This is a genomic window from Streptomyces sp. NWU339 (assembly GCF_003143855.1).
In the GTDB taxonomy this organism is placed as follows: Bacteria; Actinomycetota; Actinomycetes; order Streptomycetales; family Streptomycetaceae; genus Streptomyces.
The window spans coordinates 1-115,343 of the sequence record NZ_QFRK01000018.1 but is presented as its reverse complement, the minus strand read 5'-3'; the positions used below and the strand labels follow the sequence as shown (position 1 = coordinate 115,343).

Here is a 115,343-nt window from a genome sequence, read left to right as displayed (position 1 = left end):
GCCGCACCGCCACGGTCGCCGACCCGGAGGGCGCCCGCTTCGCGCTCTTGCAGAGCCCTCTCTGACGGGCAGGCTTCGCGGTCGGCGACCACCGCGAACGCAGGACTTCCTCCGGCAGGAAGCGGACGCGGGTTCGGTCCGGGCGCTGCGGGACTACTCCACGGCCCGGCCGGGGTGCTCCGCTGAGCTCGGTATCCAGGGTCCTGCCCGTCTGTTCGAGCCGACGGCCGCCGCTGCTGTGACGCAGGTGGCGGATGGTGTCCCACCGGGTGGTGCAGGGGATCTTCACGGTCCCGGCACTGCGGAGCCGGAGACGGGTGCTCTGCCGAAAACCGTGAGCAGTCGGCGGGCATGTGTCACGTAAGCGCTCAAACGAGCGGCATCAGGACAGCGGTGGCCAAAGTGCTCACGACTTCAGGACGGTGTGTCCTTCCCAGGGCCTGGGCGGGTGTCCCGGCATCGCCCACGTCGAGGCCGCCGTCCCACCGGGCAGTCGCGGAAAACGCCAGCACGAGCAGCCGACCGCCCCCGGCAAGGTCCGACACACCGTCACTCGATCCCCCTCCCGCCGAACAGCGCGACCGGCTCGACCCACAACACCACCTTCAGATCCCTTGCACCACCCGAAGGGACACCATCGGGTCCTCGCCGTCTGGCCCTGGACCTGGTCGGGGTCAGTCGTCGGTGATGGGGAACATGTCGGCGTAGGGGTCTGGTTCGCCGGTGAGCGGGTCCAGGCCGGCCACGAGTCGTCGTTCTTGCTCCCGCCAACTGACGAAGACATCCGTCCGTTTCCAGAGCGATGCGTCGCCGAGTGGGCAGGCGTCGAACTGGCCCAGCATCATCCGGGTGATGAACTGGACCATGCCGCAGTCGAACAAAGCCCAGCTCGACTCGTTCCACGAGTGCTGCCGACGCCAGGCCACGACAGGCCACTTGTCCGGATCGGGGTCGTTCATGAGCCAGGCCATCTCGTTGGCGTTCATTCCGGAGCCCCAGGGCAGGACGGCGTCGGCACCGAGCGCCACGCCCGGAACGCCTTTGTCCATGTCCCAGAGCTCGCGCAGGCCGACCGCGTGGCCTCCGATATGGCACTTTTCCCATCCGCGCACGTCACTGGGGAGTGGTGGCAGGATGACGAGATCTCCGATATCGCCCACTCCGTATGTGTCCAGCAGAGCCTTGTAGTCGCTCGGAAGGCCGGTGCCCAGCTCGGTTTCGGCCGCGTCCCAGTCGATCCGCTCTCCGCCCGCGAAGTCCGCCGGTACAAGATCGAGCAATGCGGCCACGTCGGAATGAAGGCCCATGGTGACATCCCCTTGAGATCAGTGGTCGGCCACCTTAGTCGTGTGGGCTGACATCGTTGCTCCGGGGAGCCGGGTCGACACATTCCCTCTCCCGTGAGTGATCAGTCACCGTGCCGTCGCCGCATCTACCCGTAGGTCCAACTCGATTGCCAGAGCAGCATGTTCATTCACACTCGGGTCGTAACCGTTCCCTTCCCGCAGGGCGACGCACGCCTGCTCGGCGCGAGCCATGCGCTCCTCGGGCGTCAGCAGGGCCTCGGCGAGGTGAGACAGGCGACCCTGTAGGGACATGCCTTCGGAAGAGGCTTTTCGAATGAGCCGGTCGCGGGCTTCGGCGGGGGCGCGGGCCTCCTCATTCGACTCGAAGGTGGGTCCGGTGACGGGGCCGCCTTCAAGGGGACGCAGGAGGTGGCGAATTGGGTGATGCCGGTGGGGTTGACGGGTTTCATCGTCATGCCCACACAGTCCCGACGTTCACTTAGCGTGGCCAGCGGTAACGCAGCGACAGGGGGCGGCTGTACGCGTGCTCTCCGCAGGAGTACGAGCCGCGTGCCGTGACGGCGTCCCTCGCGGGGCGTTGAGCAGAACAGGCGGTGGTGAACATGGCGGAGCGCAAGGGCGCGGTGGCGGGGGCCGAGGCGGTTCCCGGGGAGCGTGGGCACGGCGGCGCGGGAGCGGCCGTGAGTCTCGGGGACGGCTGGGACAACGACGACGGAGCCGGGCGGCGACCGGAGGACGAGGCGGGGCGAGGGGTCGTCGTCGCGTTCGGGCAGACCATGAAGACGCTGCGGGTGCGGGAGGGCCTGGAACGCGAGGAGTTCGGGAGGCGGCTCGGGTACTCGGCGTCCACGATCGCCTCGTTCGAGCAGGGGCGGAGGATTCCGTCCCCCAGGACGATCGAACGGGCCGATGAGGTGTTGGGGGCGGGCGGGTTGCTGTGCCTGTGGAAGGAGCAGGTGGAGCGGGCGCAGTATCCGGTGTTCTTTCAGGGGATGGCGGTGCTGGAGAAGGAGGCCACTGAGCTGGTCTCCTACAGCATGCCTGTGCTCAACGGCCTGCTTCAGACCGAGGAGTACATGAGGGCGCTGCTTGCCATGAGGCGCCCCCCTCTGGACGAGGAGACCATTGAACAGCGTGTGGCAGCACGATTGGTCCGGCAGGACATTTTTGATCGTCGGCCTGCTCCGTTTCTGAGCTTCGTGCTCGACGAGTCGCTCTTGGGACGTCCGTACGGGGGCAAGGCGGTACTGCGCGGGCAGTTGGAGCATCTGCTGTTGGTCGGCCAGAAGCGCAACGTCGAGATCCAGGTCATGCCGCTCGACCGTGAGGACAACGCCGGCGTGAACGGACCGTTCACCGTCGTCACGCGCAAGGACGGCAAGAAGTTCGTGTACGCCGAGGCACGGGGAATCGGCTCTCTGCAGACCGACCCGGAGCAAGGGGTTCTGGCGGCCGCCCTTTATGGGATTATCCGATCACAGGCTCTCAGTCCGCGAGAGTCAACGGAGTTCATCGAAAGGTTGCTGGGATCGCCATGAACAACGCTGAGTCCTCGACCGTCACCTCCGGCCTCGCCTGGTTCAAGAGCAGCCACAGTGGAACCGAGGGCGGCGAATGCGTAGAGGTCGCGACCGGTACGGCAGTGGTGCACGTCCGGGACTCCAAGGCCGCTGCCGGGCCCATCGTCACGGTCTCGCGTGACGCGTGGGCAGGATTCGTCGGACTGGCCTCGTCGGAGCGGCGCGTCTGACGCTCGTACGGTCGTGAGAGCCCTGCTGCTTCCTGCCGGACGGCAGGGCTCTCACGTAGGCGCAGGTGTCCGTTCCGTCCTCCGGAACCCCGTTCACGAACGACTCGTTGGCGAAGCGGCGGATGAACTGCGCGTAAGCGGATTCGCGTTCACTTTCGGCGACTGAACCGGGGCACCCGGCCCGAGGTGCCCGTTCCGTCAGGCGGGTACGGGCTGCTGGTCGGTGTCCTCGAAGGGCGGATAGGTCCGGCTGCCCATGCGCTCGGCCGCGTCGATGTAGTCGGCCAGGGCGTCGCGGGATCGGGCGAGCCTGTCCAGCTGGTCGTCCAACCGCTGGAGCCGTGCCCGCATCGCGGCCAGTAACTCGGGACACCCGATCAGCTCCGGAGCCTCTCCCGCCGCACAGGGCAGCAGGTACGCGATGTCCTCGGAGGACAGACCGGCGCCGAGCAGGTGGCGGATCTGTTTCACCCGAAGTACGGCGCTCTCCCCGTACTTCCGGTAGCCGTTCGCGCCGCGTTCTGCCTCCAGCAGGCCCTGGGCCTCGTAGTAGCGCAGTTGATGGGCGTTGACGCCCGTCCTGCTGCTCAGTTCTCCGATACGCATCGCAACCTCGCTTGACCTTCACACCGGTATCAACGTCGAGGATGCTGCCATGAACGCAACCGACACATCCGTGACAGTCATCGGGCTCGGGCTGATGGGTCAGGCCCTCGCCCGCGTTTTCCTGGAAGCCGGACATCCCACAACCGTATGGAACCGTACGGCCGCCAAGGCCGACCAACTGGTGGCCGACGGTGCACGGTCGGCGCCGACGGTCGGCGACGCGCTCAAGGCCAGTTCCCTGACGGTCGTCTGCGTCACCGACTACCGGGCCGTGCACGAGTTGCTCGGCGCGAGCGACGTCGAGCTCGACGGGACGACGCTGGTCAACCTGACCTCGGGCAGTTCGGCGCAGGCCCGGGAAACCGCCCGGTGGGCCGAGTCGCACGGCGCCCGTTATCTGGACGGCGCCATCATGGCCGTTCCTCCGACGGTCGGCACCGCCGAGGCGGTGATGCTGTACAGCGGGCCGCAGGCTCACCTTGATGCGCACAAGTCGGCACTCGACGCGCTCGGCACCGTCACTTACCTGGGCGCGGACCACGGCCTGGCGTCCCTGTACGACGTGGCCGGCCTGGCCATGATGTGGAGTGTCCTCAACGCCTGGCTGCAGGGCACCGCTCTGCTCATGGCGGCCGGTGTCGACGCCGCGACATACGCGTCGTTCGCGCGGCAGATCGCGGTGGGGGTGGCCGGGTGGCTTCCCGGGTATGCCCAGCAGGTCGACAGCGGTTCCTTCCCGGCGGAGGTGTCGGCCCTGGAGACCGACGCACGGGCCATGGCACACCTGATCGAGGAGAGCGAGGCGATGGGTGTCAACGCCGAACTGCCGCGGCTGATCAAGGCGTTGGCCGACCGTTCGATCGCCGCCGGACACGGCGGGGAGCAGTATCCGGTGCTGATCGAGGAGTTCGGCAAACCCCGTACCGGCTGACCGGTCCGGTCAGGCCTGAGTGATGGGCAGCACGTCCGGCGACAGTGCCGCCGCGCGGGCCGTGGCGGCCGTCGTGCGGCGGCGGTGGTGGCGGCGGCACAGGACCTCGTAGCCGACCTCGTCCGCGGAGTCGGTGACGTCGCCGACCACCACCTGGGCGCCCTCCACGACCATGACTCCGCCGACGGTGCGGGCGTTGTGGGTGGCGCGGGCGCCGCACCAGCACAGGGCCTCGACCTGAAGTACCTCGACCCGGTCGGCCAGTTCGACCAGGCGCTGGGAGCCCGGGAACAGCTTGGAGCGGAAGTCGGTCGTGATGCCGAAGGCGTAGACGTCGATCTCCAGGTCGTCCACCACACGTGCGAGCTGGTCTATCTGCTCCGGTGCCAGGAACTGTGCCTCGTCCGCGATCACGTAGTCCGCGCGCCTGCCCTGCGTGAGGTGGTCGACGAGGTGCGTGTACAGGTCCGCGCGGTCCCCGACCTCCACCGCGTCGGTGACCAGGCCGAGGCGGGAGGACAGCTTGCCCTCCCCGGCACGGTCGTTACGGGTGAAGATCATGCCCACCAGGCCGCGCGCCGAGCGGTTGTGCTCGATCTGGAGAGCCAGCGTCGACTTCCCGCAGTCCATCGTTCCGGAGAAGAACACGAGCTCGGGCATGGGAGGTTGGGCACCTTTCGGTGGGGGCGGGCTGGGTCGGGACGACGGCCGGGAGTCGGCGGCCGGGAGCCTCAGGAGCGTACTTCGAGCAGCGGGACCAGCTGCTCGGCAGGGGTCAGCGAACCGTGGTTGCCGACCATCGCCGACTCCTTCGGCTCCCGCTCCGAGGCGACGATCAGCACGTCGTCCCGCGCGGCGGCGACCACATCGCCGATGCGGTGGTACACGCGGTCGTCGACGCGGGGGCCGAACCAGCCCGCCGCGATCGCCTCGTCCCGCGAGGCCACCCAGAACTGCTCGCCGAGCACCTCGCGCCAGCAGGTCAGTACGTCGTTCTCAGCACCGGGGACGGCGTAGACGTGGCGGGCTCGGCCCTCGCCGCCGAGCAGGGCGACCCCGGCACTCAGCTCCCAGTCGTGGTCGAAGTCGATGCGGTGCTCCTCGTCGAAGGGCACGTCGACCATCCCGTGGTCGGCGGTGACGTAGAGCGCGCTGCGCGGTGGGAGCTGTTCGGCCAGTCGCTGGACCAGGCGGTCCACGTACATGAGCTGGCCGCGCCAGGTGTCGGAGTCGACGCCGTAGCGGTGTCCGGCGCCGTCGACCTCGGCGTAGTACGTGTAGACCAGGGAGCGGTCGGCGGCGGCCAGTTGTTCGGCCGCGAGGTCCATGCGCTCCTCGCCGGACAGCCGCCCGTGGAAGGTGCCACCGCTCAACGCGACCTTCGTCAGCGGCGTGTGGGCGAAGGTGGGCGAGGACACCTGGGCGGCGTGCACCCCGGCGCGGTGGGCCAGCTCGAAGACGGTGGGGTGCGGCTGCCAGGTGTCGGGCTGCGTCCAGGGCTGCCAGCGCAGCTGGTTCATCAGTTCGCCGGTGTCCGGGTTGCGCACGGTGTACCCGGGCAGGCCGTGTGCTCCGGGCGGCAGACCGGTGCCGACGGAGGCGAGGGAGGTGGCGGTGGTGGCCGGGTAGCCCGTGGTGATCGGCCGTCCGGTGCCGCCGCGCGAGCCGGGCAGCAGGGACGCCATGAACGGGGCTTCCTCGGGGTGCGCCTTCAGCTGCTCCCAGCCGAGGCCGTCGATCAGGAACACGCAGTTCCGGTCGGCGGGGGGCAGTTCCGGGATCGCGGCGGTGAGGCCGGGGACGCCCATGCCCGCGGCGAGCGTGGGCAGCAGGTCGGCCAGTGAGCCGGTGCCGTATTCGGGCCGGGGCGCGGAGGCCGGGGCGAGGGGCTCGGGGTAGGCCCCGGGTGTGAGGGGCCAGGCGGTGGTGGGGACGGCCTGCGCGGGGTTCGGGGTGTGCGGGGTGTCGGAGGTGTGTGTCATCAGTTCGTGGGGTCCGCGGTCGCCTCGGAGAGGGCCTGCGCGAAGGCGAGCGCCTGGCGCACCGTCTCCGGGCCGTCCCCGGCCTCGCTGACCCGCAGGCTCAGGTCGTCGGCGGTCGAGCTGCCGGTGTAGCCGTGGTCGGCCTCGCAGTTGGGGTCGCCGCAGGCGGCCGGCTCCAGGTCGAGGCGGGAGACCGCGCCCCAGCCGATGGTGAGCACGATCTCACGGGGCAGGGTGCCCGGCTTGTACGACTCGGGGTTGGCGACCACGCGGCTGACCACGATCGACGAGATCCGGCCGAGCTTCACGGACTCCGTGGACGTGGTGGCGTAGGGCGTCGGGGAGGTGGTGTCGGCGGCCTGCTCGTCGGTGTGGCTGACGATGAAGCGGTTGCCGGTGAGGACGAGCACGGTCACATGGCGCCGCACCTCGTTCTGGTCGAACGTCGTCTCCTGGTGGACCAGGTACGACCGAACGGGCTCGCCGCCCACGGCGGCCTCCACCGCCTCGGCCACGAGGGCCGGGTAGTAGCCGCTGCGCTCGATCGCCGCCCGCAGCCCCTGGGTCGTCGTACTGGTCTTGGCCATGGCGCCCATCCTACGGGGGACCGCTGACTGCGAAGCACCGGTCGCGGCACTCCCGCTCGCGCCGGTCCGGGTCCGCCGGGAGTTGCCCGGTCGAGCCGCCCGGGCGTTCGAGCGGCGGGGTGTCAACGGTCCGCGTCCTCGCCCGACGGCTGCTCGTCCACCGGGGTGCCGTCCCGCGCGAGGCGGTCGGCGAGTTCGTCCCGGAACAGCCTGCTGCGGTCGAGGGCTTGGACCCGGTAGGCGGTACGGCCGACGATCTGGCTGGTGATCGGCGCGGTGAGCAGCTGGAACAGGATGACGAGCAGGAGCACCGGCGCGTAGCGCAGGGGCATCTGCACGGCGGTTCCCGCCAGGATGAGCAGCAGGCCGAGCGTCTGGGCCTTGGCGGCCGCGTGCAGGCGGCTGCCGATGTCCGGGAAGCGGAGCAGTCCCACGGAGCCGAGCAGGCAGAAGACCGCACCGGCCGGGAGCAGGATGGCGGTGATCACGTCGGACACGGCGGTCATCGCAGGCCCGCCCGCTTCTCGATCAGGTGGGCGGCCGTCACCGATCCGGTGAAGGCGAGCAGGGCGAGGACGACGAGCACGGGCAGAGGCGTGGTGTCCTCGCGCACGGCCATGCCCACGGCGGTCCCGGCGATGATCATCGTCAGCAGGACGTCCAGCGCCACGATGCGGTTGAGCGCGTCCGGACCGCGCACGAGGCGCAGCAGGGTGAGCAGTCCGGCCACCGAGAGCACGGCCAGGGTGGCGGTGTACATGACGGTCATGGTGTTCTGCCTCCTCGATCGGGGTCGGAGGAAGGCCCGGAGCCGTCGTCTCCGGGCGGTCCGGTGCGGCGGCGGGTGGTGCCGACGGCCCGCGCGACCCTGCGCTCCACGGACTGCACCGCCTTTCTGCGGCGGGCGATGTCGGCTTCGCCGTGGACCGGGATCGTGTGGACGTACAGCCGTTGCCGGCGCCGGTCGATCTCCACCACCAGCGTGCCGGGCGCGATGGTGGTGAACTCGGCCACGGCGGTGATCAGCAGGTCGCTGTCGACGCGCAGCGGGACCTCGACGATCGCGGCGGACGTCCTTCCCCCGTATCTCAGGACCTGCCAGGCGACGGTGGTCCCGGACCCGACGAGATCGGTCAGCAGGGCGATCAGCAGGCGCCCGATCGCCAGTGGCCGGGGCACCGCCCCCGGCAGGACCGGCGGCAGGGAGAAGGTCCCGACGACGGCCGTGGCGACGAGCAGGCCTCCGACGAGGACCACCGGGCTCACGGACCCCCACAGCAGGATCCACAGCAGCCACAGCCAGCCGATCATGGGCAGGTGGTGTCGGACTCGGCGGGCGTTCTCCCGGCGGGTCAACGGTCCTCCCCGGTCATGACGGCGGAGCGGTAGGCCCGCGGGTCGAGCAGTTCGTGTGCGGCCTGTTCGCCGACGTGGGCGAGCGGGCCCGCCCAGACGGCCACCGCGACGCTGGTCACCACCATGACGGCGGTGGCGGCGGTCATCAGCCCGGCCCCGTACCGGCCGGCGCGGGGCTCCGGGCTGCGGACGGTGTCGGAGGCCGTGGGCTCGTCCCGCGGTGCCGGGGTCCGGCGGTCGCCTTCGCGGCGGTGCGGGTCCGGACGGTCCGCGCCGTGGTGGTCCGGATACGGCTTCTGCCGCATGAAGGCCCTGGTCCACACCCGGGTCATGGCGTAGATCGTCAGCAGGCTGGTGAGCAGGGCGGCCGCGGCGAGGGCGTACGCCGCGGTGCCGCCCTGCCCCACGCCGGCCCGCAGCAGGGTCAGTTTGGCCACGAACCCGGAGAACGGCGGGATCCCGGCCAGGCTCAGGGCGGGGAGGGCGAACAGCACGGCGACCACCGGCGTCGGGGGCGGCCGCTGTGCCATGCGTTCCAGGCCCGTCGTCTCCGTGTGGCGTACGACGAGGGCGGCAGCCAGGAAGAGCGCGGCCTGGACGACGATGTGGTGGACCATGTAGAGGACCGTGCCGGTGAGCCCGAGGGTGTCGAACAGCGCGAGCCCGAACAGCATGAAGCCGATGTGGCCGACGAGGGCGAAGGACAGCAGCCGGTTGACGTCGTCCTGCGCGAGGGCGCCGAGGATGCCCACGATCATGGTGGCGATCGCCACGCAGGCCAGCAGGATCCACACGCTGGAGCGCGGGAAGAGCAGCGTCTGGGTGCGCAGCAGGGCGTAGACGGCGACCTTGGTCAGCAGTGCGGCGAACACGGCGGTGATCGGCGCCGGCGCGGTGGGATAGCTGTCGGGCAGCCAGAAGTGCAGGGGGACGAGCGCCGCCTTGATGCCCAGGACGGCCAGGAGCAGCAGGGCGAGCGCGCCGCGCAGGCCGTCGGGGAGTTCGGCGAGCCGCGGCCCGAGCTGGGCCAGGGTGACCGTGCCGGCGGCCGCGTACACCAGGCCGACGAGCGTGAGGAACAGCAGGGAGGACGTCAGGCTGATGATCGTGTACGTCATGCCCGCCCGGGTGCGGTTCCCGTCGGCGTCCAGGGTGATCAGGACGTAGGAGGCGGCGAGCAGCACTTCGAAGGCCACGAAGAGGTTGAACAGGTCGCCGGTGAGGAAGGCCAGGCTCACCCCGGTGACGAGCAGCAGATAGGCGGGGTGGAAGACCTCCGCCGTGCTGCGGCGGTCCTCGGCGGTGCCCTGGCCGATGGCGAAGAGCAGCACGGCCAGGGTCACCAGGAGGGACACCATGAGCAGGAGCGCCGACAGCCGGTCGGCGACGAGCGTGATGCCCAGCGGGGCCGGCCAGCCGCCGACGTGCACGGCCTGCGGACCGCGGGTTCCGGCGAGGGCCAGCAGAGCCGCCGCGTCCGCCAGGACACCCGCCAGTACGAGCGTGCTCATCGCGCGGACCACCCGGCCGGGCAGGCCGAGCAGGGTCACACCGGCGGCCAGGACCGGCAGCACGACGGGCAGGACGAGCAGCAGTGCGGTCATCGGTGGTCCCCCGGGGTGGTGCCGTGGTCGCGGTGGTCCGGCTCGTTGTCGTCGGATTCGTCGTCGTCGGGTTCGTCGCCGTCGCCGTCGTCGAGGTCGGTTTCCTCGTGGGTGCCGCTCACTTCGTCGGATCCGGCGCGCTGCAGGGCGATGTCGATGCGCCGGTCCTCCACGTCGTCGCGTACCTCGTCGCTGCCGGACAACCGCCAGGAACGGTAGGCGAGGGCCATCAGGAACGCCGTGAGACCGAACGTGATCACGATCGACGTCAGTGCCATGGCCTGGGGCAGCGGGTCGGCGGGCTCCGCCGGGTTCACCGGCTTCCCGTCCAGTACCGGGGGCCGGCCGGGGGTGCCGCCGGCGACCAGGAGCAGCAGGTTGGTGCCGTGGCCCAGGAGGATGAAGCCGAGGACGATCCGCATCAGGGACCGTTGCAGCATGAGGTGGAAGCCGATCGTGAACAGGCCGCCCACCACGACGGCCATCGTCACGTCGAGGGTGTTCACCGTGTTGTCCACCGCGCCGGTCACCGGACGGATCCCTCCTCTTCCCGGGCCGCCGCCGCACCGGCCTCTCCGAGCGAGACGCCCACCGCCGACAGGAGCTTGAGGACGACACCGACCACGAGCAGGTAGACACCGACGTCGAGGAACAGGCTGGTCGCCCACTTCACCTCGCCCAGCAGCGGCAGGTGCCAGGTCACCAGGCGGCTGTCCAGCGGCGCACCGCCGACGGTCAGCGGCGCCAGGGCGGTGACCGCCGCGATCACCAGGCCCGTGCCCGCGACCGCGACCGGGCGCAGGCGTACGGCGGCGCCGAGGTCGGCCTGGCCGCCGACGAGGTACCGCAGGACGAACGCCAGCCCCGCGACCAGTCCGCCGGAGAACCCTCCGCCGGGGCGGTAGTGCCCGGAGAACAGCAGGAACACCGAGAGCACCAGGATCGAGGGGAAGAGCAGCCGGATGGCCACTTCCAGCAGGACCGAGCGCTCGCCGCCGGGCCGTTCACCGGCTCCCGGCAGCCAGGTCTGCCGGGGCTCGTCCCAGTGCGTCGTGGGGAAGCGGGTCGGCGGCTCCTCGTCGGTGCCCCGCACCGCGTCGCGGTCGCGGAACCGGATCAGGCTGCCCACTCCGACCGCCGACACCAGCACGACCGAGATCTCACCCAGCGTGTCCAGGGCCCGGAAGTCGACGATGATCGCGTCGACGACGTTGAGGGCGCCCGTCTCCGCCGCCCGACGCAGGTATCCGGGCGAGATCACCGGGGCCGTGCGCGCGGAGGCCGCCGCCAGCGCGAAGCAGGTGACGACGGCGCCGACCCCGACGGCCACCGCGCCCCGCAGTGCCCGCCCCGGCACCGACCTCCGGCCGGGATCGAACCGGGCCGGCATCCGGCGCAGCACCAGCACCACGACGACCAGCGTCGTCGTCTCGACCAGGAACTGGGTGAGCGCCAGGTCCGGGGCTCCGCGTACCAGGAACAGGCCCGCCGCGCCGTACCCGACGGCCCCGGTCAGCAGGATGGCGGTGAGCCGGTGCCGGGCGGCCACCACCGCCGCGGCGGCCGCCAGCATGACCACGGCCAGCACCGGTTCGAGCGAATACCGCCACAGGGGCGGTGCCCCCAGCGACGGTGCCGCCGCTATGAGTGCCGCGCCGGGCACCGCGACGACCGTCGTGAGCAGCACGGTCAGATAGACGGGCAGCGAGCCGACCTGGGTGTGCCGGGTCAGTGTCACGGCCAGCCGGTCCACGCCCTCGACCGCGCGGTCGTACGCGTGCTGCACGTCGATCAGGCGCGGCAGGCGGTTCACCGCGGCGGCGCGGTGGCGGAGCGCGTGGATCAGGGCACCGGCGACGAGGGACAGCACGGACAGCCCGAGTACCGGGGTGAAGCCGTGCCACAGGGACAGTTCGTACGGTCCGCCGGCTCCCGGCGGGTAGGCGTCGGCGTAGGCGGTGGTCAGGGCCGCCGTGGCGGGGTACGCCACGCCCAGCACCAGGCCCGCCACGGACAGTACGACCACCGGTGCGACGAATCCCGCCTCCGGGCTCCGCGCGGACCGCGTCGCCCTCCCCTTCGGCGGCCCGCCGAAGGCGCCGTGCAGGAACCGTGCCGCGAACGCCACGGTCAGCGTGGAGCCGCACACCAGCACCACCGTCAGCTGCTGGTGGCCGGTGAGCTCGGTGCCGTGCAGGAACGCGTCCAGGGTGGCTTCCTTGCCCAGGAAGCCGACGAGGGGCGGCAGACCGGCCATCGACGCGGTGGCGAGTGCCGTGACGCCGAAGAGCACGGGCAGCCGGCGGCCCAGTCCCGACAGCTCCCGGATGTCGCGGGTACCGGTGTGGTGGTCCACGATCCCGACGGACAGGAACAGCGCCGACTTGAACGCCGCGTGCGCCAGCAGCATCACCACGCCGGCCAGCGCCGCCGTCCGGGTTCCGGCGCCCAGCAGGGCGGTCAGCAGACCGAGTTCGCTGACGGTCCCATAGGCGAGGAGCAGCTTCAGGTCGGTCTCGCGCAGTGCCCGCCACGCGGCCACCACCATCGTGGCGAGCCCCACGCCGAGCACCATCGGCCGCCACGGCGTCACGTCGGCCAGGGCGGGCGCCAGGCGGGCGATCAGGTAGACCCCGGCCTTGACCATCGCCGCCGCGTGCAGGAAGGCGCTGACCGGTGTGGGGGCCACCATCGCCGCGGGCAGCCAGCCGTGCAGCGGCATCTGCGCGGACTTGGTGAACGCACCGGCCAGGACCAGCACCACGGCGGCGGAGACCGCGCCGCCCCGTGGGGGGTCCGCGAGGATCGCCGAGACGCGGTAGGTGCCGGCCGCCTGGCCCAACATGATGAAGCCGAGCAGCATCGCCAGGCCGCCGGCCGCCGTCACCAGCAGGGCCTGACGGGCGGCCCGGCGCTGCTCGGCCCGCTTTCCGGGCCCTGCGATCAGCAGGAAGGAGGCGACCGTGGTCAGCTCCCAGAAGACGTACAGGATGAAGAGGTTGTCCGCCAGGACCAGTCCGATCATCGCCCCGGCGAAGGCCAGCAGCAGAGCGGCCAGCGGGCCGGCGTCATGTTCGACGTAGTACCGGCAGTACAGCAGCACCAGTGCCCCGACACCGGCCACCACCCACAGCATCAGCAGCGACAGGGCGTCCAGACGCAGATCGATCGTCAGACCGAGCGACGGAGCCCACCGCAGGGATTCCTGGTACGCGCCGCCGTCCAGAACGCCCGCCGCCCGCGTGCCCGCCCAGACCACCGTCGCCAACGGCACCAGGGCCGCCACGGCCCACACCGCACGACCGAGCCGACGTTCCCACCAGGGGATCGACGCTGCGACCGTCGCGTAGGCGGCCAGCAGGATCAGCACGTCGGCACCTACTCCTTCACGGTGGCCCGACCGCTGACGCGCGAGCGGCCTCCGCTCGAGCCTTGGGAGGTTATGTCTGATTCGCCGGCATTCAGTGCTCTGTGTAGCAGGGAGAGCCGTCCGGAGGGGCGCCGCCGCGCCACACGGAGCCGGGCGTGCGGCTCGGCGGAGCCGCACGGCATCCCGTTCAGGGTCGGCACACGGTGCGCGTACGGGGTCGGTGATCCGCGTCAGGCTGCGGCAGACGCGCGTGCGGACGATCGGTGGATCGTCCGGGAGCACGCCGGGGGACGGCGGAAAGCGCGACGGGGGACGGTGGCGGGTTCGGCGGAGAGTCCGGCGCTCCTCCCCCGGGCGGGTGGTGTGCCGGGCGAGGGGGATCCGGTCCTGTCGGCGTCGATGCCCCCGAGGCGCATGCCGTTCTCTCCGTTCGTCGGGCGGCGGAACGGGGCACAGGTGCCCGCCCGACGCGCCGCCAAACACCCGGTGGCCTGTCGAGTCGGACCCTCGAGGGCTTGCGCTCCTCAGTACGCCGGGAGCGTCCGGGGGCCGAGGTCGTCGCGGGCGGGCGGCGGGGCCAGGCGTACGGAGGCGCTGAGGACGCTCACACCGTGGGTGGCGACGACCACCGGCTCCAGGCTGACGGCGACGACCTCGGGGTGGTCGTCGACCAGCCGCGACACCCGCAGCAGCAGTTCCTCCAGCGCGGGGGTGTCGACCGGGGTCGAGCCGCGCCAGCCGAACAGCAGGGGCGCGGTGCGGATCGACCTCACCAGGGAGGTCGCCTCCCGGTCGGTGACCGGGATCAGCCGGTGCGCCATGTCGCCCAGCAGCTGCGAAGGCGGTCCGGCGAGCCCGAAGGACAGTACGGCACCGGCCGCGGAATCGATCACCGCGCGGACGATGGTGTCGACACCGCGCGGCGCCATCCGCTGCACGACGGGGCGCAGCTCCTCGGGCGTGCCGAGCTGCTGGGTCAGTTCGGCGTACGCCCGGCGCAGTTGTTCCTCGTTCGCCAGGTCCAGCCGTACGCCGCCCAGGTCGGCGCGGTGCCTGAGGTGCGGGGCGGTCACCTTGAGGGCGACGGGGTGGCCCAGGGTGCGGGCGGCCCCGACGGCGGCGTCGGGCGTGGGAGCCGGGAGGGCACGGTGGACGTGGATGCCGTAGGCGCCGAGCAGTTCGCAGGTCTCCTCGGCGCCGAGGGTCAGGCCCTGCCCGCGGGTCAGCTGAGCGTGGATGAGTCCGGCGGCGCCCTTCTCGTCGATGTCCTCGTACTCGGGCACCCTGCCGGGGTCGGCGGCGTCCCGCCGCCACTGGGCGTAGGTGACGGAGTGGGCGAGGGCGCGGACGGCACGTTCGGCGGCGGGGTAGGCGGGGATGAGGTGGGCGTCCTCGGGGAGGAGCACGGGCGCCGGCAAAGGGCTGTCGGCGGGTGCGCGCTCCCCGGCCGGCGGCGCGGGGCGGGGCCGGGCGGACGGCTCCGTCTGCGGGGCCGTGCTCGCCGCCGCCGACAGGGCCTCCGCCAGGCCGCCGAGTTCCACGTGGACCACCAGGACCGGCTTGGACGGGGTCGCGGCGGCGGCCGAGCGCAGCGCCTCGGCGAGCGCCGCATCGCCGACGGAACCGGCCGCCCTTCCCCCCAGCGCCGGGATCGCGGTCACGACCACCGCGTCGCAGGTGTCGTCGGCCAGCGCCCGGGACAGGGCCGCGTGGAAGTCCGCCGCCGACGCCGCGGTGGTGAGGTCCAGCGGGTGGTGCGGGCGCAGTCCTTCGGCGAGGCACGCCTCGTAGGTGAGCAGCCCCAGGGACTCGGAGTTGCCCAGGATCGCCACCCGGGGCCCGGCCGGCAGCGGCTGGCGGGCGAGCAGCAGTCCCGCGTCGACCAGTTCCGTGATGGTGTCCACCCGGGTCACCCCGGCCTGTCGCAGCAGCGCGGAGACGGTCTCGTGCGGCAGTCGCGTCGCGCGCACGGCGTGCCCGCGGGGCCCTGCGCCGTGGCGGGCGCCCTGGACCACGACGAGTGGCTTCACCGCCGCGGTCCGGCGGGCGAGGCGGGTGAACTTGCGGGGGTTGCCGATGGACTCCAGGTACATCAGGGCGACATCGGTGTCCGGGTCGTCGTACCAGTACTGCATGACGTCGTTGCCCGAGACGTCGGCGCGGTTGCCGGACGAGACGAAGGTGGACACGCCCGTGACGCCGGTGACGCCTCCGCCGCGCCGGTGCAGCCGCGACAGCAGGGCGATGCCGATGGCTCCGGACTGGGCGAACAGGCCGATGCGGCCGGGGCGCGGCATCTCGGGCGCGAGCGAGGCGTTCAGCCGCACGTCCGGGGAGGTGTTGATGACGCCGAACGCGTTCGGCCCGATGATCCGCATGCCGTACGTACGCGCCTGCCGGACGAGGGCGCGCTGGCGCTCACGGCCCTCGGGGCCCGCTTCGGCGTATCCGGCGGACGTCACGACGAGCCCCCGCACCCCGTGTTCGCCGCACTCGGCGACGACCTCGGGGACCTGCTCGGCGGGTACCGCGACGACGGCGAGGTCGACCTGCCCGTCGATGCCGCGCACCGAACGGTGAGCGGGCACCCCCTCGCTCCCGTCGATGCCGTCGAGTTCCTTCTGTTCCGGCGGGAAGGCCTTGTTCACGGCGTACAGGCGGCCGGTGAACCCGCCGTCCCGGATGTTGTCGAGGAGGCTGCGGCCCACGCCGCCGGGCCTGCGGCCGACGCCTATGACGGCGACCGAGCCGGGGGTGAGCAGGCGCCGCACGGAACGGGCCTCGGCGCGCTGTTCGCGCGCCTGCTGCACGGCCAGCGAACGGTCGGTGGGTTCGAGGTCGAGCTCCAGGCGGACCACACCGTCCTCGAAGCTGCGCTTCTGGGTGTACCCGGCGTCCGTGAACACCTTGATCATCTTGCTGTTGGCCGGCAGCACCTCGGCGGCGAACCGGCGGATGCCGCGCTCGCGCGCGACGGCGGCGATGTGTTCGAGGAGGGCGGAGGCGATGCCCCGGCCCTGGTGGGCGTCCTGCACCAGGAAGGCGACCTCGGCCTCGTCGGAGACCGCAGGGGCGGGCGCTCCGGCGGGCGACGGGTGGGAGGGGGCGGGTGTTCCGTCGGGGCCGATCCGGTCATAGCGTACGGTGGCGATGAACTCGCCGCCCACGGTGGCCGCGAGTCCCACCCGGTCCACGAAGTCGTGGTGTGTGAACCGGTGTACGTCCTTGGCGGACAGGCGAGGGTAGGGCGCGAAGAAGCGGTAGTACTTCGACTCGTCCGACACCTGCTCGTAGAAGCTGACCAGGCGCTCGGCGTCATCAACGGTGATGGGCCGCACGCGCGCGGTGCCGCCGTCGCGCAGCACCACGTCGGCCTCCCAGTGGGCGGGATACTCATGCCGGTCCGACGAGGTCTGCATGGGCCCCAGAGTACGGCTCGCGTACGGCGACGGCGCGAGGCAGTCTGTGGGTGCACGAGCCGGACCGAGGCCGCGGTCCGGTGTCGCCGGGAGCGGGGACGAGCTCCGCTCCCGGCGTGGTTCCCGATATGGGAAACTGGTCTAGACAACCTGAACACCGAAGGGCAGCAACACATGGCTGAGCGCCGCGTCAACGTCGGCTGGGCCGAGGGCCTCCACGCCCGTCCCGCCTCCATCTTCGTCCGAGCCGCCACGGCCGCAGGCGTCCCGGTGACGATCGCCAAGGCTGACGGCAACCCCGTCAACGCGGCCTCCATGCTGGCCGTCCTGGGCCTGGGCGCCCAGGGCGGCGAGGAGATCGTCCTCGCTTCCGACGCCGAGGGCGCCGACGCCGCCCTGGACCGTCTGGCGAAGCTGGTCTCCGAGGGTCTCGAGGAGCTCCCCGAGACCGTCTGACGAGTTCTCCGGTTTCTCCGGCAGCGAGTGGAGCCGCGTCGCCCTTTCCGGGCGGCGCGGCTCCGTCCTTTCGGGAAGGACACCGCGCCCGTGGACATCCGGCCGCTCGGCACGCGGAGAGCCCCGGCTCGGGAGCCGAGCCGGGGCGTCGGGGTTCGCGCCTCGGGCCAGGAGCGCCTCGGGTCAGAGGTTCACGCCGTGCGCGCGGAGGTAGGCGACCGGGTCGATGTCGGAGCCGTACTCGGCGGTCGTACGGGCCTCGAAGTGCAGATGCGCGCCGGTGACGTTGCCGGTGGCACCGGAGACGCCGATCCGCTGTCCCGGGGTGACCTGCTGTCCCACCGAGACGGCGACGGACGACAGGTGGCCGTACTGGGTGTAGGTGCCGTCGTGCATCTTGATGACGACCTGGTTGCCGTAGGCGCCGCCCCAGCCGGCCTCCACGACGGTGCCCGTGCCGACCGAGAGCACGGGGGTGCCGCTCGCGGCGTGGAAGTCGACACCGGTGTGGCTGCCGGAGGACCAGACGGCGCCGCCGGACAGGTAACCGGTCGAGACGTAGGAACCCGCGATCGGCGACACGAAGGTGTTGAGGCGCTTGCGCTCGGCCTCCCGCGCGGCACGCTCCTCGGCCTCGCGGGCCCTCTCGGCCTCCTCTGCCGCCCTCTCCCGCGCGGCCTCCTCCGCGGCCTCGCGCGCGGCGGCCCGGGCCGCTTCCCGCGCGGCCTCGTGCTGGGCGGCCGCCTGGGCGTCGACCCGTGCGGCGACTTCCTCACCCATGGCGATGACGGGGGTCAGGCCGGTCTGCTGCGCGGCGGGACCGGCGGCGGACGCCGGGGTCGCGAGGGAGCCGACCACGCCGGTGGTGGTGAGGGCCGCGACGCCCGCCGCCCTGGCGGTGCCGCGGTGCATGCGGCCGGGACGACGGTGCTTCCCGGAGGCGCGTGTGAACGCCATGGAGTGGGTGGTCCTTTCCTTCCCTCTCGCCTACCGGGTAGCTGAAGGGTTCGGAGCAGGAAGGTCTCCTACGGGCCCCTCGCGCCAGGCGCGGGCGTCCGATTCACCCCAGGGACTGCACGACTGGGTCCCCGGCTCCCCTGGCTCGCGCCGTGCGGGGACTCGGCGATGGCTGTCCGGTGCCGCGGGTGCGGCGCACTGCCCGACGAACAGCCCGGATGACGCTAAGCGGGGCGTCTTCCGATCCTCAAACGGATCCCGTCCTCTGTAGCGCATCCCACAGGGCAGACAGGACCTCTCCGCCCCAATCCGGGCACAGGCGGGCCCTGGTGACTTTCGTGCCACCAGGGCCCGCACGCGCGTGCGCTCCGCTTGCGCGCGCCGGCTACTCGGCGGGCACGACCGTGACCTCGCCGATGCCGAGCGCCTCGACGGGCGCCTTGATCTGCGCCGCGTCGCCGACCAGGACGGTCACGAGGCGGTCCACCGGGAAGGCGTTCACCACGGCCGCGGTGGCCTCCACGGTGCCGGTGGTGGCGAGCCGGCGGTACAGCTCGGCCTGGTAGTCGTCGGCCAGGTGCTGCTCCACCTGGTCGGCCAGGGTGCCGGCGACGGCCGAGGCGGTCTCGTACTTGAGCGGCGCGACCCCCACCAGGTTCTGCACGGCGACGTCACGCTCGGCGTCCGTGAGGCCCTCCGCGGCGAGCGTGCGCAGCACCGTCCACAGGTCCTCGAGCGCGGGCCCGGTGTTCGGGGTGTCGACGGAGCCGCTGATGGCGAGCATGGCCGCGCCCGTGGCCCCTCCGGAGGAGGAAGGCGGCGCGGACCTCAGGACCTGGCCGAACGACCGTACGCCGTAGGTGTAGCCCTTCTCCTCGCGCAGGACGCGGTCCAGGCGGGAGGTGAGGGTGCCGCCGAGGCAGTAGGTGCCGAGCACCTGCGCGGGCCACACGCGGTCGTGCCGGTCCGCTCCGACCCGGCCGATCAGCAGCTGCGTCTGCACGGCGCCGGGGCGGTCCACGATCACGACCCGGCCGGTGTCGTCGGCGACGATCGGCGGAACGGGCCGCGGCTCGGCGGCCGATCCGGTCCAGGAGCCGAGGGTGTCACCGAGCAGCTCGTCCAGGTCGATGCCGGTGAGGTCACCGACGACCACCGCGGTGGCGGTCGCGGGACGGACATGCTTCTCGTGGAAGGCGCGTACGGCCGACGAGTCGATGCCGACCACCGTCTCCTCGGTGCCCTGCCGCGGGCGGGACATCCGCGAAGTCGCCGGGAACAGCTCCTTGGAGAGTTCCTTGGCGGCACGACGGGAGGGGTTGGCCAGCTCGTGCGGGATCTCGTCGAGACGGTTGCGGACGAGGCGTTCGACCTCGCTGTCGGCGAACGCGGGCGCCCTGAGGGCGTCGGCGAGCAGCCCGAGCCCCTTGGCGAGCCGTGAGGCCGGCACCTCGAGGCTCAGGCGCACGCCGGGGTGGTCGGCGTAGGCGTCCAGGGTGGCGCCGCAGCGCTCCAGTTCGGCGGCGAACTCCTCGGCGGAGTGCTTGTCGGTGCCCTCGGAGAACGCCCTCGCCATGATCGTGGCGACCCCGTCGAGACCGTCGGGCTCGGCCTCCAGGGGCGCGTCGAGCAGCACCTCGACCGCGACGATCTGCTGGCCGGGACGGTGGCAGCGCAGGACGGTCAGACCGTTGCCGAGCGTGGTGCGCTCGGGGGCCGGGAAGGCCCAGGGCTTGGCCTCGCCCGCCTGCGGCTGGGGGTGGAAGTCCATCGTGGCAAGCTCGGTCACTTCGCCGTCTCCTCGTTCTCGTCGGTGCCGGCGGCCGCGGCTTCTTCGGTTCCGGAGGCCGCTGCTTCTTCGGACTCCCCTGCCTCGGGGGCGACGGGCTCGTAGACGAGCACCGCGCGGTTGTCCGGGCGCAGGCGGGCCTCGGCGACCTCCCGGACGTCCTCGGCGGTCACGTCGAGGATGCGCCCGACGGCGGTGAGGGCGAGCTGCGGGTCGCCGAACAGGACGGCGTACCGGCACAGTTCGTCGGCCCGGCCGGCGACGGTGCTGAGCCGGTCCAGCCACTCGCGCTCCAACTGGGCCTGGGCGCGCTCCATCTCCTCGGCCGTGGGGCCCTCCTCGGCGAACCGGGTGAGCTCCTCGTCGATCGCCGCCTCGATGACCGGCACCTCCACGTCGCCGGACGCCTTCACGTCCAGCCAGCCCAGGGAGGGCGCCCCGGCCAGCCGGAGCAGGCCGAATCCGGCCGCCACGGCCGTACGGTCCCGGCGCACCAGCCGGTTGTAGAGCCGGGAGGACTCGCCGCCGCCGAGGACGGTGAGCGCCAGGTCCGCGGCGTCGCTCGCGCGCGTGCCGTCCTCGGGCAGCCGGTAGGCGGCCATCAGCGCACGCGCGGGAACCTCCTCCTCGACGAGCTCACGCAGCTCCTCGCCGATGACCTCGGGCAGCGAGCCGTCGCGGGGCTCGGGCTTGCCGTCGTGGGAGGGGATGGAACCGAAGTACTTCTCGATCCAGGCGAGCGTCTGCTCCGGGTCGATGTCACCGACGACGGAGAGCACGGCGTTGTTCGGCGCGTAGTACGTGCGGAAGAAGGCGCGGGCGTCCTCCAGGGTGGCCGCGTCCAGGTCCGCCATCGAGCCGATGGGCGTGTGGTGGTACGGGTGGCCGTCCGGGAAGGCGAGGGCGGTCAGCTTCTCGAAGGCCGTGCCGTAGGGGACGTTGTCGTAGCGCTGGCGGCGCTCGTTCTTGACGACGTCCCGCTGGTTCTCCATGGACTCCTCGTCCAGGGCGGCCAGCAGGGAGCCCATGCGGTCGGCCTCGAGCCAGAGGGCGAGCTCCAACTGGTGAGCGGGCATGGTCTCGAAGTAGTTGGTCCGCTCGAAGCTGGTGGTGCCGTTGAGCGAGCCTCCGGCGCCCTGGACCAGCTCGAAGTGACCGTTGCCCTTCACCTGCCCGGACCCCTGGAACATCAGGTGCTCGAAAAGGTGAGCCAGGCCGGTGCGTCCCTTGACTTCGTGGCGCGAGCCGACGTCGTACCAGAGGCACACCGCCGCGACGGGGGTCAGGTGGTCCTCGGAGAGCACCACGCGCAGGCCGTTGGCCAAACGGTGCTCGGTCGCTGTCAGGCCGCCGGAGCCTGCCTGGGCTGTGGCCGTGTGACCCATGGGCATGTACGTCCCTTCGATCGCGGAGGCGGTCGTCGCATCCGCCGTTTGTGCCGGTCCTGCCACTGTATGCAAGCGTCCGGGGCACCGAGGAGTTCCCGGACGGGGACCGGGTTCGCCCAGAGCGAGAACCGCGGGTTCCGGGTGGGGCGGAAGGGTGCGGACGTGGTCCGTGCGACGTGTGGGGTCTCTCCCGGCGCTGCGCCCCTCCGCCGGCCGAGGTCCCGGCCCGCCCGCGGCGCCGACGGCACGTGCGCGTACTCTGCTCGCGCCACCGGCCCCGGCCCCCGACGGAGGGCCGCGGCGGGGTCCTGGTCCCGGTTGTCGGTGCGGCGGTCCACAATGGTCCGCGTCAGATACCGTCCCACGCTTCAGCAAGGAGCCGGCAGCGATGGCCCGCCGCAGCACGAAGACCCCGCCGCCCGACGACTCGTACGAGGAGCGGATCCTCGACATCGACGTCGTCGACGAGATGCAGGGCTCCTTCCTCGAGTACGCGTACTCGGTCATCTACTCCCGCGCCCTGCCGGACGCGCGCGACGGCATGAAGCCGGTGCACCGCCGCATCGTCTACCAGATGAACGAGATGGGCCTGCGCCCCGACCGCGGCTATGTGAAGTGCGCGCGCGTGGTCGGCGAGGTCATGGGCAAGCTGCACCCCCATGGCGACGCGTCGATCTACGACGCCCTGGTGCGCATGGCGCAGCCCTTCTCGATGCGGGTCCCGCTGGTCGACGGCCACGGCAACTTCGGCTCCCTGGGCAACGACGACCCGCCGGCCGCCATGCGGTACACCGAGAGCCGGATGACCGAGGCCACGAGCCTGATGACCGAGTCCATCGACGAGGACACGGTCGACTTCGCGCCCAACTACGACGGCCAGGAGCGGGAGCCGGTGACCCTGCCCGCCGCGTTCCCGAACCTCCTGGTGAACGGGGCGTCGGGCATCGCGGTCGGCATGGCCACCAACATGCCGCCGCACAACCTCCGCGAGGTGATCGCGGCCGCCCGGCACCTGATCCGGTATCCGAACGCCGATCTCGACGCCCTGATGCGCCATGTGCCGGGCCCCGACCTGCCGACGGGGGGCAGGATCGTCGGCCTCCCGGGCATCCGGGACGCGTACGAGAAGGGCCGCGGCTCCTTCAAGATCCGTGCGACGGTCACCGTGGAGGACGTGACGGCCCGCAGGAAGGGCCTGGTCATCACCGAGCTGCCGTTCACGGTCGGCCCGGAGAAGGTGATCTCCAAGATCAAGGACCTGGTCGGCTCGAAGAAGCTCCTGGGCATCGCCGACGTCAAGGACCTCACCGACCGCGCGCACGGTCTGCGCCTGGTCGTCGAGATCAAGAACGGCTTCGTGCCGGAGGCGGTCCTGGAGCAGCTCTACAAGCTGACGCCCATGGAGGAGTCCTTCGGCATCAACAACGTGGCCCTGGTGGACGGCCAGCCGCTCACCCTGGGCCTCAAGGAACTGCTCGAGGTCTATCTCGACCACCGCTTCGAGGTCGTACGCCGCCGCTCGGAGTTCCGCCGCGGCAAGCGGCGCGACCGTCTGCACCTGGTCGAGGGCCTGCTCACCGCCCTGGTGGACATCGACGAGGTCATCCGCCTCATCCGCTCCAGCGAGAACTCCGCGCAGGCGAAGCAGCGTCTGATGGAGCGCTTCTCCCTGAGCGACATCCAGACGCAGTACATCCTGGACACCCCCCTGCGCCGCCTCACCAAGTTCGACCGCATCGAACTGGAGGCGGAGCAGGAGCGGTTGAACAAGGAGATCGAGGAGCTGACCCGCATCCTGGAGTCGGACGCGGAGCTGCGCAAGCTGGTCTCGGCCGAACTGGCCGCGGTGGCCAAGAAGTTCGGCAACGACCGCCGTACGGTCCTGCAGGATTCGGCCGCCGTCCCGGCCGCCGCCGTACCGCTTCAGGTGGCGGACGCTCCGTGCCGGGTGCTGCTGTCCGCCACGGGCCTGCTCGCCCGTACGGCGAACGCGGAGCCGTTCCCCGTGGACGCGGGCGCCAAGCGCGTCAAGCACGACTTGATCGTCTCGGCGGTACCGGCCACGGCCCGCGGCGAGGTGGGGGTGGTCACCTCGGCGGGGCGCCTGCTGCGGGTGAACGTCATCGACCTGCCCCAGCTTCCGGAGACCATGCCGACCCCGAACCTCTCGGGCGGGGCGCCGACGGCCGAGTTCGTCTCCCTCGCGGAGGACGAGCAGGTGGTCTGCCTGACGACGCTCGACGAGTCGTCGCCGGGCCTGGCGCTCGGCACACAGCAGGGTGTCGTCAAGCGCGTCGTGCCCGACTACCCCTCCAACAAGGAGGAGTTGGAGGTCATCACGCTCAAGGAGGGCGACCGGATCGTCGGCGCCGTCGAACTGCGCACGGGCGAGGAGGACCTGGTCTTCATCACGGACGACGCGCAGCTGCTGCGTTATCAGGCCGCACAGGTCCGTCCGCAGGGCCGTCCCGCCGGCGGTGTGGCGGGCATCAAGCTCGCGGAGGACGCGAAGGTCATCGTCTTCACGGCGGTCGATCCGGCGGTGGACGCAGTGGTGTTCACGGTCGCGGGCTCACGCGGCACACTGGACGACTCCGTCCAGACGACGGCCAAGCTGACCCCGCTCGACCAGTACCCGCGCAAGGGCCGGGCCACCGGCGGGGTGCGCTGCCAGCGGTTCCTCAAGGGCGAGGACTGCCTGTCCCTGGCCTGGGCCGGTCCCGCTCCGGCCCGCGCTTCACAGAAGAACGGCGCTCCGGTCGACCTGCCGGAACCCGACCCGCGCCGCGACGGCTCGGGAGTGCCCATGCCGAAGACGGTGGCGGTGGTGGCGGGCCCGTCCTGACCCCGCCGACCGGCACCGGCGGGGTGCCCTAACCCCGCTGGTCTTCGGGCTCCCGTACGTAGCGCAGAACGCCCCACATGCCCTGCTCGTCGGTGTGCGGGGCGTCGGCGACGCAGGCCTCCAGCTCCTTGCGGAGCGTGGCTGCGTCGATGCCGGTGCCGATGAGCACCAGCTGCGTCAGCCGCTCCGCGCCGGCCGGCCAGGCTTCCGGGTAGAACCGCAGGAACCGGCCGACGGCGTGCACGGCGTACCGGTTCCCGGTGTCGTACGGCCCGAAGTCGATGTACCCCTTGATCCGGTAGAGCCCTTCCGGCCGGCTGTCGAGGAACCGGATCAGCCGCCGGGGGTCGAGGGGCGCGGCGGAGGCCAAGGACAGGCTGTCGTACGCGGCGTGCAGGTGCTCGGTGTGCTCGTCGGCGTCGGCGGGGCCGTGCCGGGGCAGGTCGTCGAAGGAGAGCTGCCCGACGCGTTCCTCACCGGGCCTGCAGTCGAAGAGGAACTCCGGATCGACACGGCCGTGCGTGGCGGGAACGACGGCGGCGCGGTCGACGAGCGACCGCACGACGTCGAGCACGCGCTCCGCGTCCTTTGCCCGGTCGAGTTTGTTCACGACGACCAGATCCGCCAGGCCGAGATGCCGGTCGATCTCGGGGTGCCCGGCGCGTGTCCGCGCGAACTCGGCGGCGTCCACGACCTCGACGAGCCCGCCGTACACGATGCCGGGGTGCTCGCTGGCGAGCACCATCCGTACGAGCTCCTGCGGCTCGGCGAGACCGCTGGCCTCGATGACGATGACGTCGATCCCGGCGGACGGCCGTGCCAGCCGCTCGAGGTAGACGTCCAGCTCGCTGCCGTCTACGGCGCAGCACAGACACCCGTTTCCGAGCGAGAGCGTCGAGTCGCCGAGCGCGCCGGCCACCGCCATGGCGTCGATCTCGATGGCACCGAAGTCGTTGACGACGGCCCCGATACGGCTGCCACCGCTGTGGTGGAGGAGGTGGTTGAGCAGGGTGGTCTTTCCGGATCCGAGAAACCCGGCCAGGACGACGACCGGAATCTGCCGACCGCTGCTGTGCTCCACTCCGCGACCCCTCTCGCACCCTCGCGTACACCGGCTCGCGCCTCGGCGCATGTCCGCGAACCGACTGACCCGCCAGGATATGCGCGGCCGACCGGCTCGTGCTCCGCCGCCGGAACGGGGTACCCGTGGGCCGGAAAGCCACCTCGGAACAACTCAGGTTAGGCTCACCTCTGTGAGTACGTGCTCAACCCTGTCCCGCGAGCTCGACGAGCCCGTCGCGGGAACCGCGGCCACCGCGAGGACCTGGCTCCTGCTGGAGCAGCCCGGCCCGTGGGGTGCCAAGGCGCTCACGTCGAGCCACCTCGACCCCGCTCTGGGCCGCGCCCTGGAGGCCGCCACGAAGGGCACCGGAGTGCGGATCGCCCTCATCCGGCGCCCGGGACGACACGCGGACCCCCGGACGCTCGCCACCCGCCGGGTGTACGCGGCCCACACCGTTCCGGGAAACACGTGGCTGCACGCCGCCGCGACCACGGACCCCGAGCGGCTGCTCGACCTCGACTTCACCGCTCTCGGCAGGGGGCAGAGCGGCACCTTCGACGCGGCGCTCGGCGGACGGCCGCACGACGGGGACCCGCTCGCCCTCGTCTGCACCAACGGCAAACGCGATCGCTGCTGCGCGCTTCTCGGACGGCCCCTGGCGGCCGAACTCACCGCCTCCGGGGTCCAGGGCGTCTGGGAGGTCACCCATCTGGGCGGACACCGGTTCGCACCGACGGTGCTCGTGCTGCCCCACGGCTACGCGTACGGCAGGGCCGGGGCGCACACCGTCAAGGAGGCGCTGCACGGCGCGCAGGAGGGCCGGATCGTCGTGAAGGAGTGCCGCGGGAACTCCGCCTGGGAGCGCCCCGGCCAGGCGGCCGAGCTGGCCGTGCGTACCGAGGTGGGCGAGTACGCCGCCGATGCGCTGACCGTCGTACGGACGGACGGCGCGGCACCGCGCTGGCAGGTGCTCGTCGCGCACGTCGACGGGCGTCGGTGGCGGGTGGAGGTGGCGCAGGGCGCGTCCCTGCCGCCCCGCGCGGAGAGCTGCGGGGCGTCGGTCCTGGGCTCACCCGCGCGGATGGACGTGGTGGCGGTGCGCGAGGTGACCGTGGCGGCACTCGCGAGCTGACCGGCCGCACGCGATTCCTCACGGACGACGGCTCCTCCTCGCAGGCCCTCCTCGCAGGTGCGGGGCGATCCGCGCCACATCCGCGCTGCCCCGACGCCCGCCCACGTACCGTCATGGACATGCGCACCACCCCCCTCACCCGCCGCCTGCGCCTCGGCCTGCCGCGGCGGGTCTTCTCTCAGGTCCTGCTGATGCAGCTGGCGATCGCCGCGGGAGTCGCGGTGCTCGCGACCGGGCTGTTCCTCGCCCCGCTCGGTGCCCAGCTGGACGACCAGGCGATGCGCCGCGCGCTCGCCATCGCCCAGACCACCGCCCAGCAGTCACAGATCGCACGGGACCTGCGGAGCACGTCGCCCACGCCGGACGGGCCGGTGCAGCGGGAGGCGGAACGGATCCGGAAGGCCACCGGCGCCGAGTACGTGGTGGTGCTGGACCGCCGGGGCGTGCGCTGGTCGCACACCGACCCCCGCAGGATCGGCGGCCCGGTCTCGACCGATCCCGGCGAGGCCCTGGCGGGGCGCGAGGTCATGGAGATCGACAACGGCACGCTGGGGCGCTCCGCACGCGGCAAGGTCCCGCTGCGCGACGGCGACGGCGAGATCATCGGGGCGGTCTCGGTCGGCATCGCCTACGACAGTGTCCGGGCCCGGCTGATCCACGCGGTCCCGGGGCTCTTCGCGTACGCGGGCGGGGCACTGGCCGTGGGCGCGCTCGCGGCCTGGCTCGTCTCCCGGCGGGTGCAGCGGCAGACCAGGGACCTGGCCTTCTCCGACATCGCGGCGCTGCTCGCGGAACGCGAGGCGATGCTGCACGGCATCCGGGAGGGCGTCGTCGCCCTCGACCGCACCGGCCGGGTCCGCCTCCTCAACGACGAGGCCCGGCGCCTGCTGGACCTCGGTGACGAGGCCGTGGGCCGCTCCCCCGACGAGGCACTCGGCACGGGCCGGACGGCCGACGTGCTGGCCGGCCGGGTGACCGGCACCGACCTGCTCACCGTCCGCGGGCAGCGCGTCCTGGTCGCCAACCGTATGCCGACCGGTGACGGCGGCGCCGTGGCCACCCTCCGCGACCGTACGGAGCTGGACCGGCTCGGCCGGGAACTGGACTCCACGCGCGGGCTGATCGACGCGCTGCGCGCCCAGGACCACGAGCACGCCAACCGCATGCACACCCTGCTCGGGCTGCTCGAACTCGAGATGTACGACGACGCCGTGGAGTTCGTCGGTGAGGTCGTCGGCGACCACCGGGCGACGGCGGAGCAGGTCACCGAGAAGATCCGCGACCCGCTGCTCGCCGCCCTGCTGGTGGGCAAGGCGACGGTCGCGGCCGAGCGGGGCGTGGCCCTGTGGATCTCGGACCGGACCCGGCTACCGGACCGGCTGATCGACCCCGGGGGCCTGGTCACCATCGTCGGGAACCTGGTGGACAACGCGCTCGACGCCGTCGCGGGCGCGCCGCACGCGCGCGTGGAGGTCGAACTGCGCGCCGAGGGACGTACGGCGGTGCTCGGCGTACGCGACACCGGACCTGGAATTCCCGCGGAGCAACGCGAGTTGATCTTCACTGAGGGCTGGTCCACCAAGAAGCCGCCGGACCACCGCGAGCGGGGCATCGGGCTCTCCCTCGTCCGCAGGCTCGCCGAACGCCAGGGCGGCACCGCGGCCGTGGACGAGGCGGACGGCGGGGGCGCGGAATTCACCGTGGTCCTGCCCGAGGCACTGACCGAGCCGGGCCCACCGGCCACCCTCACCGGGGCGCCCGTCCCCGTGTTCGTCCCGCAGACCACCAAGGAGGAGCCGTGATGATCGAGGTCCTGGTCGTGGACGACGACGTCCGGGTCGCGCACGTCAACGCCGCCTACGTCGAGAAGGTGCCCGGTTTCCACGTGGCCGGTGAGGCACACAGCGCGGCCGAGGCGCTCACACTGCTGGAGACCCTCCCCCGGCTGGATCTGGTGCTCCTGGACCACTGTCTGCCCGACCGGACGGGCCTCGAGGTCGTCCGGGAGATGCGCGGGCGCGGCCACCAGACCGATGTGATCATGGTGACGGCGGCGCGGGACGTGTCCACCGTGCAGGCGACGATGCGGCAGGGCGCACTGCAGTACCTGGTCAAGCCGTTCGCCTTCGCCGGGCTGCGCGCCAAGCTGGAGGCCTACGCGGAACTGCGCCGCACCCTGGACGGCGGTGGCGAGGCGGAACAGGCCGAAGTGGACCGCATCTTCAGCATCCCGTCGGCGTCGGCGTCGGCGGAGCCCGCTCTGCCCAAGGGGCATTCCCCCGCCACCGCGGAACTGGTACGCCAGAGCCTGCTGAACGCCGACGGCCCGCTGTCGGCCCAGGAGCTCGCCGACCGCACAGGGGTGAGCCGCCAGACCGCGCAGCGCTATCTCAAGCTCCTGGAGCGCACGGGACGAGCCACGCTGACCCTCAAGTACGGCGACGCGGGCCGCCCGGAACACCTTTACGTGTGGGCGGGCCGCGTCTGAGGAGGCGGGAGACCCCGGGGCCCGGACGTCACACCGCCCCCGCGCCGGTCAGCGACCGTACCTCGCTCTCCGCGTGCTTGGCCTCGTCGGGGGCCTCGGCCGAGGTGACCGTGCCGAGCCAGCCCGCCAGGAAGCCCAGCGGGATGGAGACCAGGCCGGGATTCTGGAGCGGGAAGAGCTGGAAATCGACGTCCGGGAACAGGGAGTCAGGGCTGCCGGAGACCACCGGGGACAGCAGCACCAGCACCACGGCCGGGACCAGGCCGCCGTAGACGGCCCACACGGCACCACTGGTGGTGAACCCCCGCCAGAACAGGGAGTAGAGCAGCACGGGCAGGTTGGCGGAGGCGGCCACGGCGAAGGCCAGCCCGACGAGGAAGGCGACGTTGAGGTCGCGGGCCAGCAGGCCGAGCGCGATCGCGAGCACGCCGATGCCGACGGCTGCCACCCGGGCCACGGTCACCTCACTGTGCGGCTTTCCGCGGCGGCGCAGGGACGCGTACAGGTCGTGGGCGACGGACGCCGAGGAGGCGAGCGTGATCCCGGCGACGACGGCGAGGATCGTGGCGAAGGCGACCGCTGCGACGACCGCGAACAGAACTGTTCCACCGGTGGAGTCGGCGCCGCCGCCGAGGTCGAGCGCCAGCAGGGGAACCGCCGTGTTTCCGGCCGCGTTGGACCCGCGCACGGCCTCCGGCCCGACGACGGCGGCCGCGCCGAATCCGAGGACGATCGTCATCAGGTAGAACCCGCCGATGAGCCCGATCGACCAGACGACCGAGCGCCGTGCCGCCCGCGCGGTCGGAACGGTGTAGAAGCGGGACAGGATGTGCGGCAGCCCCGCCGTACCCAGCACCAGGGCGAGCCCCAGACTGACGAAGTCGAACCGGGAGGTCCAGTCCCCGCCGTAGGCGAGCCCGGGAGCCAGGAACGCCTCCCCGTGACCGCTGCGCTCGGCCGCCGTGAGCAGCAGGCGGTTGAAGTCGCCGTGGAACCGGAGCAGCACGAGGACGGTCAGCGCGATGGTGCCGCCGAGCAGCAGGACCGCCTTGACGATCTGGATCCAGGTGGTGGCCCGCATCCCTCCCATCGAGACGTAGACCACCATGAGCGCGCCGACCCCGACGACGGTCCAGGCCTGCGCCGCCTCGCTCCGGCCGCCGAGCAGCAGCGCGACCAGGCTGCCCGCACCCACCATCTGCGCCACCAGATACAGCACGGACACGGTGACCGACGAAGTTCCCGCGGCGATACGCACGGGCCGTTCCCGCATCCGCGCCGCCACCACGTCGGCGAGGGTGAACCGCCCGCAGTTGCGCACCAGTTCCGCGACCAGGAACAGGACCACGAGCCAGGCCACCAGGAAGCCCACCGAGTACAGCATCCCGTCGTAGCCGAAGAGCGCGATCAGCCCGGAGATGCCGAGGAAGGAGGCGGCCGACATGTAGTCGCCCGCGATGGCAAAACCATTCTCCATCGGTGAGAAGAGCCGGCCACCGGCGTAGAACTCCTCGGCCGATCCCTGCCGCCTGCGGCTCACCCAGGTGGTGATCCCCAGCGTGACCGCGACGAACACGCTGAACAGCAGTAATGCCAGCGTCTGGTGATCCTCCGTCACGAGGCACCGCCCCGCTCCCGCGCCAACTCCTGGGTGTCCCAGCGGAGTTCCAGCGCGGCCCGGTCCCTGCGCAGCCGCGCGTGCCGGGTGTAGGCCCAGGTGAGCAGGAAGGTGGTCAGGAACTGGCCTAGCCCGGCGAGCAGCCCCACGTTCACGGCGCCGGCCACCGGTCGGGCCATGAGGTCCGGCGCGGCCGTGGCGGTGACGACGTACGCCACATACCAGGCGCAGAAGACGACGACCGCCGGGACCACGAAACTCCGGTAGCGGCGGCGCACCTCCTGGAACGCCGCGCTGCGCTGCACCTGGAGGTACACGTCGACCGCGTCCGCGCCCCCCTCCTGCCGGCGTACTGCCGGTTCCGCCGCCGGCCTCACCGCCGGAAGCGCCGGGTGCACCGCCGTCGGCGCTCCGGTGCCGGTCGGCTCACCCCAGCCCGAGGCGAGGGCGTCGTACCAGGGATCGTCGTAACCCACGTCTGCGGGACCGCCTCCACCCGAGTGGGGACGATCATTGCTTTGCTGCATGCCCAAGGATGGACAGAACGGGAAGATCCCCGACTCTTCTTCCCGTTCCACTTCACCCCATCAGGTGACGGTGTGCCCGCTACGCGTCGATGCGCGACCGGTCGAGCGTCGCCGCCGAGTTGGAGATGAACTCCTTGCGCGGAGCGACGTCGTTGCCCATGAGCAGATCGAAGACCTGCTCGGCGGACTCCAGATCGGTGAGGTTGATCCGGCGCAGGGTGCGGTGCCGCGGGTCCATGGTGGTCTCGGCCAGCTGGTCGGCGTCCATCTCGCCGAGGCCCTTGTAGCGCTGGATCGAGTCCTTGTAGCGGATGCCTTTGGTCTGGAAGTCCAACAGCTTGTCGCGCAGTTCACGGTCCGAGTACGTGTAGACGTACTTCTCCTGCCCCTTCTTGGGCTGGACGAGTTCGATGCGGTGCAGCGGCGGCACCGCGGCGAACACCCGGCCGGACTCGACCATGGGCCGCATGTAGCGGTGGAACAGCGTCAGGAGCAGGGTTCGGATGTGGGAGCCGTCCACATCGGCGTCGGTCATCATGATGATCTTGCCGTAGCGGGCTGTGTCGATGTCGAAGGTCCGCCCCGATCCAGCCCCTATGACCTGGATGATCGCACCGCACTCCGCGTTCTTCAGCATGTCCGTCACGGACGACTTCTGAACGTTGAGGATCTTGCCGCGGATCGGCAGCAGCGCCTGGAACTCGGAGTTCCGGGCGAGCTTGGCCGTACCGAGCGCGGAGTCCCCCTCGACGATGAACAGCTCACTGCGCTCGACGTCGTCGCTGCGGCAGTCGGCCAGCTTGGCGGGCAGGGAGGAGGTTTCCAGCGCGGTCTTGCGGCGCTGGGCGTCCTTGTGCTGGCGGGCGGCGATACGGGTACGGGCCGCGGCGACGGCCTTCTCCAGGACGACCCGGGCCTGCTGGGCGTCGTCGCGCCTGGTGGAGGTCAGGAAGGCCTTGAGCTCCCGGGAGATCACCGTGTTCACGATGCGGCGGGCCGCCGAGGTGCCGAGGACCTCCTTGGTCTGGCCCTCGAACTGCGGCTCGGCCAGGCGGACGGTGACGACGGCCGTGAGGCCCTCCAGGGCGTCGTCCTTGACGATGTCGTCCTCGGCCACGCGCAGCAGCTTCTTCGCGCGCAGCACCTCGTTCACGGTCTTGGCGACGGCCTGCTCGAATCCGGCGACATGGGTGCCCCCCTTGGGGGTGGCGATGATGTTGACGAACGACCGGAGCGTCGTGTCGTAACCGGTCCCCCAGCGCATCGCGACGTCGACACCGAGTTCACGGGTCATCTCGGTGGGTGTCATCTGGCCGTGCTCGTCCAGAACCGGGACCGTCTCCTTGAAGGTGCCCTGGCCCGTGAAGCGGAGGGTGTCGCAGATGGCCTTGTCGGTGGCCAGGAACTCGCAGAACTCACTGATGCCGCCGTCGAAGCGGAAGGACTCCTCACCTTTGCTGTCGCCGTCGCCGAGCCCGTACTCGTCACGGACGACGATGGTCAGACCCGGCACCAGGAAAGCGGTCTGGCGGGCACGCTGGTGCAGGGTCTCCAGGGTGAGCCTGGCGTCCTTGAGGAAGATCTGGCGGTCTGCCCAGTAGCGCACGCGGGTGCCGCTGCGGGTCTTCGGGATCTTCTTGGCCTTGCGCAGTCCGCTCCCGGCCTCGAACTTCGCGTCGGGGCCGGCGGCGGCGAAGGCGCCGGGTACCCCACGGCGAAAGCTGATCGCGTGGGTGTGCCCGCCGCGGTCCACCTCGACGTCCAGCCGCGCGGACAGCGCGTTGACGACGGACGCGCCGACGCCGTGCAGTCCGCCGGACGCGGCGTACGAGCCGCCACCGAACTTGCCGCCGGCGTGCAGCTTGGTCATGACGACCTCGACACCGGAGAGGCCGGTCTTGGGTTCCACGTCGACCGGGATGCCGCGGCCGTTGTCCCGGACCTCCACCGAGCCGTCGTCGTGGAGGACCACCTCGATGTGGTCGCAGTGGCCCCCGAGGGCCTCGTCCACCGAGTTGTCGATGATCTCCCACAGGCAGTGCATCAGGCCGCGGCTGTCGGTCGATCCGATGTACATCCCGGGGCGTTTCCGCACGGCCTCGAGCCCCTCGAGGACGAGCAGGTGCCGCGCGGTGTAGTTGGAACCGTCCCGGTCTGCTCCTGCCAGCAGCGCTGTGGACGGCACGGACGTCTCGGCGGTCACGCGGTTCGCTCCTCGCTGAATTTCAGATGGGGCCCTCATGGGTAAGGGCACGTCACTTGTCACCGGTGAGAGGGTACAGAGGCCTGGTAGAGCCGTTGTAACGCCACCCTCGTCTGAAACGTAGACTAGTCGAGGGTCGCATACCTGTTCGATCCCTCGATGGAGTGAAGCACACATCACGTTCCCTTCCAGGCATGAACCATTTAGGCTCCGGGCACGTCCTCAAGAACAACCGGCAACCCGGCCGGGAGGACCGACCACCACCGATCCGACGCGAATCCGTACGACGACACAGCCACGCGATACGGCACATTCGCCCCCAACCGGCAACACCCAGCCACCTCGGAAAGAATTTTTCGAGAAGAAGCCACGAGCGGGAACGTTTTGGGGCTGGTTGGATGTTGACCCTGGTACGACAGCTCGTCGAGCTAGAGAAGAGGCGACGTGACTACTGTTCTGACCCCCGCGAGCCCGCTGACGGCCGCCGATCGCTGCGACCGCTGCGGCGCCCAGGCATACCTGCGCGTCGTCCTGCTGAGCGGCGGAGAACTGCTCTTCTGCGCCCACCACGGCCGCAAGTTCGAGCCGGAACTCAAGAAGATCGCCGCCGAGATACAGGACGAGACGGAGCGGCTGACCTCACCTTCAGCGAGTGCCGCCGAGGAAGAGCGCTGACACCTCGCGCACCACGACGGGCCGGCCCGGCACGGGCCGGCAGGGAGGGTGGCCACCTCCGGAGCGGAGGCGACCGCCCTCCCTGCGCGGGAGAAGTGCCTGGGAAGAGCCCGAGAACGCCGCTCCCCGCGAGCCGCCCCGAACCCTGATCAGGGCCCTCCAGGCGCCTTGAGGCGCCCTTTCACGACTGTCACGCCGACGCTCGACCGAGAGTCCGCGCGACATCGGACACACGCGTGTAGACCCCCGGGCTGCCCGCCCAGCCGCAGCCGCTCCCCCAGGACACCAGGCCTATCAGCCGTCCCTGGGACACCAGCGGCCCGCCGCTGTCCCCCTGGCAGGCGTCCGGCCCGCCGGCCTTCTCGCCGGCGCACAGCATGGTCCCCGCGTGATACCTGCCTTCGTCACCGCCCGGGTACGCGGCCTCGCACAGGGTGTCGCGCAGGACGCGCACGCGTGCCGCGTGCAGGCCGCCGGCGAAGGAACCGGCGCCCGTGGTGTCGCCCCAGCCGTAGACGGTCGCGGTCGTACCGACCTGGTACCCGGAATCACCCGCGGCGGCCATGCCGATGACCGACTCCGAGGGCAGCTCCGTGGCCAGGGTGAGTACGGCGAAGTCGCCGGAGTTGCTGACCGGGTCATAGCCCGGGTTCACCCAGGTCTTCCGGACGGCTATCTCCTCACCCTGGTCCGAGAGCAGGTCCGTACGGCCCGAGATCACCCTGAGGTCGGGCACCTGGTCCGGCGCCGCCCCCAGGACCTCCTCGTCCATGCAGTGGGCAGCGGTGAGCACGGTGGTCCGGCCGACGGCCACACCGCCGCAGAACTGTCCCGCCCGGGTACCCCCGAACCGGTCACGGCTGGCCAGTGCCACCGTCCACGGACTCTCGGACACATCGACCGGGAATCCTCCGACGACGACACCGCCCGGGACCGCTGGAACCGCCGGAGCGGCCGCTGCCAGCGGTATCGCGGTCGCTGCGGCGGTGAGGGCCAGTGGTCGGGCCAGAATCCGAGCTAGGCGATGACGCATGCGCACTCCTCACACTGGGGCGTTGATGGGACACCCAGAGTGATTCACCTCGTCACACCACGCACCCGCGGAACACCACTGAGGCCCGGCCCCGAGAACGGGACCGGGCCTCAGTGGACACACGGCTCGACGCCTTGGTGGACGCGCCTCGTACGGCGGACCGCCGCGGCGCGGCGGCCGCCTGGCGGCCTAGTCGAGGTAGTCGCGCAGCACCTGGGAACGGGACGGATGGCGCAGCTTCGACATGGTCTTGGACTCGATCTGGCGGATGCGCTCGCGCGTGACGCCGTACACCTTGCCGATCTCGTCGAGGGTCTTCGGCTGACCGTCGGTGAGACCGAAGCGCATGGAGACGACGCCCGCCTCGCGCTCGGACAGGGTGTCCAGGACGGAGTGCAGCTGCTCCTGCAGAAGCGTGAAGCTGACCGCGTCGGCCGGGACGACGGCCTCGGAGTCCTCGATGAGGTCGCCGAACTCGCTGTCGCCGTCCTCGCCCAGCGGGGTGTGCAGGGAGATGGGCTCGCGACCGTACTTCTGGACCTCGATGACCTTCTCCGGGGTCATGTCCAGTTCCTTGGCCAGCTCCTCCGGGGTGGGCTCACGGCCCAGGTCCTGGAGCATCTGGCGCTGCACGCGCGCGAGCTTGTTGATGACCTCGACCATGTGCACCGGGATACGGATGGTGCGGGCCTGGTCGGCCATCGCGCGGGTGATCGCCTGACGGATCCACCAGGTGGCATAGGTGGAGAACTTGTAGCCCTTGGTGTAGTCGAACTTCTCCACCGCGCGGATCAGACCGAGGTTGCCCTCCTGGATGAGGTCCAGGAAGAGCATGCCGCGGCCGGTGTAGCGCTTGGCCAGGGAGACCACCAGACGGAGGTTGGCCTCCAGGAGGTGGTTCTTGGCACGGCGCCCGTCCTCGGCGATGATCTCCAGCTCGCGCTTGAGCTTCGGCGCCAGCTTGTCGGAGTTGGCCAGCTTGTCCTCGGCGAACAGACCGGCTTCGATCCGCTTGGCGAGCTCGACCTCCTGCTCGGCGTTGAGCAGGGGCACCTTGCCGATCTGCTTGAGGTAGTCCTTGACCGGGTCGGCGGTGGCACCGGCGGCGGCGACCTGCTGGGCGGGCGCGTCGTCCTCGTCCTCGTCGGACAGGACGAAACCGGCGTTCTCCGTGCCCTCCGGCTCCTCCGTCGCCTTGGTCTCCTCGACGGCCTCTTCGTCCGTCGCCTCGATGTCGTCCTTCTTGGCCGCGGTCTTCTTGGCGGCCGCCTTCTTGGCGGTGGTCTTCTTGGCGGCCGCCTTCTTGGCGGTGGTCTTCTTGGCGGCCGCCTTCTTGGCGGGCGCCTCCTCCTCGGCGACGGCGTCCGCGGCGGATGCGGCAGGTGTGGCTGAGGCGCTGGCCTTCCGGGTGGTCGCCGCCTTCGCCGCGACCGCCTTGGTGGCGGTGCGCTTGGCGGGACTCTTCGCTGCGACGCTCTTTCGGGTGCGCTTGGGCTCCGCGGCACTGACCATCAGCGTCACACCCTCTTCCTCGAGGATCTGATTGAGGCTGCGCAGTACGTTCTTCCACTGAGTGGCCGGAATCTGGTCAGCTTCGAAGGCCCGACGCACGTCATCGCCGGCGATCTGCCCCTCAGCCTTTCCCCGCTCGATGAGCGCCATGACAGAGACGGATTCGGCGATCTCCGGCGGGAGCGTACGGGATGTGCTGGCCGACACGAACAACCTCTCGGAACGTTGAATAACGGCTTCCGGCCCCGTCCACGACGGACAGGAGCCGACCGCCGACTTGGGGATGGGCCGACGGTGCGGGCGGGGGCCGAGGAGGTGCACAGCGCCGTGAACGGCGTCCGTATTCCCTCCGCGACTGCCACCTCTTAGGTCATCGCGTTCTTTCCAGGAGCGTTACGCCCAATCCGCGTGGCCCGAGTCACATCCCGTAAGCGCCCAGAATCAATCAGACCGGGACAGAAACGGTCACTCGGGGGTGACAGCGGCACGGTGCCGGACCTTACGGCCCCTTCACCACTGTAGGACCTCGCGGGATCAAAGGTGATCCCGCGAGGTCCGACAGGAGACGGCTCACCGGTCGGACGCTGCCACAGGAGGGGGGTGGCACGCCGGACCTGGCCGCCTTCGGAACGCGGTCAGTGCTCGCGCGGAGGACACGCGGGGGCGTTCGGTGCGCGCGAGGGTTTCAGTGCTCGCGCGGGGCGGGCACCACGGGGTGGACCATCAGCAGCTGACTCATGGCGGCCTCGGCCGCCTCGCCGTCACCGCCGGCGAGGGCGTCGACGATCTGGCCGTGGTGCGCGAGCGACGTCTCGTTGGGTCGCTCGCAGCCCGTGGCCGGCCCACCCGAGACCTGCAGCGCGGCGGACACGATCCCGGAGAGGTGCTCCAGCATGCGGTTGCCGGCGACCTGGATGAGCAGCGAATGGAACTCGGAGTCGGCCCGGGCGAAGGTCAGCGCGTCACCCTGTCCCATCGCGTGGCCCATGATCTCCACCATGTCGGACAGACGCTGCTGAACGTCCTCACGTCCGTGCCCGGCGGCGAGACGGGCGGCCAGCGGCTCGATCGTCCAGCGCAGCTCGCAGAGCTCACGGCGCTGATCGTCCCGCTGAGGCCCGAAGGCCCGCCACTCGATGATGTCCGGGTCGAGGAGATTCCAGTCGCTGACCGGGCGCACGCGCGTACCGACGTTCGGGCGGGCACTGACCAGGCCCTTGGCCTCCAGGACACGGAGCGATTCACGGACGACGGTGCGGGAGACCTCGAAACGCTGGCCGATCTCCTCGGGAACCAGGGGGCGGTCGGCTCCCAGATCACCCGAAACGATCATCTGACCCAGTTGCTGGACGAGTTGGCCGTGCAGCCCGCGTCCGCGGCTGCCCGCGGCACGGCGGCTCGCGCGGCCCAGTTCGGGATCGGTGTCCCAGACAGGGGCCCCGGCGCGGCCGCCGACGGGCGTGTCGGCATAGGGGTAGCGGTTGATTTCGCCCGGGTTCGCGAGGCCGGAGTCTGCGGAGCGGGCGGTGGTCATCATGGTGTGCGCAAGGGTACTCACGCATCTTTTGTCGGCGCGGCTCTCAACTCCCTTAAGGAGTTTGGTGAAAAGCACACGAAAGGGTGATCGCTCACCCCGTCGCAATTGACGCCTTATCGGAAAGAAGTGGGCTCTCCCCGGGGAGTTGTCGGCACGGACGGACCGATTGAGTCACGGTCGGTCGTCAACGGGCCCTGTTCCGCAAGGATGTGAGCAGATACGCGCAGAGCAGCACCGCCAGTGACAGCGTCAGGGCGCCGCCCACAGGTTGGGCGAACATCCGCAACGCGCCCTCCAGGTACCGCTCGCCCCCGAAGGGCCACTGGAGCGGGAACATTTCACGCAGCCGCAGCGGCAAGCCCGCCGCGGTCCGCACCGACGGCCCGCTCACCGCTTTCCGCACCAGGGGCACGACGAGGAGGGGCACGGCGACGACCGCGGCGAGTCCGGCGGTGGTGGACCGGAAGATCCCCGCCGCCAGCACCCCCGTCCAGGCGCACCCGATCACGAGTCCGAGCCAACTCACCCCGAGCGGGAACCAGTCGCCGGGGACTTCGACGAGTTCCCGGCCGTACAAGAGATAAAGCACTTCGGCGTCGCACCCGATCGTCAGCACGGCCAGCACCAGCGCGGTGGCCGAGGCGACGAGGAGTTTCGCGGTCAGCAGCCCCAGGCGCCGGGGCACGCTGCCCCGGTCCGCCGCCAGAGCGGGATGGCGGAACTCGTCGCCGGAAGCCAGCGCGCCGAGCAGCCCCGCCCCGAGGGCCGCGGGCGGCAGGGGCAGCTCCCTGGGCCACGCTGCGAGCAGCCGCGGCTGCGGGGTGTGCCCGGTACGGGCCAGCAGTGCCGCGGTGAGCACGGACACCGCGAGCACGACGGCGCTGACGAGGAATCCGGTACCGACACCGGTGACCCGACGGATCTCGTAGCGCACCGGACGGAGGGGGCGGGGGGCGGGACGGACCGAAATGTGAGGCGGCAGACCGACCGAGGACTCCGGGAGAGGGCATCCGCCACCGGCACGGGACCCGGCCGGGTTCTCAGCGGCGGAGGGCAGCGGGTCGGAGGCCGGCTCGACGGCAGGGGACGGCTCGACAACGGAGGGCGGCTCGACGGCGGAGGGCGGCTCGACGGCGGGGGGCGGCGTGGCGGCGGAAGGCGGCTCGCCCGAGGGGGCCGACGGCTGCTCGGCATGCGGCGTGCCCGCCCCGGGACCCATGTCCCCGGTCTCGTCCGCGAGTTGGTGTACGACGACGCCGTTCCGGAACGCGATCTCACCCACGTCGGCGCAGGTACTGCCGTAAACGGAGATACGGTTGCCGCCTTCCTGAGCCACCTCCACGGAACGCCGGGCGGTACGGGCCTCCTTGGCGAGCAGCGCGGACAGGCGGGCGGCGTGCGGTGTGCGGACGGCGACGCGGGGGCGAAGTCGGGTGCGCGAGAAGTCCGCGGCCGGCTGGTCGGCCACGACCCGGCCCCGCTCGAGGGTGACCACCCGGTCCGCGAGGCGCGCCGCCTCCTTGGGGTCGTCCGTCGTGCTCAGAACGGTGCCGCCCCGGGCCGCGTAGGCCCGGAGCATGCCGTGGAGCCAGCGGTTCTCGTCGGCGGAGAGTCCGCGGGCGGGTTCGTCGAGCACGAGGGTGTGCGGGTCCGCCAGCAGCACGCACGCCAGCCCGAGGCGTCGGTCCATACCGCGCGAGAGCGTGCCGAGGCGTTCCTCGCGCAGGCTCACCAGCCCGACGACTTCGAGGACTTCGTCGGCACGGCGGGCCGGGACTCCCGCGGCGGCGCACAGCATGCGCAGGTGTCCGCGGACGGTGCGTGCGGGGTGACCCGGCACCTCACCCAGCAGCACGCCGACTTCGCGGGACGGGTGGCCGATGCGGTGCAGGGGACGGCCTCTGAAGTGGGTGACGCCACGGCCCGGTTGGAGTTCGAGCATGAGTCTGAGCACCGTCGTCTTGCCTGCGCCCGGCGCTCCGAGCAGCGCGGTGACGTGGCCCGCGTACGCCTCGAAGGAGACGTCGTCGACGGCGGGCGGAAGCTCTTTGCGAGGATTACTGGTCAGTCCGAAGGCCTGGATCACCCGAAGCAAGATAGCGCTCCATATCGGGTTTTTCGGGCATCACCAGACCTGTTGGGGATGGGGAATCAGCCGTGCGGGATCCGTGATGCACCCCCGTGTCACACCTCGGGGCGCAGCATCGGCGGATTGAGCAGGGTGGCTCCGCCGGCTCGGAAGAGCTGAGCGGGGCGACCGCCCTGCCGGGTGGTCGTGCCACCCGTCGGAACCAGAAAGCCCGGTGTCCCCGTCACCTTGCGGTGGAAGTTGCGCGGGTCCAGCGCCACCCCCCACACGGCCTCGTAGACGCGGCGCAGCTCACCGACGGTGAACTCGGGCGGGCAGAAGGCCGTGGCCAGCGACGAGTACTCGATCTTGGAGCGGGCGCGCTCCACCCCGTCCGCCAGGATCTGAGCGTGGTCGAAGGCGAGGGGCACCGCCGGCTCGCCGCCTCTGCCGTACCCCGCCTGTTGCAGCAGTTCCTCGACCGGGGCCCAACGTGCGTTGCTGGCGTCGCCGCCCGCCCTGGGTGCGGGCAGGTCGGGAGCGAGTGCGAGGTGCGCGACGCTGACGACACGCATCCGGGGGTCGCGCTTGGGATCTCCGTAGGTGGCGAGCTGTTCCAGGTGTGCGCCGTCGGCCTGGGCGGGGGCAGCGGGGTCGTGCACCCGCAGCCCGGTCTCCTCCGCCAGTTCACGCGCCGCAGCCTGGGACAGGTCCTCGTCGGCCCGCACAAATCCGCCGGGCAGCGCCCACCGCCCCTGAAACGGCGGTTCGCCCCTGCGTACCGCCAGCGCGCACAGGGCATGGCGGCGCACGGTCAGCACGACCAGGTCCACGGTGACGGCGAAGGGCGGAAAGGCTGACGGGTCGTAGGACATGCGGCGATCATAGTCGTCTCCCTGACGATAAGCACTCTCTTCGCTGACTCGTCGGTTCATCGGCCCGCCAACTCACCCGCTCACCTGTGCGGCGGGGCCCGGAGGGCGCACCGTCCGCCAGCGGCACCGCCCTCCCGCTCAGTCACTGAGCCCGGTCACTCCGCTCCCGTACTCCCCCGGCCCCGGGGCCGCGCACCTTCCGGCGAGGCCGTGCGACGAGAAGGCGTGCTGCCCGGTCCCTCGTGCCCGGGGCGCTCCCCACCCGGGCGCGTGCCACCGATCGCGGTACGGGGACTACGTGACTCACGGGGATCACGGGGGTCACGGGGATCACGGGGATCACGGGGATACGGAATCCGCGCGCTCGGCCGGCGTCCGTCCGAACGCGGCCGACTCGGGGACCCGCCACCGGTACCGGAGACATGCGTGCGCCGTCGGCGGCGCGGGGACAGCTCGTGCCGCACGGATGCCGCCTCCGCGGAAGGCGTGGCCCCCTCCCCGGCATCCGGCGTCCCGATGTCCTCTCCCTCCCCGGTCCCGGTGGCCGGGTCGGTGGCGGGAGCGGCCGGAGGGGCGGCGGCCGGGCCGCCGTGGTCCGTCTTCCCGTGGCTCTCGCGTTCCGCTCGCAGGCATCGGCGGATCGATTCCGGGTCGAGGCCCTCGTTGCAGGCCTGGTGCAGAAGGCGGGCGAAGAGGTAGTCGGGATCGGCGCCCAGGGCCATGGCAAGCGCCTCCCTGGCTTCCAGTTCGTCGCCGGTGGACCACGCGACCCAGCCGGCGAGCGTCAGGGGCGCCGCGGCGTGTTCGCCGTACGAACCGACGCAGCGGCGCGCCAGGGCCCGCCACAGCCGGAGCGCGGGACCTGCTTCCTCACCCTCCATCCACGCGGCCGCGCGGTCCCGGGTCGTCCGGTCCTGCAGGCCGAGGATCAGCGTCGCCGCCTCGTCGTGCCGGAGCAGTTCGTCGTCCCGCAGATCCGCCGGGAGCATGCCGGGCACGGGCGGGACGCCGGCGAGCCGACCCATGATCTGCTCGGCCAGTTCCAGCGTCCTTTCGGCGACCTGGCATCGGCCCGCCGCATCGAGGATCCTGGGGATCAGCGCCTTGCTGGCGGCGTCCAGGGCGGCTTCCTGTTCGAGGGCGGCGGCGTTCTCCCGCGGGAGGAACCTCGCCCTCAGCTCCCGCAGCGTGCCCCGGACCTGAAGCCCGGCGTAGGTCGCGGCGGCGGCCAGCACCGAGGTACCGGGCAGCCCCATCGGCGTCCCCTCCGGCGGACAGCATGCCTCGTCGTCGCAGCAGTACGACCAGAAGCGGCCGTCCGACAGACACATGGCCTCCACCACGGGAACGTCGAGGGCACCGCACTCCACGCGCAGCGCGTGAGCGAGCGGGCCCAACCGCTCCTTGACCCGCGCCCCGGGTTCGCGGCTGCCCGGTTCCTGGCAGAGGAAGACAACCATCTGCTCGGGCTTGGCGCCTCGGCGCTCGCTGCCCGTCACCAGCCCCTGGGCCAGCTGCCGGGCGGCCGCGGGCCAGTCGTCCTTGTTCGCGGGGATGCCGAGCCTGGCACGACCGCCGAACCGGCTCCGCCCGTCCTTGTCGTACAGGGCGACCAGGACGATGCTGTCCTCGGGCCGGTAGCCGAGGAGGTAGGGCAGTGCGTCGGCGAGTTCGGCGGGGGTGCGCAGTGTGACCTGCTGCGCGTCGCCGTGGTCGCCGGAGGCGGTGCAGGCGATGTCCTTCGTACGCCGTGGGTGCGTGTGCTCGCCGTCCTGCCTCCTCTGTCGTGAGAGCTCGGCGGGGTGGACGACGTCCTCGGGGTCCGGAAGGCCTGCGCGCTCGTCCCGCTTCCGCCCGGCGATGCCGTCGTTTCCGGGTGATCCGTTCGTTTCGCTGCGGTTCGTCATGAGAAGAAGGTTTCGCGGATCGGGAAACCCTGCTCGCCCTGTGGACAACTTCCATCAGGGACACGTCACGCACCCGTCTGACCTGCCCTTTCGCTTCCGCTGCGACCCGATTACCACACAAGGCCACCCTCTCACCGCCCCGCACCGCCGCCCGACTGTCCTTGCCGTCCTGTTGTATGGGACTCATGGAGCACACGAACAACGCGGATCTCCGGACGGCGGCGGACGCCGTCCTCGCCCGGCTCGTCGGGGACGCCTCGGGAGAGGCCCGGCTGCGCGAGGACCAGTGGCGAGCGATCGAGGCGCTGGTCGCCGACAAGCGCCGGGCCCTGGTCGTCCAGCGCACGGGCTGGGGCAAGTCCGCGGTCTACTTCGTGGCCACATCTCTGCTGCGGGCCCGGGGCAGCGGTCCCACAGTGATCGTCTCCCCCCTCCTGGCGCTGATGCGCAACCAGGTCGAGGCCGCGGCCAGAGCCGGTATCCACGCCCGCACCATCAACTCCTCCAACAGCGAGGAATGGGACACCATCCAGACCGAGATCGCCGCGGGCGCGGTAGATGTCCTGCTGGTGAGTCCGGAGCGGCTGAACAACCCCGACTTCCGTGATCACGTACTGCCCGAACTCTCCGCCGCGACCGGACTCCTCGTGGTGGACGAGGCGCACTGCATCTCCGACTGGGGCCACGACTTCCGCCCCGACTACCGCCGGCTGCGCACCATGCTCGCCGATCTCCCGCCCGGCGTGCCCGTCCTGGCCACCACCGCCACCGCCAACGCCCGGGTGACCGCCGACGTCGCGGAGCAACTCGGCACGGGAGGCGCCTCGGACGCCCTGGTGCTGCGGGGTCCGCTGGACCGGGAGAGCCTGAGCCTGAGTGTGCTGCGCCTGCCGGACGCCGCGCACCGGATGGCCTGGCTCGCCGATCACCTCGACGAACTGCCGGGCTCCGGCATCGTCTACACCCTCACCGTGGCAGCCGCCGAGGAGGTGACCGCCTTCCTGCGGCAGCGCGGCCACACCGTCGCCTCGTACACCGGCAAGACGGAGAACGCGGAACGGCAACAGTCGGAGGAGGACCTGCTCGCCAACAAGGTGAAGGCCCTGGTCGCCACCTCCGCCCTCGGTATGGGCTTCGACAAGCCGGACCTGGGATTCGTGGTCCACCTCGGCTCACCGTCCTCTCCCATCTCCTACTACCAGCAGGTCGGCCGCGCCGGCCGTGGTGTGCGCCATGCCGAAGTCCTGCTCCTTCCGGGCAAGGAGGACGAGGCGATCTGGACGTACTTCGCGTCCCTCGCCTTCCCCTCGGAGGAACTGGTGCGCCGCACAATCGACGTCCTCGCCCACGCGGACCGGCCCATGTCGTTGCCCGCCCTCGAACCCCTGGTCGAGCTGCGCCGCTCCCGGCTGGAGACCATGCTCAAGGTCCTCGACGTGGACGGGGCGGTGCGACGGGTCAAGGGGGGCTGGATCGCGACCGGTCAGCCATGGACGTACGACGCCGAGCGGTACGCGTGGGTGGCCCGCCAGCGGGGAGCCGAACAGCAGGCAATGCGCGAGTACGCGACGACCGCGGACTGCCGGATGGAGTTCCTGCAGCGCCAGTTGGACGACGTGGGCGCGAAACCCTGCGGCCGCTGCGACAACTGCGCGGGCGCGCGCTACATCCCCGAAGCCTCTCCCACGGCGCTCGAGGCGGCCCGCGTGGATCTCGGCCGGGCGGGAGTGGAGGTGGAACCGCGGCGCATGTGGCCCACCGGGCTTCCGGCGATCGGCATGGACCTCAAGGGGCGCATCCCGGCCGGGGAACAGAGCGCTCAGGGCCGGGCGTTGGGACGCCTGTCGGACATCGGCTGGGGCAACCGGCTGCGTCCGGTGTTCGCGCCCCAGGCCCCGGACGGGCCCGTGCCCGACGACGTGGCGAAGGCCGTGGTGGATGTACTGGCCGACTGGGCCAAGGGGCCCGGCGGCTGGGTGTCGGGAGCGCCGGACGCCCAGCCCCGGCCGGTCGGTGTGGTCACCCTCCCCTCCCGCACCCGCCCCGCCCTGATCCACTCGCTGGGAGCGCACATCGCGGAGGTAGGACGCCTGCCCCTGCTGGGTTCCGTGCAGTACACGGACGAGGCCCGGCCGGCGTCCCGGAGCAACAGCGCACAGCGTCTGAAGGCCCTCGACGGGGCGCTGGCCGTCCCTTCCTCTCTCGCCACGGCCCTCGCCGAGGCCGGGGGGCCGGTGCTTCTGGTGGACGACTACACGGAGACGGGCTGGACCCTCGCGGTCACGGCACGCCTGCTCCGGCGGGCCGGCGCCGAGGGGGTGCTGCCCCTGGTGCTGGCCGTACAGGGCTGACGCTCCGCGGGGCCCCTGCCCGGCACACCGGGCAGGGATATAAGCCGCTGATCATGAGATACCGGTCTCCCCGCGTGATTGCTCGTTGCCGCATCCAGGTTCGACGGGAAGAATCGAGGTCCGCACCCGCACGGTTCGTCCGCCGATCAGGTTGGGCTCTGTTGCGTGCGCGCTCCCCGAAATCCGCCCCCGCCCGCAGCCCGGGCGTAGCCGAAGGGAGGACCGTGACCTTCGGATTCGCTTCGTCCTCGGCCGCATCACTGTCGACCTCCGCCACTCGTGTGCTCGAACCCGCGGAGTGGGCTGCCGCGGGAATTCCGCTGCTGCGCAACCCGCGTGAGGTCGTCAGCGGTCTGCACGCCCGGCATCGTCCCGGGCCGACGACCGCGGTCGTCGCCGTGCTCGACCCGGACGACCGACTGCGGGCGAGCGCTTCGTTCACCCGCCGTCCCGCCCCGGCGGACGGCTGGATGTTCCGTAACGCGCTGCTGTCCCAGCTGCGCCGGATCATCCCGCACGATCTGCGGCGCCGTACCCCGGTGCGTACCGCCGTACTGCTCTACTGCCGTGACGGCGACGCGCGTTGGACGGAGGAGGACGGCGCGTGGATGTGGGGGCTGCGGGACGCCTGCACGCTGCACGGGCTGCGCTGCGGGGCGTACATCACGCTGACCCGTGACGGCTGGCAGGTGCTCGGTGAGGGGCGCGGCGGGCGCCGGCCCACCGCCGACTCGGCGCCGGAGCCGTTCGCCACGGCCGAGGCACCGCCGCGGATACCGCGCACCGGCGGTGTCGCGTCCGAGGTCCTGCGCCGCGCGGCGGCACGCTGAGGGCCGACGGTGCTCCCCGGAACCGGGACCTGGCGCCCGCACTGACGGGCGCCAGGGCGTCGGCTCAGACGCCCGCGTTCATCACCGAGTTGATCCGCTTCAGGTCACCGCAGACGATCAGCAGAGCGGTGGCCTTGGCGTGGGCGACGGACAGGGCCGACGCGGTCACCGACTCGGGACCGCCGTTGACGGCGACCACGACGACGGGCCGCGCCCCGGCACGCTCCGCACCGGTGACGTCCGTGTGGAAGACGTCGTCACCGGCGTCGTGCAGGGCCCAGTAGGACGCTTCACCGAAGGACAACTCGTGGGTGGCCCACGGATGCGGCTCGTCGGTGGTGATCACCAGCACGTCGCCCGGTGCACGGCCCGAGTCCAGCAGCAGGTCCACGGCTTCCTCGGCGGCGTCGAGCGCCCCCTGGACCGAGGCCGGAATGAGCTGGATCTGGGTGCCGTCCGCGGCAGCGGCGGCCGGCTTCGGAGGGGCGGGTCTGGCCGCCGCAGTGGCATCACGCGGCGTGCGTTGCGCCGGGGGCGCCGGCCGGGCCGGGCCGGGACGACCGGGACGCGGCGGAGCCACAGGGCGGGGACCGGGTACGGGGCGGGGGGTCGGCGCGGTACGGCTGCTGGCCGGAGTGGCGCGGGGACCCTGGGCACTCTCGTGAATCTGAGGCTCCTCGGGAATGAGAGGCATGGGCTGATTTTTATCAAACGTTGGTACGGCTCGCGCCACCGGGTGGCACATGAGTGCGAACGGAACCGTCAGAAGTCGAAGCCGAGCTGACCCTCGATCTCCGGAACGCTTCCGTCCGCCCAGCTGCGGACCTTCTTGAGATGCCGCCACTGGGGCAGCGCATCAAGATACGCCCACGACAACCGGTGGTAGGGGGTGGGCCCCCGGACCTCCAGCGCGGCCCTGTGCACGGGTGACGGATACCCGGCGTTGTCCGCAAAACCGAAGTCTGCATGGTCGGCACCCAGTTCGGCCATCATTTTGTCGCGGTGCACCTTGGCGATCACCGAGGCCGCCGCGACCGCCACGCACGACTGATCGCCCTTGATCACGGTTCGGACCCGCCAGGGCGCCCCGAGATAGTCGTGCTTGCCGTCGAGTATCACCGCGTCGGGCCGGACCGGCAGCGCCTCGAGCGCGCGTACCGCCGCCAGCCGCAGCGCGGCCGTCATCCCCAGCTGATCGATCTCCTCGTGGGACGCGTGGCCCAGGGCGTACGACGTCACCCAACTCCTCAGCGTCCGGTCGAGTTCGGCGCGCCGCTTGACGGTGAGGAGCTTGGAGTCGGTGAGACCTTCAGGGGGCCGACGCAGTCCGGTGATCGCCGCGCAGACGGTGACGGGACCGGCCCAGGCGCCGCGCCCCACCTCGTCGACACCTGCGACGATCTTCGCCCCGGTCGTGGCGCGGAGAGAGCGCTCGACGGTGTGAGTCGGTGGTTCGTACGGCATGGCGCCCTTAGCGTACGCCGACCGGAACGGCCCGCGACACCCAGGTTCCCCGAACGATGTCACGGTCCACGACGACCCGGCTCAGGAGCCGCTCGGCCGCAGCAGTAAAACGATCGGCCGGCCGATCATTTCTTCCACATCCGTGTCCGGCCATTGGCTTCCGCACATGGTGAACCGGCACACCGTCATCGTCGGAATGAGGTCGAAGACGTAGCCGCGTGCCGCGTCCGGGCGCACTTCCGCACGCTCGATCCCACGCTCGATCACCTCTCGGAGCATCGCGACGGCCTGCTCCACCACCGCTCCGAAGAACACGGCGTGGAACCGCTCGGCCTGCGTGGAATCGCATTCGTGAACCACCGATCGCAGGGCAGCCGCGACGAGTTCCTCCACTGTCAGGCCGTGCCGGCCGGACGGACGGCTCCGGACAGACAGGCGACTCCGGACAGACAGGCGGCTAGAGCGACACCGGCATCCAGCTCGGCAGCGCCTCGACCCGCTCGATCCACCCGGGAGGCGGCCCCCCGGCCTTCCCCGCCGCGACCACCCCGCCCACGATGGCGCACGTCGTGTCCACGTCTCCGCCCGCCTGGGCCGTCGTCCAGAACGCCTGCTCGTAGTCGCCCAGGGCCCGCGCGGCCGACCACAGTGCGAAGGGCACGGTGTCGTGGGCCGTCGTACGCCGTCCGCAACCGAGCACGGCGGCGACGGTGGCCACATCACCGAAGTCGAGCATGTCCCGGGCCCGGCGCAGCCCCGCACCGACCGCGCTCCTCTTGGGCACCAGTGCGACGACCCCGTCGAGCAGGGCTTCCGGAGCGGGCGTCCCCCCGGGGGCGGCGGCGAGCGCGGCTGCCCCGGCGACGGCCATCGCGCCGACCACGGCCTCACGGTGCTGGTGGGTGGGGTAGGCCGAGATCTCGGCCTGGTGGACGGCCTGCTCCGGATCGTCCGCGTACCAGGCACCCAGCGGTGCGATGCGCATCGCCGCCCCGTTGCCCCAGGAACCCTGACCGTCGAAGAGCCCGGCGGCGAGCTCCCGCCAGTCGCCGCCCTCACGGACCAGCCGCAGCAGCCGGCCGACCGCGGGCCCGTAGCCTCGGTCGAAGTCGTGGTGCCCGGCGAAGGACTGCGCGAGGGCCTCCTGGTCGATCCGCTGGTGAGCGGCCAGGACGGCGACGACCGAGCAGGCCATCTCCGTGTCGTCCGTCCACTGCCAGCGGCCCGGGGGCAGCTCACGGCGCATGAGCAGCGGATAGTTCCCCGGAACGAAGAACTGCGAGCCCAGCGCGTCCCCCACCGACAGGCCGCGCAGGCTGGCCAGGGCGCGGTCCAGGCGCCCGGCGAAGGAGAAGTCAGCGGTCATCGCCCTGCCACTCTATCCAGTGATCCCATACGGTTCCGGCTCCCGCCAGCGTTCGAAGGGCCGGTCAAGCGTGTACTTGCCGTCCTCGCCCAGAACGAGCATCCGCGTCTCGGCGTTCCCCGGGTTCGACAGGCACTCGAACTCCGCCACGGTCCAGTGGAACCACCGCATGCAGAACAGCCGCATGGCCAGACCGTGCGTCACGATGAGGACGTTCGGCGGATGGTCGGGGGCATCGAAACTGCGGAAGAGGCTCTCCAGGAAGCCGTCGACCCGGTCGTAGACGTCGGCGCCGGACTCTCCCTGGGCGAAGCGGTAGAAGAAGTGTCCGTACGCGTCCCGGCGTTCCTTCTGCAGGCCTACGTCCTTCTGGTCCTGCCAGTTCCCCCAGTCCTGCTCGCGCAGTCTCGGCTCCTCACGCACGCGTATGAGCTCCGGGTCGAGCCCGAAGGCGCTCAGCGTCTGGTGCGTACGGCGGTAGGGAGACACGTACACGCTGACGCGCTCGTGGCCGAACAGGTCACGCAACCGCTTACCCGTCTCCTCCGCCTGCCGCCGGCCCCGCTCGGTGAGGGCCAGTGCGTGATCGGGTTCGCGCTCATAAACGGAGTCGTCAACATTGCCCGTTGATTCACCGTGCCGGACAAGGACGATGCGCCGTGGTCGTGCCATGCCGAAACCCTAGAACGGGCGACGACCGGCCGAGCACCCGTACGCACCCCATACGGCACAGGTCACACACTTCCTGCACCACGGACAGCACCGCGATCCGCACCTCACGGGGCACACAAGCCGCATGGTTCACATGCATCGCATAAGGGGCGGCGCTCTCGGTGCGCGTGGTCGTCAGACCGTCCAGACCGGCTCCATGTCGACGACGTCCCCCGTCAGGGCCGCTATGTCGGCCTCCGTCTGCGCCCTCAGCGCGAGACGTTCCACGCGCTCGGTGCGGTACTTGCCGTGCTCGGCCGCCGACCACCACATCGACAGCACCAGGAACTCGTTGCCGGGGGCCTCACCGAACAGACCTCGGACCATGCCGGGCGAGCCCGCCATCGCCGGGTTCCAGACCTTCTCGTGCATCAGCACGAAGTGCTCCGCCCGCTCCTCGTGGACCCGGCACAGTGCCACTCTCAGCAGGTCCACGTCCGTGAAACGCGGTTCGAAGCCCGTCTTCACGTCGAAGCGGTGGTCGAAGAGCCGGACCTGGGCGTCCTTGAAGGTGCCCGCCTGAGCCGAGGCGAGCCGATCATGGGAACGCGCCATGAACGAGTCGTAGAAGGCACGGCTCTCCCAGAAGGAGAAGATGTGCGCCACGTCCTGCCGTGCACGGCTCCACCCTCCGCCCTGTCCACGAAATCCCGGCTCCCCCAGAAGCCCCGCCCACTTCCGCTGTCCCCGTTCGAACCCCCGGCGGTCCACCACGGTGCAGCGAATCCACTTGACCAGCACCGCGCCATCGTAAGGCCGCGGAGCGTGGCGTCGGTCACCCTCGTCCGGACTGCTTCACCGCACTTACCCGGCCGGGCATGACAGGATGGACAACCTGCCGGATTCACCCGGCAGTTGGGCTGAAAGGGCAGGATGGTCGCGCAGGGAAGGGGAAATGGGTGAACGGCGTCAACAAGGGCATCGACAAGGTCGAGATCGCGCTGAGGTGGGACCCGAGTCCCGCGGGACAACCGTCCACCGATCTTGATCTCGTCGCCGCGCCCTACCCGGCAAGCGATCCACACGGCGATCCCTCCTATGTGGTGCACTTCGACAGCCGCTCCCCCGACGGCACCATCACGCTGAACCGGGACAGCAAGGACGGCTTGGGCTTCGGCTTCGACGAGGTCATGACGCTGGAACTGAACCGGCTCGACGCGCGGTACGCGCGCGTGGTGGTCGGCGTCGTCATCCAGCAGCATCAGACGCGGCGGACCTTCTCCGGCGTGGCTCGCCCCGGTCTGCGCATCCGCCAGGGGTACACCGTCCTGGCCGAGGACGACTTCGGCGGTGTCCCGGGGGCCACGGCGGCCGTCGTCGCCGAGTTCACCCGGGACGACACCGGCGCATGGGACCTCCGCCCCGGCGTCGAGGGCTTCCTGGACGACCCGGTGACGTTCACCCGCGCGATGGGGGCGATCCGCCGGGCGTGACCCGGACCCTCAGCGGCTCGGCCGCCCGGGCTCGGCGAGCATCGGCAGAAAAGACAGAGGAGTGGGGCACCAGCCCATGGGCTGGTGCCCCACTCCTCGCTCTCCACCGCTCAGTCACCGGCCGGACGCACCGGTACCGGCGGTGTCAGGCCCTGCCTCAGCTGCACCCGCTGGTCGAGCCGCAGCCCTCGCAGATGTAGCAGGAGCCGGCCCGCTGCATCTTCGTGCCGCAGGAGAAGCAGAGCGGAGCGTCGGCATGGATGCCCAGCTGCATCTCGACCAGCTCGGCGCTGGTGTGCGCCTGCTGCGGGACGGGCCTGGCCGCCTCGGCCTCGGCCTTCGGCATGGAGACCGCCTTCAGCTCCTGGGCCCGCGGCGCGGACTGGGCCAGGCCCTCGACGTCGAGCTCGGCATCGTCGATGGACTGCTCGTAGGAGCCGGTCTCGAGGTGGCGCTGACGCTCCTCGGCGGAGTGGATGCCGAGCGCGGAGCGCGTCTCGAAGGGCAGGAAGTCCAGCGCCAGCCGGCGGAAGATGTAGTCGACGATGGACTGCGCCATCCGCACGTCCGGATCGTCCGTCATACCGGCCGGCTCGAAACGCATGTTGGTGAACTTCGAGACGTACGTCTCCAGCGGGACGCCGTACTGGAGGCCGACGGAGACCGCGATGGAGAAGGCGTCCATCATGCCCGCGAGGGTCGAGCCCTGCTTGGACATCTTCAGGAAGACCTCGCCGAGTCCGTCGTCCGGGTAGGAATTGGCCGTCATGTAGCCCTCGGCGCCGCCGACGGTGAAGGAGGTGGTGATGCCGGGACGCCCCTTCGGAAGACGCTTGCGGACCGGGCGGTACTCGACCACCTTCTCGACCGCGGCACGGATCGTCTCCTCGGCCTTCTCGGTGACCTCCGCCTTCTCGTCCTTCTTCTTGGCGGAGAGGGGCTGACCGACCTTGCAGTTGTCGCGGTAGATGGCGAGCGCCTTGACGCCCAGCTTCCAGGCCTCGAAGTAGATCTCCTCGACCTCTTCGACGGTCGCCGTCTCCGGCATGTTGACCGTCTTGGAGATCGCGCCGGAGATCCAGGGCTGGATCGCGGCCATCATGCGGACGTGGCCCATGGGGGAGATGGCCCGCTCGCCCATGGCGCAGTCGAACACCTCGTAGTGCTCGTGCTTGAGACCGGGGGCGTCGATCACATTGCCGTGGTCGGCGATGTGGGCGACGATCGCCTCGATCTGCTCCTCCTGGTAGCCCAGGCGGCGCAGGGCCTGCGGGACGGTGCCGTTGACGATCTGCATCGAACCGCCGCCGACGAGCTTCTTGAACTTGACCAGGGCGAGGTCGGGTTCGACACCGGTGGTGTCGCAGGACATCGCCAGACCGATGGTGCCGGTCGGGGCGAGCACGGACGCCTGGGAGTTGCGGAAGCCGTTCTTGTCGCCGAGGCGCACCACGTCCTGCCACGCCTCGGTGGCGGCGGCCCACACCGGGCTGTCCAGGTCGTCCATGCGCACGGCCGCGCCGTTGGCGTCGAAGTGCTGCTTCATGACGCGCTTGTGGGCGTCGGCGTTACGGGCGTAGCCGTCGTACGGGCCGACCACCGCGGCCAGTTCCGCGGAACGCCGGTAGGCCGTGCCGGTCATCAGCGAGGTGATCGCACCCGCGAGGGCACGGCCGCCGTCCGAGTCGTAGGCGTGACCGGTGGCCATCAGCAGGGCGCCGAGGTTGGCGTAGCCGATGCCGAGTTGACGGAACGCGCGCGTGTTCTCGCCGATCTTCCGGGTCGGGAAGTCCGCGAAGCAGATCGAGATGTCCATCGCGGTGATGACCAGCTCGACGACCTTCTGGAAGCGCTCGGTCTCGAAGGACTGGGTGCCCTTGCCGTCGTCCTTGAGGAACTTCATCAGGTTCAGCGAGGCCAGGTTGCAGGACGTGTTGTCCAGGTGCATGTACTCGCTGCACGGGTTCGACGCGGTGATCCGGCCGGACTCGGGGCAGGTGTGCCAGTTGTTGATCGTGTCGTCGTACTGGATGCCCGGGTCTGCGCAGGCCCAGGCGGCCTCGGCGATCTTGCGGAAGAGCGCCTTGGCGTCGACCTCCTCGATGACCTCACCGGTCATCCTGGCCCGGAGACCGAACTGGCCGCCCTGCTGGACCGCGTTCATGAACTCGTCGTTCACGCGGACCGAGTTGTTGGCGTTCTGGTACTGGACGGAGGCGATGTCGTCGCCGCCCAGGTCCATGTCGAAGCCCGCGTCGCGCAGGACGCGGATCTTCTCCTCTTCCTTGACCTTCGTCTCGATGAACCCCTCGATGTCGGGGTGGTCCACGTCGAGAACGACCATCTTGGCGGCCCGGCGGGTGGCGCCGCCGGACTTGATGGTGCCGGCGGACGCGTCGGCGCCGCGCATGAAGGAGACCGGCCCCGAGGCGTTGCCTCCGGAGGACAGCAGTTCCTTGGAGGAGCGGATGCGGGAGAGGTTCAGGCCGGCGCCGGAGCCGCCCTTGAAGATCATGCCCTCTTCCTTGTACCAGTCGAGGATCGACTCCATGGAGTCGTCGACGGACAGGATGAAGCAGGCGGAGACCTGCTGGGGCTGCTTGGTGCCGACGTTGAACCAGACAGGGCTGTTGAAGCTGAAGATCTGGTGCAGAAGGGCGTAGGCCAGCTCGTGCTCGAAGATCTCGGCGTCGGCGGGCGACGCGAAGTACCTGTGGTCCTCCCCCGCCTTCCGGTACGTCTTCACGATGCGGTCGATCAGCTGCTTGAGGCTGGTCTCACGCTGCGGGGTGCCCACGGCACCGCGGAAGTACTTGCTGGTGACGATGTTGACCGCGTTCACCGACCAGAACTCGGGGAACTCGACGCCGCGCTGCTCGAAGTTGACCGAGCCGTCGCGCCAGTTGGTCATGACGACGTCACGGCGCTCCCAGACCACCTCGTCGTAAGGGTGGACCCCCGGAGTGGTGTGGATGCGCTCGACACGCAGTCCCTTGCCGGCCTTGGTGCTCTTGGCCCGGGAACTCCGTGTCGGACCGCTCGCCGTCTCTGTCATGCCGCCTCCCTGATACGGGCAAAAACGCCCTGAAGTGCCCCGATGTTCCCGTGGCACGGTGTTTGTCCAACGCTGCGGGCGCCCCACTGGCATCACCCGCAACAGATCTTCTCGTCGCCGCCGTCCGGCCGCACCCGGCCGTCGGCCGGGCGGGGACCGCCGGTCAGTCGGCGGCCGGAGCGGGTTCCGGGACCTGGGCAGTCCCTCCGGACCCGCTGCCGTCTTCCTGGCTCCCCACGACAACCCCTTCGCGGCCTCCGTCGTCCGCGCCGGAGTGCCCCACCTGCCTGAGTTCCGCGATCGCGGCCTCGAAGTCCTCCAACGACTCGAACGCCCGGTAGACGGACGCGAACCGCAGATAGGCGACGAGGTCGAGTTCCTGCAGCGGGCCGAGTATGGCCAGCCCCACGTCATGGGTGGTCAGCTCGGCACTCCCGGTGGCCCGCACCGCCTCTTCGACACGCTGGCCGAGCTGCGCGAGCGCGTCCTCGGTGACGGGACGCCCCTGGCACGCCTTGCGCACACCGTTGATGACCTTGGTGCGGCTGAACGGCTCGGTGACCCCGGACCGCTTGACCACCATGAGCGAGCACGTCTCCACGGTCGTGAAGCGGCGGGAGCAGTCAGGGCACTGGCGGCGCCTGCGGATCGACGTGCCGTCGTCGGTCGTACGACTGTCGACGACCCGGCTGTCGGAGTGCCTGCAGAAGGGGCAATGCATGAAATCCCAACCCTCCCTCACAGCAGACTCCATGGCCTCACAAGACCTGTTCGGCCCCACGAAGCTGCTCCAGCATAAGCGATCTCCGAGGGCCTCAAGACCCGGGGGACCACAACTTCTGGGTAGCGAGTGCAATCCAACCACTAGATGTGGGGATTGGCTCATACATGCACTCCAGCACGCGTGTCACGCGAATCGCGGGCAGCCGACCCCCGACCGAGCCCTCCCGCGGGCGCCCGCACGGCCTCCGCGCGGTCCCCACGACGGCCCTGTACGGGCATCCCACCACAGACTCGCGGGACCTTCGGCGGGCTCCCGCGTGGGACGCCTTCCCCGTCGCCGAGGTCCGCAGTCGTGTGCCGCCGCAGCACATGGGGAGATGCCGTGCACACGGAAAGGAGAGCGCGTGCGGCTCCCGGAGAGAGCCGGGACCGCCCCCGTGCCGCGAGACACCCGGTGGCAGACTGGCCCGACGACCGGGAGGCCGTCACCTCGGCGGCGAGAGGCGCACCATGGGCGCGCCTGCCCGACGGAAGCGTCGCCGCCAATACACCGCAGCACGCGATCGCATAACGTAATTCGCGATTTTTCACTCGAACGTGTGTTTGGCGCAACCTTTCGAAAGCTACTACCGTTGTCCTGCAGGGAGACCATCGAGAGGGGCCGACGTGACCACCACCGCCGACAGCGCCAGCATCGCTGCCCAGGACCGCTCCCAGGACCGGCTCGAGCCGGTGCATGCGATGAGCGAAGCCACGCATCCTGAGGGACCCAAGCGCTCCTTGCCGGGCCGACCTCCTGGCATCCGGGCGGACAGCTCCGGACTCACCGACCGCCAGCGCCGGGTGATCGAAGTCATCAGGGACTCGGTGCAGCGCCGCGGCTATCCGCCGTCGATGCGTGAGATCGGCCAGGCGGTCGGCCTCTCCAGCACGTCATCCGTGGCGCACCAGCTGATGGCTCTGGAGCGCAAGGGGTTCCTGCGTCGCGACCCGCACCGCCCCCGCGCCTACGAGGTGCGCGGTTCCGACCAGGTCACCTCCGTGCAGCCCACGGACACCGCGGGCAAGCCGGCCGCGTCGTACGTACCCCTGGTGGGCCGTATCGCCGCCGGTGGCCCCATCCTCGCCGAGGAGTCGGTCGAGGATGTCTTCCCTCTCCCCCGGCAACTCGTGGGTGACGGCGAGCTGTTCGTCCTGAAGGTGATCGGCGACTCCATGATCGAGGCCGCGATCTGTGACGGCGACTGGGTCACGGTCCGACGCCAGCCCGTCGCCGAGAACGGTGACATCGTGGCGGCGATGCTCGACGGCGAGGCCACCGTCAAACGCTTCAAGCGCGAGGACGGCCACGTCTGGCTCCTCCCTCACAACGCGGCCTACGAGCCGATCCCGGGCGACGACGCGACCATCCTGGGCAAGGTGGTGGCCGTTCTGCGCCGCGTCTGAGTCCGGTGCGGGGCGGCCGGTCCGGCCCCGCCCTCCGACCGGGCCCCGGGACCCCTGCGCCGGTTCCGGGGCCCTGTGCTGTCCGGCTTCGTGGCCGCGATCCGTGACGGGCCGCCCCGGCGTCACTCCGTCTCCACCGGTGCTTCCGCCCCGGTCTCGGCCCGCTTCGCCGCCGCGTCGATCGCGGCCAGGGATTTCCTGGCCTGGTTCCGGTCCGTGGTGAACCAGAAGTCGGGCAGCGAGGCCTTCAGGTAACTTCCGTAGCGGGCCGTCGCCAGCCGCTGATCCAGTACGGCGACCACACCGCGGTCGCCCGTGGCCCGAACGAGACGGCCGGCGCCCTGCGCCATGAGCAGTGCCGCGTGGGTGGCGGCGACCGCCATGAAGCCGTTGCCGCCCGCCTCCTCCACGGCCTTCTGGCGGGCGCTCATCAACGGGTCGTCCGGGCGCGGGAACGGGATCTTGTCCATGACGACCAGTTGGCAACTGGGGCCGGGGACATCGACACCCTGCCAGAGCGACAACGTGCCGAACAGGCAGGTCTTCGGGTCGGCCGCGAAGTTCTTGATCAGTTCGCCGAGCGTCTCCTCGCCCTGAAGGAGGATCGGGAACTCCGGGATCCGGGAGCGCAGTTCCTCCGCGGCGAGCTGGGCGGCCCGCATCGAGGAGAACAGGCCCAGCGTGCGGCCGCCCGCCGCCTGGATCAGCTCGGTGAGTTCGTCGAGCATGTCCGCGCGGTCGCCGTCACGGGCCGGGCGCGCCAGGTGCTTCGCGACGTAGAGGATGCCCTGCCTGGGGTAGTCGAACGGAGAGCCGACGTCGACGCCCTTCCACCGCGGCAGGTCGTCTCCTTCGGCGCCCTCGGGGCCGAGTCCCAGGGAGGCTCCCACGCCGTTGAAGTCGCCGCCCAGTTTCAGGGTCGCGGACGTCAGGACGACGGAGCGGTCGGTGAAGAGCTTTTCGCGCAGCAGACCGGAGACGGACATGGGGGCGACGCGCAGAGAAGCGCCGAAACGGTCGTGGCGCTCGTACCAGACGACGTCCCATTCGGAGCCGTTGGTGATCCGCTCCGCCACGTCGTGCACGCTCTCCACCGAGGCCAGCGCCTGTTTGCGGACCGCGTCCTCGTCCTGGACGGACTTGTCGCGGGTGCCCCCGATCGCGGAGATGACGGTCCGGCACGCGTCGCGCAGCGCCATGAGCGCGTATCCGAGGTCCTCCGGGACCTCCTCCAGGCGACCCGGGAGAGCCAGTTCCATCACTCGTTCAAAGCCTTCGGCCGCGGTCTGCAGCTGGTCGGCGGCCTTCTCATCGGCGAGTTTCGCGGCACGGCGCACCGCCCGGTTGACCTGGCCGGGGGTGAGTTCCCCCGTGGCGACCCCGGTGACCCGGGAGACCAGTTCATGGGCCTCGTCGACGATCAGCACCTCGTGCTGCGGAAGCACCGGAGCGCCCTCGATCGCGTCGATCGCGAGGAGCGCGTGGTTGGTGACGACGACCTCGGCCAGTTTGGCCCGTTCACGGGCCATCTCCGCGAAGCACTCCGCGCCGTAGGCGCACTTCGTGGCGCCCAGGCACTCCCGGGACGACACCGACACCTGGGACCAGGCCCGGTCGGAGACGCCCGGCGTGAGGTTGTCCCGGTCGCCGGTCTCCGTCTCGTCCGCCCAGTCACGCAGGCGCAGCAGGTCCTGGCCCAGCTTGCTGGTGGGGGCGGCCGCCTCGAACTGGTCGAAGAGGCCCTCCTCCTCGTCCTGCGGTACGCCTTCGTGAAGACGGTGCAGGCACAGGTAGTTGGACCGGCCCTTGAGCATCGCGAACTCCGGGCGGCGGCGCAGCAGGGGATGCAACGCCTCCACCGCGCGCGGAAGGTCGCGCTCCACGAGCTGCCGCTGCAGGGCCAGCGTCGCCGTCGCCACGACGACTCTCTCCCCCTGGGCGAGCGCGGGCACCAGATAGCCGAGCGACTTTCCGGTGCCGGTCCCGGCCTGGACCAGCAGATGAGAGGCGTCGTCGATCGCTTCGGCGACGGCTTCGGCCATGGTCACCTGGCCGGGGCGCTCCGTGCCGCCGACGGCGGTGACGGCGGCGTGCAGGAGTTCAGGGAGTGAGGGCTTCGTCATAGCGCGACCACCCTACGGCCCGGCACCGACAATCACGTCCTCCGTGACCGCCGGGGGAGGTGCCGACGTCGGGCCGGCGAAGCCGTCCCACCGCGAAGTCCGGTGAGCCCGGGGGCCGTTGCTCATCGCACGAGGGGCGACAGGCCGTGTCCGGTAAGGCGTCACAGTGGTGGGTTCCGGAGACCGTCCGGGTCGGAACGCTCGTAGCGAAACCGTTGCCGTTCCGTCGGTCGTCCCCCACGGCGAGCGCATAGTGTGTGGTGCCGTTCCCGGTGGTCGTGTGTTCGCTCCGGACTCCGCTCGAGTCCAGGACGTGAGCACGGCCGAAGCACCATGTTCGCCCACAGCAGGGGGAGTCAGTTCATGCGATCCATACGGCCGTCGTCCACCACTCGCCGAGGCGGAAGGGCGCGCCGCGGAACCTCCCCCGTGCTGACCGCCGTCGCGCTCGCCTCGGTGCTCGCGCTCACGGCGACCGCCTGCGGTTCGAGTGACGACACCGCGGGCGGCGACGCCTCCGCGACCGCCGCGGCCGGCGACGGCAAGATCACGATCCCGGACGACATCAAGGACCGGCTCAAGGAGCACGGGATCGATGTCGACAAGTGGCGGAACGGCGAGTGGAAGAACTGGGACAGGGACGACTGGCTGCGTGAGGCCAACGACTACATCAACCCGATCATCGAGGACCTGTGGGACCCGGACCGCATGCGGGACGCGGAGGAGCCGGAACAGGAGATCGACGAGAGCGACATCTCCGGTGACCAGGGCGTGACCGACCCGACGCCGGAGCCGGTGCAGGCGCAGGCCGTGCCGCCTTCCTACCACGCCAGCGCTCCCACGTCCGGCAAGGTGTTCTTCGACTCCCCGGAGGGCACCATGGTGTGCTCCGCCACCGTGGTGCAGGACCCCGCCAACCCGGGCAAGTCCAACATGGTGTGGACGGCCGGCCACTGTGTGCACGCCGGCAAGAAGGGCGGCTGGTACCGCAACATCGCCTTCGTGCCGTCGTACAACGACGCGGGCAGGCCGACGGCGGAACTCGAGGGCGCCGCCCAGGAGGAGGTCGCTCCGTACGGCGTCTGGTGGGGTGACTGGGCGCAGACCTCCGACCAGTGGATCGAGCAGGGCGGTTCGACCGGTGGCGACGGCGCCTCGTACGACTTCGCGGTCATCCATGTGACGCCGGAGAAGGGCGGTGACGGCAAGTCGCTGGAGGAGACGGTCGGTTCGGCGCTGCCGGTGGACTTCAACGCTCCGGCGGTGCCCGACATGGAGAGCGTGAGCGCGACCGGTTACCCGGCCGGAGCCCCGTACGACGGCCAGAAGCTGTTCAGCTGCGAGGACCGGCCGGGCCGGCTCTCGCTCGACACGTCCGAGCCGACGATGTACCGGATCGGGTGCAGCATGACGGCCGGTTCGTCCGGTGGCGGCTGGGTAGCGGCGGGCTCGGACGGCAAGCCCGCTCTGGTGTCCAACACCTCCATCGGCCCGGTGACCTCGGGCTGGCTGGCCGGTCCCCGGCTGGGCGACGAGGCCAAGGGCGTCTACGACGCGGTCAGCGACAAGTTCGCCGGACAGTGACCGACGTGCCCGTTCCCACGTGCTCCGCGCACCCGGGAACGGGCACGTGTCCAGCAGGGCACTCACGGGATCCAGCGGGGGTCTCGCATCATGCGTTCCACAGGTACGTCCGCGCCACACCGGCTTCGGCATCGGCTCCGGTCGAGGCGCAGGCCGAGCAGAGGCCGTACCACGACAACGCGGCCCCGGCCGGCAAGGTCTTCTTCGACTTCCCCGAGGAACCGGGCGTCTGCTCCGGCACGGTCGTCAAGGAGGCGAACCACCCGGGCAGGTCCGACCTCGTCTGGACGGCCGGTCACCGTGTGCACGCCGGCAGCGACGGCGGCTGGTACCGCAGCTTCGTCTTCGTCCCGCGCACAACGACCTCGGCGAGTCCGAGGCGGACCTGAGCAACACGGACGCCTCGGAGGTCGCTCCCTGCGGCAACTGGTGGGCGGACCGGACCTCGACCTCGGACGGCTGGATCCAGGGCGGCTCGCAGACCGGCGGCGACGGAGCGTCGTACGACTACGCGGTGCTGCACGTGAAGCCGGAGCAAGGGGCCGAGTCCCTGGAGGAGACCGTCGGTACCGCGCTGGAGGTGGACTTCTCCGCCCCGTCCGCGGGCGGGGCGGGCCGTATGGGGGCCTGGGGCTACCCCGCGGCCCCGCCCTGCAACGGCCTGCGGATGTTCAAGTGCCTCGACACTCCGGGCCGGTTCTCCCTCGGCTCGAACCCACCCACGATGCACCGCATCGGCTGCACCATGACCGGTGATTCGTCCGGCGGCTGGTTCCGGGTGCTGAACGGCAAGACCGTACTGGTGTCGAACACCTCGATCGGTCCGATCGACAACACCCGGCTCGCGGGCCCGCAGTCGGGCCGGGACGCCAAGCCGCTGTACCAGAACACGAGCAGGACCTACGGCGGCCGGTGACCGCACACGCCGACGGCCCGCCCCCTGCCGGAGCAGGGGGCGGGCCGTCGCGTCGCTGCGGGCCGCCGGCTCAGTGAGCGGCCGTTGTGAGCAGGTGCGGCGTGAGTTCCGCCGCCAGTTCCTCATGCACCCGCACCTTGAGCAGGGTGCCCTCCGGGGTGTGTTCCTCGGAGATCACCTCGCCCTCGTCATGGGCGCGGGCGACCAGCTTGCCGTGCGTGTACGGCACGAGCGCCTCCATCTCCACCGCCGGGCGGGGCAGCTCGGCGTCGATGAAGGCGAGCAGTTCCCCGATGCCCTGACCGGTGCGGGCCGAGACCGCGATGGAGCGCTTCTCCGTCCGCAGCAGCCGCTGGAGCGTCAGCGGGTCGGCCGCGTCGGCCTTGTTGATCACGACGATCTCGGGTACGTCGGTGGCCCCGACGTCCCTGATCACCTCGCGCACGGCAGCCAGCTGCTCCTCCGGAACGGGATGCGAGCCGTCCACCACGTGCAGGATCAGATCGGCGTCGCCGACCTCCTCCATGGTGGAGCGGAACGCCTCGACCAGATGGTGCGGCAGATGCCGGACGAAACCGACGGTGTCGGCCAGCGTGTACAGCCGTCCGCTCGGCGTCTCGGCCCGGCGCACGGTCGGGTCGAGGGTCGCGAACAGGGCGTTCTCGACCAGTACGCCCGCGCCCGTGAGGCGGTTGAGCAGCGAGGACTTGCCCGCGTTGGTGTAGCCCGCGATGGCGACGGACGGCACCTTGTTGCGCCGGCGTTCCTGGCGCTTGATGTCGCGGCCGGTCTTCATCTCCGCGATCTCCCGGCGCATCTTCGCCATCTTCTCGCGGATCCGGCGCCGGTCGGTCTCGATCTTGGTCTCACCGGGGCCACGGGTGGCGAGCCCGCCGCCCGTGCCGCCGCCCATCTGCCGGGACAGCGACTGACCCCAGCCGCGCAGCCTCGGCAGCATGTACTGCATCTGCGCGAGCGCGACCTGTGCCTTGCCCTCTCGGGACTTGGCGTGCTGGGCGAAGATGTCCAGGATCAGGGCCGTACGGTCGACGACCTTGACCTTGACGACGTCCTCGAGGTGGATCAGCTGGCCGGGGCTCAGCTCACCGTCGCAGACGACCGTGTCGGCGCCCGTCTCGAGGACGATGTCACGCAGCTCCTCGGCCTTGCCGGAGCCGATGTAGGTCGCCGCGTCGGGCTTGTCCCGGCGCTGGATCAAGCCGTCGAGTACAAGGGCGCCCGCCGTCTCCGCCAGGGCCGCGAGCTCCGCGAGGGAGTTCTCGGCGTCCTGCGCGGTTCCCGATGTCCACACGCCGACGAGCACGACCCGCTCCAGCCGGAGCTGTCGGTACTCGACCTCGGTGACGTCCTCGAGCTCGGTGGAGAGGCCTGCGACGCGGCGCAGGGCCGCACGCTCGGAGCGGTCGAACTGGTCGCCGTCCCGCTCTCCGTCGATCTCGAGGCTCCAGGCGACGTCCGCTTCCATCAGGGCATCGGCCCGGAGGCCCTCGGGGTAGGTCTGCGCGAGGCGCTTGGTGTCCTGGGAAGGGGAAGAAGAGGAGGTCATTGGGTCCTTACGTCGATGGGATGTCGCAGGTGGCGACGGAATGCGGCCGTCACACTTCACAACGCACGAGCCCGCCGGGAGATTCCCGCCGCCCGTGCCGCGGCGACCTGACGATGGTGACACGGCACGGGGCGTCTCGTCATCGTGTTTGTTCCCGGTTCCCACCCGGTCGATGCTCGACCGGCTTGAGCGGTCTCGTGGACTGGGCGCCGGGCTCGGTCGTGGACTTCCAGTCCGGGTGGCCGGGCATCGGCGGGGTCTTGGAGTCGTAGAGCCAGGGCTCCAGGAATCCCGTCAGGTCCCGTCCCGCGACCTCGGAGGCGAGCCGGACGAAGTCGGCGGTGGTGGCCGTGCCGTTCCGGTGGTGGGTCACCCAGAGACGTTCCAGGCGTTCGAAGGCGGTGCGGCCGATCTCCTCGCGCAGGGCGTACAGCACGAGCGCGGCTCCGGCGTAGACGCTCGGCCTGAAGATGCTGATCTTCTGACCGGGTTCCGGGACCTTGGGAGCGGCGGGGGGCCCGCCCGTCGCGCGCCAGTGGTCGGAGGCCTCGTAGGCGGCCTTCATCCGGGCGTCGAGGGACGGGCCGGACCTCTCCTGCGCGTACAGCGCCTCGTACCAGGTGGCGTGGCCCTCGCCGAGCCACAGATCGGACCAGGTGCGAGGACTGACGCTGTTGCCGAACCACTGGTGGGCGAGCTCGTGCATCATGATCGACTCGATGTACCACGCGGGGGAGCCGGGCTCGGTGAAGAAATCCCTCTCGAAGAGGGACAGTGTCTGGGTCTCGAGTGCGAAGCCGGTGGCGGCGTCGGCCATGAGCAGGCCGTACGTCTCGAAGGGGTAGCGGCCGACCCTGGCCTCCATCCAGGCGATCTGGTCGGGGGTCTTCGCCAGCCACGGTTCGAGCTGCTCGCGGTGCTTCGCGGGGACGACGTCGCGCAGCGGCAGCCCCTGCGGGCCGGCACGGTGCAGGACCGTGGAGCGGCCGATGGACACCTGGGCGAGTTCGGTGGCCATGGGGTGCCGGGTGCGGTACGTCCAGGTGGTCGCTCCGCGTGTGCGGTCGACACCGGCCGGCAAACCGTTGGCGACGGCCGTGTGCCCCTCGGGGGCGGTGATGCGGAAGGTGAACATCGCCTTGTCGGACGGGTGGTCGTTGCACGGGAACACCAGGTGCGCGGCGTCGGCCTGGTTGGCCATGGCGAGGCCGTCCGCGGTGCGCACCCAGCCGCCGTCGCGGCCCTCGGCCGGCACCGGATCGCTGGTGTGCCGCACCGTGATGCGGGTCCGTTCGCCCGCCTCCAGACCGCCCTCGGGCGTGATCACGAGATCCTCCCCGGCGGTGGTGAAGGCGGCCGGGGCCCCGTCGACCTCGACCGACTGGACCGTGCCGTGGGCGAAGTCGAGGTTGATCCGGTCCAGGTCCGCGGTCAGCCGGGCGACGATCGTCGTGGTGGCCCGGAGCGCCTTGTCGTTGGTTCCGGGGTAGCTGAGGGCGAGGTCGTACGACGCCACGTCGTATCCGGGGTTGCCCAGGTGCGGGAAGAGGCGGTCGCCGATGCCCAGCGGCGTGGCCGGGGCGCTCGCGGCGAGGAGGCAGACGGAGACGGCCGACGCGAGCAGCGCGGCGGAGGTCCGCCGTCGACGGCCACGAGGGACCACCGTGCGGGCGGTCGCGCCGTGGGCGGACGGACCGGGGACGGCCGGACGGTCGGATGCCGGACCGGGAGCGGTCGGGCCGTGGGGAGTGAGCAGCATGGCCCACGGCTACCAGCGCGCGCGGGCGCCCCGGCGACGGCGCGCTCCCGGCCCACCCGATCGGGTGGGCCGCCAGAGGGGCATTCGGACGGTGGGGCCGCCGCGCGGCGGGCGCTCACGGCCGGGCGGTGCCCCGCACGCGCGTGTGCCGTCAGGTGCCCTGGGTCTGCGGCTTGGCCCGGCTCACGTCGTACACACCGGCCACGTTGCGCATCGCGCGCATGAGGGCGGGCAGGTGTGCGGCGTCGGGCAACTGCACGGTGTACGTGTGCCGCACCTGCTGATGGGTCGGGGGCTCGACGGTCGCGGAGACGATCTCGGCGCCTTCGAGGGCCATGGCCTCGGTGAGGTCCGCGAGCAGGTGAGGCCGGACGAACGATTCGGCGACGAGCGTGACCCGGCATTCGGCTCCCTCCCCCCAGTGCACGCCGACCTCCGCGCGCCCCGCGTTCTTCATCCGCGCCACGGCGGCGCACTCGATCCGGTGCACGGTGACCGCTCCCCCGCGCACGGCGAAGCCGGTCACCGCGTCGGGCGGCACGGGCGTACAGCAGCCGGCCAGCCGTACGGTCGCGCCGGGCCGGTCGGCCAGGACCTGGGCGCCGGTGGAGGGACCGGGCACCGCCCCGGGCGCCTGGGCGGCGGGCTCGTCGACGGGGCGGGGAGCCCACCGGGCCTCCTCGGGCCGGGCGGCCGGCGGGTCGCTCCGCTCGGGGTGGGCGGTCAGCCAGCGCTGGATGGCGATCCGCGCGGCGGGCGTGTGGGCGTGCTCCAGCCACTGTCTGGAGGGCTCGGAGGCGGGGTCCTGCCCCATCAGGAGCTGGACGGTGTCCCCGTCCTTCAGGGTGGTGCTCAGCGTCGCCAGACGGCCGTTGACGCGGGCGCCGATGCACGCGTGCGCGTCCTCCCCGTACTGCGCGTACGCGGCGTCCACGCAGGTCGCCCCGTCGGGCAGGCCGATCGTGCCGCCGTCGGGGCGGAACACGGTGATCTCGCGGTCCTGGGCGAGGTCCTCGCGCAGGGTCGACCAGAAGGTGTCGGGGTCGGGTGCGCCGCGCTGCCACTCCAGGAGCCGGGAGAGCCAGCCGGGCCGGGTCGGGTCGACGCGCTCGCCGTCGCTCGCGGACTGCTCCTCGGCCGGGGCGGCGTACGGGTTGCCCAGGGCGACGACACCGGCCTCGGCGACCTTGTGCATCTGATGGGTCCGGATGAGGACTTCGACGACCTGGCCGTCGTCCCGGGCGACCGCGGTGTGCAGCGACTGGTACAGGTTGAACTTGGGTACGGCGATGAAGTCCTTGAACTCCGAGACGACCGGCGTCAGGCAGGTGTGCAGCTCGCCCAGGACCCCGTAGCAGTCGGCGTCCTCGTTCACCAGCACCAGCAGACGGCCGAAGTCGGCGCCGCGCAGCCGGCCGCGTTTGCGGGACACCCGGTGCACGGAGACGAAGTGACGGGGGCGGATGCGGACCTCGGCGGGGATGTCCGCCTCGCGCAGCACCTTGCGCACCTCGTCGGCGACCTCGGCGAGCGGGTCGTCCGCGCGGGAGGCGTTGCGGAGGATCAACTCGCGCGTGTGCTCGTTCTCCTCGGGGTGCAGGATTGCGAAGACCAGGTCCTCGAGTTCCGTCTTGAGCGCCTGGACCCCGAGCCGCTCGGCGAGGGGGATGAGGACGTCCCGGGTCACCTTGGCGATGCGCTCCTGTTTCTCGGGACGCATGACACCGAGGGTGCGCATGTTGTGCAGCCGGTCGGCGAGTTTGATCGACATCACGCGGACGTCGTTGCCGGTGGCGACGAGCATCTTGCGGAAGGTCTCGGGCTCGGCCGCGGCGCCGTAATCGACCTTCTCCAGCTTGGTGACGCCGTCGACGAGGTAGCTCACCTCCTCACCGAACTGCTCACGGACCTGATCGAGTGTCACCTCCGTGTCCTCGACGGTGTCGTGGAGCAGGGATGCCGTCAAGGTCGTGGTCTCGGCGCCGAGTTCGGCGAGAATCAGGGTCACGGCCAGCGGGTGGGTGATGTACGGCTCGCCGCTCTTGCGCATCTGGCCGCGGTGCGAGGACTCGGCCAGGAGATAGGCCCGGCGCAGGGGTTCGAGACCGGCGTCGGGATGGTGGGCGCGATGGGCGTCGACCACATGGCCGATGGCGTCGGGGAGCCGGTCGCGGGAGGCTGGGCCGAGCAGCGCGGCACGGCCCAGTCGGCGCAGGTCGAGCCGGGGGCGGGCCTTCCTGCGGGCCCCTGTGGGCGCGACATGACCCGATGTCGCAGGACCTGGGCTCGCAGGATTCACGGCCTCCGCGTTCATGGGCACCTCCGGCTGCGTTGACCGGCGGACGGTGTGCCCCAGGGCGGACTCGGGCTCAGGGGACGGCGTTCGTCCCCCGTCCGGGCCGGTGCTTGATGCTACCGACCCCAACACGTGCGACCGACCGCCTCCCGCCGAGCGTGAAACGGATCACCCCATCGAGCGAAGCCCCGCACTGCGGCGGTTTCACGCCACGGGACCGGCGGCGCGCCGTGCTCTCGAAGCCGAAATCCGCCCCCGCACCCCACGGATGTCGGCCTCCTGCCCCGTGCATCTGGGATACCAAGCCGGCCCGGACTTCAGCGGGGCGGGTTCTCCAGCCACTCCTGCTCGATCACTCCCTCGGCGACGATCACCGCGGGTCCGGTCATCTCGATCTCGCCGTCGGGCCTTTCGGTGATCACCAGGGTGCCGCCGGGCACGTCCACGGTGTACGTCACCGGCGTTCCGGTGACGCTCGGGTCTACGCCGTCCCGGCGGGCGGCGGCCACCGCGACCGCGCAGGCACCCGTGCCGCACGAGCGGGTCTCACCGGCCCCCCGCTCATGGACGCGCAGCGCCACGTGCCGCGGGCCCCGGTCGGCCACGAACTCGACGTTGACGCCGTCCGGATAGGCCGAGGCGGGGCTGAAGGAGGGCGCGGTCAACAGATCACCGGCGTGCGCGAGGTCGTCCACGAAAACCACGGCGTGCGGGTTGCCCATGTTCACGTTCCGCGCCGGCCGGCTGCGCCCGTCGACGCTCACGGTGACGTCGCCGTCGGGGAGCAGCGCCCGGCCCATGCCGACGGTGATGTCACCCGCGGCGGAACCGCTGTCGGACCCGGTCTTGGCGATGTGCACCGTCTTCACGCCCCCGCGCGTGGCGACCGCGATGTCCCCCTCGGCCACATGCCCTGCCCGCTGGAGGTAGCGCGCGAACACCCGCACTCCGTTGCCGCACATCTCGGCGATCGAGCCGTCGCCGTTGCGGTAGTCCATGAACCACTCGGCCTCGGCCGCCAGGTGCCGTGCCTCGGGATGCGCCGCGGACCGCACCACGTGCAGCAGTCCGTCGCCGCCGATGCCCGCGCGACGGTCGCACAGGGCCGCGACGACGGCGGGGGGCAGGTCGATGGCGTTCTCGGGGTCCGGGACGATCACGAAGTCGTTCTCGGTGCCGTGCCCCTTGAGGAAGGCGATCCGCGCGCTCATCCCTCGATCGTACGGGGTGGCCACGACAGCGCGTCCCGCCGCGGCCCCGCGCGGGCGTCAGCGGAGGCGGGCCACTCGCCAGACGGCCAGCGCCACCACCGCGGCGACCAGCACGGCGTAGGCGATCACGACCCGCCAGTCGGGTCTGCGTCCGGAACCACGGGCCGGCAGCCCCGGCCAGGTGTGGCCCACCCTGCGGGCGGCCATCATGCCCCAGCCGGCCGCGCAGGAGCAGATCAGCAGGCCCAGCATGGCGATCACGGCACCGCTGTCGCCGAAGTCGAAGGCGAGCGGGAACGCGAACATCAGCGAGCCGACCGCGGCCAGGCCGACGATGGGCGCGAGCTGCCAGATGCGCAGCCGGCGCTGCGGGCGCAGCTCGACCTCGACCTCGTCGCCGCCCGCGAACATCTCGTCCGGCTCGGGGCCGTCGTCGGTCACTCCGCCCTGCGTCTCGTCCAGCTCGTCGGGGCTGAGACGGCCGAGGTCGAGACGGTCGGGATCCTGCTCCGGCGCACCCCGCTCGGTGGTGAGGTGTTCGGTGCCGTGTGCGGTGTCGCGAGGGCCGGCCTCCATCGCCACGCGCCCTCCCAACTTGGACTCCACTTGGTCGATCGAAGCTTGATGATGGCACGGCGTCAGAGGCCCGGATGACGGCCTGGGCGTCCCGATGCCATGACGTGATCAGGCTGTGACCGGTCGTTCGACCAACGACAGCGCGAGCTGCGGAAGTTCCCTGAGGTCCGCCGCGGCCCCACTCAACCAGTGCACCCGCGGATCGCGCCTGAACCATGAATCCTGACGGCGCGCGAAGCGCTTCGTGGCACGCACGGTCTCCGACCGCGCCTCCTCCAGGGTGCACTCCCCGGCGAGCGCCGCGAGGACCTGCTGGTAGCCGAGCGCACGCGAGGCCGTACGCCCCTCGCGCAACCCCTGCGCCTCCAGTGCGCGCACCTCGTCCACGAGACCCGCCTCCCACATCCGGTCGACCCGGCGGGCGATGCGCTCGTCGAGTTCGGGGCGGGCCACGTCGACGCCGATCTGAAGGGTGTCGTAGACCGAGTCGTGGCCGGGAAGGTTGGCGGTGAAGGGCAGGCCGGTGATCTCGATCACTTCGAGCGCCCGGACGATACGGCGGCCGTTGCTCGGCAGGATGACCCGCGCGGCCTCGGGGTCCGCGGCGGCGAGACGGGCGTGCAGCGCGCCGGAGCCGCGCAGGGTGAGTTCCTCCTCCAGGCGCGATCTGACGTCGGGGTCGGTGCCCGGGAACTCGAGGTTGTCGACGGCCCCGCGGACGTAGAGGCCGGACCCCCCGACCAGGACGGGCCAGCGCCCCTCGGCGAGCAGGGCGTCGATCCGCTCCCGGGCCAGACGCTGGTACTCGGCGACGGACGCGGTGACGGTCACGTCCCAGATGTCCAGGAGGTGGTGCGCGACTCCCCCGCGCTCCTCGGGCGTCAGCTTGGCGGTGCCGATGTCCATCCCCCGGTAGAGCTGCATGGAGTCGGCGTTGACCACCTCACCGCCGAGCTGCCGGGCCAGGAACACGCCCAGATCGGACTTTCCGGCTGCGGTGGGACCGACGACGGCGATGACCCGGGGGGCGGAGGATGCGCTGCTCACCGGTCCAGTCTCGCAAACGCCGCAGCCGGGCGGGACAGCCTCCACCCGAGTACCGTATGAAGTGGATATGGGCGTTTTCGCACATGAACCGCACCGCGAGGGAAGGTGGATCATGGGTCTCCTGGACAACATGAAGGCCAAGCTGGGGCCTGCCAAGGAGAAGGTCTCGCACCTCGCGCAGCAACACGAGGGCAAGATCCAGCACGGGCTGGACAAGGCCGCGAAGACCGTCGACGAGCGGACCAAGGGCAAGTACAGCGACAAGATCCAGTCGGGCACGGGCAAGGCCAAGCACGCCATGGACCGGCTCACCCACAAGGACCACCCCGGTCCGGACACGGGTGGCAGCACGCCGCAGGCCGGGCCGCCGCCCGCTTCCTGAGCGCGGTACGGCGCGGTACAGCGACGGACGGCCGTGGAGCCCGCCAGGCGCGTCTCACGCGCCTGGCGCTCCCGGCCGTTCGCTGTTTCAGGCCGTTCGTTGCCTCAGGCCGTTCGCTGTTTCAGGCCGTTCGTTGCCTCAGGCCGTTCGCCGTTTCAGGCCGTTCGTTGCCTCAGGCCGTTCGCCGTTTCAGGCCGTTCGTTGCCTCAGGGCTCAGGGCTTCAGGCCGACGTCGTACCCGGTCGGCGGCTACGACCAGGTGGCCACGATGTAGCCCACCCCGTACGGAGCATCCTCGTACAGCAGGCGGCCCTCCAGGGCGGTGCCCTCGGCCGCGCCCGCGAGGACCTGCCATGGTGCCCGGCCGGACACCATGAGCTCGCGCGCCAGGCCGCTGTCCAGTGCCCGCAGGGCCGCCGTGTCGACCGCTCCCAGTGCCCGGGCGGCCTCCGCGTCGAAGGGCGCCGCCCGCTCGTCGAGGTAGCCGGGAGCCTTGAGCGTGCGGCAGGCGCTGGCGTCACCCATCACCAGCAGCGCCACCCGCTCCGTCCCGGCGGCGATGTCCCTTCCCTCCTGGACGCACCGCTCGGCCGCGAGATGTTCCCCCACGCCGAGACCCTCGACCGGGACGTCCGCCCAGCCGGTCCGCTCCAGCAGCCAGGCGCCCACCGCCGGCCCGGGGGGAAGTTCCCGCTCGGTCGCCGTGCCCTGGTCCGCGCCGAGCCGTACGCCGAGATCGACCCCGAAGCCGCGGAAGGACCCCGTGCTGCCCTCCGGGTAGCGCTCGGGCCCCGCGTCGCCCTGCAGCGGGCCGACGACCACGAGCCGGTCGGGGCGGGCGGCGGCGAGCGCCCCGACCGCGTCCGTGCACGCGGCCCGCGCGGCCTCCAGCTCGTGGGCGGCGCCCACGGCGACCTCGGACACGAGGAGCGGCGGGCAGGGGCAGACTGCGGCGGCGACCATCATGATCGGCAGCGTAGCCCGGGCGGGCCGCCCGCGAGTCCCCGGCCGGTCGCCGTCAGTCGCAGCCGCAGCCGCCCGCCGCGACCGGGAGGGGTTCGGGCGCACCGATCTTCGGCAGGCCCAGCATCACGCCCGCCGGCCGCGCCGCCTTCTCGGCGTTCCGCTTCTCCCAGGCGTCACCCGCACGCGTGCGGCGCACGTCCAGGGCGGGGCCCTCGGCGAGAAGGTGGTGGGGGGCCGCGTACGTGATCTCGACGGTCACGACGTCGCCGGGGCGGACCTCCTGCTCCGGCTTGGTGAAGTGCACCAGGCGGCTGTCCCGGGCGCGGCCGGAGAGGCGGTGGGTGGTGTCGTCCTTGCGGCCCTCCCCTTCGGCCACCATCAGCTCCAGGGTCCGGCCGATCTGCTTCTTGTTCTCCTCCCAGGAGATCTCCTCCTGGAGGGCGACCAGCCGCTCGTAGCGCTCCTGGACGACCTTCTTGGGGATCTGGCCGTCCATCTCCGCGGCCGGGGTGCCCGGACGCTTGGAGTACTGGAAGGTGAAGGCCTGCGCGAAGCGGGCCTCGCGCACCACCTGCAGGGTCTGCTCGAAGTCCTCCTCGGTCTCGCCGGGGAAGCCCACGATGATGTCGGTGCTGATCGCCGCGTGCGGGATGGCGGCTCGGACCTTCTCGATGATGCCGAGGTAGCGCTCCTGCCGGTACGAACGGCGCATCGCCTTCAGCACCGTGTCCGAGCCGGACTGGAGCGGCATGTGGAGCTGCGGCATCACGTTGGGCGTCTCGGCCATGGCGGCGATGACGTCGTCGGTGAAGTCGCGCGGGTGCGGAGAGGTGAAGCGGACGCGCTCCAGGCCGTCGATGCTCCCGCAGGCCCGCAACAGCTTGCTGAACGCCTCCCGGTCGCCGATGTCGGAGCCGTACGCGTTGACGTTCTGGCCGAGCAGGGTGATCTCCGAGACGCCCTCGGCGACCAGGGCCTCGACCTCGGCGAGGATGTCACCGGGGCGCCGGTCCTTCTCCTTGCCGCGCAGCGCCGGGACGATGCAGAAGGTGCAGGTGTTGTTGCAGCCGACGGAGATGGACACCCAGGCCGCGTAGGCGCTCTCACGGCGGGTCGGCAGCGTGGACGGGAAGGCCTCCAGCGACTCGGCGATCTCGACCTGCGCCTCCTCCTGGACGCGGGCGCGCTCCAGGAGGACCGGAAGCTTGCCGATGTTGTGCGTGCCGAAGACGACGTCCACCCAGGGGGCCCGCTTCACGATGGTGTCGCGGTCCTTCTGCGCGAGGCAGCCGCCGACCGCGATCTGCATGCCGGGGCGCTGCGCCTTCTTCGGGGCGAGGTGGCCGAGGTTGCCGTAGAGCTTGTTGTCGGCGTTCTCCCGCACGGCGCAGGTGTTGAAGACGACGACGTCGGCGTCGCCGTCGGCGCCGTCGGGGGCGCGGACGTAGCCCGCGTCCTCCAGCAGCCCGGACAATCGCTCGGAGTCGTGGACGTTCATCTGGCACCCGTAGGTGCGGACTTCGTAGGTGCGCGTGCCGCCCACTGACTGGCTCCGGTCGATGCTGCTCATGCCCTACAGGGTATGCGCTCGCCACGACACGCCGGGACGGCGGAGAACCCGCCCGGCGGCGACCGTGCGTCCGGGGCCGGATCGCGTTCCCGACGGGGTCCCGGGCTCCGGCTCAGACCTCCGCGCCCGGCGTCCATCCCTGCCGGCGCAGCACCTGGGACACGTCCGGAGCCTCGTAGTGGTCCCCCTTGAGGACCTTGCCGTCGGAGCGGCGGGTGATCCGGCCGTCGGGGCCACGCTTGGTCATGTTGGAACGGTGGATCTCGGAGATCACCGCGTCGAGGTCGATGCCGTGGACGAGCGCCGTGCCGTAGGCGACGTAGACGACATCGGCCAGTTCGTGCGCGAGCCGGTCGAGCGGACCGTGCACCGCCACCTCCGCGACCTCGGCGGCCTCCTCGGCGAGCAGTTCGCCTCGGTGGGCGGCGAGTTCCGGGGAGACCTCGGTCGGTGTCTCGCGCGCGTCCAGCCCGAAGGCACGGTGGAACTCACGGACCAGGTCGGCGGGCGAAGCGCTCATGCCGTGACTGTAGCGGCAGCCCCCGACAGTCCCGACGGTCCCGGCTGCGTCGTCCGGTCCGTCGCCCTGCCCACCTTCCGGCCGGGTATGTGCGCTCTGCCCTGGTCAGCGGGGCATACGGACTGGCAGGATCGCGCCATGTCCAACGCGCTGTCCCGTATCGGCAGGCGCCGGGTCCTGCGGGGCACGGTCGCCGGTTTCGTGGCGCTCGGACTGCTGCTGTGGTGGCTGGCCCCCTGGAGCGAGGAGCCACCCCGTGGGACGGTCACCCTGAGCACGGGGACACGCGCAGGTGTGTACCAGAAATACGGTGAGCTCCTGCGCACCTCGCTCAGTAAACACATGCCGGACCTCGAAGTGCGGCTGCTGACGAGCGACGGGTCGCAGGAGAACGTACGCCGGGTGGCGACCGGAGAGGCCGACTTCGCGATCGCGGCGGCCGACGCGGTGGAGACGTACAGACTGAGCGACCAGCCCGGTGCCGACCGGCTGCGCGGAGTCGCCCGTCTCTACGACGACTACGTGCAGCTCGTGGTCTCGCCCGGTTCCGACATCCGTTCCGTCGCCGATCTGCGGGGGAAGAGGGTCGCCATCGGGCCGCCCAAGTCGGGCGTGCGGCTCATCGCGAACCAGGTGCTCAGGGCGGCGGGCATCGATCCCGAGCAGGACATCAGACCCTCCGCGGACGGCATCGACACCGGCCCGGGGCGGCTCGGGCACGGGCTGGACGCGTTCTTCTGGTCGGGCGGGCTGCCCACGGACGGCCTGCGGACGTTCTCCGAGAACTCCGGTCTGCGGTTCGTACCGATAACGGCCGACCTGGTCGCCCAGCTCCACCGGCAGAGTGGTGCCACGCGCTACTACCGGGCCACCAACATGCCGGAGTCGGCCTACCCCGGCAGCCAGCACGGCGCGACCGTCCCGACGATGGCCGTGTCCAATCTGCTGATCACCCGGGCGGACGCGGACCCGCGGCTCACCGAATGGCTGACCCGGATCGTGCTCAAGAGCCGGGACAACATCGGTAAGCGCGTCCACTCCGCCCAGCTGGTAGACGTGCGCACCGCCATCTACACCGATCCGCTCCGGCTGCACGACGGCGCACGCCGGTACTACCGGTCCGTCAAGCCCTGACCGGTGGTCGCCCCCGTGGGGGCGCTCCTCGGCACCGTCACCGTCACCGTCAGCCCGTGCGGCTCGTGGCGGTCGTACGCGATCGAGCCGCAGCCCGCCGTGAGCAGGGCCCGGGCGATGGACAGGCCGAGACCCGAGCCCTTGACGTTCTGGTGCCGCCCGCTGCGCCAGAAGCGGTCGCCGACGCGGGCCAGCTCTTCGTCGTTCAGGCCGGGGCCGTGGTCGGTGACGACGACGGTGGAGGTGTCACCGTTGGAGGCGACGGCCACCTCGACCCTCTCGCCCTCCGGCGTGAACTTCACCGCGTTGTCGATGACCGCGTCCAGCGCGCTGGACAGGGCGACCGGGTCGGCCCACGCCGTGGTCGGCGGGCAGTCCCCGGCCAGCAGGACCCCCTTGGCCTCGGCGGTGGGCGACCACGCCGCCACACGTTCGGCGGCCAGGGCTCCGATGTCGGTGACCTGGAGCTGGGCCTCGCTGTGCTCGGCCAGCGCCAGGTCGAGCAGGTCGTCCAGGACGTGCGCCAGCCGCCTGCCCTCGGCCTGGACCGAGGCGATCTCCTCGTTGCCGTCGGGCAGCTCCAGCGCGAGCAGTTCGATGCGCAGCAGCAGCGCCGAGAGCGGGTTGCGCAACTGGTGCGAGGCGTCGGCGACGAAGGCACGCTGCTGTTCCAGCACGCCCTCGACGTTGTCCGCCATCTCGTTGAACGACCGGGCGAGCCGCCGGAGCTCCGGCGGTCCGCCGGCCACCGCGACCCTGGACTTCAGCCGCCCGGTGGCGATGTCGTGAGTGGTGGCGTCCAGGACTCGTACGGGCTTGAGCACCCAGCCGGTCAGCCGCAGGGCCGCGCCGACGGCCAGCAGCATCGCCGCCCCCTCACCCACGGCGATGATCAGCCAGCCCTGGAGGATGTGTGAGCGCATCTGCCCGGTGGGCGAGTCGGTGACGACGACCGCGACGACGTCACCGTCCCGGATGACCGGCGAGGCCACCACCAGGTTGCGCCGCTCCCAGGGCCACACCTGCTCGGGATCATGGCTGCGGCGGCTGAGCAGCGCCTCCTGGAAGGCGTCGCGCACCTCGCCTGTCCTGGGCAGGAACCAGTCGTCCGGCGCGTGCGCCATCGGGACGTCGTTGCGGCGGAAGACGCCGGCCCGGATGCCGTACACCTCGTGGTAGCTGCGGAGTTCGCTGCTGAGGGTCTCCCGGCGCTCGTCGATGTCGCCGGCCACGGGGTCGGCCGGCTCGGTGACGAACTGGGCGAGGGCCGCGAAGCGCGCCGTGTCGTCGATCCGGTCGACGACGACCTGTTGCTGCTGCGCACGCGCCAGGCTGACGGCGAGCGGAACCCCTAGCGCGAGCAGTACGGCCGCCATCAGGACGATGAGCAGCGGCAGCAGACGTGTGTGCACCCGGCCACGCTATGCCGCGGGCTCGACGAGCCGGTAGCCGACTCCGCGTACCGTCTCGATGAGGGTCGGCATGCGCAACTTGGCGCGCAGGGAGGCGACATGCACTTCCAGGGTGCGCCCCGTTCCCTCCCAGCTGGTGCGCCACACCTCGCTGATGATCTGCTCGCGGCGGAAGACGACCCCGGGTCGCTGGGCGAGCAGGGCCAGCAGGTCGAACTCCTTGCGGGTCAGTTGGACGACCGAACCGTTCACGCTGACCCGCCGGGTCGGCAGCTCGATGCGCACGGAGCCGAGACGCAGCTCGGCCTCACCGGCGGCGACGGCGTCCTCCTGGACGGTGCGCCGGCTGACGGCGTGGATCCGGGCGAGCAGCTCGCCCGTGTCGTACGGCTTGACCACGTAGTCGTCGGCGCCGAGGTTGAGCCCGTGGATGCGGGAGCGCACGTCGGAACGGGCGGTGACCATGATCACCGGGGTGCCGGTGCGTTTACGGATCTTGCCGCAGACCTCGTAGCCGTCCTGATCGGGCAGGCCCAGGTCGAGGAGGACGACGCCGAAGCCGTCGGCCTCGGGGACGAGCGCCTGGAGTGCCTCCTCGCCGCTGCGCGCGTGGGTGACGTCGAACCCGTGCCTCGCCAGAATCGCCGACAGGGCGGCGGCGACGTGGTTGTCGTCCTCGACGAGCAGCAGTCTCATCCAGTCCCCCTTCGGTTCATCGGCCGTACGATCCGCCTGCGTACAAAACGGTCTGTGCACGAAACGGTCTGTGCACGAAAACGTGTGCACACGCGCGTGCACCTTGCAGTGACGCCGATGGACGGGGACGGCGTCAAGAGGGTTCCGGTTGCGCTTCGGTACCGTTACCCGGCCGAAATGAGCCCTGCTCACAAGTGCTACGACATGTATCCGATTGCTACCGGATCGTGATGCTCAGATTCCCCTCAGATGTAATGACGCGGATCTGCAGGATCACTACTGTCCTCCCAAACCGAGGAGGACGGAGCCCGAAAGCGATGACCGAAGTATCGGCGGCCAAGGAAGATGTGGCCACGACCGGCGAACTGGTCGTCCTGAAGAGCGTCAACAAGCACTTCGGCGCGTTGCACGTACTCCAGGACATCGACCTGACGGTCGCCCGCGGCGAAGTCGTCGTGGTCATCGGGCCCTCCGGGTCCGGAAAGTCCACCCTGTGCCGCACCATCAACCGTCTGGAGACGATCGACACCGGGTCGATCACGATCGACGGGAAACCCCTGCCCCACGAGGGCAAGGAGCTGGCGAGGCTGCGGGCCGACGTGGGCATGGTCTTCCAGTCCTTCAACCTCTTCGCGCACAAGACGGTGCTCGAGAACGTGACGCTGGGCCAGGTCAAGGTCCGCAAGAAGGACAAGAAACAGGCCGAGGAGCGGGCCCGTGCCCTGCTCGACCGGGTCGGCGTGGGCGCGCAGGCCGAGAAGTACCCCGCGCAGCTGTCCGGCGGCCAGCAGCAGCGTGTCGCCATCGCGCGGGCCCTGGCGATGGAGCCCAAGGTCATGCTCTTCGACGAGCCGACGTCGGCCCTCGACCCGGAGATGATCAACGAGGTTCTGGAGGTCATGCAGCAGCTCGCCCGCGACGGCATGACCATGATCGTCGTGACCCACGAGATGGGATTCGCCCGGTCCGCCGCCAACCGCGTGGTGTTCATGGCGGACGGCCGCATCGTCGAAGCCGCTTCGCCGGACCAGTTCTTCAGCAATCCGCGCAGCGACCGTGCCAAGGACTTCCTGTCGAAGATCCTGCACCACTGACGGCGCCCCGCGCCCTGACGACTTGCGTCACCGGATGAACCGGGCCGCATCACTTCACCAGTCAAAAGGAAGTCCACCATGAAGCTCCGCAAGGTCACCGCCGCCTCGGCCGCCGTGTTCGCCCTCGCCCTGACCGCCACCGCCTGCGGGGGCGGCAGCGACAAGGACAGCGGTTCGTCCTCCTCCGGAGGCGGCGGCGACAAGATCAAGATCGGCATCAAGTACGACCAGCCCGGTCTCGGCCAGAAGACCCCGCAGGGCTACGCGGGCTTCGACGTGGACGTCGCCACGTACGTCGCCAAGAAGCTCGGCTACGACGAGAAGCAGATCGAGTGGAAGGAGTCGAAGAGCGCCGACCGCGAGACCATGCTGCAGCGTGGTGACGTCGAGTTCATCGCCGCCACCTACTCGATCAACCCGGAACGCGAAAAGAAGGTCGACTTCGCCGGCCCGTACCTGCTCGCCCACCAGGACGTGCTGATCCGCGCCGACGACAACAAGATCAAGTCGCCGGAGGACCTGAACAGCGCGAAGCTGTGCTCGGTCACCGGCTCCACCTCGGCGCAGAACGTCAAGGAAAAGCTGGCGCCCAAGGCCCAGCTGCAGCCGTACCCGACGTACTCGGCCTGCCTGCCCGGTCTCCAGAACGGTGCCGTCGACGCGCTGACCACCGACGACTCGATCCTCGCCGGTTACGCCGCCCAGGATCAGTTCAAGGGCAAGTTCAAGCTCGCCGGCTTCAAGATGACCAACGAGAACTACGGCATCGGCGTCAAGAAGGGCAGCGACCTCAAGGCCAAGATCAACGACGCGCTTGAGGCCATGGTCGCCGACGGCTCCTGGGAGAAGGCCGTGAAGGACAACTTCGGTCCGGCCAACTACCAGTACGAGCCCGCGCCGAAGATCGGCGACATCAAGAGCTGAGGCCTCGCCCGACAGGGTGCGCCGTCCCGGATGCGGGGCGGCGCACCGGTGCGGCCGTCCCTACACGCGAAAGCGCGGGAGATCGTGTTCGACTTTCTTGAAAAATACGACCTGCTGGGGGCCTTCTGGACGACGGTGCAGCTCGCTGCGTTCTCCGCCGTCGGCTCCCTGGTCTGGGGCACCCTGCTGGCCGCCATGCGCGTCGGCCCGGTGCCGCTGATGCGCGGTTTCGGGACCGCGTACGTGAACATCGTGCGGAACATCCCACTGACCGTCATCATCCTGTTCACGTCGCTGGGCCTGAGCCAGACGCTGGGCATCAATCTCGGCGCGGACGACTTCGAGACGATCAACTTCCGGCTCGCCGTCCTCGGCCTGATCCTCTACACCTCGGCTTTCGTGTGCGAGGCGCTGCGCTCCGGCATCAACACGGTGCCGGTCGGCCAGGCTGAGGCCGCCCGCGCGCTCGGCCTCAGCTTCAGCCAGGTCCTGGGCCAGGTGGTGCTGCCTCAGGCGTTCCGCTCGTCCGTCGGCCCGCTGGCGAACGTGCTCATCGCGCTCATCAAGAACACCACGGTGGCCGCCGCCATCGGTGTTGCCGAGGCTGCCCTGCTGATGAAGGAGATGATCGAGAACGAGGCACAGCTGCTGCTGATCTCCGCGGTCATCGCTGTCGGTTTCGTGATTCTGACGCTGCCGACCGGCCTGTTCTTCGGCTGGGTGGGCAAGAAGGTGGCGGTGAAGCGATGAGCTCCGTCCTGTACGACGCCCAGGGCCCTCGCGCCAAACGGCGGAACATCGTTTTCACGGTGGTCTTCCTGGCTGCCTCCGCCGCCCTGTTGTGGTGGGTGCTCAACACCCTCAATGACAAGGGCCAGCTGGAGTGGTTCCTGTGGAAGCCGTTCTTCACCAGCGGCGAACCGTGGTCCACGTACATCTGGCCGGGTCTGCAGAACACCTTGAAGGCCGCTGCGCTGTCGGTGATCATCGCGCTGCCGCTCGGTGCCGTCTTCGGCATCGCCCGACTGTCGGACCATGCCTGGATCCGCGTCCCGGCCGGGATCGTGGTCGAGTTCTTCCGGGCCATCCCCGTGCTGGTCCTGATGATCTTCGGTCTCGCTCTGTTCGCCGAGTACACCAACGTCAACTCCGACGACCGTCCGCTGTACGCGGTCGTCACGGGTCTGGTGCTGTACAACGCCTCCGTCCTCGCGGAGATCGTGCGCGCCGGCATCCTGTCCCTGCCCAGGGGCCAGGCCGAGGGAGCGATGGCGATCGGCCTGCGCAAGAACCAGACGATGCGGCTGATCCTGCTGCCGCAGGCGGTCACCGCGATGCTCCCGGCCATCGTCAGCCAGCTCGTCGTCATCGTGAAGGACACCGCCCTCGGCGGCGGCGTCCTCACCTTCCCCGAGCTGCTCGCCGCGGCCAACACGATGAGCGGTTACTACGGCGCCAACGTCATCGCCAGCCTCACGGTGGTGTCCGTGCTCTTCATCGCGCTCAACTTCGCCCTCACCTCCTTCGCCTCCTGGCTCGAGGCGCGGCTGCGCCGCAGCAAGCGCAGCACGGGCGCGGTTCTCGGCGCCGACGAGGTCGACGACCTCAACGCGGGCGAGGTCGGGGGCGCCCAGAAGACCGGCGCGGGCGGCGCCAGCTGACGCACGCTCTGCTGTACCGACATGGCTGTGGCCCACCCCTCCGGTGGGCCACAGCCATGTCGGGGTCCGGGACGGCATCGGCGGCGCGCGAAAATCATCCCGGTACGGACCGGGCCTGTGTGATGAGCAGTCAAGTGGTGTGACGGAACCGGACCGGTTTCATGATCGCCGACCGCGCCCGTCACTTGACGCAAGCACCGGCAGTAGGTTGCATACGTTCTGTGATCGCGCACCCTGCTCCATCGTCCTGTTCCGCCCTGTCCTCCGGGACGTCACTTCGAACAGGGGGCGCCGCGCCGTGGACCCGGTGATCATCGTCGGAGCGGGGCCCGTCGGGCTCACGCTCGCCCTGGCGCTGGCGCGTCAGGAGGTGCCGTGCATGGTCCTCGACGAGGGGCCGGGCAAGGACGAACCGCGTCCTGCCCGGTCGGTGGTGCTGCGCGAGGACACCACGGCTCTGCTGGAGCGGCTGACCGGTGCGCCACTGACCCGGGTCGGCTCCCGTTGGGCCGGATGGCGGTCGATGCGGCGCAAGCAGGTGACACACGAGGTCACTTTCGACGCCACCGCACCTGCCCCCGTGCACATCGCCCAGCACGTCCTCACCGGTGCCCTGCGTGCGGCCCTCGCCCGTGAACGGCTCGTCGGGGTCGCCGTGGACAGCCGTCTGGACTCCCTCGAACAGGAGCCCTCCGGCGTCACCGCGCACACCCGCGGCGCCAGGGGCACCTGGTGGCGCGGCAGTTACCTGGTCGGCTGCGACGGCCCCCGCTCCACCGTGCGCAAGCTCCAGGACATCCGCTTCCCGGGCCGCACGGCGGTGGAACGTCACGCCGTGGCCGCGCTGCGTACGGAACTTCCCTGGCCGGACGAAGCGTTGCTGCACCGGATGCCGCCGTGGCGCGCTTCCGGTCCCTTCGCCGGGGAGGTCACCGCGCGCCCACTGCCGGACGGCGTGTGGCGTCTGGACTGGCTGCTGCCGCCGGGCAAGGAACTGGTCACCCCCGAGCTGCTGCTGGCCCGGATCCGGGAGACTCTCGCCGGCTGGGCCGACGGCCCGACGCCACCGTACGAACTGCTCGACACCGGGGTCCACACCGTCCACCACCGGCTCGCCCGGCGCTGGCGGGCGGACCGCGTGTTCCTCGCCGGGGACGCCGCGCATCTGCTCGGCACGCTGGGCACACACGGGCTGGACGAAGGGCTTCGCGACGCCGACAACCTCGCCTGGAAGCTGGCTCTGGCCTGGCACCACGGCCACCACGAAGCGCTGCTCGACAGTTACCAGGCCGAGCGGCGCGCGATCGTCTCCGCCCGGCTGCGCGCCGCCGATCAGGCGCTGCCGCTGCTGCGGGGCGGGGGAGGGCTGCGTTCCTACGTCCCCGGCTCCGCCCGCGGTCATGACGCGCTCCTGGTGGACGGCCACCTGGGGCAGGGGCCGCTGGGAGCGCCGGGCGGGCACGCCGGATCGCCCCTCGCGCCCCGGGACCTCGAGGGCGAGGTCCCCGTGGACACGCCCCTCGGGGCGCCGGTCACCGATGTGCGGGTCACTGCGGAGGACGGCACCTTCGTCCGGCTGCGGGACCGGCTCGGCCGGGGTGCGCTGCTGGTGGTGCTGATCGCGCCGGGTACCGGCGTGTGGGAGCGCAGGCACTGGGTGTCCGCCGGGATCATGCCCCGGCTGGCGGCGGCCGTGGCGGCGCTGCCGCATCCGGCCGAGCTGCTGGTCGCGGAGAGCTATCCGGGGGCGGCGGCCCACACCGTGCTGCTGGTACGCCCCGACGGTCACCTGGTCACGGCGCTCGGCGGAGTCCGTCCGGCGGACCTGTACGCGGCGGCCGAAACGGTGGTCGGTGGACCGGCGGATGCGGGAACAGCGGGGACGGAGGCCCGGGCAGCGGCCGGAGCCGGATCGCGCTGAGGTGCCGGGCACGGACGATCCGTATCCGCATGCTTCCGTGCGGGTCCGCATGCTGACGGCGAGTTGATCCCGTGTGCGTCGTCGTGGTGTACTCCGGTCCGTGACCGACACCTGTGTGCGCCTGTGGCGGAGGGTCCATATGGACCTCGTCCGCTACGCGGGCTGCGTGTGTCGCCCGTCCTGCTGAACTCGCGTTCCCTCTTTCCCGCGCGCCGCTCGCCGCTTCCCCGCCGCCGTGCGCGCTCCGCGAACCTTTCTTCAGGACGGTGCACGTGTCTGCCTCCCCTGCCCTCCCCTCCTCTCCTGCGGGCTCCCCCTCTGCTCCCGGCCCTTCACAGGCAGAACTCCTCGACTTCGTACGGCATGTCGCCGCCGACGCCGAGCTGGTCGCCGCGCTCCCGCTCGATCCGGAGGGCCGCACCTGGGTGCGGCTCGACGGACCCGCCAACAGCGAGGCCTGGCTGATCGGCTGGCCGCCCGGCGCGGGCACCGGCTGGCACGACCACGGGGAATCCCTCGGTGCCTTCGTGACCGCGGCGGGCGAGCTGCGGGAGAACTCGCTCGCGGTGCGGCTGCCCACCGACGGCTGGAAGACTCTGGAACTGAACGACGGCGTGGACCGGGAACGTCGGCTGACGGCCGGTGAGGGCCGCGCCTTCGGCCGGCATCACGTGCACGAGGTGCTCAACGAGTCCCCCGACCGGCACGCGGTCTCCGTCCACGCCTACTACCCGCCCCTGCCCCTGATGCGCCGCTACGGCCGCAGCGGCCGGACCCTGCGTCTGGAGCAGGTCGAGCGCCCGGCGGACTGGCAGTGAGTGGGACACACGAGCAGGCTGCCGGTGCCCCCGGGATCGACGAACTGCTGGAGCGGGTACGCGCGGGCTACACGCGGATCGAGGCGGTACCCGCGTACGAGGCCGCCCGCGGCGGGGAGGCGCTGCTGGTCGACATCCGGTACGCGGCCCTGCGCGACCGGGACGGCCTCATCCCCGGCGCCCTCGTCGTCGAGCGCAACGAGCTGGAGTGGCGTCTCGACCCGCGGGGCAGCCACCGCCTCCCCGAGGCCACCGGTCACGATCTGCGCGTCGTCGTGATCTGCGACGAGGGGTACGCCTCCAGCCTGGCCGCGGAGTCCCTGCACCGGCTGGGGCTCCACCGGGCCACCGACCTGATCGGCGGTTTCCAGGCATGGCGCACGGCGGGTCTGCCGGTACGGGCGCCGGGCGGGGCCCCTCAGTAGCCCCCGTCGTCCAGGAACTCTGTGTTCTCGCCCTCCTCCTCCAGGGCCTGGCGGACCACGCGCAGGGCGAGGCCCTCGGGGTAGCCCTTGCGGGCGAGCATGCCGGCGAGGCGGCGGATCCGCTTGTCCCGGTCGAGTCCGCGGGTGGAGCGCAGCTTGCGGGCGACGAGTTCGCGCGCGGTGGCCTCTTCCTGCTCGGAGTCGAGTCGGGAGACGGCCGCGTCGATCAGGGTGGGGTCGACGCCCTTGGTCCGCAGCTCCCGGGCGAGGGCACGCCGGGCCAGGCCCCGGCCGTGGTGCCGGGACTCCACCCAGGCGTCCGCGAAGGCACTGTCGTCGATCAGTCCGACCTCTTCGAACCGGGACAGCACCTCCTCGGCGGCCTCGTCCGGGATCTCCCGCTTGCGCAGGGCGTCGGCGAGTTGCTTCCGGGTGCGTGGGGTCCCGGTGAGCAGGCGCAGGCAGACGGCCCGCGCCCGCTCGACCGGGTCCCCCTCGGGCTCCTCCCGCTCGGCCCTCGAAGAGGAGGAGACACCCCCGTCCGCCGCGCTCGCCTCGCCGAAAGCCCGGCGCCCGCGCCCACCGCGCGGCCCGCCGTCACGCGAGCCGCTCCCCCATGAGTCGCCCGCACGACGGGACCCGGCACCGCCTCGGCGACGGCCGCCGCCCGGGTCCTCACCGGGGAAGCCGGCCGTGCCGCCGGCGTCCCCGTCCGCCCCGTCAACGCTCGCGGCTGGGTCTGCGCCGTCTCCGGTACCTCTCCCCCATGAGGCGCCGGAGGCGGCGAACTCGTACTCGGCCCAGTCGGTTCGTCGCGTCACGGGTCAGCTCTTGGCCGCGGCGGCCTTGGACTTGGTGGTCTTGGCCGCCGGGGCCGCGATCGCCTCGGCCGGAGCGGTGAGGCCGGCGGCATCCGTGCCCTGCCCGGCGGCCGACTCCTCGGGCCGCACGCCGACGCCGAGCTTCTCCAGGATCTTCTTCTCGATCTCGTTGGCGAGGTCGGGGTTGTCCTTGAGGAAGTTGCGGGCGTTCTCCTTGCCCTGGCCGAGCTGGTCGCCCTCGTAGGTGTACCAGGCACCGGCCTTGCGGACGAAGCCGTGCTCCACGCCCATGTCGATCAGGCCGCCCTCACGGCTGATGCCCTGGCCGTAGAGGATGTCGAACTCGGCCTGCTTGAAGGGCGGCGCCACCTTGTTCTTGACGACCTTGCAGCGGGTGCGGTTGCCGACCGCTTCGGTGCCGTCCTTGAGGGTCTCGATGCGGCGGATGTCGATGCGCACCGAGGCGTAGAACTTCAGCGCCCGGCCACCGGTCGTGGTCTCCGGGGAGCCGAACATCACGCCGATCTTCTCGCGGAGCTGGTTGATGAAGATCGCCGTGGTCTTCGACTGGTTGAGCGCACTGGTGATCTTCCGCAGCGCCTGGCTCATCAGCCGGGCCTGCAGACCCACGTGGGAGTCGCCCATCTCGCCCTCGATCTCCGCGCGCGGCACCAGCGCCGCGACGGAGTCGATCACGATGAGGTCGAGGGCACCGGAGCGGACCAGCATGTCCACGATCTCCAGTGCCTGCTCGCCGTTGTCCGGCTGGGACAGGATCAGGTTGTCGATGTCGACGCCGAGCTTCTTCGCGTACTCGGGGTCGAGGGCGTGCTCCGCGTCCACGAAGGCGACCTGGCCGCCGGCCTTCTGCGCGTTGGCCACCGCGTGCAGGGTCAGGGTCGTCTTGCCGGAGGACTCCGGACCGTAGATCTCCACCACACGGCCGCGGGGCAGACCGCCGACGCCGAGGGCCACGTCGAGAGCGGTCGACCCGGTGGGGATGACCTCGATGGGCTCGTTCGTCCGATCGCCCATGCGCATGACCGCGCCCTTGCCGAATTGCCGTTCAATTTGTGCGAGCGCGGCGTCGAGCGCCTTCTCGCGGTCGGTTCCTGCCATGGGTTCCACCCGATTTGCTTGGTTCGATCGCTTCACGTCGACGACGCTAGCGCCTGCCACTGACAACGCGCCCCGGCGCACCTCCGCCCTGTGGACAACTGGGGCCCTTTCCCTCACGAACCGGGCCATAGCACCCATGATCGGGCCTCACCGGCACACCCATGAGAATAGATGTTCGATTTTCGTGTCAAGCGCACCACGCGGCACCCTCACAAGGCGTTCACCCTCCGGCAACGGCCCCGCCGCCGCTCAGGAGCCCCCGGCGTCCCCGGCCTCCCTGGTGTCCCCGGCATCCCCACTCCGAAGTGGTGTCGCGCCCCGCCGGCGGCTCCAGAGGCGCCGGGCGCGGGCGACGAGGCTCTCCCGCTCTCCGGGACTCCGCTCTCCGGGGACGCGCTCACCGGGACGGTGGTGGCCGTGCACGCGGGGGTCGTCCGTCACGTCGTAGCGCTTCACGTACGCGCCCAGGAACGCCTGGAGGGTGGCGACCGCGGGGATGGCTATCAGCGCGCCGACGGCACCGAGCAGGGCCGTGCCCATGACGACCGAGCCGAAGGCGACCGCCGGATGGATGTCGACGGTCCTCGCGGTCAGCTTGGGCTGCAGCACGTAGTTCTCGAACTGCTGGTAGATCACCACGAAGATCAGCACCCACAGCGCGTACCAGGGGTCGACCGTGAAGGCGATCAGCATGGGCAGAGCGCCCGCCAGATACGTACCGATGGTGGGGATGAACTGCGACACCAGGCCCACCCACACGGCGAGCACCGGCGCGTAGGGCACCTCGAGTATCTCCAGCAGTACGTAGTGGGCCATGCCGGAGACCAGCGCCATCAGCCCGCGCGAGTACAAGTAGCCGCCGGTCTTGTTCACGGCGATCTCCCACGCGCGCAGCACCTCGGCCTGGCGCACGGGCGGCAGTACGGAACAGACGGCTCGTCGCAGCCGCGGACCGTCGGCGGCGAAGTAGAACGAGAACAGCCCTATGGTCAGCAGTTGGAAGAGGCCCCCGAGGACCTGCGCGGAAACGTCCAGGACACCGGTGGCGCTGTTCTGCACGTAGTTGCGCAGCCAGTCGGAGCGGAGCAGGCCCTCCTGGATGTCCACCCGCCGCAGTTCGGTGTGGAAGTGGGTGTTGACCCAGTTGATGACGGAGTCGAGGTACTCCGGGAAATCCTCGACGATCTTGATGATCTGTCCCGCGAGCATGGACCCGAGCAGCGTGACGAAGCCCGCCGCCGCGATCAGCACTGCCAGGAAGACCAGGAAGGTGCCCAGCCCCCGGCGCACCCCCCGCGCGGCCATCCAGCTCACCGCGGGCTCGACGGCGAGCGCCAGGAAGAACGCGATGAGGATGTTGATCAGCAACCCGGTGAGTTCGTGGAAGGCCCAGCTGCCCAGCTGGAACAGGGCGATCAGCGCGAGCGCGAGCACCATGGCGCGCGGCAGCCAGCGCGGCATGCGGGTGCCGGGCGGGGCGGCGGAACCCGCCGGTGGGCCGGGGGGCGGAGGCGCGCCGGGCGCCGAGGGGTGCCGGGCCGCCTGCCCGGTCTCGTCTGTGGGTGCCACGGAGCAAGTTTCGCGCACGCCACCGGCAGCCGTCCGCCCCGTGGCCGTCTCTGTGACGATCAGCGCTTTTCCCGCGGCACGTCCATCACCGCGCAGACCACCTGCCAGACGTCCTTGGCGTCCCAGCCGGCCCTCAGTGCCTCGTGCACGGTGCGCCCGCCGAGTTCCGACATGACGTGATCGCGCGCGAAGGTGTCGGCGTAGCCCGTACCGAAGTACTCCGCCATCCGTTCCCAGAAGACCGTCAACCGCATGCCCTCAGTATCCCGCCCGAGAGTGTGGGCCCGAGCCCGGACCGCCTGCCGACACCGCTTTGCGCCCTAACGTCTGTCCCATGTCACCAACCGGATCGGTCCCCCTGCCCCCGAAACCCCCGGCCGACAGCCCGCTCGCCCGCGCGGAGCGTTTCGTCTGGCTGACCGCGCGGGTGCTCGAGCAGCGTCTGTTCGCCCACGAGTTCCGGAAGGGCGGTGCCGACCCGGTGGAGCGGGCGCTGGACGCCTACCGCAACGAGGACGGCGGATACGGTCACGCGCTGGAGCCCGACCTGCGGGGCCCCGTCAGCCAGCCGCTGCACACCGCCCACGCCCTGCGTGTCCTGGACTCCGTGGGGCGCTGTGGCGGCACGCGCGTGGAGCGCGCGTGCCACTACCTGACGTCCGTGTCCACTCCGGACGGCGCGCTGCCGGCGGTCCACCCCAGCCTGCGCGGCTACCCGTCGGCCCCCTTCGTACCGGTCGTGGACGACCCGCCCGGCGAACTTCTGGCCACCGGGCCGGTGGTGGGGCTGCTGCACCGCAACGACGTGTGGCACGCGTGGCTGTTCCGGGCCACGGACTTCTGCTGGCAGGCCGTCGAATCACTGGAGCGGAGCCATCCGTACGAGATCCGGGCAGCGCTCGCCTTCCTGGACTCCGTCCCCGACCGCCCACGCGCGAAGGCGGCCGCCGACCGGCTGGGCCGCCTGGTGCGCGGACAGCGGCTGGCGGCGCTCGACCCGGACGACCTCGACGCCTACCCGGTCGCGCCCGGCTACGCCCCGGGTGAGCACCATTTCCCGCACGACTACGCACAGACACCGCGCTCCCTCGCGCGCGGGTGGTTCACCGACGAGGAGATGTCACGCTCGCTGGACCACCTCGCGGCCGAGCAGGAGGACGACGGCGGCTGGCCGGTGCGCTGGCGCGAGTGGGCGCCGGCTCCGGCCCTGGAGGCACGCTCCATGGTGACCATCGACGCGCTGCGCACGCTCAGGGCGTACGGCCGCCCGGTCGGCTGACCCGGCACCGGTCTCAGCCGCCCAGGGCCCGGACCCCCGCCGTCACCACCACGGCCGCCCCGACGACGACCAGGAACGGGGCGCGCAGCATCAGCGCCACGGCGGCGGCGGCGAGCCCCACCGCCCGCGCGTCCAGCACCAGCGTCTGCCCGTCGGCGAAGGTCTGCTGGGCCGTGAGTGCGGCGAGCAGGGCGACGGGCAGCAGCGCGGCCAGACGCCTGACCAGCGGCCGCTCGAGGGCACCGGCGGGGACCAGCAGCCCGGCCAGCTTGACGGCGTAGCACCCGAGGACGGTCACGCCGATCGCGATCCAGATGTTCAACGGTCCTCCCCCGGTGCGTCACCGCGCGGTGTTCCCCTGCGGCGGCCCTGTGCCCACAGGACCGCCGGTGCCGCGAGCGCGGCCACCAGGACCGGTACACCGGCGGGCAGGACCGGCAGCAGGCCGAGTCCCAGCAGGACGGCGAGCCCGGCGACCATCCGTTCGGTGCCGGTCCGCAGCATCGGCGCGAGCAGGGCCAGGAAGACCGCGGGGCCGGCCGCGTCCAGGCCCCACGCGCCGGTGTCCCCGATGGCCTCGGCGCCCAGCGCGCCGAGCAGCGTGGTGAGGTTCCACAGGACGTACAGGCTGAGCCCGGTCACCAGGAAACCGATCCGCGCGCTGCGCCGGGTGGGCTGGGCGAGGGAGACCGCGGCCGTCTCGTCGATGACCCACTGGGCCGCGAACGGCCGCACCGCGCGCGGGAGGGCCAGCAACTGGGACAGGCGCAGCCCGTAGAAGGCGTTGCGCACCCCCAGGAAGAACGCCCCGGCGGCGGCCGTGAACGGGCTCCCGCCGGCGGCGAGCGCCCCCACCAGCGCGAACTGGGACGCCCCGGTGAACACGAGAAGGCTGAGCGCGCACGTCTGGAGCAGCGTGAGCCCGCTGCCGGCCGAGGTCACCCCGAAGGCGAATCCGGAGAGTCCGACGGCTATCCCGACGCCCAGGGCGTCCCGGACGACGGCGCCGTCCGGTTTTTCTCCCCGGGCGTCCCCGTCCCGGACGTCCGCGAGTGTTGTCTGTTCTGTTGCCACACCCCGGACGGTACGTGGAGCGCTCTTCGGATGTCTTGTACGTTCTTGCGCTCGCGCTGGTAGGCGCCGGGCGGCACTCCCACGATCCGGCCGAAGTGCCGGTTCAGGTGCGGCTGGTCGGTGAATCCGACCACGACGGCGGCCTCCGACGGCACGGTCCCGGCGTCCAGCAGCCGACGCGCCCGCCGTACCCGTGCGTCGGTGAGCCAGGCGTGCGGCGGCATTCCGTAGGTGTCCCGGAAGGCCCGCAGCAGCGCGAACGGGCTGGTGCCCAGTTCGTCAGCCAGCTGCTCCAGCGTCGGCGGGGCGGCCATCCGCTCTTCCAGCAGGGCACGCGCGCGTGCGGCGGTGCGGGCGCCGGCCGTGCGCACCTCGCTCCGGGGCAGCGACCCGCCGTTCAGCCTCAGCAGCCGGGTCACGGCCACCCGCAGCAGTGTGTCGGCGGCGAGCGCGTTGCCCTCGTCGGTGGCCCGCAGTACCCGGTGCACCAGGCGGACGGCGTACGGATCGTCGAGCACCGGCCGCACGAAGCCCGGGGTGCCGCGCAGTGCGGTGGTCTCCGCGGCGATCGCCGCGACCACCTCGGGCGAGGGATACACCGCGCCGTACCGCCAGCCCTCCGGCACCCCGGCCCGCCCGGTGTGCGGGGTGTCCGGGTTCACCAGCGCCAGTGCCCCGGCCCCCGCGTACTGGTCGCCGCCGCCGTGGTGGAAGACCTCCACGCCGTCGGCGATGGCGGCGATCACGAAGTTCTCGTGGGTGTGCCGTACGAACGTCTTGTGTATGTAGCGGGCCCGGAGCAGATCGACGCCGGGCAGGTCGGCGTACTGCCAGTGCCGCGCCCGTTCCTTGCCTGTTTCCGCCATCGGGCCTCTTTCGAGGGAACCACCGGCTTCAGCCGGTGGGGGAACCGAATCCCTGGTGTACGTTTCTGGTGTCCCGCAAGGGATCGGTTCGGGCTGGACCGCAACCCTCGGGTTGGAAGCCCCCTTCCTTCGGGAGGGGGAGCGGAGTCACACGGCCATTGTCACCCGACCCCTGGCCGGACCCGCAGGGGCCCGCCCGGCCCCTGCGCACCGAGGCCGAGCAGACCGGACGCCCACGTCCGGCCTGCTCAGGCCCGTTGTCAGTGCCCGGGTGCAGGATGGACGCATGGTCAGCACTCCGCACCGAGCCCTGGACGGCTTCTCCGCCGCGACCCGCGGCTGGTTCACGGGGGCGTTCTCCGCGCCCACCGCGGCCCAGGCGGGCGCCTGGCGGGCCATCCACGAGGGGTCGGACGTGCTGGTCGTCGCCCCCACCGGCTCCGGCAAGACGCTGGCCGCGTTCCTCGCGGCCCTGGACCAGCTGGCCGCCACACCCCCGCCCGCGGACCACCGGAAGCGCTGCCGCGTCCTGTACGTCTCCCCGCTGAAGGCCCTGGCCGTCGACGTCGAGCGCAATCTCCGCAGCCCGCTGACCGGCATCCGCCAGGAGGCCGTGCGCCTGGGGCTGCCCGAGCCCGAAATCAAGGTCGGGATCCGCTCCGGCGACACCCCGCCCGCCGAGCGCCGGGCCCTGTCCACCCGCCCGCCGGACATCCTCATCACCACTCCGGAGTCCCTGTTCCTGATGCTGACGTCGGCCGCGCGGGACGCGCTGACGGGCGTGGAGACGGTGATCCTGGACGAGGTGCACGCGGTCGCCGGAACCAAACGCGGGGCGCACCTCGGGCTCTCCCTGGAGCGGCTGGACGAACTGCTGCCCAGGCCGGCCCGCCGCATCGGCCTGTCGGCGACGGTCCGCCCGGTCGACGAGATCGCCCGTTTCCTGTCCCCGCGCGGCAAGGTGGAGATCGTCCAGCCCGAGGCCGGCAAGGAGTTCGACCTCTCCGTCGTGGTCCCGGTCGAGGACCTGGGTGAGCTGGGAGGCTCCCCGGTGGCCGACGGATCGGAGGGGGCGGAGCGCCCGTCGATCTGGCCGCACGTCGAGGAGCGGATCGCCGACCTGGTCCAGTCCCACCGCTCGACGATCGTGTTCGCGAACTCCCGCCGTCTCGCGGAACGCCTGTGCAACCGGCTCAACGAGATCGCCTACGAGCGGGCCACCGGGGAGCCGCTGGGCGAGCACCACTCCCCGGCCGAGCTCATGGGCGGTTCCGGGGCCGCCCAGGGCGCGCCCGCCGTCATCGCCCGCGCGCATCACGGCTCGGTGTCCAAGGAGCAACGGGCCCTGGTCGAAGAGGACCTCAAGGCGGGCCGTCTGCCTGCGGTGGTGGCCACCTCCAGCCTGGAGCTGGGGATCGACATGGGCGCGGTCGACCTGGTGGTCCAGGTCGAGTCGCCGCCGTCGGTGGCCTCGGGGCTCCAGCGCGTCGGCCGCGCGGGCCACCAGGTGGGGGCGGTCTCCACGGGCGTGGTGTTCCCGAAGTACCGGGGCGACCTCGTCCAGGCCGCCGTGGTCACCGAGCGGATGCGGACCGGCGCCATCGAGTCGCTGCGGGTTCCTGCGAACCCGCTGGACGTCCTGGCGCAGCAGATCGTCGCGATGACGGCCATGGACACCTGGCAGTTCGACGATCTGCTGGCCATGGTGCGCCGGGCGGCCCCTTTCGCCTCACTGCCCGAGTCGGCCTTCACGGGCGTGCTGGACATGCTCGCCGGCCGTTATCCGTCCGACGCGTTCGCGGAGCTGCGCCCGCGCGTGGTGTGGGACCGGGTCACGGGCGAGATCACCGGCCGTCCGGGGGCGCAGCGCCTCGCCGTCACCTCCGGGGGCACGATCCCCGACCGGGGCCTGTTCGGGGTGTTCCTCGCGGGCGCCGACCCCAAGAAGGGCGGCGGACGGGTCGGCGAACTCGACGAGGAGATGGTCTACGAGTCCCGGGTCGGCGACGTCTTCACGCTCGGCACCACCTCCTGGCGCATCGAGGACATCACGCGCGACCGTGTGCTGGTCTCTCCGGCCCCGGGCGTGCCGGGGCGGCTCCCGTTCTGGAAGGGGGACCAGCTGGGCCGCCCACTGGAGCTGGGCCGCGCGGTGGGCGCGTTCCTGCGGGAGGTCGGCTCACTGTCTCCGCAGGAGGCGCGCCTGCGGCTCCTCGCCGCCGGGCTGGACGCCTGGGCCGCCGACAACGTGCTGTCCTACCTCGACGAACAGCGCCAGGCCTGCGGCCACGTCCCGGACGACCGCACGATCGTCGTGGAGCGTTTCCGTGACGAGCTCGGCGACTGGCGGGTCGTGGTGCACTCCCCGTTCGGGGCCCAGGTGCACGCCCCGTGGGCGCTCGCGCTCGGTGCCCGCCTCTCCGAGCGGTACGGCATGGACGCCCAGGTGATGCACGCCGACGACGGCATCGTGCTGCGCCTGCCGGACGCCGGCCTGATGGGTCTGGACCTGCTCGACCAGGAGCCGGTGCGGACGGGCACCGAGTACGACGCGGACCAGGCGCCGCTGGGCGCGGCGGACGTCGTCTTCGACAGGGGGGAGGTCGACCAGCTCGTCACCGACCAGGTGGGCGGCTCGGCGCTGTTCGCGTCCCGCTTCCGCGAGTGCGCCGCCCGTGCGCTGCTGCTGCCGCGCCGCAACCCCGGCAAGCGCACCCCGCTGTGGCAGCAGCGTCAGCGTGCCTCCCAGCTGCTCCAGGTGGCGGGCGAGTTCGGCTCGTTCCCGATCGTCCTGGAGGCCGTCCGCGAATGTCTCCAGGACGTCTTCGACGTCCCCGGGCTCGTCGAGCTGATGGGCGATCTGGAGTCCCGCAAGGTGCGGCTCGTCGAGGTCACCACCCCCGAGCCGTCCCCCTTCGCCCGCTCGCTCCTGTTCGGATACGTCGCCCAGTTCCTGTACGAGGGCGACTCCCCGCTCGCCGAGCGTCGCGCGGCAGCCCTGTCGCTGGACTCGCGGCTGCTGGCCGAGCTGCTCGGCCAGGCGGAGCTGCGCGAGCTGCTCGACGCCGAGGTGCTGGCCGAGCTGGAGCGCGAGCTGCAGTGGCTCACCGAGGACCGGCGGGTCAAGGACGTGGAGGGCGTGGCCGACCTGCTGCGCGTACTCGGACCACTCACCGGGGCCGAGCTGGCGGAGCGGGGTGCCGAGCCGGGGTGGGCGGAGGAGCTGGCCTCGGCCCGCCGCGCGATCCGGGTCCGCGTCGCCGGCACCGAGCGCTGGGCGGCGGTCGAGGACGCCGGGCGACTGCGCGACGCGCTGGGCACGGCGCTGCCGGTCGGCGTGCCGGAGGCGTTCACCGAACCGGTCAAGGACCCGCTGGGCGACCTCCTCGCGCGGTACGCCCGGACCCACGGCCCGTTCACGTCGGCCACCGCCGCGGCCCGCTTCGGGCTGGGCGTGGCGGTCACCGAGGGCGCCCTGCAGCGGCTCTCGGCGGCGGGCAGGGTCGTCCAGGGCGAGTTCCACCCGGCCGGAATCGGCCAGGAGTGGTGCGACGCGACCGTGCTGCGCAGGCTGCGCCGCCGTTCCCTGGCCGCCCTGCGGCATGAGCTGGAACCGGTGCCGCCGGGCGCGCTCGCCCAGTTCCTCCCCCAGTGGCAGCACATCGGCAGGGGGCACACACTGCGCGGCGTCGACGGTCTGGTGCGCGCCGTCGAGCAGTTGCAGGGTGCGTCCGTGCCCGCGTCCGCCCTGGAGAAGCTGGTCCTGCCTTCCCGGGTCGCGCACTACTCCCCCGCGATGCTGGACGAGCTCACGGCCGCCGGAGAGGTGGTGTGGGCCGGTGCCGGTTCCCTCCCGGGAAAGGACGGCTGGGTCTCCCTGCACCTCGCGGACGCGGCCCCGCTGCTCCTGCCGCCCGCACAGCCCCTGGAGACGACCGCCCTGCACCAGTCTGTGCTGGACGCCCTCGTCGGCGGCTACGGCCTGTTCTTCCGCCAGATCGCCGACCAGGTCCGCGCCACCACCCACCCCGAGGCCACCGAGCCCCAGCTGGCCGACGCCCTCTGGGACCTGGTCTGGTCCGGCCGGCTGACCAACGACACCCTCGCCCCCATGCGCTCCCTGCTGGGCTCGGGCCGTACCGCGGGCTCGACCGCCCACCGCGCGAAGCGCCCGGTGCCACGCGGCCGCTACGGCTCGCTCACGGCAGCCGCCCGCGGTATCTCCCGCACCGGCCCCCCGACTGTTGCCGGACGCTGGTCACTGCTCCCGGACCGGGAGGCCGACCCCACGGTCCGCGCCCACGCCCTGGCCCGCACCCTGCTCGACCGGCACGGCGTGGTGACTCGGGGCGCCGTCTCGGCGGAGGGCGTCGAGGGCGGTTTCTCCGCGGTCTACCGCGTCCTGTCCGCCTTCGAGGAGACCGGGCAGGCCCGGCGCGGTTATGTGGTCGAAGGGCTGGGGGCCGCCCAGTTCGCCATGGACGGCGCGGTGGACCGCCTCCGCTCGGCGGCCAACGCCCGTGAGCGGGGGGAGGCCCTCCCCGGCCCGGGCCCGGACGGCCCGGACGGGAGCGGCCCCGGTCTCCTCGACGGCGACCCCGCCCCCTTCGCCCTCCATGGCTTTCCCCCGCCCACCGACGGCTCCCGCGACCTCGCTCCCGGTCCCCGGCAGTACGGGGGGCGTCCCTCGTACGACCCCTTCGCGGGCCGCCGCACCGGCCCGGACCTCGTCCTGCGGGCCGTCGTCCTGGCCGCCGCCGATCCCGCGAACGCGTACGGTGCCGCGCTGAGCTGGCCCGAGCCCCCGACGGGCGCCGGGCACAAGCCCGGCCGCAAGGCGGGCTCGCTGGTGGTGCTCGTCGACGGTGAGCTGACGCTCTACGTGGAGCGCGGCGGCAAGACGGTGCTGGCCTGGCCCGCGGACCCGGACGGGGAGCCCGCCGACGACCCCCGCCTCCCGGCCGCGGCAGAAGCACTCGCGGCGGCCGCGCGCGCGGGCTCCCTCGGCACGGTCACGGTGGAGCGCCTCAACGGCGTTTCCGCCCTGACGTCCCCGCTCGGGGCGCTTCTGGAGGCCGCGGGCTTCGTCGCGACCCCCCGAGGCCTGCGCCTGCGCCCCTGACCAGCGGGCCTGCCCGCCGCACTAGAGCGTGCGACCCTTGCCCCATGCCCGAAGGAGACACCGTCTGGCAGGCCGCGCGGCGGCTGCACGGCGCCCTCGCCGGCACCGTGCTGACCCGCAGCGACCTGAGGGTGCCCAGGTCCGCCACGGCCGACCTCACCGGCCGCGCCGTCCTGGACGTCACCCCGCGCGGCAAACACCTGCTCACCCGTGTCGAGGGCGGTCTGACCCTGCACTCGCACCTGCGGATGGACGGCTCCTGGCGGGTGTACGCGCACGGGCAGCGCTGGAGCGGCGGCCCCGCCCACCAGATCCGCGCGATCCTGGGCAACGCCGACCGCACCGCCGTCGGCTACCGTCTGCCCGTCCTCGAACTCCTGCGCACCACCGACGAGGACCGCGTGGTCGGCCACCTCGGCCCCGACCTCCTGGGCCCGGACTGGGACCCCGGCCTGGCGCTGGCGAACCTTCTCCAGGACCCGGCCCGCCCGCTCGGCGAAGCCCTGCTGGACCAGCGCAACCTCGCCGGTGTCGGCAACGTGTACAAGAGCGAGCTCTGTTTCCTGCTCGGTGTCACGCCCTGGCTCCCCGTCGGCGAACTGTCCGGCGAACGCGCCGCGAAGCTGCCCGAGTTCGCCAGGAAGCTGCTGGTGCACAACCGCGACCGCCCGATCCGCAGCACCACCGGCCGCCGCGGCCAGGACCTGTTCGTCTACGGCCGCGCGGACCGCCCCTGTCTGCGCTGCCGAACCCCGGTCCGCCGGGCCGACCAGGGCGACGGTTCCCGCGAGCGCCCCACCTACTGGTGCCCCACCTGCCAGCCGGGCCCGGCCCCCGGAGCGGCCTTCACCGCCGGCCGGATTCCCCGTCCGGACGGGGGCGCGGCGATGCCGTGATGACCGTGGAGGGTGTGCCGGCCCCCGGCGCGGCGGCCGCGCCCGTGTTCCAGGCCCGGCGCCAGCGCCCGGCCGCCAGGGCTCCTTCCGCCCGCACCTTCGGCATGCAGTGCACCGGAAGCACGCTCAGCCCCCATCCCCCGGCCGCGACCGCCGCCTCCAGCGCTCCCGCGTCGGGTACGAGCAACAGCCGCGCCACGGCCCACCACCACAGCATCCCGAGCCCCAGCGCCGCACCCCGGCGAACTGCCCGCGCCCTCATGGCCCCCACCTCCGGCACCTCCAGCCGGACGCTATAGGGGCACTCATCCGGGCAGCCAGGGCGCACCGCCGGCACACGGGCGCACCGCGCACCGCGCCTGCCGCCGCGCCGATGCCGCCACAGGCCACGTACGCCGCGTGTGCCCCGTGGGCCGCACACCCACCCCGCCGCTCAGCACAGCGCCCGGGGCCACGTCACCCGTTCTCGGCCTGGAACATCCAGTGCTGCTTCTCGAGACCCGCCGTCGCCGAGATGAGGATGTCCTGGCTCACCGGGTCCGGCTCGGCGGTCGCACCGACCCGCTCGCGCATCCGCTCGATCACCGCGCCCAGTGCGTCCACCATGGCGCCCACCGCGGCCGTGTCGTCGACCCAGCCCTCGGGCGTCACCCCGATGCCGCTGCCGACGGCCACCGTCGCGGCGCGCCCGTCGGGTGAGACGCCCAGCGCCGCGGCACGCTCCGCCACGGTGTCGGAGTGCGTCCGCGCGAGGGTCACCACCTCGTCGAGCTGCAGGTGCACGGAACGGAAGCGCTGCCCGACGACGTTCCAGTGGATCTGCTTCGCCACCAGAGCGAGGTCCACCAGGTCGACGAGGGCTCCCTGGAGCGCCTCGGACACGGTTTTCAGGTTCTCGTCGGACAACGGGCTCTTCACGACGTACATCCGCGCCTCCAAGGCTGGTCACCGCGTGTGGATTTCTCCCTCATTCCCTCAACCATCGCCGCCACGCACCGGACCGGCAAACGCACGCACCGGGAAGCCGTGGGCAAGCGAAAACCCCGGCGGCACCCCTCCGGATCTTCCGGAAGGACCCCGGCCGGGGCCTCTCACACCTTCACACCGCTCAGGCGGCGACGACGTCGACCGCCTCGGCGGGCGCCTTGATGGTCACCCGTTCCGGTGGCACGCCGGTCACCGAGACGGAACCCAGCATCGGACGGACCGACGCGGGCACGGGTTCGCTGGGCGTCGCCGCAGCCGACCGGGCCAGCTCGGCGAGGGCGAGCTCGTCGCTCACTTCCCGCATGAGCTCGGACATCCGTACGTCCAGCGCATCGCAGATCGCGGAGAGCAGCTCGGAGGAAGCCTCCTTCTGCCCCCGCTCCACCTCGGAGAGATAGCCGAGTGAGACTCGGGCGGACGAGGAGACTTCGCGCAGAGTACGGCCCTGGCGCTGGCGCTGCCGACGCAGCACGTCACCCAGCAGGCGACGGAGCAGAATCATCGGTGGCTACCTCCTCGGGCCGTGTATCCGGATCCTTCTCGCCCCACCGTACCGCCTTGCGCTGCGGCCGTGCGGGGAGCGATGTCGTGTTCACTCTGGGCTGCAAACATCAAAACCCCCCGTTCCGTTCCGTATCCTGTGCCCGCTCATTCCCGGTCTGTTCGCCCGCAAGCTCCCCGAGAAGCAGTGCGAGTACGCTCCGTACACTCTCCATACGAATTTCCGCCCGGTCGCCGTTCAATCGCAGATGCTCCACTTTTCCGCCACCGGAAAAAACGGAATCCGTCACCGACGGCCCGCACACCGCCACATAGACCGTCCCGACGGGTTGCCCGTCCTGGGGATCCGGGCCGGCGACACCCGTGGTCGCGATGCCCCAGTCGGCGCCCAGCGCCTTGCGGACGCCGACCGCCATCTCGGCCGCCACCTGCGGATCCACCGCTCCGCGCTGCGCCAGCAGGGTGGCGTCGACGCCGAGCAGTTCGTGCTTCAGCTCGGTGGCGTAAGCCGTCACCGAGCCGCGGAAGACCTTCGACGCTCCGGGCACGGAGGTGATCTCCGCCGCGACCAGACCGCCGGTGAGCGACTCGGCGACGGCCAGCGTCTCACCCTTGACGGTGAGTAGTCGCACTGCTTCGGCAGCCCGGGAACTCAAGCTTCCGGCTCTTTCAACGCCGCTTCGCGCTCGATGATTCCCTTCCTGCGCAGCACCATGGCCTGCCTCACATAGTCGAGTCCGGTCACGACGGTGAGCACGACGGCCGCCGCCATCACCCAGAACCGCAGGGTGGCCAGCCACCCGGTCAGCGCCAGTACGTACATGCCGACGGCCACGCCCTGGGTGAGGGTCTTGAGCTTGCCCCCGCGACTTGCCGGGATCACTCCGTGACGAATGACCAGAAAACGCAGCAGGGTGACACCGAGTTCCCGGCCGAGGATGACTCCGGTGACCCACCAGGGGAGGTCGCCCAGCGCGGAGAGGCAGATCAGCGCCGCTCCCATGATCGCCTTGTCGGCGATGGGGTCGGCGATCTTGCCGAAGTCGGTGACGAGGTCGTAGGTGCGTGCCAGATGACCGTCGAACAGGTCGGTGATCATGGCGACGGCGAAGGCCGCCCACGCGAACGCGCGCCAGGCCGGGTCGTATCCGCCGTCGGCGAGCATGAGGGCGACGAATGCCGGTACGAGCACCAGCCGGAGCATGGTGAGCAGGTTGGCGACGTTCCAGACGCTGGCCTGGTTCACGGCTGCCGCCGTGATCTTCCCGCCCCGCGCCGACTGCCCGTCACGGTCACGGTCGTCGTTGCCGTGGCCATTGCCGTTCCCGCCTGGGACACGGTCGGTCATGCCACCGGAAACCGAGGACCGGGAGGCGTCACCGCCCGCGGTCCCACCGGCCCTCGGGCGGCCCGCCGGACTCGCCGACGCCCTCCTCGCGCCGGAGGGGCCTCCCGCCGCGGATGCCGGGACACCCGTCATCTGCCAGCCTCCTGACTCAACGCGGGCGAACCCTGGAAGAGCGGCTCGGCCACCAGGTCGACACCTTCCGTGCCGACGACCTTCGCCTCGACCATACGGCCCGGACGCAGACCGGTGCCGTTCGTGAGCAGCACCTGGCCGTCCGTCTCGGGGGCCTGGTGCGCCGCACGCCCGTACACGCCCTCCTCGTCGTCGACGGACTCCACCAGCACGTGCACGGTCTCGCCGACCCGCTCCTCGGCGCGCTGCGAGACGAGTTCCTCGGCCATCCGGGAGACATGCGCCAGCCGCTCGGCGACGACGTCCTCGTCCAGCTTGTGCTCGTACGTCGCCGCTTCGGTGCCCTCCTCGTCGGAGTAGCCGAAGACACCGATGGCGTCCAGCCGGGCGTGGTTCAGGAACCGCTCGAGCTCGGCGAGGTCGGCCTCGGTCTCGCCGGGGAAGCCGACGATGAAGTTGGAGCGCACACCGGCCTGCGGTGCCTTGCTCCGGATGGTGTCGAGTAGCTCCAGGAAGCGGTCGGTGTCGCCGAAGCGGCGCATCGCGCGCAGCACGTCGGGCGCGGAGTGCTGGAAGGACAGGTCGAAGTAGGGGACGACCCCCGGCGTGGAGGTCAGTACGTCGATCAGGCCGGGGCGCATCTCGGCGGGCTGGAGGTAGCTGACGCGGACCCTCTCGATGCCGTCGACCTCGGCGAGTTCGGGCAGCAGGGACTCCAGGAGGCGGATGTCGCCGAGGTCCTTGCCGTAGGAGGTGTTGTTCTCGGAGACCAGCATGATCTCCTTCACGCCCTGCTCGGCCAGCCACCGCGTCTCGTTCAGCACATCGCTCGGGCGGCGCGAGATGAAGGAACCGCGGAAGGACGGGATGGCGCAGAAGGAGCAGCGCCGGTCGCAGCCGGAGGCGAGCTTCACCGAGGCGACCGGGGTGCCGTCCAGCCGGCGCCGCAGGGGCGCGCGGGGTCCGGAGGCCGGGGCTACGCCGTCGGGGAGGTCCACCGGGCCGTGCCCCGGAAGGGCGACGGACGTGGCGGACTCCTGGCGCTCTGCGGGGCTGATCGGCAGCAGCTTGCGTCGGTCTCGGGGGGTGTGGGAGGCGTGGATGCCGCCGTTCAGGATGGTCTGGAGGCGGTCCGAGATGTCGGTGTAGTCGTCGAAGCCGAGCACGCCGTCGGCCTCGGGGAGCGCCTCGGCCAGTTCCTTGCCGTACCGCTCGGCCATGCAGCCCACCGCCACCACGGCCTGCGTTCTTCCGTGGCCCTTGAGGTCGTTGGCCTCCAGGAGGGCGTCGACGGAGTCCTTCTTGGCGGCTTCGACGAAGCCGCAGGTGTTCACGACGGCGACGTCCGCTTCTCCGGCGTCCTCCACGAGCTGCCAGCCGTCCGCCTCCAAACGGCCTGCGAGCTCCTCCGAGTCCACCTCGTTACGGGCGCAGCCAAGGGTGACGAGTGCGACGGTGCGGCGTTCAGGCATGGGCTCAAGACTACTTCGTCCCGCCGACCCCCCACGTCGACGGGGTTGACCGACCGGGGCCGGCCGATCCCGGCCGGCCCCGTCGGCGAAGCGTCGTCCGCCTCCGGCTATCCGGCCTGCGGGTCGCCCTTCGTGTACGTGAGGCGCTCCACGGCCCCCGGCTGCCAGTCGTCCTCGATCTTCTTGCCGTTGACGAAGAGGTCGATCGCGCCGGCGTCACCGAGTACCAGGTTGATCTTCGTGCTGTCCTGGAAGGTCTTGGAGTCGCCCTGCTTGAGCAGCCCGTCGAAGAGCAACCGGCCGCTGTGGTCCTTGGCGGAGATCCAGCTGCGCCCGTCGGGAGCGCTCACCATGACGGTCACCTTGTCCTGCGGCGCGGCCGCGATGGCGCTGTCCGAGGGTTCCGGCTCGGGGTCTGCGGGCTTCTTGGACTCGGGGGTGGACGATGCGGACGTGCTGGGGGTGGCGCTGTCGGCGACGTTCTCCTTGCCGCCTTCGTCGCCGTCCTTGACCATGGTGAATCCGACGAAGCCGACCACGACGACGATCGCGGCGACCATGGCCGCGGTCCAGTTGGGTCCGCGCCGCTCCGGGCGGATGCGTTCCGCCTCGAACAGGGGGGCGGCCGGGGTGGGAGCCGGGCGGCCTCCGTGCTCGGCCTCGTACTGGGCGATCAGCGGGGCAGGGTCGAGCTGCACGGCCCTGGCCAGGCTCCGGATGTGCCCGCGCGCGTAGACGTCGCCGCCGCAGGGCTCGAAGTCGTCCGCCTCGATGGCGCGCACGATGGCGATACGGACCCGGGTGGCGGTGGTGACGTCGTCGACGGTGAGGCCGGCGGCGATGCGTGCCTGCTGCAGCGCACGGCCGACGGAGGGGCGGGTTTCCTCGGATACGTCTTCGAACGGACGCTCGTCTTCAGGAGAGTTGCCGATGGACACGGGGGCGCCTTTCGAGCGTGTAGCCACCTGTGCTGGAGGTTCAGTCTAGGGGGATGACAAAAGGGTGGGGCAACCGGACGGTAGGACTTTGTACGCCATCGGAATGGCCCGATATGCCAATGGTGGACCTGCGGTTTGGCACTTCCCTCACGTTGACGTACGCCGAAGGGAAACGGTTGCGCTGTGCTCCCTTACGGGTGGGTCACGATCCGCCGTCCGGCTGCGGCGGAGCAACGACCGCGTCCCTCCTTACCCTTCAGACTCCCCCCGGATCAGCGCGAGCACGCCGTCCAGCTCATCGGCCTTCACAAGAACGTCACGCGCCTTCGAACCCTCGCTCGGCCCGACGATGTTCCGGGACTCCATGAGGTCCATGAGCCGGCCGGCCTTCGCGAAACCCACGCGCAGCTTGCGCTGGAGCATGGACGTCGACCCGAACTGGGTGGAGACGACCAGTTCGGCTGCCTGGCACAGCAGGTCGAGGTCGTCGCCGATGTCCTCATCGATCTCCTTCTTCTGCTTGGTCCCGACGACGACGTCCTCACGGAAGACGGGCGCCATCTGGTCCTTGCAGTGCTGGACGACGGCCGAGACCTCCTCCTCGGTCACGAACGCGCCCTGCATGCGCGTGGGCTTGTTCGCGCCCATCGGCAGGAACAACCCGTCGCCCTTGCCGATCAGCTTCTCGGCGCCGGGCTGGTCGAGGATGACCCGCGAGTCCGCGAGCGACGAGGTGGCGAACGCGAGCCGGGAGGGCACGTTGGCCTTGATCAGACCGGTGACGACGTCGACCGAGGGCCGCTGTGTGGCGAGCACCAGGTGGATGCCGGCCGCCCGCGCGAGCTGCGTGATCCGCACGATGGCGTCCTCGACGTCGCGCGGGGCGACCATCATCAGGTCGGCCAGCTCGTCGACGATCACCAGCAGGTAGGGGTACGGCTGGAGCTCCCGCTCGCTGCCCTCGGGCGGTTTGGCCTTGCCCTCGCGCACCGCGCGGTTGAAGTCGTCGATGTGCCGGTAGCCGTAGGCGGCGAGGTCGTCGTACCGCAGATCCATCTCACGCACGACCCACTGGAGGGCCTCGGCGGCCCGCTTGGGGTTGGTGATGATCGGTGTGATCAGGTGCGGGATGCCCTCATAGGCGGTGAGTTCCACGCGCTTGGGGTCGACCAGGATCATCCGGACGTCCTCCGGGGTCGCCCGCATCATGACCGAGGTGATCAGGCAGTTGATGCAGGACGACTTTCCGGAGCCGGTGGCGCCGGCGACCAGCATGTGCGGCATCTTCGCCAGCGAGGCCATCACGTAGCCGCCCTCGACGTCCTTGCCGAAGGCGACCAGCATCGGGTCGTCGTCCTCAGCGGACTCCGCGAGGCGCAGCACGTCACCGAGGTTGACCATCTCCCGGTCGGTGTTCGGGATCTCGATGCCGACGGCGGACTTGCCGGGGATGGGGCTGATGATGCGCACGTCGGGGCTGGCGACGGCGTACGCGATGTTCTTCGTCAGCGCGGTCACCCGTTCGACCTTGACGGCCGGTCCGAGCTCCACCACATAGCGGGTGACCGTCGGGCCGCGGGTGAAGCCGGTGACGGCGGCATCCACCTTGAACTCGGTGAAGACCTTCCGCAGGGCTTCGACTATGGCGTCGTTGGCCGCGCTGCGCGCCTTGCCCGGACCGCCGCGGGTGAGCAGGTCGAGCGAGGGCAGCGAGTAGGTGATGTCACCGGAGAGCCGGAGCTGCTCCGCGCGGGCGGGCAGGTCCCGGGGTTCGACGGGCGGCGCCTTCGTCATGTCCAGGACCCCCGCCTCCGGCCTCTCCTGCTTCGGCTCGCCCGCCCTCGGCTTCTCCTGCCGGGGACGGGCGGCCGGGACCGGTGTCGGCGTGGTCGACTCGCGGTCCCCCACGCGTACGCCCTGGGTGAGGTCGGCGACGATCGGCGAGGGCGGCATCCCGTGCAGCACGGCGCCGTCGAGCGCGGCGGCGGCAGCGGCGGCCACGTCCACGGCGTCCATCGGCCGGTTCGTGTCGGGCTGCGGCACCGCGGACCGGCGCGGGCGGGAGCGTCGCCGGGAGAGCGCTTCCTGCTCCGTAATGTCGGGGATGCCGGGGGTGCCGGGGGCGTACTCCTGGGGCGCCCGTCCGTGTCCGCGGCGGCCGGCGGGCAACGCCTCGCGCCACTGCTCCTCGTAGCGCTCGTCGTCATCGCCGTACTCGCCGTACTCCTCCGGCGTCCGGTCGTGGACGAGCCCCAGCTTGGTACCGAGCAACCGCAGCCGCTGCGGGACGGCGTTGACCGGGGTGGCCGTGACGACCAGCAGACCGAAGACGGTGAGCAGCACCAGCAGGGGCACGGCGAGCACATCGGTCACGGTGTACGACAGTGGCGTGGCCGCGCCCCAGCCGATGAGCCCGCCGGCGTCCCGTATCGCGTGCATGCCGTCGCTGCGGGCGGGCGAGCCGCAGGCGATGTGGATCTGGCCGAGTACCCCGATGAGGAGGGCCGACAGGCCGATGACGATGCGGCCGTTGGCCTCCGGCTTCTCCGGGTGCCGGATGAAGCGCACGGCGACGACCGCGACCAGGATCGGCACCAGCAGGTCGAGCCGGCCGAAGGCGCCGGTGACCAGGATCTCCACCAGGTCGCCCACGGGCCCCTCGAGGTCGGCCCAGGTGCCCGCGGCGACGATGAGTCCGATGCCGAGCAGCAGCAGCGCGAGGCCGTCCTTGCGGTGGGCGGGGTCGAGGTTCCTGGCGCCCTGCCCTATGCCGCGGAAGACCGCCCCGACGGCGTGCGCCAGGCCGAGCCACAGGGCGCGCACCAGGCGGTAGACGCCGCCCGTCGGGCTGGGAGCCGGCTTGGGCACGGGTTTCTTCGCCGCGGCCCTCTTGGCCGTAGTGGCTTTCCTCGCCGTGGCCTTCTTCACGGGCGGCTTCTTGGCAGCGGCCTTCTTCGCCGGAGCCTTCGCGGAAGCAGCCGCCTTCTTCGCGGGTGGCTTCTTGGCGGCGGAGGGACGTGAGGCCATGGGGGTGAGGTTACCGGTGGAGACGCCTGTGGACACGCGCGCCAGATGCTTCACCCGTTCGTGTCGCTTCGGCGGAGGCGCCGAACTGACGCCGCCTCACCCCGGGACCGCGCCGGGTGAGCGGCAAGAACCGCACCCTGCCGATCAGTTCTGCGACGGCATCGGCGACGCGGGGCCCGTGCCCGGCTCCAGCGCGTCCAACGCACGCCGCAACCCCGTGAGCTTGCGCTCCAGGTGGGCCGCCGTGGCCACCGCGGCCGCGTCGGTCGATTCGTCGTTGAGTTGCTTGGTCAGTGCCTCGGCCTGTTCCTCGACAGCCGCGAGCCGCGCGGAGAGTTCGGCGAGCAGGCCGACGGGCTCCTTCTGCTCCCCGGACTCCTTCTCGTCGCCCTCCAACTGGAGCCGCAGCAGTCCCGCCTGCTCCCTCAGCTGGCAGTTCTTCATGTACAGGTCGACGAACACGGAGACCTTCGCACGCAGCACCCACGGGTCGAACGGCTTGGAGATGTAGTCGACCGCACCTGCCGCGTAGCCGCGGAAGGTGTGGTGCGGGCCGTGGTTGATCGCGGTGAGGAAGATGATCGGGATGTCCCGGGTCCGCTCCCGGCGCTTGATGTGCGCCGCGGTCTCGAAGCCGTCCATGCCCGGCATCTGGACATCCAGCAGGATGACCGCGAAATCATCCGTGAGCAGTGCCTTGAGCGCTTCCTCCCCGGACGATGCCCGTACCAGCGTCTGATCGAGCGCCGAGAGGATCGCCTCCAGCGCCAGCAGATTCTCCGGCCGGTCATCGACCAGGAGGATCTTGGCCTTCTGCACCATGGCCCGCCCTCCTCGCCCCGGCTTGGGGCCTCCCCTGTCCGCAGGACCTGGATGGGCACCGGCGGGTGCCGCCCCAGGGGACGACTCCCTTGCGCCGCCCGTCCTCGTGCCGGTCATCGTAGCCGCACCCCGCCTGTCGCCACACCCTGTCACCGTGATGTCACTGTGCACGTAGCGGAAACGCGGCAGGAGACCAGAAGGTTCCCCGGATCACGTGCTTCTACACAACTTCGCGCACACCACGACAACGATTCCCCGTGCGCGGCGAAGTCTCCCACCACCATCGCACGCCGAGGGGGCGCCGCCCACGCGCCCCCTCTCCCGTGGTGTCGCCCTCAGGCCCTCACGCCCCCTCAGAACCCCTCAGCCCCCTCATCCATTCCTGCATCACCGACAGCAGGTGATCGGGGTCGACGGGCTTCGTCACGTAGTCGGAGGCTCCCGACTCGATCGCCTTCTCACGGTCGCCCTTCATCGCCTTCGCGGTGAGCGCGATGATCGGGAGCCCCGCGAACTGCGGCATCCGACGGATCGCCGTCGTCGTCGCGTAACCGTCCATCTCGGGCATCATGATGTCCATCAGGACGACCGCCACGTCGTCGTGCTGTTCCAGCACCTCGATGCCCTCGCGGCCGTTCTCCGCGTACAGCACGGAAAGGCCGTGCTGTTCCAGGACGCTGGTCAGCGCGAACACGTTGCGGATGTCGTCGTCGACGATGAGCACCTTCTGTCCGCCGAACCGGATACCGCGGTGCGACCGGGCCGCCTGCTCCTGCTCCTGCTCCGCGCCGGACCCCTGTTCGGGGGCCTGCGGCGCGGGCCGCCGCTCCAGCTGGGGCAGCGGCCTGCGGCGCCGCCGGAACAGCGCGGCCGGACCGTTCTGGATCTCCCGGTACGACGTCACCTCGACCGGTGTCACGACCGCGGGGTCGGCGGACGCCGCCGGCGCCGTCGGACCGCCGCTCTCCAACGTCGGCATGGTCTGCTGGTAACCGTGCGGGGGCAACTCGCTGGGGTACAGCGGGAGATACAGCGTGAACGTCGAACCGCGGCCCGGCTCGCTCTGCGCGTGGATCTCACCGCCGAGCAGTTGTGCGATCTCCCTCGAGATGGACAGCCCGAGCCCCGTGCCGCCGTACTTGCGGCTGGTCGTGCCGTCCGCCTGTTTGAACGCCTCGAAGATCACCCGCATCTTGCTGGCGGCGATCCCGATACCCGTGTCGGACACCGAGAACGCGATCAGGTCGGCGTCCGGGTCGGTCAGCGAACCGGCCTCCAGCAACTGCTCCCGGATGGCCTGCGGAACGTCGTCCCGAGCCGGCCGGATGACCAGCTCGACCGACCCGGAGTCGGTGAACTTCACCGCGTTCGACAGCAGGTTGCGCAGCACCTGGAGCAGCCGCTGCTCGTCGGTGTGCAGCGTGGCCGGCAGCTCCGGGGAGACCCTGACCGACAGGTCCAGGCCCTTCTCCGCGGTCAGCGGCCGGAAGGTGGCCTCCACGTAGTCCACGAGCTGGACGAGCGCGATACGCGTCGGGGAGACGTCCATCTTGCCCGCCTCGACCTTCGACAGGTCGAGGATGTCGTTGATCAGCTGCAGCAGGTCGGAGCCTGCGCCGTGGATGGTCTCGGCGAACTCGACCTGCTTCGGGGAGAGGTTCCCCTCGGCGTTGTCGGCGAGCAGCTTGGCCAGGATCAGCAGGGAGTTGAGCGGCGTCCGCAGCTCGTGCGACATGTTGGCCAGGAACTCGCTCTTGTAGCGCATGGAGACCGCGAGTTGCTCGGCGCGCTCCTCCAGGACCTGCCGCGCCTCCTCGATCTCGGTGTTCTTCACCTCGATGTCGCGGTTCTGCCGCGCCAGCAGTTCGGCCTTCTCCTCCAGTTCGGCGTTGGACGCCTGGAGTGCCTTCTGCCGCTGCTCCAACTCGGCCGAGCGCTCACGGAGTTGCTCGGTCAGTTCCTGCGACTGAGCCAGCAGCAGCTCCGTCTTGGTGTTCACCGAGATGGTGTTGACACTTGTCGCGATCATCTCGGCGATCTGGTTCAGGAAGTCCTTCTGGATGTGCGTGAACGGCGTGAAGGAGGCCAGTTCGATGACGCCCAGCACGGTCCCCTCGAACAGCACCGGAAGCACGATCACCTGGGCCGGCGGCGCCTCCCCGAGCCCCGAGGAGATCTTCAGGTAGCCACTGGGCGCGTTCTCCACCAGGATTGTGCGCTTCTCCATGGCGGCCGTCCCGATGAGCCCCTCACCGGGCCGGAACGACGTCGGCATGGAGCCCAGCGAGTAGCCGTACGAACCGAGCATGCGCAGCTCGTACTGGTCGTTCTCGTCGACGCTCACGTCCTCCCCGTCGACCAGCGGCATCGAGAGGAAGAACGCGCCGTGCTGTGCGGAGACCACGGGCGTCAGCTCGCTCATGATCAGCGAGGCCACGTCCTCCAGGTCCCGGCGGCCCTGCATCAGCGCGGAGATACGGGCCAGATTGCCCTTCAGCCAGTCCTGCTCCTTGTTGGCGATCGTGGTGTCGCGCAGGTTGGCGATCATCTTGTTGATGTAGTCCTGGAGTTCCTGGATCTCCCCGGACGCGTCCACGTCGATCTTCAGGTTCAGGTCGCCGCGGGTCACCGCGGTCGCCACGCGGGCGATGGCCCGCACCTGCCGGGTCAGGTTCCCGGCCATCTCGTTCACGGACTCGGTCAGGTCCCGCCAGGTGCCGTCGACGTCCCGCACGCGGGCCTGACCGCCGAGCTGGCCCTCCGTGCCCACCTCGCGGGCCACCCGCGTGACCTCCTCGGCGAACGAGGACAGCTGGTCCACCATCGTGTTGATGGTGGTCTTCAGCTCCAGGATCTCGCCCCGCGCGTCGATGTCGATCTTCTTCGTCAGGTCACCCTTGGCGATGGCCGTGGTCACCATGGCGATGTTGCGCACCTGACCGGTCAGGTTGGACGCCATCCGGTTCACGGACTCGGTGAGGTCCTTCCACGTACCGGCCACACCCGGTACGTGCGCCTGACCGCCGAGGATGCCGTCCGTACCCACTTCGCGGGCCACCTTGGTGACCTGCTCGGCGAACGAACTCAGCGTCCGCACCATGATGTTGATGGTGTCGGCGAGCTGCGCCAGCTCACCGCGCGCCTCGATGGTGACCTGCCGCGTCAGGTCGCCGTTGGCGACCGCGGCGGAGACCTCGGAGATGTTCCGCACCTGGGTGGTGAGGTTCTTGGCCATCAGGTTGACGTTGTCGCTCAGGTCCTTCCAGATGCCCGTGACCCCGGGTACGTGGGCCTGGCCGCCGAGGATGCCCTCGGTGCCCACCTCACGCGCCACCCTGGTCACCTGCTCCGCGAACGACGACAGCTGGTCCACCATCGTGTTGACGGTGGTGACGAGCGCGAGGATCTCGCCCTTGGCATCGACGGTGATCTTCTTCGACAGATCGCCCTGGGCCACCGCGGTGGTGACCTCGGCAATGTTGCGCACCTGGAGGGTCAGGTTGTTCGCCATGCCGTTCACCGACTGGGTGAGGTCCTTCCAGGTGCCGGAGACGCCCTGCACCTCGGCCTGACCGCCGAGCTGGCCCTCCGTGCCCACCTCGCGGGCCACCCGCGTGACCTCCTCGGCGAACGACGACAGCTGGTCCACCATCGTGTTCAGGGTGTTCTTCAGCTCCAGGATCTCGCCGCGCGCGTCCACGGTGATCTTCTGCGACAGGTCACCCCGGGCCACCGCCGTCGCCACCTGGGCGATGTTCCTCACCTGCGCGGTGAGATTGCCGGCCATGCCGTTCACGGAGTCGGTGAGGTCGCGCCACACCCCGGCGACACCGGGCACCTGCGCCTGGCCCCCGAGCCGGCCCTCCGTGCCCACCTCGCGGGCCACGCGTGTGACCTGGTCGGCGAACGACGACAACTGGTCCACCATCGTGTTGACGGTGTTCTTCAGCTCCAGGATCTCGCCGCGCGCGTCCACGGTGATCTTCTGCGACAGGTCACCCCGGGCCACCGCCGTGGTGACCTGGGCGATGTTGCGCACCTGGCCGGTCAGATTGGACGCCATCGAGTTGACGGAGTCGGTGAGTTCCTTCCAGGTGCCCGACACGCCGTCCACGCGGGCCTGACCGCCCAGGCGGCCCTCCGTGCCCACGTCCCGGGCCATGCGTGTGACCTGGTCGGCGAAGCTCGACAGCTGGTCCACCATCGTGTTGACGGTGTTCTTCAGCTGGAGCATCTCGCCGGAGACATCGACGGTGACCTTCTGCGACAGGTCGCCGTTGGCCACCGCCGTCGTCACCTGGGCGATGTTCCTCACCTGACCGGTGAGGTTGCGGAACGCGGTGTTGACGGAGTCCGTCAGGTCCTTCCAGGTCCCCGCCGCCCCCGGCACCTGCGCCTGCCCGCCCAGCTCGCCTTCGACACCGACCTCTCGCGCCACCCGCGTGACCTCGGCGCCGAAGGAGGACAGCTGGTCGACCATCGTGTTGACGGTGTTCTTCAGCTCCAGCATCTCGCCGGCCACGTCCACGGTGACCTTCTGCGACAGGTCGCCGTTGGCCACCGCCGTCGTCACGGCGGCGATGTCCCTCACCTGGGTGGTCAGGTTCCGGAACACGGTGTTGACGGAGTCCGTCAGGTCCTTCCAGATACCGGCGGCGCCCGGCACGTTCGCCTGACCGCCCAGCTGCCCCTCGGCCCCGACCTCGTTGGCGACCCGGGTCACCTCGTCCGCGAAGATCCGCAGCGTCTCGGTCATCTGGTTGATCGTCTCGGCCAGCTGAGCGACCTCGCCGCGCGCCGGTACGGTCACCTTCCGTGACAGGTCGCCGTTGGCGACGGCGGTCGTCACCTCCGCGATCCCGCGCACCTGGGCCGTCAGGTTCCCGGCCATGGTGTTCACCGAATCGGTGAGTTCCTTCCACACGCCGTCCACCCCGGGCACCTGCGCCTGTCCGCCCAGTGCGCCCTCGGTGCCCACCTCGCGCGCGACGCGCGTCACTTCGGAGGAGAACGCCGAGAGCTGGTCGACCATCGTGTTGACGGTGTTCTTCAGCTCCAGCATCTCGCCTTCGACATGCACGGTGACCTTGCGTGACAGGTCGCCACGGGCGACCGCCGTCGTCACCAGCGCGATGTCGCGCACCTGCGCCGTCAGCCGCTCCGCCATGGTGTTGACCGAGTCCGTGAGGTCCTTCCACGAACCGGACATGCCGCGCACCCGGGCCTGACCGCCCAGCTTGCCCTCGGTACCGACCTCGCTGGCCACGCGGGTGACCTCGTCGGTGAAGCTCGACAGCTGGTCGACCAGGTTGTTGACGGTACGGCCGACCTTCAGGAACTCTCCGCGCAGCGGCTGCCCCGACCCGTCGGTGACCTGCGTCCGCAACTCCATCCGCGGCGACAGATCACCCTCGGCCACCGCCGACAGCACCCGGCTGACCTCGGAAACGGGCCGTGCCAGATCGTCCACCAGCGCGTTCGAGTTGTCGATCGCGGTCGACCAGGAGCCCTCGCAGGGCCCCGTCTCCAGGCGCTCGGTGAGCTTCCCCTCACGCCCCACCATGCGCCGCACCCGCGCCAGTTCACCCGTCAGATGAAGATTGCGGTCGGCCACCTCGTTGAAGACCGCGGCGATCTCCGACATCGGGCCGTCACCGGACACCGTGAGCCGCTTGCGGAAGTTGCCGTCCCGCATCGCCACCAGGGCCACCATCAAACGGTTCAGGGCCGCCGAGTCCACCTCGGTGGTCCCGCCCCGCGCTCTGCCCTGCCCACTCAGGGACCGTCCGCCCTTCGCGCGCGTGTTCGTGCCCCGCGTCGCTGCGCCAGACTCCACTGTGTCCCTCCCGCAGGGGTCGACCGTTACTGCTCGTGCTCGGGCACCGCCGCACGGCGTACCCGTGAAAGCTGTTCCTACTGTTTACTCTGCTTACTCGTGCATGTTCCTGTACCGCGATACCTGCCCGGCAGGCCGGGGGGCCGTCCGGGACCACTGCCCGCCCGGCACGGAAGACACCCCGCCTGTCCGGACCTTCGCAACAACAAGCCTGCCCAGTGTTTCACCCCCACCGAACCAGGCCATAACAGTTCGGCAGCTTCGCACATCGTCCGCACAGCTTCCGAGCGTCGGACACCTCCGGACGGAAACACCGCAGACCGGCATCCGCTCGGACCGCGAAGGTAAGTAACCTTGCATGCGGCTGTCCAGCCACGCCGGTCCGTCCGGCCCGGGCGATGGCCGGCACGGAGTCGAGCGGGCATCGGAGGGCGGCCGCACACATGACCACCGGACTGATCCCGGGGGACCAGCCCCCGGACCCACGGCCGACGAACGGCCTGCCGCACCAGCGGGACGAACCGGTCGGCCGTGGAACCATGCCCGCAGAGAACCGGTCGAGGAGTTCTGTGATCACCGCGCGCGCGGCCGCCAGCTTCGAGCCCGTCGGACGCTCGGTCGCGAGTGCCCGCGCCTTCGTCCGCGACACCCTCCAGGGGTGGGGGTTCGCCGACATCATCGACGACGCCGTGGTCCTCACCAGTGAGCTCGTCACCAACGCCGTGGTCCACGCCGGCACCTCCGCCGACCTCCTGTGCCTGCGCAGTGACGACGGCGTACGGATCGAGGTAGCCGACCGGTATCCGGAACGCGAAGTGCCGCTCCAGGGCTCGGCCGCCACCATGGGCAGCCCCGACCGCGAGGGCGGACGCGGCCTCCAGCTCTGCGCGGCCCTGGCCGACCGCTGGGGCGTGGAGTACAGCCCCACCTACAAGACCGTCTGGTTCCAACTCGACATTCCCGAGCGTCCGGTGGGCACCCGCGCGGCCGGTCCGGCACTGCCGTCCGACCTCCTGCCCATCGCCGACACCCGGGTCCGCGTCGCCGTCGTGCAGATCGACCGGATCGGCGCCATCTCCTCCTGGAACGAAGACGCGGAAGAACTCTTCGGATACAGAGCCGACCAGGTCACCGGCAAGCCGCTCACCGATCTCGCAGCCTGGCCGCACACTCCCGGCACCGGCACCGGCATCGCGGAGGCGCTCCAACTCTCCCGCTGGGAAGGCAGCTACGGCATAAGGGACGCCCACGGCCGAGTGACCCCCGTCTACGCCTCCCACCTGCGCGTCCGCGACGCGGACGGTGACCCGTCCACCGTGTGCCTCCTCGTCAGGGACCACGAACGGGCCGTCCTGCAGACCCCGTTGCGAGTCACCGCCTCCGACACCTCCGAGAACCAGAGCACCGACCCCTTCGAGGTGTTCATCGGCTCGCCCGCCCCCGACGACCTCGACAGCCTCCTCCAGCGCACGGTGGAACGCGCCCGCGACATGCTCGACGGCGACTCCGCCTTCCTCCTGCTCGCCACCGACGACGAGACCGAACTCGAGGTACGCGCCTCCACCGGCCTGCCCTCCGCCCGACAGCGCTTCGCCCGCGTCCCGGTGGAGGCCGGCTCCGGCCGCTACGGCTCCGCCCGGATGCCGTCCGTCCACGACGACCTCACCGCCCTGCCCGGCGCGGTCCCCCTCCTCAACGGCACCGGCATGCGCTCGGTCGTCACCGTCCCGCTCAAGGTCGAGGGCCGCCTCACCGGCTCCCTCGGCGTCGCCGCGGAAGGAGCCGGCAGATACTCCAATGAGGAGGCACTGCGCCTCCAGTTCGCCGCCGACCGCATCGCCCTGGCCGTCGAGTCGGCCCGCCTGGGCGAGCTGGAACGACTGCGCCGCGGCTCACTGAGCTTCCTCGTCGAGGCCTCCGACCTGCTGGCCGGCACCCTGGACCGCGACCAGACCCTGGCGCTCATGGCCCAGATGACCGTCCCCACCCTGGCCACCTGGTGCGCCGTCTACACGATCGCCGACCAGGCCTCCGAGCCGTACCTCTCCTACGTCCTGCACGAGGACGAGGAACTCATCGACGGCATCAAGTCCCTGCTCTCGAAGATGGCCCCGCCCGACCCGGTCCCCACCCCCGGCGCCCGCGTATGGTCGGCGCCCGGCGAGGTGGCCCACCAGGCGGCCCTGCGCACCTCCATGCGCAGCCTCGGCCTGAGCGGCGGCCCGAACAGCCAGGTCACCCCCGGCATCGGCCCCACCCTCACGACGGCCTCCGCGGTGGGCGGCGAGACGGTGGTCCTCCCCCTGGTCGCCCGCAACCGCGTCATCGGCATGCTGACGCTCGGCAAACCGACCGACGAACACTTCCGGCAGGAGATCCTGGAACTCGCCGAGGACCTCTCCCGCAGGGCCGCCCTGGCCCTGGACAACGCCCGTCTCTACTCCGAGCGCACGGCCATCAGCCAGTCCCTCCAGCGCAGCCTCCTGCCGCCGGAACTCCCCGTGATCAACGGCGTCGAGGTCGAGGTCATCTACCGCGCGGCAGGCGAAGGCAATGAGGTCGGCGGCGACTTCTACGACCTGTTCCCGATCAGCGACGGCGCCTACGGCTTCGCCATCGGCGACGTCTGCGGTACGGGCCCGAACGCCGCGGCCGTCACCGGGCTAGCCCGGCACGCGCTCCGGCTGCTGGCCCGCGAGGGCCTCAGCGGCCCGGCGGTCCTCGAGCGCCTGAACTCCGCCATCCTCGACGAGGGCGCCCGCAGCCGCTTCCTCACCCTCCTGTACGGCGAGCTGCGCCCGCAGGAGGACGGCAGCGCGGAGTTGAAGGTCGTGTGCGCGGGCCACCCCCTCCCGCTGCGCCTGCGCCAGGACGGCACCGTGGAACCCGCCGCCGAACCGCAGCCCCTCCTCGGTGTCCTCGAGGACCTGGACCTGTACGAGCAGACGGTCATCCTCGACCCGGGCGACGTCCTGCTGTGCGTCACCGACGGTGTCACCGAGCGCCGTGAGGGCCTGAACATGCTGGGCGACGACGGCCTCGCCGAGGTCCTGACGACCTGCACGGGCCTCACCGCGGGCGCGGTCGCCGCCCGCATCATGCGCGCCGTGGAACGCTTCGCCTCCGACGCCCCCTCCGACGACATGGCGATCCTCGCCATGCGCGTCCCGGGCCTCCACCAGGACTGAGAGCCAGGGCATGAGAAAGGCCCCGCCCGGGAGGGCGGGGCCTTTCTGTCGGAGCCCCCAAACGGAATCGAACCGTTGACCTTCTCCTTACCATGGAGACGCTCTGCCGACTGAGCTATAGGGGCCTGTTGCCGCTCTGCGGTTTCCCGCGTTGGCAACGGAATAGATCATACCCTGACCAGCCCTGTGCTCCCAACCACGGTTCAGAGAGCCGGCTGAAGCAGCCCGCCCAGCGCGTTGCAGGCCGACGCGACACGCTGCATGTCCCGCTTGGTCAGCGAGGCGTCCACGGGCAGGGCCAGGGTCTCGTCGGCAGCCCGCTCGGTCTCGGGCAGGGAAACGCACCGCCGGAATCCGGGCAGCCGGTGCACGGGCGTCTTCACCGGCACCCTGCACTCAACCCCCTTGGCCCGTACGGCTCGTGCAAAAGCGTCCCGGTCCGGGCGACCGTTCCCGGGCACTCGCACGACGTACTGCTGGTAGGTGTGCCCGTCACCACCGTCGGGCGTTCGAACACCCCGCAGTTTCGCGTCGAGATAGGCCGCCCGCGCCCTGCGCCGAGCGATCTCGTCGTACGGCCCCTCGGACTCTCCGCGCTCCAGTATCAGCAGGCCGTGCCGCTGCCCGAGGATGTGCAACCGGGCGATGTCGGCCTGCCTGCCGAAGCGGTGGACGGCAACAACAGCTGCCGTCCGCGGAGTTATGGCGGCTTCCACAGCGGCCGGCGCGAGGCAGTAGGTCACCGGATCTATCTCGGCGAACACCGGCAACGCGCCTGCAAGGGTGACAGCCTCGGCGACTTCCACGTTCCCGAAGGCGGACACGACCACCTCGTCACCGACTCCGACACCGGCGGCCCTGAGCAGTGCAGCAGTACCCATGGGATGGATGCTCGTGGCGCAACGTGAACTTCAAGTGACGCAGAACAAAAAAGGGTTGGACCCGGAACCGAAGTTCGGGGTCCAACCCTGTCACAATTTGTTCGGCGGCGTCCTACTCTCCCACAGGGTCCCCCCTGCAGTACCATCGGCGCTCTGGGGCTTAGCTTCCGGGTTCGGAATGTAACCGGGCGTTTCCCCCACGCTATGACCACCGAAACACTATGAAACACTCAACCGCACCACACCCTACGGGCGTGGGGTCGTTCGTGGTTTCAGAACCAACACAGTGGACGCGAGCAACTGAGGACAAGCCCTCGGCCTATTAGTACCGGTCACCTCCACACCTTGCGGTGCTTCCAGACCCGGCCTATCAACCCAGTCGTCTGCTGGGAGCCTTACCCCATCAAGTGGGTGGGAGTCCTCATCTCGAAGCAGGCTTCCCGCTTAGATGCTTTCAGCGGTTATCCCTCCCGAACGTAGCCAACCAGCCATGCCCTTG

The 115,343-nt window shown here is 71.0% G+C and carries 91 protein-coding genes, 1 tRNA gene, 2 rRNA genes, 2 pseudogenes and 1 riboswitch (1 of these 97 running past the window's edge); of the genes and pseudogenes, 30 read left to right on the top strand and 66 right to left on the bottom strand.

What is annotated here, in order from left to right:
- Nucleotides 1-65, top strand: the end of a protein-coding gene (locus tag DIZ27_RS21990; RefSeq protein ID WP_109380158.1) for a VOC family protein. It extends 739 nt beyond the left edge of the window; only the last 65 of its 804 coding nucleotides appear in the window; the start codon falls outside the window, past its left edge; its stop codon occupies nt 63-65.
- 609 nt (nt 66-674) lie between these two features.
- On the opposite strand, the gene DIZ27_RS21985 is transcribed toward DIZ27_RS21990, so the two are convergent.
- Nucleotides 675-1,307, bottom strand: a complete 633-nt coding sequence (locus DIZ27_RS21985) for a hypothetical protein (RefSeq protein ID WP_109380157.1) — start codon at nt 1,305-1,307, stop codon at nt 675-677.
- Nucleotides 1,308-1,909: 602 nt separating this feature from the next.
- Between DIZ27_RS21985 and DIZ27_RS21975 the strand changes: the two genes are divergently transcribed.
- Entirely contained in the window at nt 1,910-2,845 is a 936-nt protein-coding gene (locus DIZ27_RS21975; RefSeq protein ID WP_109380196.1) for a helix-turn-helix transcriptional regulator, read from the top strand.
- Complete coding sequence (locus tag DIZ27_RS21970) at nt 2,842-3,057, top strand: DUF397 domain-containing protein (protein ID WP_109380155.1); 216 nt, start codon at nt 2,842-2,844, stop codon at nt 3,055-3,057. The genes DIZ27_RS21975 and DIZ27_RS21970 overlap by 4 nt, the downstream gene beginning before the upstream one ends.
- 198 nt (nt 3,058-3,255) lie before the next feature.
- Here the strand turns inward: DIZ27_RS21970 and DIZ27_RS21965 are convergent, their stop codons facing one another.
- Nucleotides 3,256-3,663, bottom strand: coding sequence for a MerR family transcriptional regulator (locus DIZ27_RS21965; RefSeq protein WP_109380154.1), 408 nt, complete (start codon nt 3,661-3,663; stop codon nt 3,256-3,258).
- A gap of 49 nt (nt 3,664-3,712) precedes the next feature.
- Between DIZ27_RS21965 and DIZ27_RS21960 the strand changes: the two genes are divergently transcribed.
- Entirely contained in the window at nt 3,713-4,594 is an 882-nt protein-coding gene (locus DIZ27_RS21960) for an NAD(P)-dependent oxidoreductase (protein ID WP_109380153.1), read from the top strand.
- A gap of 9 nt (nt 4,595-4,603) precedes the next feature.
- Here DIZ27_RS21960 and DIZ27_RS21955 read toward each other — a convergent pair whose 3' ends face one another.
- From DIZ27_RS21955 to DIZ27_RS21915, 10 genes are all read right to left on the bottom strand, one after another.
- Complete coding sequence (locus tag DIZ27_RS21955) at nt 4,604-5,254, bottom strand: thymidine kinase (RefSeq protein WP_109380152.1); 651 nt, start codon at nt 5,252-5,254, stop codon at nt 4,604-4,606.
- 71 nt (nt 5,255-5,325) lie between these two features.
- Nucleotides 5,326-6,576, bottom strand: a complete 1,251-nt coding sequence (locus DIZ27_RS21950; RefSeq protein WP_219933640.1) for an alkaline phosphatase family protein — start codon at nt 6,574-6,576, stop codon at nt 5,326-5,328.
- The gene (locus tag DIZ27_RS46520) at nt 6,576-7,172 is read right to left on the bottom strand and encodes a DUF5998 family protein (RefSeq protein ID WP_219933639.1); all 597 of its coding nucleotides are present in this window, start codon (nt 7,170-7,172) and stop codon (nt 6,576-6,578) included. The genes DIZ27_RS21950 and DIZ27_RS46520 overlap by 1 nt, the downstream gene beginning before the upstream one ends.
- 113 nt (nt 7,173-7,285) lie before the next feature.
- Nucleotides 7,286-7,669, bottom strand: a complete 384-nt coding sequence (gene mnhG / locus DIZ27_RS21945) for a monovalent cation/H(+) antiporter subunit G (RefSeq protein WP_109380150.1) — start codon at nt 7,667-7,669, stop codon at nt 7,286-7,288.
- A complete protein-coding gene (locus DIZ27_RS21940) occupies nt 7,666-7,932 on the bottom strand; it encodes a monovalent cation/H+ antiporter complex subunit F (protein ID WP_109380149.1) in 267 nt (88 codons plus the stop codon). Before DIZ27_RS21940 ends, mnhG begins: the two co-directional genes overlap by 4 nt.
- Nucleotides 7,929-8,519 (bottom strand): Na+/H+ antiporter subunit E, encoded by a 591-nt coding sequence (locus DIZ27_RS21935; RefSeq protein WP_109380148.1) that lies wholly within the window; start codon nt 8,517-8,519, stop codon nt 7,929-7,931. Before DIZ27_RS21935 ends, DIZ27_RS21940 begins: the two co-directional genes overlap by 4 nt.
- Complete coding sequence (locus DIZ27_RS21930; protein WP_109380147.1) at nt 8,516-10,123, bottom strand: Na+/H+ antiporter subunit D; 1,608 nt, start codon at nt 10,121-10,123, stop codon at nt 8,516-8,518. The genes DIZ27_RS21935 and DIZ27_RS21930 overlap by 4 nt, the downstream gene beginning before the upstream one ends.
- Nucleotides 10,120-10,653: a Na(+)/H(+) antiporter subunit C gene (locus DIZ27_RS21925; RefSeq protein ID WP_258308497.1), complete on the bottom strand. Its 534-nt coding sequence runs from the start codon at nt 10,651-10,653 to the stop codon at nt 10,120-10,122. The genes DIZ27_RS21930 and DIZ27_RS21925 overlap by 4 nt, the downstream gene beginning before the upstream one ends.
- Nucleotides 10,650-13,493 carry a Na+/H+ antiporter subunit A gene (locus DIZ27_RS21920; RefSeq protein WP_109380146.1) on the bottom strand — a complete coding sequence of 948 codons (2,844 nt, stop codon included), beginning with the start codon at nt 13,491-13,493 and terminating at the stop codon, nt 10,650-10,652. Before DIZ27_RS21920 ends, DIZ27_RS21925 begins: the two co-directional genes overlap by 4 nt.
- A gap of 524 nt (nt 13,494-14,017) precedes the next feature.
- On the bottom strand, nt 14,018-16,912 hold the full coding sequence (locus DIZ27_RS21915; protein WP_109380145.1) for a bifunctional GNAT family N-acetyltransferase/acetate--CoA ligase family protein: 2,895 nt from the start codon (nt 16,910-16,912) through the stop codon (nt 14,018-14,020).
- A gap of 174 nt (nt 16,913-17,086) precedes the next feature.
- On the opposite strand from DIZ27_RS21915, the gene DIZ27_RS21905 reads away from it, so the two are divergent.
- Nucleotides 17,087-17,368, top strand: coding sequence for an HPr family phosphocarrier protein (locus tag DIZ27_RS21905; RefSeq protein WP_003993478.1), 282 nt, complete (start codon nt 17,087-17,089; stop codon nt 17,366-17,368).
- Nucleotides 17,369-17,551: 183 nt separating this feature from the next.
- Here DIZ27_RS21905 and DIZ27_RS21900 read toward each other — a convergent pair whose 3' ends face one another.
- The 3 genes from DIZ27_RS21900 to DIZ27_RS21890 all read right to left on the bottom strand — a co-directional run bounded on the left by DIZ27_RS21900 (nt 17,552) and on the right by DIZ27_RS21890 (nt 21,499).
- Nucleotides 17,552-18,325, bottom strand: coding sequence for a M23 family metallopeptidase (locus DIZ27_RS21900; RefSeq protein ID WP_109380144.1), 774 nt, complete (start codon nt 18,323-18,325; stop codon nt 17,552-17,554).
- 12 nt (nt 18,326-18,337) lie between these two features.
- A riboswitch (cyclic di-AMP (ydaO/yuaA leader) is annotated at nt 18,338-18,503 on the bottom strand.
- Between the two features lie 207 nt (nt 18,504-18,710).
- Nucleotides 18,711-20,114 (bottom strand): pitrilysin family protein, encoded by a 1,404-nt coding sequence (locus tag DIZ27_RS21895; RefSeq protein ID WP_109380143.1) that lies wholly within the window; start codon nt 20,112-20,114, stop codon nt 18,711-18,713.
- The gene (locus DIZ27_RS21890; RefSeq protein WP_258308503.1) at nt 20,111-21,499 is read right to left on the bottom strand and encodes a pitrilysin family protein; all 1,389 of its coding nucleotides are present in this window, start codon (nt 21,497-21,499) and stop codon (nt 20,111-20,113) included. The genes DIZ27_RS21895 and DIZ27_RS21890 overlap by 4 nt, the downstream gene beginning before the upstream one ends.
- A gap of 391 nt (nt 21,500-21,890) precedes the next feature.
- Here DIZ27_RS21890 and DIZ27_RS21885 point away from each other — a divergent pair, with 391 nt between their 5' ends.
- The gene (locus DIZ27_RS21885; RefSeq protein ID WP_109380141.1) at nt 21,891-24,347 is read left to right on the top strand and encodes a DNA topoisomerase (ATP-hydrolyzing) subunit A; all 2,457 of its coding nucleotides are present in this window, start codon (nt 21,891-21,893) and stop codon (nt 24,345-24,347) included.
- Nucleotides 24,348-24,375: 28 nt separating this feature from the next.
- On the opposite strand, the gene DIZ27_RS21880 is transcribed toward DIZ27_RS21885, so the two are convergent.
- A complete protein-coding gene (locus DIZ27_RS21880) occupies nt 24,376-25,428 on the bottom strand; it encodes a GTP-binding protein (protein WP_258308496.1) in 1,053 nt (350 codons plus the stop codon).
- Between the two features lie 172 nt (nt 25,429-25,600).
- Here DIZ27_RS21880 and DIZ27_RS21875 point away from each other — a divergent pair, with 172 nt between their 5' ends.
- From DIZ27_RS21875 to DIZ27_RS21865, 3 genes are all read left to right on the top strand, one after another.
- The gene (locus DIZ27_RS21875; RefSeq protein ID WP_109380139.1) at nt 25,601-26,542 is read left to right on the top strand and encodes a sucrase ferredoxin; all 942 of its coding nucleotides are present in this window, start codon (nt 25,601-25,603) and stop codon (nt 26,540-26,542) included.
- Between the two features lie 119 nt (nt 26,543-26,661).
- A complete protein-coding gene (locus tag DIZ27_RS21870) occupies nt 26,662-28,344 on the top strand; it encodes a sensor histidine kinase (RefSeq protein WP_181383633.1) in 1,683 nt (560 codons plus the stop codon).
- Nucleotides 28,344-29,030: a response regulator gene (locus DIZ27_RS21865; protein ID WP_109380137.1), complete on the top strand. Its 687-nt coding sequence runs from the start codon at nt 28,344-28,346 to the stop codon at nt 29,028-29,030. The genes DIZ27_RS21870 and DIZ27_RS21865 overlap by 1 nt, the downstream gene beginning before the upstream one ends.
- Before the next feature lie 28 nt (nt 29,031-29,058).
- Here DIZ27_RS21865 and DIZ27_RS21860 read toward each other — a convergent pair whose 3' ends face one another.
- The 3 genes from DIZ27_RS21860 to DIZ27_RS21850 all read right to left on the bottom strand — a co-directional run bounded on the left by DIZ27_RS21860 (nt 29,059) and on the right by DIZ27_RS21850 (nt 33,378).
- Entirely contained in the window at nt 29,059-30,648 is a 1,590-nt protein-coding gene (locus DIZ27_RS21860) for a cation acetate symporter (RefSeq protein WP_109380136.1), read from the bottom strand.
- The gene (locus tag DIZ27_RS21855) at nt 30,645-31,175 is read right to left on the bottom strand and encodes a DUF485 domain-containing protein (RefSeq protein ID WP_109380135.1); all 531 of its coding nucleotides are present in this window, start codon (nt 31,173-31,175) and stop codon (nt 30,645-30,647) included. The genes DIZ27_RS21860 and DIZ27_RS21855 overlap by 4 nt, the downstream gene beginning before the upstream one ends.
- 79 nt (nt 31,176-31,254) lie before the next feature.
- On the bottom strand, nt 31,255-33,378 hold the full coding sequence (locus tag DIZ27_RS21850; protein WP_109380134.1) for a type IIA DNA topoisomerase subunit B: 2,124 nt from the start codon (nt 33,376-33,378) through the stop codon (nt 31,255-31,257).
- A gap of 444 nt (nt 33,379-33,822) precedes the next feature.
- Between DIZ27_RS21850 and DIZ27_RS21845 the strand changes: the two genes are divergently transcribed.
- Nucleotides 33,823-34,053, top strand: a complete 231-nt coding sequence (locus tag DIZ27_RS21845; RefSeq protein ID WP_109380133.1) for a hypothetical protein — start codon at nt 33,823-33,825, stop codon at nt 34,051-34,053.
- Between the two features lie 190 nt (nt 34,054-34,243).
- Here the strand turns inward: DIZ27_RS21845 and DIZ27_RS21840 are convergent, their stop codons facing one another.
- The 6 genes from DIZ27_RS21840 to DIZ27_RS21815 form a co-directional block, all read right to left on the bottom strand.
- On the bottom strand, nt 34,244-35,086 hold the full coding sequence (locus DIZ27_RS21840; RefSeq protein WP_109380132.1) for a trypsin-like serine protease: 843 nt from the start codon (nt 35,084-35,086) through the stop codon (nt 34,244-34,246).
- Between the two features lie 189 nt (nt 35,087-35,275).
- Entirely contained in the window at nt 35,276-36,805 is a 1,530-nt protein-coding gene (locus tag DIZ27_RS21835) for an RNA polymerase sigma factor (RefSeq protein WP_109380194.1), read from the bottom strand.
- Nucleotides 36,806-37,283: 478 nt separating this feature from the next.
- Nucleotides 37,284-38,156 carry a FadR/GntR family transcriptional regulator gene (locus tag DIZ27_RS21830; protein WP_109380131.1) on the bottom strand — a complete coding sequence of 291 codons (873 nt, stop codon included), beginning with the start codon at nt 38,154-38,156 and terminating at the stop codon, nt 37,284-37,286.
- 163 nt (nt 38,157-38,319) lie between these two features.
- Nucleotides 38,320-40,221 carry an ATP-binding cassette domain-containing protein gene (locus DIZ27_RS21825; RefSeq protein WP_109380130.1) on the bottom strand — a complete coding sequence of 634 codons (1,902 nt, stop codon included), beginning with the start codon at nt 40,219-40,221 and terminating at the stop codon, nt 38,320-38,322.
- Between the two features lie 98 nt (nt 40,222-40,319).
- Nucleotides 40,320-41,078 carry an NUDIX domain-containing protein gene (locus DIZ27_RS21820; protein ID WP_109380129.1) on the bottom strand — a complete coding sequence of 253 codons (759 nt, stop codon included), beginning with the start codon at nt 41,076-41,078 and terminating at the stop codon, nt 40,320-40,322.
- 155 nt (nt 41,079-41,233) lie between these two features.
- Nucleotides 41,234-42,985: a DUF4192 domain-containing protein gene (locus DIZ27_RS21815; RefSeq protein WP_258308495.1), complete on the bottom strand. Its 1,752-nt coding sequence runs from the start codon at nt 42,983-42,985 to the stop codon at nt 41,234-41,236.
- Between the two features lie 185 nt (nt 42,986-43,170).
- Here DIZ27_RS21815 and DIZ27_RS21810 point away from each other — a divergent pair, with 185 nt between their 5' ends.
- Nucleotides 43,171-45,336 carry a RecQ family ATP-dependent DNA helicase gene (locus tag DIZ27_RS21810; RefSeq protein ID WP_109380128.1) on the top strand — a complete coding sequence of 722 codons (2,166 nt, stop codon included), beginning with the start codon at nt 43,171-43,173 and terminating at the stop codon, nt 45,334-45,336.
- Nucleotides 45,337-45,560: 224 nt separating this feature from the next.
- Nucleotides 45,561-46,166: a hypothetical protein gene (locus DIZ27_RS21805; RefSeq protein ID WP_109380127.1), complete on the top strand. Its 606-nt coding sequence runs from the start codon at nt 45,561-45,563 to the stop codon at nt 46,164-46,166.
- A 64-nt stretch (nt 46,167-46,230) separates the two neighbouring features.
- Here DIZ27_RS21805 and DIZ27_RS21800 read toward each other — a convergent pair whose 3' ends face one another.
- From DIZ27_RS21800 to DIZ27_RS21775, 6 genes and pseudogenes are all read right to left on the bottom strand, one after another.
- Nucleotides 46,231-46,860: a hypothetical protein gene (locus DIZ27_RS21800; protein ID WP_109380126.1), complete on the bottom strand. Its 630-nt coding sequence runs from the start codon at nt 46,858-46,860 to the stop codon at nt 46,231-46,233.
- A 68-nt stretch (nt 46,861-46,928) separates the two neighbouring features.
- The gene (locus tag DIZ27_RS21795; protein WP_109380125.1) at nt 46,929-47,630 is read right to left on the bottom strand and encodes a ribonuclease HII; all 702 of its coding nucleotides are present in this window, start codon (nt 47,628-47,630) and stop codon (nt 46,929-46,931) included.
- Nucleotides 47,631-47,711: 81 nt separating this feature from the next.
- Nucleotides 47,712-48,002: pseudogene (locus DIZ27_RS21790) on the bottom strand (TetR-like C-terminal domain-containing protein); the annotation flags it as partial.
- 85 nt (nt 48,003-48,087) lie between these two features.
- A complete protein-coding gene (locus DIZ27_RS21785; protein ID WP_109380124.1) occupies nt 48,088-48,996 on the bottom strand; it encodes an ADP-ribosylglycohydrolase family protein in 909 nt (302 codons plus the stop codon).
- Between the two features lie 12 nt (nt 48,997-49,008).
- Nucleotides 49,009-49,668, bottom strand: a complete 660-nt coding sequence (locus DIZ27_RS21780) for a histidine phosphatase family protein (protein WP_109380123.1) — start codon at nt 49,666-49,668, stop codon at nt 49,009-49,011.
- Nucleotides 49,669-49,842: 174 nt separating this feature from the next.
- Entirely contained in the window at nt 49,843-50,448 is a 606-nt protein-coding gene (locus DIZ27_RS21775; protein WP_109380122.1) for a YdbC family protein, read from the bottom strand.
- Between the two features lie 158 nt (nt 50,449-50,606).
- On the opposite strand from DIZ27_RS21775, the gene DIZ27_RS21770 reads away from it, so the two are divergent.
- Nucleotides 50,607-51,140 (top strand): TerD family protein, encoded by a 534-nt coding sequence (locus DIZ27_RS21770; RefSeq protein ID WP_109380121.1) that lies wholly within the window; start codon nt 50,607-50,609, stop codon nt 51,138-51,140.
- Nucleotides 51,141-51,297: 157 nt separating this feature from the next.
- Here DIZ27_RS21770 and DIZ27_RS21765 read toward each other — a convergent pair whose 3' ends face one another.
- Nucleotides 51,298-54,195: a vitamin B12-dependent ribonucleotide reductase gene (locus DIZ27_RS21765; protein WP_109380120.1), complete on the bottom strand. Its 2,898-nt coding sequence runs from the start codon at nt 54,193-54,195 to the stop codon at nt 51,298-51,300.
- Between the two features lie 163 nt (nt 54,196-54,358).
- The gene (nrdR, locus tag DIZ27_RS21760) at nt 54,359-54,916 is read right to left on the bottom strand and encodes a transcriptional regulator NrdR (protein ID WP_109380119.1); all 558 of its coding nucleotides are present in this window, start codon (nt 54,914-54,916) and stop codon (nt 54,359-54,361) included.
- 668 nt (nt 54,917-55,584) lie between these two features.
- Between nrdR and lexA the strand changes: the two genes are divergently transcribed.
- On the top strand, nt 55,585-56,364 hold the full coding sequence (gene lexA / locus DIZ27_RS21755) for a transcriptional repressor LexA (RefSeq protein ID WP_109380118.1): 780 nt from the start codon (nt 55,585-55,587) through the stop codon (nt 56,362-56,364).
- A gap of 122 nt (nt 56,365-56,486) precedes the next feature.
- Here the strand turns inward: lexA and DIZ27_RS21750 are convergent, their stop codons facing one another.
- Nucleotides 56,487-58,487 carry an ATP-dependent DNA helicase gene (locus tag DIZ27_RS21750; RefSeq protein ID WP_109380117.1) on the bottom strand — a complete coding sequence of 667 codons (2,001 nt, stop codon included), beginning with the start codon at nt 58,485-58,487 and terminating at the stop codon, nt 56,487-56,489.
- Between the two features lie 363 nt (nt 58,488-58,850).
- On the opposite strand from DIZ27_RS21750, the gene DIZ27_RS21745 reads away from it, so the two are divergent.
- Together DIZ27_RS21745 and DIZ27_RS21740 are read left to right on the top strand one after the other, a co-directional pair.
- Nucleotides 58,851-60,071: a serine protease gene (locus DIZ27_RS21745; protein WP_109380116.1), complete on the top strand. Its 1,221-nt coding sequence runs from the start codon at nt 58,851-58,853 to the stop codon at nt 60,069-60,071.
- Nucleotides 60,072-60,205: 134 nt separating this feature from the next.
- Nucleotides 60,206-60,987 (top strand): annotated as a pseudogene (locus DIZ27_RS21740) (trypsin-like serine peptidase); the annotation flags it as partial.
- A gap of 70 nt (nt 60,988-61,057) precedes the next feature.
- On the opposite strand, the gene hflX reads toward DIZ27_RS21740, so the two are convergent.
- From hflX to miaA, 6 genes are all read right to left on the bottom strand, one after another.
- Nucleotides 61,058-62,554: a GTPase HflX gene (gene hflX / locus DIZ27_RS21735; RefSeq protein ID WP_109380115.1), complete on the bottom strand. Its 1,497-nt coding sequence runs from the start codon at nt 62,552-62,554 to the stop codon at nt 61,058-61,060.
- Nucleotides 62,555-62,693: 139 nt separating this feature from the next.
- Nucleotides 62,694-64,313 (bottom strand): M1 family metallopeptidase, encoded by a 1,620-nt coding sequence (locus DIZ27_RS21730; RefSeq protein ID WP_109380114.1) that lies wholly within the window; start codon nt 64,311-64,313, stop codon nt 62,694-62,696.
- 151 nt (nt 64,314-64,464) lie between these two features.
- Nucleotides 64,465-66,627: a bifunctional (p)ppGpp synthetase/guanosine-3',5'-bis(diphosphate) 3'-pyrophosphohydrolase gene (locus DIZ27_RS21725; RefSeq protein WP_109380113.1), complete on the bottom strand. Its 2,163-nt coding sequence runs from the start codon at nt 66,625-66,627 to the stop codon at nt 64,465-64,467.
- A 299-nt stretch (nt 66,628-66,926) separates the two neighbouring features.
- Nucleotides 66,927-67,820 carry a diaminopimelate epimerase gene (gene dapF, locus DIZ27_RS21720; RefSeq protein WP_109380112.1) on the bottom strand — a complete coding sequence of 298 codons (894 nt, stop codon included), beginning with the start codon at nt 67,818-67,820 and terminating at the stop codon, nt 66,927-66,929.
- A gap of 57 nt (nt 67,821-67,877) precedes the next feature.
- Entirely contained in the window at nt 67,878-68,396 is a 519-nt protein-coding gene (locus DIZ27_RS21715; protein ID WP_109380111.1) for a hypothetical protein, read from the bottom strand.
- A 108-nt stretch (nt 68,397-68,504) separates the two neighbouring features.
- Nucleotides 68,505-69,443: a tRNA (adenosine(37)-N6)-dimethylallyltransferase MiaA gene (gene miaA / locus DIZ27_RS21710; protein WP_109380110.1), complete on the bottom strand. Its 939-nt coding sequence runs from the start codon at nt 69,441-69,443 to the stop codon at nt 68,505-68,507.
- 112 nt (nt 69,444-69,555) lie between these two features.
- Between miaA and DIZ27_RS21705 the strand changes: the two genes are divergently transcribed.
- On the top strand, nt 69,556-69,825 hold the full coding sequence (locus tag DIZ27_RS21705; protein ID WP_109380109.1) for an antitoxin: 270 nt from the start codon (nt 69,556-69,558) through the stop codon (nt 69,823-69,825).
- 249 nt (nt 69,826-70,074) lie between these two features.
- Here the strand turns inward: DIZ27_RS21705 and DIZ27_RS21700 are convergent, their stop codons facing one another.
- The 3 genes from DIZ27_RS21700 to DIZ27_RS21690 form a co-directional block, all read right to left on the bottom strand.
- Nucleotides 70,075-70,791, bottom strand: a complete 717-nt coding sequence (locus DIZ27_RS21700) for a class III extradiol dioxygenase subunit B-like domain-containing protein (RefSeq protein WP_109380108.1) — start codon at nt 70,789-70,791, stop codon at nt 70,075-70,077.
- A 52-nt stretch (nt 70,792-70,843) separates the two neighbouring features.
- On the bottom strand, nt 70,844-72,361 hold the full coding sequence (gene miaB, locus DIZ27_RS21695) for a tRNA (N6-isopentenyl adenosine(37)-C2)-methylthiotransferase MiaB (RefSeq protein WP_109380107.1): 1,518 nt from the start codon (nt 72,359-72,361) through the stop codon (nt 70,844-70,846).
- A 112-nt stretch (nt 72,362-72,473) separates the two neighbouring features.
- Nucleotides 72,474-72,881, bottom strand: coding sequence for a MazG nucleotide pyrophosphohydrolase domain-containing protein (locus DIZ27_RS21690; RefSeq protein ID WP_109380106.1), 408 nt, complete (start codon nt 72,879-72,881; stop codon nt 72,474-72,476).
- Between the two features lie 138 nt (nt 72,882-73,019).
- On the opposite strand from DIZ27_RS21690, the gene DIZ27_RS21685 reads away from it, so the two are divergent.
- A complete protein-coding gene (locus DIZ27_RS21685) occupies nt 73,020-74,015 on the top strand; it encodes a TAXI family TRAP transporter solute-binding subunit (protein ID WP_109380105.1) in 996 nt (331 codons plus the stop codon).
- Here the strand turns inward: DIZ27_RS21685 and DIZ27_RS21680 are convergent.
- Together DIZ27_RS21680 and DIZ27_RS21675 are read right to left on the bottom strand one after the other, a co-directional pair.
- On the bottom strand, nt 73,994-75,427 hold the full coding sequence (locus DIZ27_RS21680) for a HAMP domain-containing sensor histidine kinase (RefSeq protein ID WP_109380104.1): 1,434 nt from the start codon (nt 75,425-75,427) through the stop codon (nt 73,994-73,996). The two genes, DIZ27_RS21685 and DIZ27_RS21680, sit on opposite strands and share 22 nt — an antisense overlap.
- Before the next feature lie 9 nt (nt 75,428-75,436).
- A complete protein-coding gene (locus DIZ27_RS21675; RefSeq protein WP_109380103.1) occupies nt 75,437-76,123 on the bottom strand; it encodes a response regulator transcription factor in 687 nt (228 codons plus the stop codon).
- A 317-nt stretch (nt 76,124-76,440) separates the two neighbouring features.
- On the opposite strand from DIZ27_RS21675, the gene DIZ27_RS21670 reads away from it, so the two are divergent.
- From DIZ27_RS21670 to DIZ27_RS21640, 8 genes are all read left to right on the top strand, one after another.
- Nucleotides 76,441-77,217: an amino acid ABC transporter ATP-binding protein gene (locus DIZ27_RS21670; protein WP_109380102.1), complete on the top strand. Its 777-nt coding sequence runs from the start codon at nt 76,441-76,443 to the stop codon at nt 77,215-77,217.
- Nucleotides 77,218-77,295: 78 nt separating this feature from the next.
- Complete coding sequence (locus tag DIZ27_RS21665) at nt 77,296-78,141, top strand: glutamate ABC transporter substrate-binding protein (protein ID WP_109380101.1); 846 nt, start codon at nt 77,296-77,298, stop codon at nt 78,139-78,141.
- Between the two features lie 84 nt (nt 78,142-78,225).
- A complete protein-coding gene (locus DIZ27_RS21660; RefSeq protein WP_109380191.1) occupies nt 78,226-78,891 on the top strand; it encodes an amino acid ABC transporter permease in 666 nt (221 codons plus the stop codon).
- Entirely contained in the window at nt 78,888-79,802 is a 915-nt protein-coding gene (locus DIZ27_RS21655) for an amino acid ABC transporter permease (RefSeq protein ID WP_109380100.1), read from the top strand. The genes DIZ27_RS21660 and DIZ27_RS21655 overlap by 4 nt, the downstream gene beginning before the upstream one ends.
- 298 nt (nt 79,803-80,100) lie before the next feature.
- Entirely contained in the window at nt 80,101-81,723 is a 1,623-nt protein-coding gene (locus DIZ27_RS21650) for an FAD-dependent monooxygenase (protein WP_109380099.1), read from the top strand.
- Nucleotides 81,724-81,862: 139 nt separating this feature from the next.
- The gene (locus DIZ27_RS48795) at nt 81,863-81,910 is read left to right on the top strand and encodes a hypothetical protein (RefSeq protein ID WP_309506048.1); all 48 of its coding nucleotides are present in this window, start codon (nt 81,863-81,865) and stop codon (nt 81,908-81,910) included.
- Between the two features lie 85 nt (nt 81,911-81,995).
- Entirely contained in the window at nt 81,996-82,541 is a 546-nt protein-coding gene (locus tag DIZ27_RS21645; protein ID WP_109380098.1) for a cysteine dioxygenase, read from the top strand.
- Nucleotides 82,538-82,966: a rhodanese-like domain-containing protein gene (locus DIZ27_RS21640; protein ID WP_109380097.1), complete on the top strand. Its 429-nt coding sequence runs from the start codon at nt 82,538-82,540 to the stop codon at nt 82,964-82,966. The genes DIZ27_RS21645 and DIZ27_RS21640 overlap by 4 nt, the downstream gene beginning before the upstream one ends.
- Here the strand turns inward: DIZ27_RS21640 and recX are convergent.
- From recX to DIZ27_RS21620, 4 genes are all read right to left on the bottom strand, one after another.
- Nucleotides 82,960-83,787 carry a recombination regulator RecX gene (recX, locus tag DIZ27_RS21635; RefSeq protein ID WP_109380096.1) on the bottom strand — a complete coding sequence of 276 codons (828 nt, stop codon included), beginning with the start codon at nt 83,785-83,787 and terminating at the stop codon, nt 82,960-82,962. The two genes, DIZ27_RS21640 and recX, sit on opposite strands and share 7 nt — an antisense overlap.
- Nucleotides 83,788-83,790: 3 nt before the next feature.
- Nucleotides 83,791-84,906: a recombinase RecA gene (recA, locus tag DIZ27_RS21630; protein WP_109380095.1), complete on the bottom strand. Its 1,116-nt coding sequence runs from the start codon at nt 84,904-84,906 to the stop codon at nt 83,791-83,793.
- Nucleotides 84,907-85,155: 249 nt separating this feature from the next.
- On the bottom strand, nt 85,156-86,475 hold the full coding sequence (locus DIZ27_RS21625; protein ID WP_258308494.1) for an AI-2E family transporter: 1,320 nt from the start codon (nt 86,473-86,475) through the stop codon (nt 85,156-85,158).
- A gap of 59 nt (nt 86,476-86,534) precedes the next feature.
- Nucleotides 86,535-86,729 (bottom strand): DUF3046 domain-containing protein, encoded by a 195-nt coding sequence (locus tag DIZ27_RS21620; RefSeq protein ID WP_109380094.1) that lies wholly within the window; start codon nt 86,727-86,729, stop codon nt 86,535-86,537.
- An 80-nt stretch (nt 86,730-86,809) separates the two neighbouring features.
- Between DIZ27_RS21620 and DIZ27_RS21615 the strand changes: the two genes are divergently transcribed.
- Nucleotides 86,810-87,754: a hypothetical protein gene (locus tag DIZ27_RS21615; protein WP_109380093.1), complete on the top strand. Its 945-nt coding sequence runs from the start codon at nt 86,810-86,812 to the stop codon at nt 87,752-87,754.
- Nucleotides 87,755-87,767: 13 nt separating this feature from the next.
- On the opposite strand, the gene DIZ27_RS21610 is transcribed toward DIZ27_RS21615, so the two are convergent.
- The 3 genes from DIZ27_RS21610 to DIZ27_RS21600 are packed head-to-tail and all read right to left on the bottom strand — an operon-like array spanning nt 87,768 to nt 89,694.
- Nucleotides 87,768-88,076, bottom strand: coding sequence for an AzlD domain-containing protein (locus tag DIZ27_RS21610; protein WP_109380092.1), 309 nt, complete (start codon nt 88,074-88,076; stop codon nt 87,768-87,770).
- Nucleotides 88,073-88,828 carry an AzlC family ABC transporter permease gene (locus DIZ27_RS21605; protein ID WP_109380091.1) on the bottom strand — a complete coding sequence of 252 codons (756 nt, stop codon included), beginning with the start codon at nt 88,826-88,828 and terminating at the stop codon, nt 88,073-88,075. Before DIZ27_RS21605 ends, DIZ27_RS21610 begins: the two co-directional genes overlap by 4 nt.
- A complete protein-coding gene (locus DIZ27_RS21600) occupies nt 88,726-89,694 on the bottom strand; it encodes an AraC family transcriptional regulator (protein WP_109380090.1) in 969 nt (322 codons plus the stop codon). The genes DIZ27_RS21605 and DIZ27_RS21600 overlap by 103 nt, the downstream gene beginning before the upstream one ends.
- A 286-nt stretch (nt 89,695-89,980) precedes the next feature.
- Here DIZ27_RS21600 and DIZ27_RS21595 point away from each other — a divergent pair, with 286 nt between their 5' ends.
- Together DIZ27_RS21595 and DIZ27_RS21590 are read left to right on the top strand one after the other, a co-directional pair.
- On the top strand, nt 89,981-94,816 hold the full coding sequence (locus DIZ27_RS21595) for an ATP-dependent helicase (protein WP_109380089.1): 4,836 nt from the start codon (nt 89,981-89,983) through the stop codon (nt 94,814-94,816).
- Between the two features lie 44 nt (nt 94,817-94,860).
- Entirely contained in the window at nt 94,861-95,712 is an 852-nt protein-coding gene (locus tag DIZ27_RS21590) for an Fpg/Nei family DNA glycosylase (protein WP_109380088.1), read from the top strand.
- Here the strand turns inward: DIZ27_RS21590 and DIZ27_RS21585 are convergent.
- From DIZ27_RS21585 to DIZ27_RS21540, 10 genes are all read right to left on the bottom strand, one after another.
- Entirely contained in the window at nt 95,663-95,974 is a 312-nt protein-coding gene (locus DIZ27_RS21585) for a hypothetical protein (protein ID WP_109380087.1), read from the bottom strand. The two genes, DIZ27_RS21590 and DIZ27_RS21585, sit on opposite strands and share 50 nt — an antisense overlap.
- A gap of 194 nt (nt 95,975-96,168) precedes the next feature.
- Nucleotides 96,169-96,639, bottom strand: coding sequence for a Dps family protein (locus DIZ27_RS21580; protein WP_109380086.1), 471 nt, complete (start codon nt 96,637-96,639; stop codon nt 96,169-96,171).
- Between the two features lie 181 nt (nt 96,640-96,820).
- Nucleotides 96,821-97,201, bottom strand: a complete 381-nt coding sequence (locus DIZ27_RS21575) for a helix-turn-helix domain-containing protein (protein ID WP_109380085.1) — start codon at nt 97,199-97,201, stop codon at nt 96,821-96,823.
- A gap of 109 nt (nt 97,202-97,310) precedes the next feature.
- On the bottom strand, nt 97,311-97,856 hold the full coding sequence (locus DIZ27_RS21570; RefSeq protein WP_109380084.1) for a CinA family protein: 546 nt from the start codon (nt 97,854-97,856) through the stop codon (nt 97,311-97,313).
- Nucleotides 97,853-98,680 carry a CDP-diacylglycerol--glycerol-3-phosphate 3-phosphatidyltransferase gene (gene pgsA, locus DIZ27_RS21565; RefSeq protein WP_109380083.1) on the bottom strand — a complete coding sequence of 276 codons (828 nt, stop codon included), beginning with the start codon at nt 98,678-98,680 and terminating at the stop codon, nt 97,853-97,855. The genes DIZ27_RS21570 and pgsA overlap by 4 nt, the downstream gene beginning before the upstream one ends.
- Nucleotides 98,677-100,152 (bottom strand): 30S ribosomal protein S12 methylthiotransferase RimO, encoded by a 1,476-nt coding sequence (gene rimO / locus DIZ27_RS21560; RefSeq protein ID WP_109380082.1) that lies wholly within the window; start codon nt 100,150-100,152, stop codon nt 98,677-98,679. Before rimO ends, pgsA begins: the two co-directional genes overlap by 4 nt.
- A 107-nt stretch (nt 100,153-100,259) precedes the next feature.
- The gene (locus tag DIZ27_RS21555; protein WP_109380081.1) at nt 100,260-101,090 is read right to left on the bottom strand and encodes a helix-turn-helix domain-containing protein; all 831 of its coding nucleotides are present in this window, start codon (nt 101,088-101,090) and stop codon (nt 100,260-100,262) included.
- 249 nt (nt 101,091-101,339) lie between these two features.
- Complete coding sequence (locus DIZ27_RS21550; RefSeq protein ID WP_181383632.1) at nt 101,340-104,117, bottom strand: DNA translocase FtsK; 2,778 nt, start codon at nt 104,115-104,117, stop codon at nt 101,340-101,342.
- Nucleotides 104,118-104,261: 144 nt separating this feature from the next.
- Nucleotides 104,262-104,939, bottom strand: coding sequence for a two-component system response regulator (locus DIZ27_RS21545; RefSeq protein WP_109380080.1), 678 nt, complete (start codon nt 104,937-104,939; stop codon nt 104,262-104,264).
- A 343-nt stretch (nt 104,940-105,282) separates the two neighbouring features.
- Nucleotides 105,283-110,775, bottom strand: a complete 5,493-nt coding sequence (locus tag DIZ27_RS21540) for a HAMP domain-containing protein (protein WP_109380079.1) — start codon at nt 110,773-110,775, stop codon at nt 105,283-105,285.
- Between the two features lie 443 nt (nt 110,776-111,218).
- Here DIZ27_RS21540 and DIZ27_RS21530 point away from each other — a divergent pair, with 443 nt between their 5' ends.
- Nucleotides 111,219-113,963: a SpoIIE family protein phosphatase gene (locus DIZ27_RS21530; protein ID WP_109380078.1), complete on the top strand. Its 2,745-nt coding sequence runs from the start codon at nt 111,219-111,221 to the stop codon at nt 113,961-113,963.
- Between the two features lie 52 nt (nt 113,964-114,015).
- Here DIZ27_RS21530 and DIZ27_RS21525 read toward each other — a convergent pair.
- The 4 genes from DIZ27_RS21525 to DIZ27_RS21510 all read right to left on the bottom strand — a co-directional run.
- Nucleotides 114,016-114,088: transfer RNA gene (locus tag DIZ27_RS21525), tRNA-Thr, on the bottom strand.
- A 78-nt stretch (nt 114,089-114,166) separates the two neighbouring features.
- A complete protein-coding gene (locus tag DIZ27_RS21520; RefSeq protein ID WP_181383637.1) occupies nt 114,167-114,829 on the bottom strand; it encodes a DegT/DnrJ/EryC1/StrS family aminotransferase in 663 nt (220 codons plus the stop codon).
- Nucleotides 114,830-114,943: 114 nt separating this feature from the next.
- A 5S ribosomal RNA gene (gene rrf, locus DIZ27_RS21515) occupies nt 114,944-115,060 on the bottom strand.
- 86 nt (nt 115,061-115,146) lie between these two features.
- Nucleotides 115,147-115,343, bottom strand: a 23S ribosomal RNA gene (locus DIZ27_RS21510); the annotation flags it as partial.

Coding starts and splice junctions, on each gene's coding strand:
- nrdR (WP_109380119.1), bottom strand. CDS start 54,916: ATGCATTGCCCCTTCTGCAGGCACTCCGACAGCCGGGTCGTCGACAGT.
- DIZ27_RS21765 (WP_109380120.1), bottom strand. CDS start 54,195: ATGACAGAGACGGCGAGCGGTCCGACACGGAGTTCCCGGGCCAAGAGC.
- DIZ27_RS21815 (WP_258308495.1), bottom strand. CDS start 42,985: ATGACGAACCGCAGCGAAACGAACGGATCACCCGGAAACGACGGCATC.
- mnhG (WP_109380150.1), bottom strand. CDS start 7,669: ATGACCGCCGTGTCCGACGTGATCACCGCCATCCTGCTCCCGGCCGGT.
- recA (WP_109380095.1), bottom strand. CDS start 84,906: ATGGCAGGAACCGACCGCGAGAAGGCGCTCGACGCCGCGCTCGCACAA.
- DIZ27_RS21615 (WP_109380093.1), top strand. CDS start 86,810: ATGTCACCAACCGGATCGGTCCCCCTGCCCCCGAAACCCCCGGCCGAC.
- DIZ27_RS21705 (WP_109380109.1), top strand. CDS start 69,556: ATGGGTCTCCTGGACAACATGAAGGCCAAGCTGGGGCCTGCCAAGGAG.
- DIZ27_RS21915 (WP_109380145.1), bottom strand. CDS start 16,912: ATGCAGACCTCGTCGGACCGGCATGAGTATCCCGCCCACTGGGAGGCC.
- DIZ27_RS21600 (WP_109380090.1), bottom strand. CDS start 89,694: ATGGCGGAAACAGGCAAGGAACGGGCGCGGCACTGGCAGTACGCCGAC.
- DIZ27_RS21665 (WP_109380101.1), top strand. CDS start 77,296: ATGAAGCTCCGCAAGGTCACCGCCGCCTCGGCCGCCGTGTTCGCCCTC.
- DIZ27_RS21965 (WP_109380154.1), bottom strand. CDS start 3,663: ATGCGTATCGGAGAACTGAGCAGCAGGACGGGCGTCAACGCCCATCAA.
- DIZ27_RS21905 (WP_003993478.1), top strand. CDS start 17,087: ATGGCTGAGCGCCGCGTCAACGTCGGCTGGGCCGAGGGCCTCCACGCC.
- DIZ27_RS21810 (WP_109380128.1), top strand. CDS start 43,171: ATGGAGCACACGAACAACGCGGATCTCCGGACGGCGGCGGACGCCGTC.
- dapF (WP_109380112.1), bottom strand. CDS start 67,820: ATGAGCGCGCGGATCGCCTTCCTCAAGGGGCACGGCACCGAGAACGAC.
- DIZ27_RS21585 (WP_109380087.1), bottom strand. CDS start 95,974: ATGAGGGCGCGGGCAGTTCGCCGGGGTGCGGCGCTGGGGCTCGGGATG.
- DIZ27_RS21785 (WP_109380124.1), bottom strand. CDS start 48,996: ATGACCGCTGACTTCTCCTTCGCCGGGCGCCTGGACCGCGCCCTGGCC.
- DIZ27_RS21575 (WP_109380085.1), bottom strand. CDS start 97,201: ATGATTCTGCTCCGTCGCCTGCTGGGTGACGTGCTGCGTCGGCAGCGC.
- DIZ27_RS21820 (WP_109380129.1), bottom strand. CDS start 41,078: ATGTCCTACGACCCGTCAGCCTTTCCGCCCTTCGCCGTCACCGTGGAC.
- DIZ27_RS21975 (WP_109380196.1), top strand. CDS start 1,910: ATGGCGGAGCGCAAGGGCGCGGTGGCGGGGGCCGAGGCGGTTCCCGGG.
- DIZ27_RS21620 (WP_109380094.1), bottom strand. CDS start 86,729: ATGCGGTTGACGGTCTTCTGGGAACGGATGGCGGAGTACTTCGGTACG.
- DIZ27_RS21865 (WP_109380137.1), top strand. CDS start 28,344: ATGATCGAGGTCCTGGTCGTGGACGACGACGTCCGGGTCGCGCACGTC.
- DIZ27_RS21530 (WP_109380078.1), top strand. CDS start 111,219: ATGACCACCGGACTGATCCCGGGGGACCAGCCCCCGGACCCACGGCCG.
- DIZ27_RS21960 (WP_109380153.1), top strand. CDS start 3,713: ATGAACGCAACCGACACATCCGTGACAGTCATCGGGCTCGGGCTGATG.
- DIZ27_RS21900 (WP_109380144.1), bottom strand. CDS start 18,325: ATGGCGTTCACACGCGCCTCCGGGAAGCACCGTCGTCCCGGCCGCATG.
- rimO (WP_109380082.1), bottom strand. CDS start 100,152: ATGCCTGAACGCCGCACCGTCGCACTCGTCACCCTTGGCTGCGCCCGT.
- DIZ27_RS21675 (WP_109380103.1), bottom strand. CDS start 76,123: ATGAGACTGCTGCTCGTCGAGGACGACAACCACGTCGCCGCCGCCCTG.
- hflX (WP_109380115.1), bottom strand. CDS start 62,554: ATGACCTCCTCTTCTTCCCCTTCCCAGGACACCAAGCGCCTCGCGCAG.
- DIZ27_RS21750 (WP_109380117.1), bottom strand. CDS start 58,487: ATGACGAAGCCCTCACTCCCTGAACTCCTGCACGCCGCCGTCACCGCC.
- DIZ27_RS21800 (WP_109380126.1), bottom strand. CDS start 46,860: ATGCCTCTCATTCCCGAGGAGCCTCAGATTCACGAGAGTGCCCAGGGT.
- DIZ27_RS21870 (WP_181383633.1), top strand. CDS start 26,662: ATGCGCACCACCCCCCTCACCCGCCGCCTGCGCCTCGGCCTGCCGCGG.
- DIZ27_RS21655 (WP_109380100.1), top strand. CDS start 78,888: ATGAGCTCCGTCCTGTACGACGCCCAGGGCCCTCGCGCCAAACGGCGG.
- DIZ27_RS21890 (WP_258308503.1), bottom strand. CDS start 21,499: ATGGGTCACACGGCCACAGCCCAGGCAGGCTCCGGCGGCCTGACAGCG.
- DIZ27_RS21725 (WP_109380113.1), bottom strand. CDS start 66,627: ATGAACGCGGAGGCCGTGAATCCTGCGAGCCCAGGTCCTGCGACATCG.
- DIZ27_RS21885 (WP_109380141.1), top strand. CDS start 21,891: ATGGCCCGCCGCAGCACGAAGACCCCGCCGCCCGACGACTCGTACGAG.
- DIZ27_RS21580 (WP_109380086.1), bottom strand. CDS start 96,639: ATGTACGTCGTGAAGAGCCCGTTGTCCGACGAGAACCTGAAAACCGTG.
- pgsA (WP_109380083.1), bottom strand. CDS start 98,680: ATGACGGGTGTCCCGGCATCCGCGGCGGGAGGCCCCTCCGGCGCGAGG.
- DIZ27_RS21795 (WP_109380125.1), bottom strand. CDS start 47,630: ATGCCGTACGAACCACCGACTCACACCGTCGAGCGCTCTCTCCGCGCC.
- DIZ27_RS21930 (WP_109380147.1), bottom strand. CDS start 10,123: ATGACCGCACTGCTGCTCGTCCTGCCCGTCGTGCTGCCGGTCCTGGCC.
- DIZ27_RS21690 (WP_109380106.1), bottom strand. CDS start 72,881: ATGAGCGCTTCGCCCGCCGACCTGGTCCGTGAGTTCCACCGTGCCTTC.
- DIZ27_RS21700 (WP_109380108.1), bottom strand. CDS start 70,791: ATGATGGTCGCCGCCGCAGTCTGCCCCTGCCCGCCGCTCCTCGTGTCC.
- DIZ27_RS21685 (WP_109380105.1), top strand. CDS start 73,020: ATGTCCAACGCGCTGTCCCGTATCGGCAGGCGCCGGGTCCTGCGGGGC.
- DIZ27_RS21545 (WP_109380080.1), bottom strand. CDS start 104,939: ATGGTGCAGAAGGCCAAGATCCTCCTGGTCGATGACCGGCCGGAGAAT.
- DIZ27_RS21670 (WP_109380102.1), top strand. CDS start 76,441: ATGACCGAAGTATCGGCGGCCAAGGAAGATGTGGCCACGACCGGCGAA.
- DIZ27_RS21955 (WP_109380152.1), bottom strand. CDS start 5,254: ATGCCCGAGCTCGTGTTCTTCTCCGGAACGATGGACTGCGGGAAGTCG.
- DIZ27_RS21985 (WP_109380157.1), bottom strand. CDS start 1,307: ATGGGCCTTCATTCCGACGTGGCCGCATTGCTCGATCTTGTACCGGCG.
- DIZ27_RS46520 (WP_219933639.1), bottom strand. CDS start 7,172: ATGGGCGCCATGGCCAAGACCAGTACGACGACCCAGGGGCTGCGGGCG.
- DIZ27_RS21780 (WP_109380123.1), bottom strand. CDS start 49,668: ATGGCACGACCACGGCGCATCGTCCTTGTCCGGCACGGTGAATCAACG.
- DIZ27_RS21840 (WP_109380132.1), bottom strand. CDS start 35,086: ATGCGTCATCGCCTAGCTCGGATTCTGGCCCGACCACTGGCCCTCACC.
- DIZ27_RS21595 (WP_109380089.1), top strand. CDS start 89,981: ATGGTCAGCACTCCGCACCGAGCCCTGGACGGCTTCTCCGCCGCGACC.
- DIZ27_RS21590 (WP_109380088.1), top strand. CDS start 94,861: ATGCCCGAAGGAGACACCGTCTGGCAGGCCGCGCGGCGGCTGCACGGC.
- DIZ27_RS21715 (WP_109380111.1), bottom strand. CDS start 68,396: ATGGAGGCCGGCCCTCGCGACACCGCACACGGCACCGAACACCTCACC.
- DIZ27_RS21970 (WP_109380155.1), top strand. CDS start 2,842: ATGAACAACGCTGAGTCCTCGACCGTCACCTCCGGCCTCGCCTGGTTC.
- DIZ27_RS21940 (WP_109380149.1), bottom strand. CDS start 7,932: ATGACCGTCATGTACACCGCCACCCTGGCCGTGCTCTCGGTGGCCGGA.
- DIZ27_RS21730 (WP_109380114.1), bottom strand. CDS start 64,313: ATGCTGCTCACTCCCCACGGCCCGACCGCTCCCGGTCCGGCATCCGAC.
- miaB (WP_109380107.1), bottom strand. CDS start 72,361: ATGAGCAGCATCGACCGGAGCCAGTCAGTGGGCGGCACGCGCACCTAC.
- DIZ27_RS21550 (WP_181383632.1), bottom strand. CDS start 104,117: ATGGCCTCACGTCCCTCCGCCGCCAAGAAGCCACCCGCGAAGAAGGCG.
- DIZ27_RS21745 (WP_109380116.1), top strand. CDS start 58,851: ATGCGATCCATACGGCCGTCGTCCACCACTCGCCGAGGCGGAAGGGCG.
- DIZ27_RS21950 (WP_219933640.1), bottom strand. CDS start 6,576: ATGACACACACCTCCGACACCCCGCACACCCCGAACCCCGCGCAGGCC.
- DIZ27_RS21855 (WP_109380135.1), bottom strand. CDS start 31,175: ATGCAGCAAAGCAATGATCGTCCCCACTCGGGTGGAGGCGGTCCCGCA.